Genomic DNA, 104,565 nt, shown 5'->3' with positions numbered 1-104,565 from the left:
AAAAAGTCAAATCGTTATTTTAAGTTCGTTCTGGGTATTGAAAAGTTAGAAAAATCTTAAGTTGCTACTCTGTAGCGAGAACAACTATATATGCGCTATATCTTCACAATGTGGATCAGTCCTCGACAGATGCCGTCGGAGAATATTCCTGAAGCGTCTGAGTGGCCAATTAATCCCGTGGTAAACACGTCAAGTCGTATTGGAGTGTTGCTGATATCCTCTGGGAAAATGATTTCATGTTGACTTGTAATCGAGAAAATCCCCTCTGTGACATCAACACTTCTAGAAACTACCGTTATTTCGTGCCCTTTATCCGATATCAGCTTGACTGAGAACTGTGTGGAGCCAGGATGGTTAGCTGTCGTAAAACCGGCTTCATAGCGCTTCTGGCAGAAATCTAACTTGTTGGTGTTTATATCTACGAGAGATATCCCGGAGAAGTCTATGTTGTAGTTGTCAAAATCGGTGTTTTTTATAATCGCTATAGCCGGTGTATTGATGTTTACTATCAATAAAACGCTGGTGATTATTGGGAGAACTGATCTCATCGTCTTTGCTCTACCTTGAGTAGTGAATTAAAGTAGAAGTAAGAATTGAATTGTTACTTAGATTATTTTAGCTTCCATTAAGATAGTTAAAGTAATTTTCCATATCTTTGAGAGTATACCTCTGATTAATTTGTCAGAAAATCCTCCGTTTTTCTTGCGACTAGGTCAAGCCCAGAAATCCTTACGTCACTTAGCAAGAAAACCCGTTGCAAAAAACATCGCAAGATTGCATCCTGTTCAAGGTCTTTTCTGACAGATAGGGCGGGCTCATGCTCATCGGGTATGCACGAGTGTCTAAATCGGATGGAAGTCAACTGCTGGATCTACAGCGTGACGCGCTGGTTGGTGCTGGCGTTGAGGTCGAGCGGATCTATGAGGACAAGGCCTCCGGAAGGCGCGATGATCGCCCCGGATTGACCTCTTGCCTGAAGGCACTGCAGCCCGGTAATACCCTTGTCGTCTGGAAGCTGGATCGTCTTGGGCGCGACTTAAAGCACCTCGTTTCTACGGTAGATGAGCTCAGAGAACGTGGTGTTGGGTTTAAGGTTCTTGGTGGAGCTGGCGCAGAGATTGATACCACCACCGCAAACGGGCGCTTGATCTTTGGCATATTTGCTTCGCTGGCTGAGTTCGAGCGCGAGCTGATTGCAGAACGAACCAAAGCGGGACTGGCTGCTGCAAGAGCGCGCGGGCGACGTGGAGGACGCCCCAGGAAAATGGACGTGCAAATGCTTCGGATGGCGATGAGAGCCATGGCCAATCGGGACACAAAACCAGCAGATCTGGCTCGCCGCCTCGGGATCACGACAACGACACTCTATATGTATCTGAATGGGGATGGTTCGGTGAAAGCCCCCGGTCAAGCTCTTTGAAAGCGGCTACGCAATGAGTCGCGGCGGGGGTATACCAGCAGAGGCGCTACTTGATTTGCGCCGCCGATTGGATCAGTTGCCGCCCCGCCATCCCGAACGAAAATCAATTATTGAGAGCACCGTCCAGTTCTATGGGCTGTCGAGGGCAAGTGTATACCGCGCCCTTCAAGGCCAGTTGCGCCCGCAAGGGGTGCGTCGTACCGACCATGGCTCCCCAAGGAAAATCCCACGTGTTGAGATGGAGCGGTACTGCGAGATCATTGCTGCTTTAAAAATACGCACCTCCAACAAAAAGGGACGTCATGTTTCAACTGTCCGCGCCATCGAGCTAATTGAAACAACAGGGATTGAGACACCAAAGGGTCTGGTTCAAGCTCCCAAAGGCCTGTTGAGCAAAGCAACGGTCAACCGGTATCTGAAGCTGTGGGGCTATGACCACGCCCGCATGACAAGAGCCCCAGCGGCTGTGCGTTTTGAAGCCAAATCTAGCAATGCACTGTGGCAGTTCGATATCAGTCCGTCAGATCTAAAGGAAATTGAAAAGCCATCCTGGATTGACCCACATCGCAAAGGAACGCCCACGCTGATGCTCTTCAGCGTGGTAGATGATCGCAGCGGTACGTCTTATCAGGAATATCGCTGTGTCTATGGTGAGGATGTTGAAAGCGGTTTGCGATTTCTGTTCAATGCCATGGCCCCAAAAGAAGGCGACGGCCCGGCCTTACAAGGAATTCCCGAAGCGCTTTATCTGGATAATGGACCGATTGCTAAAAGCGGTATCTTTGCAACAGTCATGGAGCGGCTTGGGGTCCTTGTGATGCCGCATATGCCAGCAGGAAGTGATGGCCGCCGGACAACCGCGCGGTCAAAGGGAAAGGTCGAGCGACCCTTTCGAACCGTTAAAGAAGCACACGAAACCCTGTATCACTTCCATAAACCGGCGACTGAGGCCGAAGCCAACAGTTGGCTTGCCCGCTTCATTGACCGCTACAACGCCCAGCCTCACAGGCGGGAACCCCACAGCCGGATTGAGGACTGGGTGAAGAACCTGCCCGATGCTGGGATACGGCAAATGTGCTCCTGGGAACGGTTCTGTACCTTTGCCCGCGAACCAGAGACCCGCAAGGTTGCTGGAGATGCTCGCATACAGGTGGGTGGAGCCTTTTATGAAGTTGATCCCGATCTTGCCGGTGAAAGAGTAACACTCTGGTGGGGGCTCTTCGACAATGAGCTGTTTGTCGAGTTTGGCACACAGCGATATGGGCCTTACAAACCTTCTGGTGGCCCTATTCCGCTGCACCGCTATAGGAAGCCACGGAAAACGGCCTCACAAAAGCGAGCGGATCGCATCGGGGCTTTGGCAGAGAACATATCTGTTCCAAAAGCTGCGCTCACTGGAATGGAAGATGATGAGCTCTTTCATGAGAACGTTGTCCAGTTACACAGCCAGCCGTTTGTTGACCCAGACCCGTATGGACAACTTGCCTATTCTAACCGCCTGGATGCCCTCAAGGGTATATCCGAAATGCTGCAAAAACCGCTGTCCAGACTTAGCCAGGATGACCTTGCCTTCGTCAATGCGCTCGTTGAGCGCACGCTCGACAAGGCCTTGATCAAAAACGATATCAGTGCCCGGTTCTCTTTTGTGCGGTTGCGATCTAGCAAGGAGATACCGGAATGCTAAGTGCAGAAATTATGGATCATTACCAACTGACACAAGACTGGCGTCATGCTGGGTTCTTTGAAACCCAGAACCATTTGCAAATCGGTAAAGCGGTACGATCTAGTTTGGGAGCTGGCAGACTGATTGCAATCACCGGTCCCATCGGAATCGGCAAGACAGTGTTCTTACAGCGTCTTCAGGATGAGATTGCCAAGGAACGGAAGGTGATTGTGGCGGAGAGCTTGTCAGTCGATAAAGCACGTACCACTATTCCAACGCTGATTGCGGCTTTGTTTTATGATCTATCACGAGAGAAAACTCCCAAAATACCAACACAAGGCGAGAAACGTGAGCGCGAGCTGCGAAAACTGGTTGCCCGATCTGGAAAACCCGTTGCTCTGTTCATCGATGAAGCCCATGACCTGCATGGGAAGACATTGATTGGCCTGAAACGCTTGATGGAAGTTATCGCCCGTGGCGGCGGAACACTCTCCGTCGTTCTGGTTGGCCATCCTAAACTGCGCAACGACTTGCGCCGCCCAACCATGGAGGAAATTGGGCACCGCACTGATGTCTTGCCTTTTGAAGGGTTAGGTGAGGACGCGCGCGCATATCTGGATTGGTTGCTCAAGGCGTGCGTTGAAGAGCATGCGGATATTGATACGCTTATCGAACCTGAGGCTCTAGACCACTTGGCCAACCGTTTAAACACACCGCTCCAGTTTGCTGAATATCTGGACAGGGCCTTTGAAGCTGGGTTCCGCCTTGGTCAAAAGCCAATCACCCTTGACATAGTAACTTCGACACTGGCTCCCGATTTTAATGACCTGGAGCCACGGCTTACGCGGCAGGGATATTCGGTCAAAGTGCTGGCCGATCAGTTCCACGCCCGGCAAGGCGAAATCCGTAACTTCCTCAATGGCCAGCTGGATAATTCGAGGACACGAGAACTTGCTGACAAGATGCGGGCAGCCGGTCTTGCGTTGTAAGCCTTCATTCTCTGGGAGATGAACTCAGTCTCAGCAATGTGAGCCTGTCTCACGTAGTTTGAGCTCAGTCTCAGTTAATCTGAGCCCAACTGGAATTAGAGTCTCAATTAATTTGAGCCGAAAATCGGGATAATCTCAAGTCCGCCACATTTTGATCTCAAGTCCCTACAATTACAGATGGGTCCAGAGGTATGCACTGGATATGGAAAAGCGACTGCGTTGGCGATGGCGATGGCGATGGCGTCGTCTATTCTCCTGCAATTGGAGGTACGACGAAAACTACATAAAGGCTCACGGAAAATGGGCCTATCTCTACCGGACCGTAGACAAGTTCGACAAAACTATCGGCTTTTATCCCTCTCCCACTCGCAATGCCAAAACTGCCAAGAGGTTTCCTGGCAGTTTTGAGATGAACAGCCCCACTTGAGATGAGGTTTATTACTGTGAAATCAGCTGAGCAACAAACTCAATCCATTCTTTTGAAAACACGTGAATTATTCATATCTCAACGCACCCAGACAATTAACACGTTGCATGGGTACCTTGCTGAGTACGGGATTGTGGCTCCTCAAGGACCAACTCACTTAAGAAAGCTTGAAGCTCAGATGTTGGATGAACATGAAACCGACTTGCCATTGACCATGCGCAACATGTGCATAAAGCTCTTTGACCATCTGCATTTACTAGATTGGCAGATTGATGATCTGATATCGCGTATTGAAGCATCGGCAAAACAAGATGCAACAGCAGGGCGATTGATGACCATCCCAGGTATTGGACCGATGTGTGCAATGGCTGTGGTAACCCTTGCACCACCGCGTGAGAGCTTTCGTAAAGGGCGAGATTTCGCAGCTTGGGTCGGCCTGCCCTAAATCGGCCTAAATACTAGCATTATCCGATACTAAAGGTAGTCAAAACATCCTGATCGGGATCTTTAAGGCAGATCTCGGGGTGTTATTCTTAATTACGTCCCGATCGGGATCTTTTCTTCCCAATAATGCTCCGCTGTGATAATATCATCCCGAAAGGGACGAAAATGGCCGATGTATCCGATACGAACTCGATAGGTAAGCTGATCCGCGAAGCACGCAAACAGCAAAATCTGACACAAGAGCAGCTTGCTGCTTTGTCTGGCGTAGGCCCGCGTTTTCTGCGCGAATTGGAACACGGCAAGGAAACCAGCCGGATCGGATTGGTTTTTGCGGTTCTCGAGACACTTGGCTTGAGCGTTCAAATCACTGGGAGGGGAGAGGGTATATGAGCCGAACTCTGGATGTCTATCTCCACGAAACTCTCGCAGGAACGTTGGAGCAAAGTCCGGAGGGCACACTTCGGTTTACATATGATCCCGACTATCTACAGATCTCAGGGCCAGTTATCTCCGTTAGTATGCCGCTGCGCGAACAGCCTTACGATGATTTTGTCGCTCGCCCATTTTTTCTGGTCTTTTACCGGATGAGCGCGCACGCAGGCGACTGGCAGCTGCTCTGGGCGTATCAGAGCAAAACGCTTTCGGCCTTTTGGAGATTATTGGCGGAGAGTGCGCTGGAGCACTTTCACTCATCCCACAGGGCCAGTCACTTCCAGAGTTTTTGATTGAAGAGGCCGAGACCCTCAGCTCTGAGCAGCTCACTGACGTGCTGCATATTTTACGAGATCGACCGTTGTTGGGAGGAGAGCAGGGGATCCGTCTGTCTTTGGCTGGAGCACAAGATAAACTGGCTGTTGCTGTGCAGGATGGCCAAATCATTTTGCCCCGAGATGGTCGCCCAACGACCCATATTCTCAAGCCATTCATTGAAGGCCTGGACGGCACGGTTGAGAACGAATTGTTCTGTATGACCTTGGCACGCCGTCTAGGTTTTGACGCACCCAAAGTCACCCGAGGGCTTGCCGGCGATACACCTTACATTTTGGTCGAACGTTACGATCGCAAGTATCAATCAGATGGCACTATCCAAAAGCTTCACCAGGAAGATTTTTGCCAGGCACTGAGCATTGCTCCTGAGCTGAAGTACGAGCAAGAAGGCGGTCCGGGTACTGCAAAAGCTCAGGCACTCATCCAGGCGCATACGCGTCGGCCTGCAGCTGGTCGGCTCACATTCCAACGCTTGCTGATCTACCACTACCTGGTGGGAAATGCAGATGCTCACGCGAAAAACTATGCACTTTTGTATAGTACGTCGACGCCTGATCTTGCACCACTTTATGATGTGATCTGTACAACGGCTTATCCGCGTCTGGCCAAGAAAATGGCAATGAAAATTGGAGGCCGGGATAAAGCTGATACACTTCAGCTAAAGAACTGGCAGGCCTTGGTCCCGGAAACCAGAGCTGCACAAAAACTACTGAGCTCAGAACTGAGCAAGCTCACACAAAAGATCAATCCTGCCGCAACAGAATTGATGAGCGAACTGTCAGAAAATGGGATTACACACCCGATCTTATCCCGAGTTCATAAAATTATCGAAACCCGAAGTCGGTTGCTGCAAGAGCAAATCCTAAAAGCTTAACAGTAGTAAAAGCGGCATTATGGGTATATCTTGGTGAGCGTCCTCCGTGTGCGGACGGACGCAGCAAAGCATATAAATGAACCTCATTTAACAACAATGGGCTGCAGCTCCTGACCCCGATCCGCAGCTGCGCGCAAACACAATTGCAACTTGCATGCCAGGTTAAAGAAGAATTCACAAATCCCCCCTTTCACCCCTATGAAAAGGCTTGGTAAAGTAATTTAACGGTGCTCTTAAGAGGAGTGAAGATGCAGAACTACGAGAAATATTCTGCCGCGTCAATTAAGCCACTTTGGTCAGATTTCGGCCAATAATGGCCAGCTATTGATACATCAAGGGAAATTGGGACGTGAACTCCAGAACAAGAGGCTTTCAGAGCTAGAGTGGAGCCTTAGAAAGCTCCAGGCATCCCTTAATCCCTCAGGCACAGTCTTTGATGAAAGCGAGAAAATATCTGGTTGGGGCTCTTATAGGCCCAACTGGACCGAGCGTGCATATTTGGACGTTACGAAGAACAATTAGAGAACAATGGCCTGTATCTTTAGCCTAGCCTCTTAAGTGTTAGAACCTGCAATCATAAGCTCAAACCCAGATTACGTGCGATTTCAAGGCAGGAAAATCGTTGGTTCTCAGAAGCTCTTTTCGCGTGGTTAGGGGCATGTTCAGGATACGTGTAACCGATTCTATTTATCTCCTGAAACTGCTTGTTTCCACTGGAATGGAGATGAAAAAGAGGCAAAAAACCTCTTCGATTTTCGGATTTTTTGCGGTTTTCCCAATTTTTGAGATACTCTTAACGTGAATTAACCCTTTCTTTATTGATTTTACCAGATTGTAGGTGAATGTTGAGAAACAGCATTGTTGCCATTGCGATCTGGAAATTGATTTATGAACACTGAGATTGATCACGACTCCAACATTTTGAAGCACATGCGTGCTGATCATGAGGCGCTGCAAGGTGTTTTGGCAAGCATGTCGGAAGTTTATTTCCTCCTGCTGCCATTAAGACCTTAAAACGGTTTTCGACTGTTCAAGCTGCCAGCTGGGTTGGGGTATCTCGTGCTCATTTCAATAACCATGCTGACGAGTTAGGCCTCACTCCCGAGCTGGTAGGTAAGTCTAAACAACGATTTTATACGCTCGCGGACATTAATGCGGTACGGCAGCATCTTGCGCAGAAGACAACGAGTGACGAAAAGGCGCGCCTCTACGATCCTCGTCGTAGAGGTGATGAAGAGCTTGCAGTTATTTCCTGCGTAAACTTCAAAGGTGGCTCTGCTAAGTCCACAACAGCAGTTCACTTTGCTCAATATCTCGCATTAAAAGGCTATCGAGTTCTCTTAGCAGATCTCGATCCGCAGGGATCTACCAGTGGAATGATGGGTATCGTTCCGGAACGTGTTACACATGATCAAAGCCTTTATGCAGCTATTCGGTATGACAACCCTCGCCCTATGTCTGAAGTTGCGCAAAAGACCTACTTTGAAAACTTAGATATCGTACCGAGTGGTTTGTGGGTCGCTGATTGGGAGTTTGATGCTCCACGCGTGACGACTTCAACGATGGAAGAAGAGCGCGAAATGCGCCTTCGTTTAGCTGAGTTGGAGAACAGTCTGGCTTCTGGCAACTTGCCGCGATCAGAGTTTGAACGCCTGTCTCAAGAAGTTGATAGTCTGAGAGTAAAGATGCGAGGGATGTCACTTCAAAGGCTATATTTCTTGCGCCTTCAGGCTGCGTTGACTGACGTTCAAGATCAGTATGATGTTGTGGTTTGCGATACAGCTCCAAACCTAGGTTATCTATCGAATGCTGCTATTGGAGCCTCTAATCATTTGCTCCTCACTATCCAGCCACAAATGCTAGATTGTGAATCCATGGCCCAGTATTTGATGACCTCTATTACTCACCAAGAACAGTACGAAGCGGCGATCAAGCGAGCTTTAGGGTCAGAGTACATCACGGATAAAACGCTGCACTATTTGATCACTCGCTTCAACACAGCGAGTACGCCACAAAATGACGTTTCGAAAATTCTCCGCACCTATCTGAAGAACGTGCTGGACCATTCAATGGTTAATACGACTGCAGTTGAGGAAGCCAGAACCCGTCAGCTAACACTTTATGAATCTGATCGAAATCAGTTCAATCCAAAGACATACGACCGTGCAATCGAGTTCATGAATCAAGCAAATGCTGAAATTGAAAAAATCATTTTGCGCGGATGGGGTAGACTATGACAACTAAGCGTAGTGAAAGCAGAAAGCTGTTGAACTCCATTATCAGTGGAGATGTGTCAAAACCGACAAATCCCAGCCCCGCACCAAGCGAAAGCACTAAGACTAAAGTCAGTAGAACCAGCCCATTAGGCTTGATGACAGATGCTCTTTCAGAGGTTGGCAGGACTAGTGGTGTTGTTAGTCGAGATCAGGTTCAAAGCATTGATCCCCACAAGTGTATCCCATCTATTGTTCAAGACCGGTTACCCTCCGATCATGACGAAGACTTTGAACAGCTTAAAGCGTCTATCAAACAAGATGGTCAACAAGTAGCTGTTTTGGTCCGTCCTGTAATGGGAGAACCGGACAAGTTTCAGATTGCTTACGGTCATCGTCGTTGGAAAGCATGTCTTGAGCTAGATGTCATGCTTAAGGCTGTTGTCCAGGATCTGTCCAACGAACAACTAGTAATAGCGCAGGGTCAAGAGAACCATGAGAGAAAGAACCTCTCATTCATTGAGACAGCATTGTTTGCAGCGAGGCTAAAGGTAGACTATCCGTCTGAGGTAGTTATTCGTGCTATTGGCGCTAGATCCAAGGGAACGCTTAGCAACTACCTAAAAGTTCCAAGCCTTGTTCCTGCAGACGTTATTGAAGCTATCGGCCCTGCTCCCAAAATTGGCCGTCCAAGTTGGATGAAGTTGGGGGAACTAATAGATCAAAATCCTGCCCATGCTGGAAAGCTGGCAAAGTTACTGAATCCTATCAAGAGCTCTACGCAATGGCGTAATGGTGATAGCGATGAACGCTTTCGGCTGGTGTTAAAAGCTGCTCAGAACAATCTCGCGGGAAAAAAGCGTCCGACTAAAAAAGAGCCATCTACCCTCCTCTTCTCTGGTGGCGATTTAGCGGAATATTCGAACACTGCCAAGGGAGCTTCCTTCGTTTGGAAGGGAAAGTTCGGGCAGGAGTTTGGTGAATACCTGATCGATCAGCTTCCGGATCTGGTGAAAAGATTTGATGAGCTGAAGAAAGAGGAAACATGATCTAGAAAAGAGAAAGGCCTGCACTAGGCAGGCCCAAATCAAATTCAAAACGCAATCAGCGCTTCGAAGTTATGTAGCAATTTCTTTGTAGAGCGTTCGAGGAAAATATACAACCCCACTTTTTAAGTGGAGGAATGATTTTCTGCGCCGTTTTGAGCTAAAACTAACATGCAATAATCTGCAGTATTCTGCGGAAAAGGCTTGCTATGCTCGCTCAATCCATCGCCTCATTTAGGCAAATCAACCCAGCCATCATTGCTAGTCAACGTTTAGCTAGTGAACCGCTGAATGAAAGTGTGACTAAGAAAGATCTGGCTATGACACTCAAGCGAGTTGCACCAGCTCTTAAGATCTCTGGAAGCACTTATCATATCTTAGATATTCTGCTTGGATTGGTACGAGAAGCCGATCTGAAAGCGGGTAAGAAGCCTATGGTAGCGATCTCGAATGAAAAGCTTGCTGAGTATACTATGCGCTCTACTCGCACGGTCAGTAGGTGTATCAAGCGCTTGGTAGAAGCAGGTATCCTAGCATATGCGGATAGTCCAAATGGTCGTAGGTTTGTTTGTCGAGACCAGAGCGGAGCAATTGATTATGGGTTCGGCCTGGATCTCACCCCAGCGTGCAACAATCTCCTTGAGTTTGAAGGCATAGCAACTGCGTTTCAAGAGCGTTTGAAGCTTGAAAAGCAGGCAAGACGCTTGATTACATCAAGAACACGGGCTGCTAAAGATTTGGCCGATCTGATTGGTAAAGAGGCGGTTCCATTTATCAGGAAGCTGGAGGATGTAATGTGTCAGCAACTTGATGTGTTTGCGAGAGCACAAGTGGTTGATGCAATTTATGAACAGATGCTTATTATTGAAGCTAATATGTCATCCGAGGGTGACACTAATGGCGTCGCTATATCTAATACAACACCATCACATCGTGAAAAAATAGTAATAGATAAGCGGCACGGCTCTAACGAGCCACACTTAGAATTAAAAACTGACAACACTTGCTTACGCAATGTTGAAATGGCTTTTGAAAAAAGCCTGAGGTGCCTGCTGCTGGCAAGCAAGCAAATTCAGACAATTTAAGAACGTCCTTCAAAACTAATGAACTTAACCAACTGCCTTCAACAAACCTTTCAGGTGTATCAATTGGGCTTCTTGATAGCGCCTGTTCAGATGTCAAAGAAACATTGCAACTCGAACTTTCAAGTTGGAGTGGCTTGTTAGAGCGCACCGAGGATCTGAGACATTTGATTGGTTTGTCTGAAGCTGCTTGGCAATCTGCGTGTGTTTCCCAAGGAAGGCATTTGTCAGCGGCTTGCCTTGTTGTTGTTGCCGAAAAAGCTTTGAGAGATCCGGACGCAATTGCTCGCCCAGGAGGGTATTTCCGCGCAATGATCGACAGAGCTAACGATGGGAAATTGCATCTCCAAAAATCCGTTTTTGGACTCGCTAGTGGTGCATAATAATGTGAAAAATTGTAACCTACTGAATTATATGCGTTATTTGACAGAAGTTCACAACTGTGAACTTTTGAGGGATTGGTGAACTGAAATTGAGCTGATTTTCATGGTTGCTTTGATGTGTTTTGGAAAAGTTTATCCCCTGCCCCGTTGCTAGCTTAAGGGGCTTTGCCCCATCACTGGCGCAAGGACTAAAGCCGCTTCGCGGTCTCCAGGCCGGTCTCCCCATCCTTCCTTAGCTTTGCTTGTGCCGGCAGACCGGCACCGCAAACCTGCGTGCAGGACTCGACCTGCAGCTGCAGGTCGGCTTTCGCGCACACGCGCTCAAGTGGGTGATACCCCTCCGGCCTTCCGATCCTTGCACCGCTCCCCCGCTGTCTTCGACAAGAAGAAAGAAACGGGTTTTAGGGGTGCAGAATGCCAACCATCGTGAATACCAAAGTGAGCCTGAACAAGGGCCGCAAAAGGGTCTGGATTGAAGGCGAAAAACTAAGACGCGAAGGCATCGAAGCTGGACAGTACTATGATCTGACAGTCGAGGGAGAGCAGCTTGTTCTTACCATTAATGACTTCGGAGCTCGGAAAGTAAGCCGCCGCAAAAAGGGAGCATCATCAATCCTGTCATCGATCTGACTGCCTCTGAAGTTGCTGAGCTATTCTCTGACGCACAGATGATCAGGGTTGTAATCAAGGATCAACAGATCACTATCTGCGCCCATCATAAAGACAAGCGCATTGAAGAGCGTGTCTCTCGCTTGATGCATAAACTAAACAACAAGGAGCCATTGGATGTTTGCTCCCTCTTTCATGGCGGTGGTGTTCTTGATGCTGCAATCCATGACGGCTTAGAGCAAACGGGACTTAAGAGCTGCCTTGCTGTTGCGGTAGAAATTGAACCAGAATATCTGGCAAGCTCAATGAGAAACAACACCTTCTGGGATAGCAAAAGCATTGCTATTGAAGGTCCGATTGAAGCCGTGAATCTTGGCAAGTCCCCTGCCCCAGCTTCGATACTTCTCGCTGGTTTGCCATGCACTGGCGCAAGCAAATCAGGCCGAGCGAAAAACAAGCTTCAGTTTGCTGAAAGTCATGATACCGCCGGTGCAATGTTTTTTCATTTTCTCCAATTCGTTCAAGCTGTGAATCCAACCATAATCATAATAGAACAGGTGCCTGAATTTTCCGGTACTGCAAGCATGGCCGTCATTCGTTCAGTCCTTGGATCTCTTGGTTACAACCTCTCTGAACGTGTTTTTGAAGGAAATGAGTTTGGTGCCTTGGAAGCTCGCAAACGCCTTTGTGTGGTTGCTATGACAGAAGGCCTTGAGCTTCTGGATCTGGACAGTGTTGAGCCAATGTTTCAAAAGCCAGCAACCCTCAATGAGATCTTAGAGCCGATCCCTTCTGATAGTGAGCGTTGGAAGGATCTTGATTACTTGGCAAAAAAAGAAGTCCGCGATATGGCTGCAGGGAAAGGCTTCAAGCGACAGCTCTTGAATGCAAGTGCTGAAGCTTGTGGAACCATTGGCCGAGGCTATGCCAAATACCGCAGCACTGAACCCTTCCTGAAGCACCCAACCGATGAGAAGCTGTCTCGACTGTTTACTCCATTGGAACACGCACGAGTAAAGGGCATCCCAGAAAAGATGATTGAGGGCCTGTCATCAACAACAGCTCACGAGGTGCTTGGACAGTCTATCATCTTTCCGGTGTTTCAGGCCGTTGCTGCCTATCTGGGGAAGACACTGCTACGCCAATTTGGGACCCCATACGAACAGCTTCCACTAGCGGCATAGATCCCAACCCGTTCTAAATTTTTTGAGGTCAGCTAATAGCTGGCCTTTCTTTTTGTCTTCTAAAGCTCTTTCAGATTTGTGCTGCGCCCGCGCCGGTAAAGGCGACCTGCAAGCAGGCATCCAGCCCACCTTCATCCACTCGCTTTGCTCGTTCCTTGCAGCTGGTTCCCTTCGGTCCGGATGACCTTGACCGGCACTCCGGCCTTTCGTGACAGCAAGAATGAAAACCACATTCAGATGGAGATCCGGATGACCTGTCAGCCTCACAGCTTTGATGATCAGTTCGTGATACCAGCATTGCAAGCGCAGTTGGATTTATTCAGACCCTCAGACGACAACTACAATGTTTATTACTCCGCACCGGTCGTGGATCTGGATGACTATGACAACATCATTGTTTGCATGTCTGGAGGTAAAGATAGCATTGCCTGTCTGCTGCAGCTCCTTGATCTTGGGGCGGATAAGTCCAAAATTGAACTCTGGCATCATGATGTTGATGGAGCAGAAGGCTCCACGCTCATGGACTGGAGCTTTATGCGCGACTACAACAGGCATCTGGCACGGGCGTTCAACTTGCCAGTTTACTTCTCGTGGCTTGAGGGTGGCTTCGAAACTGAGATGTTAAAGCAAGATAGCTTCAGTAAGCCGCATAAGGTTGAGACACCAGCAGGACTGATCACACTATCCAGGAACACCAAGAGAGCGAAGCCTGCTACCCGTCGCCGCTTTCCGCAAGTTGGCGCGGATCTTAAAACCCGATGGTGTTCAAGTGTGCTGAAGATTGATGTTGGCAGACGAGCTTTGACCAATCAGCAGCGTTTCAATGACAAGAAGGTACTGTTCATCACTGGAGAGCGAAGAGAAGAGTCTGCGAACCGCTCAAAATACAATCAGTTTGAACCGCATACCAACCTCAAACAATGTTCGCCAAGTCGATGCGTGGCGACCAGTGCTGCACTGGACAGAGGAGCAGATCTGGGATGCGCTTCCAGCGTCATAGCGTACTTGCTCCCGTTCCGTATCGTCTCGGCTGGAGCCGGTCATCATGCATGACATGCATCTTCAATGGCGCTCGGATCTGGGCAACCATCAAAGAGCACTTTCCAGACCGCCTTGAAGCGATAGCAGCTTATGAGCAGATGTTTGGTACTACGATTTCACGGCAGGGTTTGAACGTGCTGGAGCTGGCAAGCAAAGCGAGGCCGATCAAGATTGAAGATGCTGAAGCTTTGAAGCAGGCTTTGAGTGAACGTTATGAGCTACCAGTTTTTGCAGCTGAAGCCGAAGGGCAGGGGTGGAGCTTTACCTGCAGGGGCTTATGGGAAAGAGGGCTGCGGAGCTTCATGACTCTCACGTGAAGAGTCTGCTTTTCCCGTTGTGAAAGACTCGGTTATTTTATAGACTGCAGATAAGCAGAAGGCGCCCTGACTGCTCAGGGCGCCCACTACTAGAAGCAACTTATCTTTGCTGGAGAGTTGCTTTCTACTGCTGTAGTCATGAGAGGATCAGGTTCATTGCGAGCCTGATCCAATCAAGATCCAGCTCAATTTTCAGATCCAAATGTAGCCGATTTAGCAGCTCAATGAGTTCAGCTGCCATCGATAGTTTCTGCAATAAAAGTCTCCTTAATTTGGTTGGTCGAAACTACAGAATCATATTCTCATATGTTCGATGCCGCGCCAAGTCTGCAACCAGTGCTGATTGTTTGACCCTACTGTTTTTTCGAGGTAAAACCTAAATTATAGGGAGAGGCTGTTCATAACGGACAATCTTGCAACCCACTGAAGTGATGTTTCCCATAATACTGCAGTAAGCAATTACCTCTTGCCGCTATTTCTTTTTGAACATTTTATCTAGCAGGGCTTTGGCAACCTTGGGAGATACCTTGTCCGGATAGCCTTTAGGTTTCTTGACTTTGCCTTCCTCAACGAACTTAGAAATCCACTTCATCTGGCTTTCACTGGCAAAGTTGTTAGCGTCAATCCAGCTGCTAAGCGCTTTTGCTGAGCCTTTGGCCGCATCTGGAAGCGGCTGAGATAAGCGCTCAGCTATCGACAAGGCAAACTTGAGCTGTGCTGGACTTGGTGCAGCTGGTTCATCTGTTCGCTCTTTCAGTGGTCCAAGATATGCTCGCAAGGTGTCATAGCTTGCCAGATCTTTACGGGTTAAACGCTTGCCTTCGCGCTCCGCCTTGCCTTTAGCGGCTTTGACCATAGCAGGGCTCGGTTTACGCTGAATATCAAGCTGCTGGCCTTGTTGACCAAGAACATCAATAGCCGTCACTGCAGAGTTGCAAATTTCATGGATGATTTCATCAGCACCGGCACGACCACTCACAATGTCATCAAGCCGAGCTTCCATTGTTGCGGTGGTCGCTGGATCAAGGAGTGAGGGACACCGACCTTGCAAAAGGTGGTAGAGCTGCATAGCCGTATCGCTTGCAAAGAGTTTGCCCTTGGAGACAGTAAGAAAGCCTTGCTTCTTCAAACCTTCAATAATGGTGTCTCTGGTTGCCGGAGTTCCAATGCCCTTGGCTTCCTTCAGCCGTGCCCGCTGGCCTTCATCTTCAACAAACCTCCATGCGTTTTGCATGGCTTCAATCAAAGACCCTTCCGTGTAACGAGCAGGCGCTTTTGTCTTCTTGGCGTCAATGCTGACAGCTGAGATCCCCACGCCTTCACCGTCTCGAACCTGAGGAAGTTCTGCCTCGTTATCTGAGCTCGGTTTGTCCTCGATGAACTCACTGTAAACAGAACGCCAGCCAGGATGGATTGTGGAGCGGCCCACAGTCTTAAACACTACAGCCTGATTGTTCACCGGCACACTGATAGCAATCTGCGTCTGGTGATATTCGTAATCAGGGCCTAGAGAGGCAAGGAATGTCTTGGCTATGAAATCAAACAGCTTTCGCTCATCAGCGTTCAGCACTGCAATGATCTTTGCAAACTGATCAATCACAGCTGGATTGGGGATGATGGCATGATGAGATTCACCAGCTAGTCCGGCATCTGAGAACACACCGCGTTTGCCTGTCCTGATTGTTGGTGCCTGCCAGTCCAGATCCTTCACATAACCGCCGCCAACAAGAGCAGTAAACACAGTGCTTGCTCCCTCAACCATGTTCTCGGGAAGGTAGCGCACCGCAGCGCGTGGGTAGGTTGTCAGCTTGTGGATCTCGTAAAGAGCCTGCGCAACATCTAATGTTTTCTTTGCCGTCCATCCCCATTTTGCAGCTTGCTTTTGCAAGCTTGGAAGATCAACGGGCTTGCCTGGAGCCTGACGCCGGTTTTCTTTCGTGACCTTGGCTGGACCATGCCAGCCGGTGGCAGCAGCGGTGATTGCTTCAGCCTTAGCCTTTTCAAAATAGCGTTCGCTATCTGCAGGTCGGTGGTGAAGCTGGAACACGCCATGTTCACCTTGAACATCTGCAGTCAGTTCAAAGTAATCTCGTGGCTTGAAATCGGAAAGCTCTTGCTCACGCTTGCAGACAATTCCAAGTGTTGGGGTGCGAACACGGCCAATGCCAATAACAGCACGCACACCAGAAGGCACCAATCTGGTCGTTGCGGTTCTTGTTAGACTAAGATTGAAAACCTGATCAGCCTGAGCGCGGGCAACCGCTGCATCATAAAGCGGCTGATACTCCGTATTGGGCTTGGCTGAGGCAAAGGCTGCGCAAAGCGTCTTTTCATCTTCTGCCGTAAACATAGCTCGCAGAACACGGCCCTTATAGCCGTAAAAATGCAAGAGGTTTTCGCCAATCGCCTGACCTTCACGGTCGCAGTCTGTTGCAATGATGACTTGATCGGCATTGCCTAAGGCTCGCTTGATTTTATCAAGGCGCTCACCTTTACCGCTGGTTCTATCGGCCACCAACCCATACCGGCCACCTTGCGGGCGCAGCAGCTCTGAAGACCAGGCTTTCCAATCCGGATTGGCTTCTTCTGGAGATTGAAGCCGCAGCAAGTGTCCTTGCGCCGCCAGTACCTCTCCATATCGAGATCCAACGGCCTTCATGACATTACGGGCTTGTGAGGGTTTTTCTGTAATGACGATTGATTTCATGGTGCCCCATGCAACTAAAATGGTTCATTTTGCGCGTGCTCGAAAAGGTGATTTCTTGAAAGTCTTCCAGAGCGGAGGAGGCACACCAGTCTCAAAATTCAATCTCCCAGATTCTACTTGATGAGCGTGAAACCATGCAACCGTGAAAGATGAAATTCAGTGTGCAAACCTGTCTCAAGCTGCAGCTGGAGAAGCGCCGAGAGAGGAACAGCGTGTGTCTACTAGCAGGGCCTCCATGCTTCGCATTCCGCGCCCAGCTAGTAGGCCCACCCATTGCTTAGCCTAGATCTGATCCTGACGGCTCATATCTAGGGGAACACCCAAGTGCACGCACTTGGATGCACAAACTTCAGTTGCAATTTCTCAAAACTACGTTTATCGAAATATGCATTATACGAATAATGATATTCATATATCGGGTATTTATGGCACTTAAAGAACAGCGCAAAAAGGCAAACCGCACTCAGAAGCAGATGGCTGAAGAGCTGGGGATCTCTCAATCTGCTTATTCCAGGTGGGAGAAAGATCCTGATGGCCTTGATGGGTATCAGCTGGCGGATCTAGCTAAGATCTTGGGGTGTTCGGCCAGAGATCTGCGAACGGATTCTGCAAAAGCTGCTGTCCAAAAAAACAGGATCTTCTTGAGGAGCTTGCGGAAGAGACTAGGGTCGTAAAGCATGAGATGCCGGTCGGGACGCTGAAGCTTGTAATGCAGGGCGGCGTTTATGAATACCCGATCAGCGATGGTGTCTTTTCCTCAATTCGAAACCAGCTAGATCAAGAAGAGCTGAACTCTGACTTCGCCAGGAACAAAAACGTTCTGACATTCCAGACGCTCAATAACAAAGAGCTGCTCGTGAACATCGAGCGCCTAAAATCGTTGGACGTGGTTTATTTACTGGATCAAGACCCGCCTACAATGTTCCATCCAGTGATTTACTTCCTGATAGAGGAAATTCAGGAAGAGTGGGACCAAATGGGGCCGGTCGGAGAAGAGTTGCTACAAGGCCTTACTGAGCAGCGATTAGCGGCCATGTCCGATGAAGATTATGTAAAAGTGAGCTTCTATCAGAAGTTCAATAGTCTGGACGAGCAAACCCAAGACGCGATGCTGGAGCATGAATCTCAGTTTCATGTCAGAGGCGAGGGGCAGAGCGAGAGCTATTTGCTCGATGATACGACTGCTGAAGATCTCGAAATGGCACGTATGAGCATTGATATGGGCCAACGGTTGGGTTTCATCGAAGTCCAGCATTGGGAGGAGGGGCCGTTCAGGATGATCAACTTCCAGCATGCAGATTTGATTGAGATTCCGCAGGTGAGGTTTGACCGGATTTTGGCTGAAAACTCAGGTGCAGAACCGCCAGTGCCAGAGATCCCGAGCAAAGAAATGACTGATTTGTTGGGTGGGCCAATTTTGATGGGGCAATCAGGGTCAGGTGCAGATGATCAAGATCCTGCAGATGCAAAGATCATTCAGTTCTCAAGCGTGTACCGAAAGAACAAAGATAAAGATTGAGGGCAGGGGGCTTTGCTGCGTGCAGGCTTCAAAGTTGTCGATTAGAGAGATTGTTTTATGTCTGATGAAAAGACTTATTCCACTAAGGAAATTGGTGCTGAGTTTTCACAGCTCTTGTTGAAGCTGATGCGGGCCGTTAATCGTCAGGAACCGGATGCTCATTTGTATGAGAATTCGAGGCGGTTGGCATCCATGTTTGAGATGATGTGCAACGCTGAAGATGATGTGACGTTTACTAAAGTTACAGAGCGGGCCGTGAAAAATTTGACCCCGAATGAGGACTTGAGTGATCGGGATATTGAGAAGTTAAACGTTGCAACTGACGCGGTAGGGTTTTGGTTGGAATGTTTGTCTTCAGATCCAGCTGCAAGAGGGCGTAAGTCTCAAAAGTGGATGTCATTCATGCAAAGCTATGAGCAGTACCAAGCTGATTTGAATTGGAATAAGGGCACATCTGCCTAGCGGCAGACCGCGCCAGTCCACGCGCTTGCAGCGCTTACCAAGCCAGCCGTCTCCGCTTCTAAGGTTTCCTAATTTCCCCTTGCCGTCTCTTGCGAGCCGTCAAGGGCAAAACTCAACCTAAGGCGCTCCACCCTCTGTCTCGGCCATACGGGGACTGTCCCTTGTGCAGGCGTCGGTGACGAGGAAAATGAAACGGATTGGGGTGAGGGGCAAGATGGGAATGTGGCTAATTGGTTCTGTCTATAAAAAGATATACATTACAATTAGATAGCTTAGATTTAGTCTTTCGAAAATCTAAGCAAAATGAAGTGTAATGACCGCATGAGACAGCGAAATGATAACACAGAACCAGTACTTGAACAGCTTGCGTAAAGCCTATGATTTCGGCCAACAGGCAAATCTCAATATTGTCCTTGCCTTAACAGAATTAGCCGGCACACCCCTGTTGCAGATTGACAATTTGCAAGATGCTGCAAAGCAGTTTGAAAAAGCAGCAAAACTGCTGCGTGAAACCGCCGACCTATCTGATAAAACCCTCGAAAATAATGTGATTGAGAAAACGAGCGTTGATCAAAAGGTGGTCAAACAGTTTAGGAATGATTTGGAAGGTTTGAGTGATCTACAACTATCAAGGGAACGCCATGATGTTGAAGGACGACTGGACGAAGATACACCATGGCTAGAAGCCATATGCGCTGAGCAGAGAATTCGGGCTGAGAAGCTCATGAGTGAGGAATAAGAGGAGTAAGATTATGGTGACGTTTCTCATAATTCTGGCGGCTATAGAAACTGTACTCATGGGGTTGTTTATTACTTGGGGTGGGTATGCTTCAGGTAAACGTATTGCTACTTGTGTAAAGGCTGGGATCGCAAATCTCATCATGGCCATATCAATCCTCATCGCTGGATTGGTCGCGGACAATGGACTTGTAACAGTGATGTTAGTAGTCGTTGCGGCCTGCATTCAGGTTTCTACTCTGTCTGATGTAAGCAACGCAAAGCAAGTGCGCCCCTCCATTGATGAACTGAAAGAACAAGAGTGAGCATACAATGTCTAATGGTACTGCAAAGCTGATACCGCTGATTATTGTTATTGTTGTTCTTGTTAAAAGCACTTGCCGTACTTAAGTGAGTACAACCGATATTATCTATAAGAGGATTTTATGATTTTGATTGCAATTTTGGTATTTTTAGTAGCTATCACTCTAATTTTACATGCTTATTCGAAATATATAAATGTCCAAATCCAAGAGGATTTGACGGTTCAATATTACGGAATAGGCGCACTGTTATTAGTTGTTGGGACATTCAGCTTGGAGATAGTTAAAGAGTCCACTTTGATAACTACCAGCGGGCTGCTGGTCGGCGCTATTTGTGCCCTTATCGTTATGAAGCGACAGTACCAGAGTTTTCAGAAGCTCCGCATTTCAAAAAGTGAAGCTTCGTAATTTAGCTTGATCCTACGGTGCAGCACAAGCGACACGAATAAAGGTAGGCAAATCTGCAAATCGGCATCAGTCTCATGGCGCTATGTGTCGTGAATTGCACTTATCCGTAGCTCGGATTGCAAACATCCGGATTTTTCGCTCGAATTATCTGCGTCTATCTGAGAGGCCAAACTCACATTAAATGCGAATGAAATCACATTACTTGCGACGCGATCGCAATCATCCGACGCGGATCACTTTATTTGCGAATAGCTGTAGAGCGGACCAAATTGATCGTTTAGTGCCGGCGCAAAAACTCTGATCAAAACCCCGCGATTGTATACGATAAGAGCCCTAACCAGATGTTCTCTCGCTTTCATCAAAGACCGTGCCTGAGGGATTAAGGGATGCCTGGAGCTTTCTGAGGCTCCACTCTAGCTCTGAAAGCCTCTTATCCTGGAGTTCCCGTTTTGATTTTCCTTTATGTATCAATAGCTGGCCATTTTTGGCCGAGGTCTGGCCAAAAATGGCTTAATTTGATGCTGCGGAATATTGCTCGTAGTTCTGCAACTTTACTCCTCTTATGAGCGCCGATAAATTACTTTACCAAGCCTTTTCATAGGGTTGAAAGGGATGGCGGTGTTATCAGGGACTGCTTCTTTAACCTGGTATGCAAGTTGCAGTTGTGTTGGCACGCTGCTGCAGACTGGGGTCTGGGGCCGTGGCCCATTGTTGTCAAATGGGGTTCATTTATTTGTTTTGCTGCGTCTATCCGCACATGGAGGGCGCTCACCAGGAGCATACTATGCCAACACCCGCTTATATCACCATTGAAGGGTCAACTCAGGGTCCAATCACGCAAGGCGCGTTTACTGAAGATTCCGTCGGTAACGTGTGGCAGGAAGGCCATGAAGACGAGATCATGGTGCAGGCCATTGATCATACCGTCATCATTCCTCGTGATATCCAGTCCGGCCAGCCAGCTGGTCAGCGCGTGCACACTCCGTTCAAGTTCACCTGCTCCATGAACAAGTCCATCCCGCTGCTGTATAATGCGCTGGTCTCTGGTGAGATGCTGCCGAAGTGTGAAGTCAAATGGTACCGCACCAATTCTTCTGGCAAGCAGGAGCACTTCTTCACCACCTCATTTGAAGATGCGCTTGTAACCAACATCGAGTGCGGCCTGCCACATTGTCAGGATCCGAAGAATGCTGACTTCACTCAGCTGATCACCATTGAACTGTCTTATCGCAAGATCATGTGGGAGCACACAGTCTCCGGCACGTCTGGTGCTGATGACTGGCGCGCACCTGCTGCTTAAGTCTCCGTTTCTGACGGAACTAGAAGTCAGATCCGGGCCAGCTTTGGCCCGGACACTGCCTATGGGTGAGTTTAAGCCAATAGGCAGTCCTTGATTTGGGTCTGATCTGCGGAGTTGGAATATGCAGTTTGTCTCTGGCAAACCCTCAGAGAAGCGCGGTTACCTGCGTAGCTTCTTTCGAAGCCTGTTGTGGCGAAGGCGCAAGGTAGAGGCGGTCGCAGAAGCTGCACCCAAAGAGTGCGAGCCGGCAGGCACGGCGCATGTCGTCTTGCAAGGCCGTGACCGGCCTGAGCGCTCGTCAGATGCGCTACACGAAGACCTGTCCGAAGAGCTGGAGATCCGAGGCTTTCTGGATCAGTTTCCCGGCCACCGCTTGATGGTCAAACCCGGGGAACAGCCGCACAAGGAGATATTCTGATGGTCTATCCGCTCGCAGAGCAGAGGCTGGCACAGCAACATGGTGCCGCTCATGATGTAAACCCGGTTCAGGATGAGGCAATAGCGGTTTCTCTTGAGGCGTTTGCTCAGGCTATTGTGGATGCCCATCAAGGCATGGCGCTTATGACCGGTGGCGCTTTAGATCTGGCCACCTTGCCCGGCACATTGCTGGACAGCCGGTCAGGACATCAGCTTTTGAAAGAGATCGGTATTAAGGGGCGTTATTACACAAAGATAGCCAATGGGAAGACCTACGTGATCTTCAAAGGCTATCCTGCAGTACGCGAGTTTCTTAAGGGGACACGATATCTGTCGTCCTCTCCAAAGGTTGTTGCTTTTGGAATTGGACCTGAAGCCATTCGGGCAGGTGGCCGGGCGAACGCGATCATCATGATCACCTGCTATGTGGCCCTGGATATCATGCAGTTCATCATGAGCGATACGCAGCTTTACAGTGAACTGTTTGCCAACATCATTGTCGATGTGGCGATCGGGGCTGTTGCCATCGGCGCTGGTATGGCTGCCGCAGCAGCTGGAGCACTTCTGGCCGGTGCTATCACGACAGTTGCTATTCCTGCCCTTGCCATTACGGCTGGTGCCATTGTTGTTGGCATGGCAGTGGGCATGGCGCTTGGACAACTGGACAAGATGTTTGGCCTGCGAGAAAAACTGTCTGCTGCCCTGCGCTGGACTTGCGAGGCTGTTGAGCGCGGCCTTCAAAAAACCGGACAAGTCATTCGCGAAGCACAAGTTTCTATGCGCCAGAAGGTGGAAGAGCTTGAGCGCCGCAGCAATCGGTTTTTCTATGAACTGGAACGCGAGACCATCTGGCACTTTGGCGGCCCTGATCTTTATAACCAGATCTACAGGCGGTGATGATGATCAACTGGTACATCGATAAGACCATTCAATTTGGCCAGTGGATTGGCCGGGATCCGCGCCGAGCCCATGGGTTCGCTGCCGCGCTCGATCTTTTGATGGTGTTTTTGGTGTGGAGTACGATCTCTGACTTTCTTTATGCGCAGCAGGTCATTGAGCTTGGACAGGATCACTTCGAAATTGCTCATGGGATCCAGGCTTTGGCTCTTGGATCTGTTGCTATCCCCATTGCTCATTTTGTCTTTACGCCCTGGGGCCATCAACGGCTGCAATGGTCCGTAAAGACATACCTCATTCTCATTTTTGGATCGCTCCTGGTCTTTGCGATCGCCGGAAACTTATGGGCGCAATCAATTGGGCAACGAGCGCGAGACGAAGGGTACCAACTCTGCCAGAACGAGTTATTCGCGCCTGCAAAGGCCTTCCATACCTATGTGCGCCCAGGCACTTTATGTCCCGCTGATGAATGGCATTCCAAACCCTATCCTCCACCGGGGTGAGATCTCAACTAAGTCCGCCAGACGACTTTTAATTGTTATGCATCCTTTGTTTTTTCTTTTGCCAGTGAGTTTGTTATGAATGCTATTGTCCAAATCCCGCAGCTCTTTCAACAACAAGATCTGGCCTTCACCTTTGCAGCACCTGCGCAGCCGGAGGCCGGATTGCTGGTCACGGGGTTCTCGGCAACAGAGCGCCTGAATGGGCTCACGCAGATCCAAATTGAGCTTGCCAGCCCCGACAACGCGCTGGACTTGCATAGCCTGCTGGATACGCCTGCCACGCTGACTATTCATCACAAATACGAGGGTGCGCCATCTGTCCGGAGTGATTGCTGAGATTGCCCGCGGCAATGAAGGCCATCACCGTACCAGTTATTCGCTCACACTGCTGCCCAGTCTGCACCGTTTGGCCCATGGCTCGGACTGTCGAATTTTTCAAAAGAAAAGCGTGCCCGAGATCGTCAAGATCCTGCTGAAAGAACACGGCGTTGAGGATGTAAAGTGGGATCTGACCGAACCTCATGAGGCCCGCGAATACTGTGTGCAGTACAGGGAAAATCACTTAAGCTTTCTAGACCGCATCACGGCAGAAGAAGGCATTTGGTACTTCTTCACCTATGGTGCCAATGGCCAGCATACGCTGCATTTCATTGATAACCCGCAGATCGTCTCCGAGCTGCCAGACCAACCAGAGTTGGAATACAATGCCATGGCTGGTGGGGTGGTCAAAGGCGTTTATTGCAACAGCTTTATCCTGCGTGAGCAGCTGCGCGCCACCAGCTTCATGCAGCGCGACTACTCATTCAAAAACCCACCCTATAATCAGCAGCATGCTCATCAGCGCGGTGAGGACAACGGCTCTGCAGGCGACTACGCGCTCTATGAATATCCGGGGCGTTACAAGGCGGATGATGTCGGCAAGCCATTTACAAAGCACCGACTGGAGGCGGCTCGGGTTGAGGCCACTACAGGGCACGGGACAACCAATGCCATCCACCTGATGGCCGGGCATCAGTTTGCGCTCACAGACCACCCGAATAGTGACTACAACATCAAGTATCATTTGCTCACCGTCTCACATCAGGGCAGTCAGCCGCAGGCCGTGGCAGAGGAAGCCGGCAGCGGCACCACCACCTATAGCGCCGGGTTTGAAGTCATGCCAGCCCGCCTGCCGTACCGACCTAAGCTAAGTGCAAAACCGCTCGTAGATGGACCACAAATAGCCCATGTGACTGGCCCGGAAGGCGAAGAGATTTACTGCGATGAGCATGGCCGGGTGAAGGTCTGGTTCCCTTGGGATCGCCACGGTGCCAAGAATGATACTTCGTCATGTTGGATCCGCGTTGCCTCCAACTGGGCCGGCGCCAGTTGGGGCTATATCGCCATCCCACGTATCGGTCACGAAGTCGTGGTGGATTTTCTGGAAGGCGACCCGGACCAGCCGATCATTACAGGGCGAACCTATCACAACAACAACCGTACACCGAACAAGCTACCTGACTTTAAAACACGTATGGTTCTGAAGTCAGATAGTCATAAGGCAGATGGCTATAACGAGCTCCGCTTTGAAGATGAGGGCGGACAAGAGGAAGTCTGGTTCCATGCCCAGAAGTTCCACAACGGCGTTGTTGAAGATAACGAGACGTGGAAAGTGGGGGCTAACCGCCACAAACGTATCGAAGGATCTCAGTCTGAATCTATCGGAAGTTCAAAAGACATTGAGGTGGGTGGTGATCACCGTGAACATGTGAAGGGGTCCGAACATACACAAGTTGACGGGTCCGCACTGCGCCAGATCAAGATCAGTGATTTCCTGAAGGTTGTGGGAGATAAGGTCACTCATGTGGTGCGCAATGCCATCACGCTTGTTGATGAGAATTGGCGTTTGGAGACCAAGGGCAAGCAGCACTTTGAGAGCGGAACAACCCATTACATCAACGCAGGGGATGCTGTGGTTATTCAGGCAGGCGCGAGCATAAGCCTCAATGTTGGTGGCAACTTTGTCAAGATCGACAAAGGCGGGGTGCAAATTGAAGGCACCCTGGTGAAGGTCAACTGCGGCGGTTCTCCTGCCAAGGGTGCCCCAGTCTCTCCAATGGAGGTGATGAAACCTGCTGATTATTCCGGACCTCATGCACAGCGCTATGCACGTTCATTTGAGAAATAGGAGAGGTCTATGTCAGGAAAACCAGCTGCGCGTCTTGGTGATATTGGCTCTGGACATGGTTGTCACTATCCGCCAACACCCGCCATTTCCGGAAGCCCAAACATTTTGATCAACAACCGCCTTGCTGTGCGTCAGGGAGATGCCTACGCGCCGCATCCATGCCCGGTCTGTCCGTCACCACCCCATGGCAGATCATTGGCCTCCGGGAGCCCGACTGTCCTGTTTAACAACAAAGAAGCTGGGCGACAGGGAGATCCGATTGATTGTGGCGGGGCCGATTCAACCGGCTCCGGAGATGTTCTGATTGGCGGTGCATCACCTCCAGGAATGAGCCGCTCACCATTTTGCGAAACGTGTGAAGACAAAGCCTCTAAAGGATAGCAATGGTGAGATTGACAGAACGATTTGAGGCGATCTGCGCGCAAGCTGCAACGATTGATGCCAAACCATACTTGGTGCTGGATGCATCATGGCAGGAAGATCTCGCAAGTGAGATCAGAGCAGCTGGTGAGACTGGCTGGGAACCACTTATGGGATCACCTGCTGAGAATAAACAAGATGCGCATGCCCGAACTCCACTGCTCGTTGATCTGACAATCTATCCTGCGGCTCTAGCCCGATGGCTGAAGGAAGGTTTCCCGGAAAAGCTTGGCATTATTATCTTCTCGACAGCAGCAATCGAAGAGCTTCGCACGTCCTTAAAACGCTTCTTAAGTGTGATAACGCCGGAAAGTGGGAAACCGGTTTACCTGCGGTTCTATGATGCCCGTGTGCTTTATTGTTTCCTGCGACATGGCTTTCCAGAACAGTGGCAGGATTTCTTCAAAAACATTGATTTGATCGCAGCACCTTATGACTACACATCAAGCTTTGCTGTCTATCGCCTTCGCGGCGAACAACTACAGCTCGGCATTGAGACCAAAGACGGCTTAGACTATCGCTGGCACAAGCATGAAAACCTAGACCGAGCAGTAGAAAACTACCGTGCAACTTTCCCGTTCCGCGAGATCGAGCAGCGTCAATATGATGACATGATGCACTGCGCACAAGTCAGCTTTTACCACGAGATTGAACAGTTCCTGCGCAAAGCCTTTCCTAAGGAGACGAGTGGGGTCCTACGGAAAGACTTGATTGAGTTCATAGGAGCACAAGAGAAAGTCGCAATCAATGAGGGTTTTAATGGTGAGAACTGTGCTCTCTATTGGGTTCTTATGACTATGATATGCGGAACTAAATTTTACGAGGAAGAATATATGGGGCGTTACTTATCCATCCCATGGTTTTCTCATGAAAAGCGTTTGTTGGATATTCTCGCGGCTGCCAATGGTTACGCTGAAAATCCTCACATCCAAGAACTTACAATAGAGGTTGGCTAAATGGGTTGGGGAACACTAGCTAGGGAAGCAGCAAAACGAAACTCTCAACTTCTATTTGCACCACGTCCTAATTCAAAAAATATTAAGCAGACCGAGCGGAAAGTCAAAGAACTTCTGGAGAATCTGACTAAACCAAAACGTAAAGTTGATCCACCTCCTTTAGTCTCTCCCGTCCCAAAAGGGGAAGAATCTAAGAAAACCAGGCCAAAACGCAAAGACGATAATTGTTGCGAAGGCGCAACCTTCCTGAAAAAGTGGCCATTGAAAAATAAAAAGGCAAGTTTAGTTCCTGATATTGGTTGGTTTGATTGGAATAAAGAAATCAACGGTCAGAAAATTGACGGTCAACGCATTATATGGAACAGAGGCTTCATCTTCCAACTCGAGATTACTGAAAGTATTTGCGGCGGCTTGGAGTATAAATGCAAAGACAACTCAGGAAAAATCGGGTCAAGCTTTCAATGGGCCGATGGATTAAATCCTGGTGTCTGCAATATGATTGAAGTTAAATATGCTCTGCATGAGACCACATATACAGCCGAGAAAGCCCTAGATAAAGAAACGACGCATCTATTGAAGTTACATAACCAATTCAAAAGATACGCTACAATTTGCAATGATCCTCGCCGGATACCAGAACTCAAATGTTTGGCTCAAGTAGGATTAGAAGTTTATGTCAACTGGGCAACAATGGCAGAATATTACAATGAGTTACTAACAATCTATAGTATTCCTGGGCCAGCTATAGAGGTGCGTTTACCTAGAAATGAAATAAAAACTGATAACAACTCTCGGAGGGGGCCGAATGATATTGAGCCATGGGCAGACGAAACGGGTTCAGTAATTTGAGTATTTTAAAGGGCAAATAAATGAGTCAGTTATTGGAAAAATATGGCCTCGATGTTTTTGATGAACATGAGATGTACATTAATCTTCTAGTTGAACAAGAACTGATGAAGATTGACTTCAATTTCTCTGATGTAAAGGAGTTGATCCAAAACTCTTTTATCGTGGAGAGAGAAGATCAATCTATCGTAGTTCCAAAAATTGAAGAAGATTATGAATTTACAGTAAGATTAGACGAATTAAACCCAGAGGAATTTAGTATCATCTTGCAGAGATTTCGAAGTTACAACCCTTCAAAAGGTGAAAAATTTCTGAAAAGTATTTCGATGAACTCACATCCTAGATTAGTATCTTACTTCTTAAAATCTTTTTAGAAAAGTTCTCAAACGAGGGCCTACTATATGGGATGATAGAAGTATTTTTCTTTAAAATTGATCGAGAACTATTATCTGAAGATCTCTCTAAATTAAGTGATATTGAAATTTGTGAGCGCCTTTATTTGCCTCTTCCATCTGATCACTTACTTTATAAGATTAATCAGGGTGGTTGGGTAGATGACGATGGAGTCATTCATCAGTATCCGTAAAATAGAAAAGTCTTTGTATTCAAAAAGCAATGAATGAACATTCAATTTCTGCTATCGAAGCATGGATAGGGTTGCACATTGAACTTGAGAGTTGGCATCTGAAGGTTGAGTTGGGTGGTGCGGAAATACACCCGCTCGAAGATGGTGCCAATCTAACTTACTTGACATTTTTGGAGAACTTCCCGGCAAAGAACTGGTCCATGATTGGAGACGGGGCAGGATGGACGCCGGTAGCTGCCATGGCTCTTTCATGGTGTGAGGGCGCAACTTGGGAAAGCGTATTAAAAGCGTGGCAATCCATTGAAAGTCTTGATCTGGAATCTGCAGTCTCAAACTTAGCTGCTCAAATGACCAACCCAAAGTTCTTGCCTGAACCTGACCTTGCGAGCGTGTTGAAGCTCGGGCAGTCTCCGGGGGAGCCTGGGTGTTACTCTCGGCGTTAAAGCTTCATGGCAAATTGGTGCAGTATGATCAGGCACAGGTTCCTCGCAGTTCGGTGCATTCGATCCTCTGGCCATTGATAAAAGAGCCGATCTGAGCAATGAGTTTTTATTGAAGCTGATCTAAGCCCGTTTAGGAAACGAAGGTTTCCAAGACAGGCAGATTACTCAAAAACTTGCACTGAATTTGCTGATAAAATTAGTCTACTTATCCTGTATGGAAATCATCGTATGCCCTCAAGTAAAGCAGATGGGTTTCTGGACACCTTCGCATGATGGTTTGCGAAGCTGGCATGGATACTGAAGCTACGGAGCTACACAAGTCGCTGATGGGAAACCTATTTTGCTATTCGCAAATAAAGTGATTTGAGCCGGATGATTGCAATCGCGACGTAAACAATGTGATTTCATTCGCATTTAATGTGAGTTTAGCCCCTCAGATAGACGCAGATAATTCGAGCGAGAAATCAGGATGATTGCAATTCATGCGCCGGATAAGTGCAATCCGCCACAGCTATGTCCAGTCTCAGGAATGTGAGCCTATCTCACATAATGTGCGCTCGTTCTCACTTAATTTGAGCCCAGCTGGATTTACAGTCTCAAATAATCTGAGCCCAAAATCGCGATGATCTCAAGCCCGCCACATTATGATCTCAAGTCCCTACAGCTATGAAACCATAATGTTCAATGGGCCGAATACATCAGTGCCGCATGATCATATCGTGAAGAAAATTTAGATATTAATTCGCGGTTCGATTGATCAGAGAGTTGAAAGCGGTAACATGATGGCTCTTGAAGTTGCTGAAGCTCTGCACTGTTGGCGGGCTGCTACGGCATTTTTGCCGTAGCGATGAGGCACTAGTTACATATAGTACATCAATCCCAAGACTTTATGGAAGACGAATACGATCCCAAGCGTCGCCACACCATTGCCTTGCACGGTCTTCTTCTTCATAGCAGTTTTCGGATTCTGACGCCATCTTGTGCACTTTGTTGGCATTCAATTCTTTTTTCTCTGCACGAGCCATACACTGTCCATAGGTTACGTTACCCTGAGAATCTCGATCACGTTTCAAACCTTGGATGAAGTCATCCCAAAACTGTATCTGTTTGTTGATGTTTCGCTTTGTAGTTTTATCTTCTGGCGCTTTCTCGCCGTCTGCCAGTGTGGGGCTTGCTACAAGAAAAAAAGCGCAGATGATGGGTACAATTGTCTTAATGAAACTCACTGATTACCTCCTGTTTGAATATTACGGCTGAGACATCAATAATAATCTTAGCAGCTGGTACTTATAGCCCCCGATAAATAAGGGATTAGGGGCGCCGTAATCGTGCAGTTTCAGAACTCACTCTGTATCTGGAAATCAGCTTAGGGGCTTCGCCCCATCGCTGGAGCAAGGACTAAAGCCGCTTCGCGGTCTCCAGGCCGGTCTCCCCATCCTTCCTTAGCTTTGCTTGTGCCGGCAGACCGGCACCGCAAACCTGCGTGCAGGACTCGACCTGCAGCTGCAGGTCGGCTTTCGCGCTCATGCGCTCAAGTGGGTGATACCCCTCCGGCCTTCCGATCCTTGCACCGCTCCCCCCGCTGTCTTCGACAAGAAGAAAGAAACGGACCTCAAGCGGGAGCAAAACACATGATTATCTCAGACGCCCTCTCAATCCTCGGCTTGTCTTCAGGTGCTAGCCAGGACGAAATCAAAGCGGCTTATAAGGCAACGGCCAAAAAGTACCACCCAGATCTGAACCCAGACACCAGCGCTGCAGGTGATGAGATGATGAAGCTCGTAAACGCTGCTTATGATGCTCTTAAGAATGCCACCAGCACCGAAACTGAAGAGGCTACAAACAGCAACTACGGAGAAGAACTCAACACCGCATTGAACGCGATTATCAATCTGGATGGTTTGGAGATTGAAATTTGCGGTTCGTGGATCTGGGTGAGCGGTAACACCAAGCAACACAAAGACGCCCTGAAAGCAGCCGGTTTCAAGTATGCATCCAAAAAGAAGAAGTGGAACTACCGCCCTGCAGCTTGGTGTTCTAGCAGCCGTGGCCGGTATTCAATGGACCAGATCCGCGAGCGTCATGGCAGCGTTCGTCCATCCAAAACGCACTTTGGTTATGCATCTCTTGAGGCTGCAGCGTGACGCTTTCTGAAACAGTAATGCCAGTTGCCAAGCTGCTTTTCGAGGGAGAGGGTAAGATCCTCTCCCAAGATCACCTTGTTACCGTTGAATCTCAGGTGGGAGCTTTGGTCATCAGGTTTTTTTCAAGCAAAAGACGGATAGTTGTGACGGCCAACTTGCGTCAGGATTTGGGAGATAGCCAGTACTGGCGAGACCTGAAACCGCATGCCATGCCCGATGAGAATGTTGAGTTGCGGCGGACCTTTGCGCCAGGACGATTTAGAACACAAACTCAGCAAGTCCTTACTCAAATCAACCGCGATATCGTCACGCCTGCACTACCCCGAGCCTATAAAGCGTTGGCCGAAGTCGCAGAACACGAGCGCAAAAAACGGAAGATTGCTGAGACAATAAAGCGAGCTGCGCCCATGGAGGCTGAAGTCAACACGTTTGGCAGATACAAGCTGACAAAAGCCATACGCAAGTTTGACCCTCAAGCCATCGGGTCGATTGAGGTCAGAGCAGATAGCGAATATTGCGAAATCGAGATCCGGAGCTTGTCACTTGATAAAATGGAAAAGCTTGTCGCGTTTCTCAATGAGGATTGAAAAGAGAAGGCGAGGGGAGCCCTCGCCTTCTTGTAACTTGTGAAACGATTTGAACAAGTGGCCGGTGCTCAGCGGGATCTGCCAGATCCCACATCGCACTCACTCCGTTCATAAGGTGACGTATGAGACAGATGCAGTAGCGACTTGAAACGTCCAGGTCTGTCCAGGCGCGTTTGAAGGCTGCAAATCGGCGTCATAGGCCCAGGTCCAGCCAGTTGCACTTGGAGCCCAGAAGTTGAGAGTAAGGCTCATGTCGGATTGAGGAGCTTGTGAGGATCTTCGAACTGTAACTCCATTGACTAGCCAGTTGATGCCATTGGGTGACCAGATGATATGCAGATCGATAGGATTCCCGAACACTTGGGCAATGGTGTTTTGCTCAGCTGCACCTTGAGCGCTGTCATAAAAAACATTCGTGTTGATCTGGGGTGCAGGGTTGTTCCAGTATTTTGAGATCAGCTCAAAATCTATTTCATCTCTCTGATCTTTGCTCTGATTGAGGAGGTTATAGGCAAACAAGGCGGCAACAGCACCTTTGGGCATCGAAGTCGGGCATATAACGCGTGCATGGAAGGCCACTTTTGCATAGCTGCTCAATCCCCATTTCTCGATTGTACTGATCTGGGTGCCAAGCAATGCCGAATGGTCAGGGGATCGCGGGTCAAACGTACTCAGTCTGAGCTGAGCGTGACCATTCTTTACAGGCGTGCAACCGATTTCACCGGTAAAATCTGTTGGGTTCCTCAGGGCCGTTCGCCCTAGAAATGAGGGGTTGTATCCTTTGTGCCAAATTGGGCTTGTCCAGACAGAACGATCCACGTCCGGACCATCGGCAAAAGCAAAATTCTTCGTGATCCAAGGTCCAGGATCAATGGTTTCAAGTAAGTCACTTCTGGCATCCATAATCTCATCCTCGGCATCTGTATGATTGATGAGATATCGTAGCGCGAGGGCATGACTGCTGCATTGGATCTTACGAGGCAGAGTTACGACCGCGTAAAGCAGCACAGTTAGTCAATAACTAAGTCCCCGCTCAGTTTGTTCAAGGCGACCTGCAAGCAGGCAGAGCGACCAGCTTCCTACGCTGCGCTTCGTGCAGCCGGTCCCCTTCGGTCGCCCTGACCTTGATCAAACTGATCGGCTCCAAATGACAAGGAAAGTGAAGGCGGGCCTCACATTGAGGCTGCTCACTTACCAGGTCAGGAGAGCCGGACATGAGTGCAACGATCTTAACTTTTCCAACCAAACAGAACACGATGAGCCGCAAGGATGTAATCTCATTTTCTGAAGCGCTGGACGCTGCGTGGGATGCTTCCTTGGAGGCAACGAATGTTTTTGTCGAAGAAAACGGCGACTACTTTTCTGAAGGTGGTGCTTATGTCGTGTTTGATGACCTCAACGCCCCATTTGTGCGCCTTTTGAAGGTAAAGGGAGTAGGAGAGGCTATGATTTGCGGAGGCTGGAAGGTGTCATTGCTTCTAGGTCTGCCCTACAAGTCCAGCTGCGTTTATGAGGCAGGCTGCAATGCCTTTGTTGAAGAGCTAAAGCTACGCAAGATTTCAGCGCGAGTAGTCACTTATGAGGATGGTGAAGAGTGACCGAGACGTATCCTTATACGCAACTTGGATTGTAGTGCTGCGGAGAAGATTACAAACTTTGTTATTCCAACGCGGCACTAACATTACAAACATCATTATACCGGAACATCCTGAGACTTATGTAAGCAACAAATAGCGCTATGATTGTTGTTGTGATATTTACAACATGAGATTGAACATTGTTTTAAATATCAAAACATTTTTCGAGATGAGATTTTGGCATCCAAACACATGAAAATAGACCCAGATATTATTGATCGAACAGCCAGAGTGACCCGCAAAAAGCTTGGCTACACCCCATCTGAGATTAAAGAGGTTATAGAAACCATACTCCCAACGGTGGCAGATCGTCATGAGCTACGTACCGCGTTAGAGGAGTATGAGAAGACTGCACAGTACAGGCCGATGACCGGCGAGCTCATCAGAGAAGCGCGAAAAAAATGCTTTTTCTTTACAGCTGAGCAGTTCGGGCCGCTGTTAGGGTTCAAAGACAGCGGCTCGATACGTTCAACTATGTCTAATTTGGAAAATGGCCGAACTGAAGTCACAGAGATGGTTTCTCGACTTGCCAGAGCTTATTTAGCGGGCCACCGGCCCCCAGATTGGCCTCAAACCCCTAAGCTGAAGAAACCAAGCGTGTTGGATAAAAATCCTCATCAATAGGTGTCTTCTTCTGAAAATCGGCATGATTTTTCAACCGTAGACCAAAGAAGATAAAAGCCAGCCTTACATATAGTTGCAGACAACATATATTGCATATAAACAACTTAAAATTGTTATCATGTCTTGCAATGCCCGCTGAGCGTCATCACAGCATGGCAGCTCAGTTAGAGGTTGATTTTGATCGAGAGCAGACGGGCAGACGTTATCGGTCGCCGCATCAAAGAACTTCGAGAAGAACGCAAGCTCACTCAACCTCAGATGGGTGAGCTGTTTAGCTTCTCTGTCTCCAGATTGAGCCAATATGAGTGGGGTGACTTTACACCGCCGTTTGATCTGCTGATGCATTTTGCTGAATTTTTTAAGGTCAATCATGCTTGGATCATGGGTGTTCCGAACGCCCCTAAATACCTTCCACCGGCCCAAGAGGTGATAGAGAAGTTCGAAACCTTAAGTCCGATCATTGAAGCTCGTGCCTTTGCTCTTGGGATCTACCTGACACAAGAAACACGCAGAAAAGCCATTGGGTTTCTCATCGACAACTTTCCTGACATTCTCCAGACCTATGAAGACAATCTGGATGTGATCGACAGTGCCGTTATCGTGAGTGGCGACCGCCCTTAGCCGAAGTGCCTTGTTAGCTATCCAGCTCTCACGCCAAATTCTTCCTTCCTTTCTTATGTCATTAGCGGTAAGGCGCGCTAACGCGCCTTTCATGTTTGCTTTGGTGTGGGAGAGTAATAAACTATCATACTGACGAACACTCCAATCAGCAGAAAACTGCCGATACGAGTGACCTATCAAAAAATAGAGTTACATACTGGTCGCAGTGCAGGCTCTCCCGGCAACTGTTTTTTGAGTAATAAAGTTTCATACCGAAGAGCCCATAGCGGTCACTCGGCAGACAGCCAATTTATACCTGAGGTGACCCAGAATAGCCGCTCACTACATGAGTGCAAAGTCATCAAAAGAGTGGATCTACAGCTTTAAGTAGGTAATCTGCGGTGGGTAGGAACCGTTGAACGTCAAACGCAGCAGAGTCAGGTACTCCATTACTCGAGAACTAGTTTTGTCCAGCTATCCTTGATGACGGGCACACCGCAGAAAGCACAGCTTCTTAAGTGGCTTGTGAAAGCATTATAAATTCTGGAGATATCTAATGAATGATGAAATTTGGGTCAGTGGTGTGGGAAGCAATATCTCCCTCTTCAACAAACCGGGCATCCGCGAAAAATACTACGGCCACGACTGGGCACCTCCGAAGTTTGAGTTTGGCGCAACACCTGAGGATCAAGCTGATAACTATATTCGCTGCGCACGCGGTGAGAAATTAAAACGTGAGGAGTTTTTAGAGGCTGCTTATGTGTTCAACACGAAGCGGTGGAGCCGGGTCCAAGATATTTTTGCACTCTGTGGCTTCTACTGCGCTAAAGGAGAGTTTGCAGAGATCCTCAAGCGCTTTGATATGGGTGGAGGAGAACTGGTTGAGTTTCCCATCTATGAAGCTGACAAGACCACGCAGTTTCCTGGCCCGTTTTACTTTATCAACTGGGGCTCACAAAAACATTGCTTCCTGCATGAAGAGAGCAATGGCGTAAAAGCAACCGCTCGAAATCCAGAAACAGGGTTTCACAGATGGCGTGTTGCGATTGGTCCTCAAGACGGAGATATCGCAGTTTCAGGAGACGCGCTACAAGGTGCGGACCTTTGGATTGAGCCTTTGCTACGCTCCAAGATTTTTATGAGCGGACAGCTGCATGACGCTATTGTGAAGGCTTATCCGAAAATTGATTTTCGCTTTTCTAAAGCCCGTATTGTTTGATTTTTTTATTTAATTTGGAGTTGAGGCAATGAGTATTTTCCGCGGCCGCCTTTTTGGCTTTGAAGCACAGCACATCATTCCAAAAGAAGCTGTAAATGGCCTATGAAGCAATTGGATTCAAACGCAATGGTTCCTTTCCTTTGGCTCTCCTAAAAGAACCAATGGAGTTAAAGGCACTCGCGTTAACATAAATCGCCGAGCATCAGCTTTGGCTAGACAGACTCTCCGACACTGAAACTCAGTTTCGTCTGTCAGACCATGTCAATAGCGCACAAATCAATCCCTGATAGAATGTTGTTACTGGCTGCAGTTGGCACGACTTCGCCGGATCTAAGTGTACGGCGAATGACAGCTATGTCCGCTCTTCTGCCGTTCGCATTTAATGTGGGTCGGGACTTATGATTGCAGGTCGTGACACGTAGCGGCTCGCCCCTTCTGTATCAATCATTACCATTGCCAATGCAGTTGAAACAGTCGCTTTGGTGGGGAGCTGTTCTCATTCTATTGAGATGGCGAGATCTGGCTTGCAAGATCTCAGCGGGATCGGCTGATCCCACATCGATCTCTCAAACCAGCTCACTCATGTTGGTTCTAGGCTTACGGCTGGCAAGCGACCGGCACACCGGCCACATGCCAGCCTTCAGCAAGAAGCCAATCATTCATCTTTCTCTGTCATTTCGTCTGAGGATCTGCAGCAAGGGCTTCGCCCTCGCAGATGCCATCAAAAAAGCTGCAGTTACCACAACCTGCCCTTCGGTCAGGATGGGGAAACAGGTCTTTTTGGATTGCATCAGCTCACCCGCTTGCTTGGCAAGAAAAATAGAAACAGGCCTCTTGTGAGGCGGCTAAGGAGAAATAGATATGATCGCAGTCGGAGAAACCACCAATGTTTTGTATACGCAGCTTATCTGCAAGAAGTCTGGAAAGGTGCTGGGACAAGTAAGCGGGCCAACAGAGCAAACTGCGTACTGCAACAAAGTTTGGGCTGTACAATCAGATCAAGAGTTGATTGTCACAGATAAAACCGATGTGGCTGAACCATCTAACTTTTATGGCCCAGTTCCAAAGAACTCCAACGTCTATGTTTACGGTGATTTTCTTGAAGAGCAAAAACCCACTGACATAGAACCAACTTGGGTAGGTGCAGCGCTTGAACTGGAGCAGATGAAAAACTCAGCGTTTGATGTTGCCGGAAACACATGGACCGCATTTAACGAAAGCGGCGAGGTGCTTGGTTCATCTGAGTTCTAATACTCAAGGGCTAAAGTTAAGCGCGGCGGCTTGATAGTAAGCAAGCGGCCTTCTGCTCCTCCATTTTTCGAAGGCACTTCTTGCCATGACCGCAACATTTGAAAGCATGGGCTATGGCCCTTGCCATCCTTGGTATTACCACACCGGCGGAACACCGCTTTACCCAAAGCAGATTAAACGTTGCGTGATTGCTTCAGGCTATCGCGGGTATCTGGCAGGTGAGATTGAACGCATTGACCAGTGTGCAGAGCCCAAGCGCACACATGAGCTTAGAGCGATCAAGGCCACTGCTTTAACTCAGTTGAAACGTGATTTGAGCGGATACCGTGAGGCGGTGTGCGAACTGCGCCAAGGAGAGGTCTTTTATGATAAGGCCGCCCCATACCGATCTATTGGCGATTACTGCGTGTGTGCCAGCTTGAAGCACAATCATATCTATAATGGCTTTGCGATCCTCAACTACGTTGATGAGTTACTTGCCCACCAGAAAGACTTGTTTGATTTGTTTTAGTGCTAACATCCTGATGGATAGGACTGGGGGCGAAAGCTCCCTTTTTTCATTTGTGCCCTCCAGCCTTCAAGAACGATTGGCCTTCAAAGCTACAAGAAACGGAGCGTCCTGGTTCGCAAGCTCTGCGCGGGATCTGCTGATCCCACTTAGATCTTGCAACCCAGAACACCCATGTTTGCATTGGGCTTACGGCTGGCAAGCGACCGGCGCACCGGCCACATGCCAGCCTTCAGCAAGTCGCCAGTCTTTCATCTCTCTTTGTCATTTCGCCTGAAGATCTGCAGCAAGGGCTTCGCCCTCGCAGATGCCATCAAAAAAGCTGCAGTTACCACAACCTGCCCTTCGGCCAGGATGGGGAAACAGGTCTTTTTGGATTGCATCCGCTCACCCGCTTGCTTGGCAAGGAAAATAGAAACGGAACTCAATGAGACGGAGACAACAAAATGACCAAGACCCATTCACAGCACATGGCAGAGATTGAGCGGATTGAAGGCGTAGAAGCGACCTACAGTCCAGAGGACAACAAGCTCCGCCTCTATGTTGAGGAACGTTTTGACGAGGAAACCTATGCAGTCGTGAAATCCTACGGCTTCAAATGGGCACCTAAACAGAAACTTTTTGTTGCTCCAGCGTGGACGCCAGAGCGCGAAGATTTTTGCGTTGCGATTGCTGGCGATATTGAAGCCGAAGGCACCACACTTGCAGAACGCGCAGCAGCAAAGGCCGAGCGACTGGAGGGCTACGCAGCGAACAAAGAGCGCAAGGCGGGAGAGCTGTTTTCTGCAGCTGATGAGTTATCGCGAATGTTTGAGGACGGCCAGCCGATCCTTGCGGGTCATCACTCAGAGCGCAAGGCTTTGAAGACCAAAGATCGCATGGATAGCAACTTGAAGCGCGGCGTTGAGAGCCAGAAGGCAGCAAGGCACTATCTTTATAAGGCCGTGAGCGTGCAGCATCACGCCAACTTCAAGAACAGCCCAAAAGTAAGAGCAAACCGCATCAAGGCGCTTTTTGTAGAGTTGCGCAAATATCAAAGCGACCTCAATCACTATGCACTGGCTTTGAAGATCTGGGAGAAAACGACGAGTGAAAATGGGATCTCAGGACTCGTTGAAATAGGCCGGATTCGGACCGGATCTATAGCGGCTTGGGAGACACGCGGACGCATCAAAGAGGGTGAGATCACTCTGCAGCAGTTACGCAACGAGCGTATAGCAGCATTCAAGTGGCAACTTGAAAACACTAACCGTCACCGCTGGGTTGATCATCTGCTCAACCGGCTGGCCTATGAAAACGAGATGCTTGGCGGCGTCAATCGTTTTGAGGGGGAGATCACAGCAACGCTGCTTCAGACCTTCGCCCGCGCCCATGGAGCTGATAAGCCAAAAGCAACCAAAACACAGAGCGGAAACTTTGAGCTTAAAAGCCTAGCTCCGTTGCCGTTGCAGTTTGTGCAAGGTGCGACACATGACACGCTTGAACTGACTGATAGCGAGTGGTGCGAGCTGATGAAAGATGTTTGCTATGAGGTGCCAGTCAAGAAAGATGCCAAGCCATCAATTTTGAACTTCAAAGCCAAGCGCCTGCAGTCTCCCAGCCGCTATCATTCCGGCGAAATCAGCACCTTTGAACAGATCGAACTGACGAAGGCGGAATATGCCAAGATCCACACCGAGGTGCGCGGTACGCGGCTTTCTGTTTGCGGCAAGTTTCGCTTCAAGATCTGTTTAGATCCAAACTACAAAGGCCCTCGCTACCAAGCCCCTTGGGTTGCTGTTTTCCTGACAGACAGCAAGGCTCATCCTGTACCTGAGAGCTTTGTGCCGGTCGTGGAAGCAAAGGCCGCATAGGCCACTTACACCGCCAGAGATCACAGCACCGATGCTGTGATCTCATCCCCCAGGCCGACACAGAACCAAACAACTCAAGGGCAAAGTGAAATGAAAAAATCAGTCTACCGCCGACCAGATAAACCGATGATGATTGACGTTAAAAGACTGTCAGAAATTGAAGTGAGGAAGCCTGTTCTAAGTGCTCCCGTCATTGTCGATAGTGCAACGGAATGCCATGTCACACCGGCAGATGTTGCCGCTCGTATGGTGGACTATTTAGGCCCAGTAGGTGACTACTTGACCTTGGAACCAAGCGCAGGAACCGGAGCTCTTATTAAAGCTCTTCTGGCCTCTGGTCATAGTCCATGCGAGCTGGTTGCAATTGAACGCCATATAAAGCTTGCAACCTCGCTGAACTTTGACGGTGTGAGCATCTTGAACCGTTGCTTTTTAGAGTACGCGCAAGAGGTGCAGGGCAAGGCAGAATATGCGCGGATCATCATGAACCCGCCATTTTCCAAAGTACGCCAACACGTCAAAGCAGCGTTAGGGCTGCTAGGTCCAAATGGCCACGCCCGACCGGTAACACTTGTTGCCCTTGTTCCAATCACCTTCCAGCATGACGAGGCCGAAACACTGGAAACCTTAGGCCCTGATACATTTAGCGCGGCCAAGGTGAATACGAAGATCATCCGCATTGAACGGTAGTTTGAAAATGAAACCAAGTTTGACAGAAGGCCGGAGAAAGCGCCTGCAGCAAGACTGGACGAAGGCCGCAGGGGAATATGTTGAGCTAGAGAAGCGGGAGCGTAAACTGCTGGGATACTGCTCACAAATCGGGTGCCAGCGTCTTTTGAACTACTATCACAACAGCCCGAAAGTCAGTATGCATTATAGCGTGAGCCGCGAGAGTTGGTGTGTATCCCTTGAGGTCAGTTTCTAAGCCCGCATCAAGCGGGCTTTTTGCTGCACTGGGTAAGCTTCATCTAGTGCTTATCCATCCACCGGCAGAAGCGGGGCTGCATCGCAAGACGTCTCACCACAGAGCAGCCGCAAGTTAGGCTTACCCCATGCCTGAGAAGCACAGGACGGGCAGCGGTACTTGATCCGGTTAGAGCGGTTTTTGTCTTCTGGCACATGGATGAGGCTGCTAACCCCAGCTCCAAGCGGTGCCCCAAGAGCTGCCCCGCTTGCAGTTGTGGACGTGACAGTCTCACTCACAGCCACAGGCATGCGGTCTAACCAGGAAATACCAAAGCCCTTTGCCAGCAGCTTTTCTGTTGCTGCCAAGAACAGCCCACCCTCTAGAGCATAATCGCCCATCTTTTCTCCGGTGCGTGCACCGCCCGGAGCACTGGTGCTCGATGGCATCAGGCCAACGGCCTCCATCTTATCTGCCCATTCTCGATTGTGATAACCGCGCCGCCCAGGTTTGCCGAAATGAAATTGCCATGAATGAACCATTTCGTGGACCAGTGTTTGCAAGATCTCCTGCAGCGAGATGACAGCAAAGTAAGCTGGGTTCATGGCAATCTCATCAGTGTGTTTCTCGTCCCTGCGGTTCACGAAACGCTTAGATGAGAAATACCCGTAAGTGCGCTTTTCACGTTGCAGCGTGATCAGGCAAGGTGGCAGCTCGTTGCTGAATAGCTCGCGGTTGTAATGGTCGAAAGCGTCTTGCAGCTCTTCATAGGCTTCTTGTGTCGGGGTGGTCATGCTGCCTCAGAAATTGGATTGCACAATCCAAAATATTCAATCAAGGATTGTTCGTCAACAAGGGCAGGGGAGGTTGAGTTGAATGCGGGGCGATCTGGCCTGCAAACTCTCAGCGGGCTCTGCCGAGCCCACATCGAGCCCGCATTCCAGCTCACTCATGTCTGTCCTGGGCTTGCGGCTGGCAAGCGACCGGCGCACCGGCCACATGCCAGCCTTCAGCAAGCAGCACAGCTTTTCACTTCCATTGTCATCTAGCCTTGAGGGACTGCTGCAAGGGCTTCGCCCTCACGAGAGCTAGATCGTCGCTCCCCTGACCACAATCTTCCTCGCCTTTGGGCTGCGGGAGAATGTGGACAGCCTCTCTCCTCACTAGCTCCCGCTCACCTGCTTTCTTGACAGAGAAAGAGAGACGGACACTACAGACGCGGGAGTAAGCCCCATGACCATTCGTAATCTTTTCAAGTTCTTCGCCTATGTCGCTGGCTTTGCTGCTGAGGCCAAAACGCCATCTCAAAAATATGCATCGCAGCTACCTAGCTTAGATATGTCTGTCATTGATGTGTTCATGGATGAAGACGTGATGCCATTCACCGAGCGCTACATCGCTTTTCTCCTCATTGAAGGTGAAGTGCGCCCCGTTCATGAGGATGCTTTAAACTTTGAGGATGCAATTGAGAAGCTTGAAGAGCTTTACGAAGACGCGCAAATCTTGAGGGTCTACGGCTCTGACCTTGCTGTCTATGAAGGCAACAAATGCATCCAAGCAGGGCAACTATTCCTTACAGAAGAGCAGAAATTGCAAGTGGGTTGGGCTTACATGGAAGAGGAAGAGCCAGACTTACGCGAAGACTGGCCGCTTTACATGAAAGAAAGCGATTACCACGAGGAAGACGAAGAGCCAGAAGAGGTTTTGCAAGAGGGGCAGTTTGAGTGTGTAATCTCAGTGCTTCAGTATGAGGGGCTCATTCATGAGGTGGATGTTGATTTCATCGAAACCCACCAAGCGGAGTGTTTTGCTGAAGTTGTCGAGGATCTGTCAGAACGATACGACGATGAGTTTTCTTGGTCGGTTAAGGCCCGAGACTGGAAAGGCAACCGCTTCACTCACAGCCACAAACTAGACAAAACCCGCATTCATGAGCAGCACTTGGCACATGAAGAACAAGCTTTGAAACGCTGCGAAAATCAAGATGTTCAGTGGGCATTTTAGCAACCGCGAAACCACTGGACCAACTTACCCATGGGTGCATTGCACATAGCAACTTGAGGGTGCATCTGATAAAATGATTGGGATTTAGGGGCAAAAGCAGCCGCGCTGATCCGGCCAGCGCATCGGGTAAGATTGGCTTTCCCGACTGAGGCAACAGCCTTGCCCCTAAACCGGAGGTGATGAAATGAGGTTCTTTCCCATTTCAATCGCGCTTAAATTAAAAAAGACTCGGAACAGCTGGACACTGGAACTCCGAGTCTCTTTTAAATAACAGCAAACGGAAGGGGGCTTAGCTCCCTTCCACTCCGGTATACTACTCCGAGATTTCCAAAAAATCAATTAGCACCGCTTTACAGAGCGCGAGTGATTTTGGGCTTGCTCCAACGCTTCCAGGCTGCGCGTGATCTGCCGATCCCACTTCGCCTTCCAGCATTGGCGCTGCGCTCATTGTTTATGCCAACCGTCTGCAAAGTCGAGCACTCGGCATCGGCACCCTTGCAGGGCACACGATGCCTCGCACTCGACTTTGCAGATCGGGGCGGTGCGGCGCTGTGCAATCGCTCGTTGCACTCGCAGATCGCAAAGCGCCTTGAGGCGCGGATCACGCGCAAGCTTTGCAAGCTTACACATGCTCCGCGCCCCCAAAAGCTTGCGCAAAAATTGCCGATACGCTCTGAAACGATTTCCGCGAATCTTCTCTTTTTTCCGCCTCCAAAGCTTGCGAGCTGTCAAGCGAGCAATTGATATTTCGCAAGTTTCAAATGCAGAGCATTCAGCACTTCTGAAACACGCCCGCGAAAATTCGTTGCTCTTGAAATGTATTTCACCCCTTTAAGAGCATTACCTCTTGACAGCTTTTCAGGCTTTCGGGTGTGCAATCGTGCAGATTTCTTCAACCCGAGTGGAAATTACCCAATTTCCGCGTGTTTCCATGTGTTTCCACGAGTTTCCACGAGTTGGTGAAGAAATTTCCATGTGTTTCCACGAGATCCCAATTGTTTCTACGATTTTCCAAGAGTTTCCAAGTGTTTCTAGGTGTTTCCAAGAGTTTCTAAGAGTGAAAGTTGGCAAGATAGGCTAAGCGGTCCCGCTTAGCGAAAATTCGACGAGTTCGGCCTAACTCGACGAATTGAGCTTATTCGCACTAACGTGCTCAACGGCTTTTTTGCTGCGCAAAAATAGAGGATGGGTACGGGAAACTTGTTGTGGAAAACTATAGTCTACACTTTTAAGGAAATTCTACTGAAACCCCGCAGTTTCCCTTGATACATAAAAATTGAAATAAATCAGAAGTGTAGCTGTGCCTATTCCTGCGCCGAACTGTGATCGAAATGGGGCTGGCAATAGTTGAGGGAATAGGTTATGCACGTTTTACTTGTTGACATAGCTGTGATGCTATGCGGCCCCGGCGGTTATTAAGTACCACCCTATAACCACCGGGGCCTAGCAAGTACCAAAGCAAACTTGGCACTCGCATAAGGAGAACTACAACTTCTAATTTTAGCCGCAGTGATCTCTCATGTCTCGAATGGCGTGAGACTTAACGCATTTCGACATGGAATGCGATGAGTCGAGCTGTGTCTAAACCCTTTATCCAAATATTAAACATCAGGGATACCCGCGTGACCAGCGGGTAAACGAGCAATGGCACTTCCGTGGGGAGATGCCCGAACTCAGTTTCAACTTGTGCGTGCGCATGTCGAGGCAGAGATCGGGAGAGGTGTATCTAAACATAAGATCTTTGAGGCCCTTTCCAACGAAGGAAAGATCTCTATGTCGAGAGCATCTTTTTATAATTGTGCGGATAAGGCTTTGAACCCTAAGCCGAAATCGTCTTCTGGAGGTGCCATTGCACCCCCACCCCAAGCAGAGCAGGAGCGGGCGTCTCCAACAAATGGCCCGCTCCTGACATCGCAACCTGAAGGCAAAAGCCGGTTCCAAATGGCCGACGATATTCCCAACTACGACTAACTGAATTGAGTAATCATGAAGTACGTAAACATAGTCCTGCAAGGAAAAGGCGGAGCCGGTAAGAGTTTTGTCTCTCTTTGTCTTTCTGAGTTCTTAAGACATAAAGAAAGAAAGCTGATTGCAATTGATACAGACCCAGTAAATCCTACTTTGCATTCTTACAAGGCTCTCAATTGTAATCTTATCCGCATGATGGATAACGGTGAGATAGATCACCGCAGCTTTGACCAGATCATTGAAGGTATTTTGGAGGCTGAAGAAGATCTGCACTTCGTTATCGACACGGGCGCGACAACCTTCCTGCCGATGCTCAAGTATCTGGATGAGAACGGTGTTCTTGACCTGCTGCAGGACAATGAATGCGAAGTTGCCATTCATACGGTTGTCAGTGGGGAGGGGCAATTGATGCTACTCTTTCCTGTGTCGATAAGATCTTCAAAGTATTCCCAAAGCAGAAAATTATCATCTGGAAGAATGAATACTCAGGACTTGCTGCAAAGAACGACAAACCTTTCGAAGATCTGAAAATCTTCAAGGACAACATCGAACGCATCTACGCGGTGCCAACACTCAAGCAGCGCACCGGAAGCTCTTTCAACTTCGACATTCAGCAAATGATCGAAAAACGAAAGACCTTCAGCGAAGCAATCAATGACGAGGCCTTTGGGCTTATGTCTCGCCAACGTCTCAAGATGGTTCAAAACGATGTGTTTTCCCAGCTTGAAGCCATGAAAATGTAAGCCTGAAGCGAGGATGTGATGACAATCGACGCTTCAGCAGCGCAAGACAACAGCCAGCCAAACTTCGACTTCATGGAAGAGACTAAAGCAGCTCCTAAGGATCTGCAGATCTCAACTCTGGACGAAGTTCAAGCGCTCCTTGCCAAGAAACATGGGGGACGCGGAGCGGGATCTGATGACCCGATCTGGTTGCTCTACTCCATGTTTGAGGTGTTCGTTGCCGATCTTTCGGTCCTCCTGCAGGAGACCGATACGCGGCAAGGAGCAGAGCGCGAGAAGCTCAAAGCAATGCTTCCAGAAGTGGCTAAGACCCTTTCTGAAAGCTTGCAGGGCGAGCTTTCTGGTTTGAGTTCAACCCTTGGGCAACTGCGTCAGGACGCAGAAGCCAGCTCCGTTGAAAACCTGCTGAAACAGCAAGCTCAGTTCTCCTCAGAACTTGGCACTCTCACATCCAAAGTCAGAGGCCTCAAGTGGCCTTTTGTTCTCCTAACCGCCCTCAACTGGCTCGCCGTGGGGGCTTTCTATCTCATCATGATCAAATAGGTTTGTCATGCTTCCTTCTCGATATTCAAAGTCGTTCCTGACCCGTGAGGTCAAACTCTTTCTCCTTGCTGTTTTGCTCCTGAACCCAGCCATAGCCTATGCAGGCGCTGACTGGGCGAACCCAGCTGTCACGACCTTCGGGTACCTAGAAAGCGGCATGGTTCAGATCGGTGCTGTCGTGGTCGGACTTGGTGTTGTGGCCTTCGGTGCTTGGTCGGCCATGTCTGGCAGCATGCGGTGGGAAAGATTGGTTAACTATGTCATTGCGGCGATCATTATTGTAGCTGCTCCAACAGCAATCCGCGCCCTTGTCGATCTAGCCTAGGGAGAGTGGTATGCGAGTGCAGAACGGCGTTTATCGGCATCTACAATCTCCCTCAACCATCTTTGGCATGCCGCCCTTGTTTGCGGCGTTTGCGTTGGGTGGAGTGTTCTTTGTGGGCGCTATTTTAACCTTAGTGATTGATCCGCCGGTTGTCATGCTGCTCTGCATTTTTGCCATTCCTCCTGCTCTGGTGTTCACGATCACACTTCGGCGCAAGGACGCTCATTGTGAGGCGACACTTTTGCTGCCTCACACCTTCTTCAAAGGCAAACAAACCCGCTGCCTTATCGTCGGCGGCTCTACGGCCAAGGCGAAAAAAGGCAAGGGAAAATGAGCATCATTCTTTCAACTGTTGCAACATTAGGCGTTGCCGGTGGCGCGGCCATGTACGCCAACAAACTGCTGCGGGCCAATGATGGTGGTGAGTTTGAACAAGACTGGCTTGCAGATGAGCTGGACTTTGATCATCTGCTGGATGACCGATCAACCGTCGTCATGAAAGACGGCACACTGTTTCGTGTGTTTCGTATGCGCGGCATGTCTTACGACACCATGAACTTTACTGAGTTGTCTTCGCTTGCCAATCAGCGCACCAACATTTTGCATCAGGTTGGTGCAACCGGATCAGCATTCCGGTTTGTTGCCGTCAAGCGCCTTAAAGATATCTCGTTCGACGCTGACTGGCCCTCACCAGCCTTGCGCGAAATTGGTAACGCGGAAAAAGAACTTTATAAACGTGCATACTCCATGCACTGGTTTGTGGTGGTGGAGGCCAAGACTTATGAGGGGCTGAGCAAGAACAGTAAAACGTTGCTCTCTGGCTTTGAAAAGTACCAGATTGAGCTACTTGAAGCGGCAGCAAACCTCACAGACCATTGTGAACTCACAGCGTTCCTGACCTATCTCGTCTGCGGCGAGATGCCAAACAATATCACGCGAGTGAGCCGGTCAATCAATGCAAACCTGCCCGTTTGCGATCTCATCATCAATAAAGACGGGACTGTCTTAACGCAGTCTCCACTCAAGCATATTCATAAGACAATCGGTGTTCATGAGTATCCTGACAGCGTGTCAGGAATGATGATTTCCAAGATACTCGCATTACCTGCTGAGCTGGAAGTCACTCAAGTATGCCTCCCGCTTAACACCGAAAAAACCATCATCGAATACACGCGCAAAAAGGCTGAGCAGCTCAACAGCTTCCTTACTTCAGCTTCCATGGTTGCTGAACTCAATGAGGCCACCGAAGCGCTGACCAATAACTCCAACGCTATGTTTCAAACCCAGCTGCAGTTCACTGTTCGGGCCAGATCCGAAGAAGAGCTGAGCGAGGTACTGGACCAGATCTCAGCCATCTTGAACACGCGCCGTGTTAAGCATTCTGTTGAAACCGCACCAGCTGCAAACAGCTGGTTCAATCGCATGCCTGGACAGGACAAGCTGGTTAGAAAGCTGCGATTGATGGATTACAACATCGCCGCGCTATGGCCGTTCCAGTATTCTCCAGAAGGCATGTACTCCTCTCCGTTTGGTGATCGCCCTTTGCGCCTGTTCAAGACGCCAACAGGCCAGAACTACGCCTTCCAGTTCCATATTGCAGACAAGCCTCAGGCCGCAGGCCATTACCTGATTTTTGCTCCTACCGGTACAGGTAAGTCCACGCTGATCATGCACCTGCTTGGCGGGATCGCCAAGTTTGCAGGGGTGCGCAATTACGTCTTTGACAGTCTAGAAGGTGCGCGGTTCATGACTGAGGTCATGGGAGGCAAATACCAGTCCTTTGATCAGCTTTCTCTCAATCCTCTTGATGGTGATTTAGCAGATAAAGCCACGCGTCAGCGGGCCGCGACCATGATCCGGATCATGCTGGGTGAACAGTACGCCCAAGAGATGGATGACCAGATCAATGATGTGTTGGATTTTGCCAGTGTTCTGGAGCGTGGTGCGCGTACATTCGATAATATTTTCAAGGCGGCATTCCCACCGGATACAGATATCAAACGAGCTTTCACCAGATGGGTTCATGATGAACGGCAGGGAGAGGGGGCTTATAGCCACATCTTCAACGCCCCTCATGACAGCATTCGCTCCTTCCTCGAAACTAGCCACCTGGTCGGCATTGATATGACCGAGCCTTTGAAAGATCCGTTGCTTGGTCCTGCTCTGGTTACTCATGTATCCAGCGCAATTTATGAAGCTGCCAAGGTGAACCAGAATGGCTTTTCCATCTTCGTTGATGAAGCCGCCAACCTTCTGCGTAACAAAGGCTTCCGTGATCTTGTTGGGCAGATGTTCATGGAATACCGCAAACTTGGCGGTGTTGTTGGGCTTGCCTTCCAGAACCCTGAGGCACTTGTGGAGTATGAGGGGTCTGCCAAGATCATCAACAACGCTCCAAACCTCCTCTTCATGGCTGGTTGCGGCGGCAGTGATAGTGCGCTGGAGCCGTTCAACCTGAGCGATGATCAGATTGCATTTATTCGCGGTGAGACTGAGCTGCAAGGAGGCCGTCAGGTTCTTCTGGTCAGACGCGATCTGGCGACTGGCTACAATGAAAGCACCATCATCGATGTTGACCTATCTGGTCTTGGTGATGCGCTGCGCTTCTACCGCTCAGGCACTGGCCCAATGGCTGAACTTCAAAAAATTCAGGAAGTCTGGGGGGAGCAATGGCTATCTCACGTTTAATTGCGGCAACTGCTATATCGCTTTCTTTATGCCTTGCCACTGAAAGCGCTTATGCCGCCAAGCCTGTAATTGATGTGAAGGGCTTGGCTGAAGCCAAGAAGACGATCACAGAACTGAAGAAGCAGCTCGCCACCATGAAAGAGCAGCTTGATGTGGTCAAGGATGTTCGTGCTGGCATTGACGATACGCTGAAAAGCATTGGTGAGGTCTCCAAGATCTCAATCCCATCCCTCAACTTTGGCAATATTACCAGCCAGATCATGTCCGACAACTCCTGTCTGGTTCCCGACTTTGAAAGTCTGATGCCTGATGTGAGCTTTGATGAGATGGATATCGGCTCGCTCTGCTCTCGCTCTGATGCCTATCAAAACGGACTGGTAGCCGAACCAAAGGATATGAAGTCCCAGACATGGGAGCAAAAGAGAGCCACAATCGCTGGCGTGCAAAAAGCGCGAGAGAACACTGTTGCGGATGCGTCTTTCAAAGGTCTGGCTCAGGCAGATATGGCGCAGGAAAATGCGCTTCAAACGCTAAGTGCAGCCCAAGAGCTGAAAGGTGAGGGGGCTAAAGCCCAAACAGTGAATGAGCGCCTGCAGGTGCTCATCGAGGTCAACACTGCGCTGCTGCAAAGTCAATCGCAGACTAATCAGCTGCTTGCCCAGATCCTCAAAGTCTCTTCGGCCAAATCTATTCTGCAAGGTGTTCCACTTGAGAGCGAGCTGGCAAAGAAAGACATGAAAAAGAAGGGAGGTTCTTCATGACCTCCCTGTCTATGCCCTCATATTCAGTTGGTTTGCAGGTACTTCAGCGTACCCTCGGCCTTGCGCCGCTCGTAGGTAGCTTTGTAAGCCTCCGGAACGTCTGGACTGCGCCAGTTCGGAATGCGGCAGTCTTCCATTCTGAAGTTAAACCGTTTGGTGTTTCGCTCGCAGTAAAAGACTTCATAAGCACGCCAGTCTTCTGCAGCAAACGGTGCGCTTTTCACAAACGAGTAGTTCCAGGACAAGCGCATCAATTCCAGATCACGATACTTCGCGATTGCCTCTTGTTGTTCGCTCGCAAGAAAGATTTTTTTGTCGGATTCAACCCGAAAGGCTTTTTCGATCTTACCTCTTTTGAGAAAGGGAACATCTTTCACAACTGCCTTTACTCCTCGTTTGTATTCAGTCTCAGCAGACTTTTCCCACGCCATATACGCGCTTTCATACTTCGCAAGCTCCTCCGACAAAGCTTCAAAATTATTCAAGTTGTTCCACGCCCACTTAGCATAGGTCGGATCAACAAAGTCCGAGGCATCTGTCCCCCAATTGTGTCGCGTCGGCGGTACGGCGGACCCTTCCAGAGCGATGGAACTTTTCAGTTCGCCGAGTTTGATTTCAGCTTGAGCTTGCGCCGTACCAACAAGGAAGGTGAGTGCAATGAGTAGTGGTTGTGTTAGCTGCCAGGTCATTGAAGAGTACGTCAAAAACGGCGGCGACTTCGTAAACAATTTCATGGATATAGCCTTTGAACCTATGCTGGCAATTTTTGTGAGCCTAGCATGTTTATGGGCGGTATTCCAAGGGTTTAAGCTCGTTACCGGCGCTGCAGACGTTGGGGGAATTGCAACTCAATTCGTATTTTTGTTCTTTGGCTTTGGTGTGCTAATGGCTCTGCAATATGGCCTTGCAGGACAGGTTTACGAGGTCACCTACAACATCATGTTTGGCATCCCTGCAAGCATCATGGGCGGCGGCGGTGGCAGCAGTGCTGTAGTAGAGCTTGTTTCCGGCATTGAAACGGCCTTCATGCAGCCAATTAACATGGCAAAGTCCATGATGGATGGAGCAGGGTTCTTCGACAAGGTTGGCTATGTAATTTTTACCGGTCTCCTGATGCTGCCCTTTATTCTGATGATGATCGTGTTTGTGACACAGGTTGCCATTGGCCTCTTCCGCATCATGATGATTTGCCTATTTGCTCCCTACATCATCACTCTGAGCGCCTTTCCTTGGGGGCGTGAGCAGATTGGAAACGGTGTGCGAACCCTATTAGGCGCTGTAATCACGCTTGTTTCGGTCACATTAGTGTTTTCGCTCATTGTTAAAGGCGTTGAGAGTCTTGTGCCGACTGGTGAGGGCGTTGGTACAGATTTGAGTGATGACACTGCTTGGGGGAACTACATCGTTGTAATCCTCACCGCTTGGTCTGGCGTGGCGCTCATTCAAGAAGCCGTCAGCCTAGCGGGAACCATCGCTCAAGCCTCTCTTAATGCAGCAACTTCAGGCGCCATGATGCAAGGTGTTGGCGGTATGGCCAGCAGCTACATGAAAGGCGGCGGCGCGGCCTACAAGGCAGGCAAAGCCGCGATTGGCGTCACTAACGATGCTCTGGGCGATGCCGCCCATGACATGAGTTCAAAATACGGCTCAGGCCGCGCTCCCAAAAGTCAAGCAACCGATGCACTCAAATCAGAGAAGTAATTTCCATGCGTAAAAGTTTCATTCCAATTCTTTCGATTGTCTTGCTTCTGGCTGGTTGTCAGACCACCGAGATGCCCTATGAACCGGTGAATACCGACGAAATGCGGCCCTCTCCATGCGCATGCGTAGACCTTGAATATCAACCTCAAGCTTTCGAGTGGGTCGATGCTGCACAAGTTTAAATTTGGCAAGAAAAACAAAGCGGAGCCGGAGGCCCCAGTTGAGGGCACGGCACTGGTTGAGGTCAATGCGCCCGAGCTGAGTGTTGAGGGTGAACGACCTGGAGCACATGAAGCCGTTCTGGATGCAGACCCCTTTGCGTACAAAACTGCCCATCGCCGCATGGTGAGATTGTTCAAGGTCTCAGTATTCCTCAATGTGGTCACTGGCCTGGGGTTAGCTACGGCATTGCAAGTTCTAGCCGTAGCGATCCCTTTGAAGACAACAGAAGTGGCGCTCTTGCGTGTAGATCCAGCTGATGACCGGATCTACCGTGTGGAGCCGATCTCGGTTGAAGTTGATGGCTTTGAGCTGATGCTTGAGAAGATGGCACGGCGCTATGTGGCGCAGATCCTTGCCGTTGATGGCATCTCTCAAGGAGCACGCTTCAAAGAAGTCGCAACTTATTCTGATCAGGACTTCTACCGGCAGTTTTTGAAAGAAAATGAAGGTCGGATCGATGAGGCCATTGAAGATGGTCTCAACCGTTCCATCACTGTTGAGACGGCGAGCCAGGTCGATGCCTATAACGGTGTCTATCAATACTCCGTTGACTTCATCCAGACTGACAAGATCGGCAGACAGCCACCAGAGCAAAGCAAGCTTCGAGCTTATCTGGAGATGACGACCCGTCCTCAAGAAGTCACGACCGTAGAGCGCTTCGAAAATCCTCTAGGAATCCGCATTTTGAAATTGGCTGTTCAGGAAAGGCCAACCACATGACGTCTCGCATTTCTCTTTTTCTTGTCACATTGCTTGTTTCAAACACTGCTCTTGCTCAGACAGCGCTCAATCGTGGTCCTCAAACGCCAAGCCAGCGCGTTGCACAAGGCCAGCAGGTTGCATCTCAAAGCGTGACGGCCAGCGTACCGCAAGACGCGCTCAAACAAGCTGCAGCACAGCGCCGTGGTGAGTTCGGTCAGATGAGCCGTACGACCGTTCCATTGGGCCAGATTCAGAAGGCATGGGACAAGGCCGGTAAAGACAGCGGTGTTCATACTCAGGTTGATTGCGGTGCCTGCGTTTACCGCGTGCGCCTTCGTGAGTTCATGGCCTCTGTTATTCAGCTTCCAGAAGACGTGAAGATTAAGAATGCGGACATTGCTGATGCAAGCTTGTTTGACACTAAAGTGCGTACTGACAACACTTTGGTGGTCAAGCCACTGGCAGCAGGCGCTGATAGCTCGCTGCAGGTCTATGCAGAAGATGGCAGGGTCTACAGCTTCTATCTTCGTGCTGAGACGGTGAACTCAGAAAATCTTCCCGATCTCTTCTTTAAGATTGAGAAGCCTCGTGTTGCCCAATCAGCCTTTATCGAAGTTGCTGCAGGTGGACCACCTGCGCCGCTGATGAACATGCCATATACGCCCAAGTCTGGTGATGCTCAAAAGGTAGCCGGTGACTATGTGAAGAAGGCCAACATCGACCCGTCCAAACTGCGCGGTTGGGGCGAGTACAAGCTTTGGGGATCTGACAATTCCCTGAAGCCTGAAATGGTTCTGCGAGATGATCACTTCACCTACATTTTCTATGGCGACAAGTGGAAGGACATTGAGCTGCCGACCGCCTATGTGGTGGTTGATGGAATTGACGAGCTGGTCAATACCCGCGTGTCCGGATCTACCTATATCATTGAAAATACGAGTAAACTGATCACCCTGAAATCTGGTCAGTCCTATATGTGCATCGAGTTCAAGGGTAACTAACATGAGTGTATGTGAGTTATTCCTTGCGGTGGGACTGAGCTTTGGCGGGGCGTGTGAGCCCGAGCCGGTTGTGGCTCGTGGTTTGCCGCCCAGTGACGAGGGGGTGTTTGATTACAAACTCCCCCAAAACCAAAGCCGGTGGCTCCACCAGCTCCACCTGCACCGCGCATCATTATGGCTCCTCCAATCGTAGTTGAAAGGGAAGTCAGCAAAGACGCGCCGCCAAGAACGATCATCAAGAAAGAGTACATCACAGTCGAGAAGATTGTTGAGCCACCCAAGCCCAAAGAGCCAAGCCCGTTTGAGCTGGAGCTGCAGGCAGCACGAGCGGCTCGTTTTGGTACGCAAGGCTACATTACATCAGAAGGTGTGATGGCTAATGGCCTTGAGGGTAATGTTCCTGGACTGGATGGCGGGTTAGTTGAGACGGCAGCGCTTAATGTGCCTCCTCCCGGATCTGGTGTTGCAGGATCATTAGCTGCACCACAAGGCATTGATCCGGAGAACAGCACCTACAAGGCTTCAGGCCGGATCTCCACCAGTGCGGTTGATAACAGCCGCATTGTGACTGCCGACCGTTATATCACCGGCATCATGGAAACTGGCATCAACAGCCAGCTTGCAGATGAGGGCACGGTCGTCATTCAGGTGAGCAGGGATGTTTACGGCTATCACGGGGCCAATCTTCTGGTTCCCAAGGGAAGCCGTATGATCTGCCGTTATGAGAGTGCCAAGAAGGTTGGACAGACCCGTATTGGCTTCCAATGTGAGCGCGTTCTCATGGCTGAAAGCCGAGCTGAAATCTACCAGCTCAAGGCCAAGGTTGGCGATGCTCAAGGCTATGGCGGCATGTCCGGACATGTCGATAACCGTTGGTGGGAGAAGTACGGCACCGCCGTGACCACCGTTGCCATCGGTGCGACCGTTGAATCAGCCGTTACCATGGCATCTGCCTATGGTTTGAAAGGCTCCGACACAATCGCTTCAGCCCTGACAGGCATCTCGGAGAACGTTGGCGAGTTGTCGGCAAAGTTTATGGAAGACACGGTCAATTTGAGGCCGGTCATCCGTATTTCCCAAGGCACCAGAGTTCAGATCAGACCTGAATATGACTGGTACTTGGCTCCACCTACCCAACAGTGATGAGGGTTATTTAGATGCGGAATATTTTAAGGCTTAGTCTGGTTGGAGCCTTGCTGCTGACAAGTTCAGTTGCAGGCTTCTCCCAAACTGCTTCACCGCCGTCTGCAGCAACGCAGGCAGTGCAGGCAGGCAAGCAGGGCACGAGTGCGGCAGAGGCCACCGCTGCACTTCGTGAAAAGCTGTTCGCCGTTGCTGTGAAGCAGACAACACCAATTTTTGAAGGCAAAGCAGTTGAGCTGGCCTTGCAGATTAAAAAGGCACCGCAGTTTACTGCAGGGGTCAACAAAGACGAAGTGTCTGTATCAGGTGTGAGCGCAGAAGGCTTCTCCCAGTATGTCATGCATGATGGGAAGAAGATCGGGCAAGCTGTGCTCACACGCCTGACGAAGGGCGAGCGTTTTGTTGAACTGAATGCAGAAAACTTCTCTTCGCAGTTTGATGTTGAAGAGGATGTGATCAATCCGGAAGAAACCCTTGATGTTTCTGGTAATGAGGAAGAACTGATTGCAGCTCTAAAGAAGCTGAACTCAGATGAGGCTCCTGCAGAAGACAAGGAAAAATCGGGCGAGGAAAAGGAAGAAGATTACCGTGATGTTGCCCGCGATGAGAACGGTGGGTCTGGATCTGGTGGCAGCCCATCAGGCGGTGGTGAAACTCCAGGTTCAAGTGGCTATGAGACGCCAGAACGCAAGGACGTAGAAAAGGCTGAGACACCTGAAGAAGATCCAGAAGAGGTTCGCGTAACCTATGATGGATGTTCACCAGTCATCGACCGCAATCAGGGTCAGGTGCGCGTTCAGTCTAAGACGCAAACGCTCAAGAAAGGCATCGTTGTTGAGGAAAGTGCTTGTTCTGATAGCGGGACAAACTTCACGATCCAAAAGAGCGCTGCAACTTGTGAAGACAAGATTGATCTCAATGCGCGTATCGCAAAGCCTCAGTTCCTTGAGTACTACATCAATAGCCAGCAAGAGCGTATTCAGCTGTCTGACTGTCAGCCAGATCCAGACACAACGTTCCGGATCACAGAAGCCGATACCTGTCCGATTGATGTAAATCTGGAAGAGGGTAAGGCTTACGTTGAAACCTCGCTGGTCTACACCGATGGCAACAACAACCTTCAGACTGTTCGCACTTGTGAGCGCTCTGAAACCGTTCCGCCAATCCAAATGACCCAAGTGGCTGATGGCTGTAATATCGTTCATGATTTCGGCAATGCTCTTTCAACCGAAATGGCAATGTGGATGTATGAGCGTGACGGCCAGTTCTACCAGGCTTCACCGTGCACCCAGACTGACAAGACCTTCAAGCATGAGAAGGTATTCAAGAAGAATGGCGTCGATATCTGCCAAACCATGGTGGATCTGACTGGACGCAGAGCGATCCCACAGTATCGCAACGAGATTGTGGTAGATGGTGTTGCGCAGTACATCGATCAGTGTACCCCTGATTCAAACACAACAATCAACATTCTAGCGACCAGTGAAGGGTGTATGAACCCTGCAGAGTTCAATCACGACATTGCTGCAGGTGTCTCATATGGCCTTGAGCGCCACTATTATGAAAACCCACTACGTGTTTATGTGAACAGCTGTCAGCAGAGCAAGACAGCTTACACCCATGACGTTGAGATCTCCTCTTGGAAGTACAATGACGAAAAGAAAGTCGCTCAGCCGCTTTCTGATGTGTCTATCAATGTCTCTGGGCAGGTCTATCCAATCGCTTCAAACATGTTGCTGCCAGGTGCTCCGGAATTTGCTTACACCTCTTTGGGTGAAGAAACTGAGCAAAAGCCAGGTGGTCGTTACTTTGAGGGTTGCTACGGTTTCATTCCAACCAAATTGACCGATGTTTTTGAGCGGCCAGATGGAACACGTCTTGAAATCGATATGGGAGCTGGAGCGCCTTACGCGGAAGGCTATCAGTGTAAATCAACCACTGAAGGCTGCATGAACCCAAACGACTTCATTCATGACTTCACATCCGGTTACTCCTACGGTCTGCAAAGGTTCTACTACAACAATCCAGATCGCAACTATGTTGGTTCCTGTGAGAAGGGCGACAATACTTTCAATCACAATGTAGAAACAACCGGTTGGCAGAACAATGATGCAAGACTGAAAGCCAAGCCTCTTTCAGATGTTTGGATCAGGGTTGAAGGTGCAAATCACACCATTGCGCAAACCATGTTGATGCCTGGAGCAGCTGAAGTTGCTTACAACCTAACACATGAGGAAGATGTGCCTCGTGCAGGTGATGCAACAATTGATGGCTGTAACAAAACGGTGCCATCCACGTTGATGAAAACATATGAGCGGCCTGATGGTTCTGAGTATGTCAAAAACGCCGGTGCCGGATCAGGTGTGGTCAGCGATGTTTGTACCCGTGTTACGGAACGCAAGACCACGCGCAAGACCACTTACTATTCTCCGCGTGTTCCTGAATGTGCGACTGGTTTCATTACCAACGAGTACGAAAAAGAGGAATATCGGACTCGTACGAAGATCACGTATCCGGATGGGAAAGTGGAATACACCAGCTGGAAAAATTACTCCAACTCAAAGCTTAAAAAGAGCCTGGTGCGCAAAAACGGTAGCAGATCGAATAGCGATGAGTACTGCTAGTATCTAAGTTCTACCAACTGAGTTGGCGGGCAGAGCTCTTGTCTGCCAACTCTCATTCAAACTGAAATTAAGACGTAAAGCCAACGGCTTGAAAGTAGCTCCCGGAGACAACTCTCAGGGTGAATGGGTAAGTCATGTCTGATGCACTGATAATGAAGCTTATGGAACCTTTAGCTGAGTTCTACAGCGATCCTAATGTAGTTGAGGTACGCCAAATGCGGCCTCGGAAACTCATTATGGAGCACCGCAAAGCAGACCTGCAGCTGATCGATACGCCAAATATCGGCTTCACCGAGATCCGGCGCATATGTCAGGCGCTTGCCAACTACAACGGCTTGAAGTTTTCCGAAGATACAAACCCAAACCTTTCCGTGTCACTTCCTGAGCGCCATCGTTTTGAGTGCCTGATTGGGCCAAGCACGCAGAACGGCCTTTCCATGGCAGTGCGTTGCAAACACCCTTACGAGATCAAGTTCGAAGATCTGGGGCTTCGCCAAAAGATCATCGACTACATTGGTGAAGCCATGCACAAGCGTTGGAATATTGCGATATCCGGCTCCACCAACACTGGCAAAACAACATTCCTGAACAAGCTGCTTGGCCTCTTGCCTGTCCAAGAGCGCATTGTGTCGTGCGAAGATACGCCGGAGTTGGAAGTTGAGCGCTTCTGGAATGGATCTGCGCTGTTTGCAGCTCGTGAAGCCTCACAAGGCGCAGGCCTGAGAACATGGGAGCAACTCTTTAATCACAAAATGCGTATCTCTCCAGATCGCATCATCTTCTCAGAGATCTCTACTGAAAATGCCTTTCCGGCCTTGAACGCGCTTAACACCGGCGCGAAGGGTTGGATGTGCACCATTCACGCCGACCGCGCTGAGATGGTGGTCGAGCGGTTTCAGCATAACATCGATATGTCGGGCATGAACCTGACAAAGCCAGTCAGCGAGTACTTCGACACGCTGGTAGATGTGATCTTCCATATCACTCGATTTGACCGCGGAGTGCGTCACGTCACCGATATCTACGAGGTCAAAAACAACCGTTACATCCTCAAAGACGGGAAGCCTCAGTGATGCATGTATTCCCACGAGTTGTTGCTCTTGTCTCCATATTTGCCTTTATCGTTGTCACGCTCGCAGGCTGGTATTACACGCTCGCGTTTGATCCCACTGACCCCGAGTGGTGGAAGTGGCTCTATGCCTTTTATGTTCAGACTAAATCGCTTCCCAATGAGATCCTGTTCCCGTTCGGTGGCGGTTTTGCTTCCATGATCGCAGTCATGATTGTTGGCCGCATACTTATGGAGCGAGCCTCCAGTTCAACAATCTCCGGAGAACATGAATCTGCTTCCCTTCATGGATCTGCGCGTTTTGCCGAGCGTGAAGAGATCGAAAAAATGGGTCTGCTGCGCGGCAAAGGCGTTGTTGTTGGTGGGCTGGAAGACAAGCTGAAGGGCACCACCATGCTTCGCCATGATGGACCTGAACACGTTTTGGCATTCGCCCCTACCCGCTCAGGTAAAGGTATCGGTGTTGTCGTCCCTACTCTGCTCACCTGGCCTGGAAGCACCATCGTGCTTGATATCAAGGGTGAGAACTACGCCAAGACCTCAGGCTGGCGTGCCTCACAAGGTCAAAATGTTTTCTATTTTGAGCCAAGCGCAAAAGAGGGATCTGCCCGCTACAACCCGCTGCAGGAGATCCGGATCGGGCAGGAGGAGCAGATTGGCGACTGCATGAATGTCGCTACCATGATCATCGACACATCAGGCCAGGGGATGAAAGACTTTTGGGAACAGGAAGGCTTTTCGTGGCTGTCTACCACAATTTTGCATGTCCTCTACCGTGTGCGAAACGAAGAAGAACGCACCGCTACACTGACAGACGTTCTCTATTTTCTCTCTGTTGGAGATGAAGATTCTAAAGCCAACTTAGCTGATAAGCTGGATGAGTTGGTGAAGGCCAAAGCTACTGGCAAGAAGGATGAGGATGATAGCTTTGAACGTGTCTTGCATGACATGGAGAGCTATGACCACGGCAATGAAGATGCTGACAGAGAAGTCCGTCGCTGTGCAGGTCGGATGCGCAAGCGTGCTCCAAATGAACGCTCTGGTGTTGTTTCTACTGCAACCGCTCAGCTTGCGATTTTCTCAGACACCATAGTGGCGCGGAACACTTCTGAGAGCGACTTTACAATCAACGATCTGATGAATGCCGATCAGCCGACCAATGTTTATTTGATCCTCTCGCCTGCAGAGATCACGCGCATGAAGGCGTTGATCCGGATCATCCTCAATCAGTTCTTGACGCGCCTGACAGCGAAGATGTCTCACAATGAAGATGAGACGCTTTACAAGCACCGCATGCTCCTGATGCTCGATGAGTTTCCGCAGCTCGGCAAGCTCGACATTTTCGAAACGTCACTGGCGTTCATGGCGGGATATGGCCTGAAAGCTTTCCTGATCACACAGGACATAACCCAGCTTCAAAAAGCATATGGTCGTGATGAGAGCATTATCTCCAACTGCCATGTACGCATCGCTTATGCACCCAACAAGATTGAGACCGCTCGTGTCCTTTCTGACATGACTGGTAAGACAACGGTCGTGCAACGAAAGCGGTCTGTTTCCAAGAATCTGGACAAAGCTTCCGCCAGTGTTTCTGAAAGCCTTTCTGAAGTGGCACGTCCCCTGCTTACTCCAGATGAATGCATGCTCTTGCCAGGTCTGGAATATGACGAGGACGGCAAAGTCACAGGGCCAGGAAAGATGCTCATCTTCACCGCTGGCAAACCAACCATCTACGGCCAGCAGTTCTTGTACTTCAGGACGAAGAGATGAGGGATCGCTCTAAACTAAAGCCATCCGGCAACGTTAAAGATGGTGTTTTGATAGCCCCTTCTAAACCTGTTCAACCGGTCCAGATACCAGCGCAAACACCTGCAGATCCAGAGCAGGAAAAACAAGAGCCGGAACAAGCGGATAAACCGGATCAGACTACGACACAGCCTGAATCCGACCCGATGCTAGCCCGCTTTATGAAAGCTGCTGAAGGCCCGCAGCCAGAGGCCTCATCATGATTTTTAATCTCATTTTTTCTGTCATTTTGAACCTGCAGGAGAGACCGCATGCCCGCACTTGATAAGCAAGATCAACGCGTAAAAGAAGCAAATGATAATGGCCCAAAGGCCAAAACATCGAAGCGAGAGCGGATCTACCTCGCCGTGCCATATGAAGAAAACCAGAAGGCAAAGGAACTGGGTGCCAGATGGGATAAAGAGGCAGGCAGCTGGTACGCGCCAAGCGCTAAGGTGGCAGAGAAAACAAAGCAATGGTCTGTTGAAGGCAAAGCCCCTGCAGCAGAGGAAAATCGAGACCCTGTTCAGGAGTTTAGCGACTGGCTGAGATCAAATAATGTCCTGCTTGATGGTTTAGCAAAAATGGACGGTAAGTGGCATCGGGTTAAAATTGATGGAGATCCTGACAAGAGTGCTTCGTATCGTGCCTTTCTTGAAGATTCTGTTCCAAATGGAATGCTGCATAATTTCCGAGGTACACAAGAAAAGTGGAAGTTTGACGGCTTCAAGCTTTCCAAAGATGCGTTAGCCAAAGCCGTTGAAGCTGGAAAAAAAGCTTCAAAAGATCGAGCACAAGAGCGGCAATTAGCTCAGGAAAAAGCCGCAAAAACAGCTTTTGGGATCTGGAGCAATACCTCTGAATGGGCCAAGCCGTCTAACTGCGATTATCTCAAGCGCAAAAAAGTTCGTGGTTATGGCGTCAAGCTGGATAAAGATGGCCGCATGGTTGTGCCACTGCGCGATACGGATTTGCGCATCCATTCTTTGCAGTTCGTTGGAGATCAGAAGCGCTACCTTATGAACGGTCGTAAAGAAGGGCTGTTCCACGCAATTGACCCAGAGCAGTATCTCAAAGATTCAAACAAACTCGGGCTAGGTGATACGCTAATATTCGCTGAAGGCTATGCAACCGGAGCATCGGTTCACCGGCTCGTAAACAAACCAGTCCTTGTTACGTTTGATGCAGATAACCTGATCAAGGTCGCCTCAGCCATGCGTGAGAAGTTTCCCGATGTGACTATGCTCTTTGCAGCTGATGACGATCACCACCTGACAGCTCGTGAGAACCCTCTTCCAAACAAAGGCATGGAGAAAGCTGAAGAAGCCGCACGTGCGGTCGGCGGATATGTCGTCCCACCTCTTCTTAACTCAAAAGAAAAAGCGAAAGGTTTGAAAGATTGGAATGACCTGACAAACGAACGTGGTGACGACAAAGCCGCCTTCCAGTTCTTGATGCAAGCCCGCAAGTCCCTTGATGCTGAAAAGATCAAAGAACAGGAGCTAAGTCGCTCCCCAAAAAAAGAAATGTCCCGTGATTTGGAGGTTGCGTAATGGATCAGGTGAAACGGCGTAAACCAGAAGATGAACGGCGAAAAGAATTTAAAGTTCGCTTACCCAAGTGGCTATGTGACGAAACTCGCAAAAAGATCGCTGCTTCAGGAATGAAGCAGGCCCACTATGTTGAACATGTTCTGATCAATGCGGCACATCCTGACCCTTCAAGAATGCTGGCAATTGATGCCCTAAAGAAGATCAATCATGACCAGGCGCGATTGGGCAACTTGTTGAATGCGGTTTTGACTGACCCAGATCTGAAATCGAAGTTTGCAGATATTGATGAACTTTTTGGTGAGATCCGCAACACCCAGCAGACTATCAAGGCCAAGGTGCTGGCGCTGTAACCATGATTGCTCACAAGATTGCTCGTAAGTCCGGAAAGAATTCTTTTAAGGCGCTGGCTCGCTATGTGGCTGCAGCTAAGGAAGAGAATGAAAAGCTGGGAGATCTCTGGATTGAGAACTGTAGCTTTGCATCCTCATTAGAAGATCTGGATCATGCCATTGTCGAAATCGAGAACACGCAAGCTCACAACACTCGCGTAAAGGGTGACCGCTCCTATCATCTGGTGATCTCGTTTGCTGAAGGTGAGGTGCCGGAGCTGGATGTGCTGAAGGACATTGAAAAAGCCTTTGCAAAAGAGCTGGGCTTTGAAGAGCACGAGCGCATCATTGCGACCCACACAAACACTGACAACTTTCACATGCACGTGGCGGTCAACCGTGTTCATCCGACAACATATAAGGTCTGTACGCCGTATAGAGACTTTGAGACGCTTGAGCGCGTTCGTCTGGAGATGGAGAAAAAGCACGACCTGACCCGCACCAACGCCAAGGGTGAAGCGCTTGATAAGAAGAATCCAAAGGCACGCGACTATGAGGCAAACACCTTTGAAGTCTCGTTCTCTACTTATGTGAAGGACTACCAGAGCGAACTATTGAAGATCCGCGAGAATGCAAAAACATGGGCGGAGCTTCATGAGGGCATTGCTGCTTACTCGGTTGAACTGAAAAAGCGCGGCAACGGTCTGGTGTTCAAGGAAATGGAAGGACACCGCACTGAGAAGGCAAGCAATGTCCATCGTGACTTTTCAAAGAAGGCCTTGGAAGACAAGTTCGGACCCTATCAGGCACCGGAGAAAGATCTCAGCCAGGAACAGCGCAAAGATCGCTACGAGCGCAGGCCGCTTTACGACCGGCATCGCCAATCAGATCTTTGGGAGAAGTTCACCGATCAGCTGAGCAAACCTAAGCCCAAACACAGCTGGAGAGCATTCTTGAGGGAGCAATCAACACTCAATCGTGCTGCAGTTGAAATGATCAAAGGGGAAGAAGCCATGCTGTCCTTGATGGGACTTGGCTCAAGACGACAACCAGGACTGTTGGAACAGCATCTGGGTATCAAGCTGAAGCAGAACAAGGTGCAAAAGAAAGTGGAGCTGGAGCGCTAATGCAATGCGGCCACCCTGCCCTCAAGCTGCTTGGTGCTAACGGCTTAAGACAGACAGTGGCTTATTGCTTGCGAAAGAGCTCGATAAGATCTGATGTTGGAGGAATGTTGAATTGAGGACGATAGTCAGTCCGTTTGCGCAGGTTTTCGCGTCGCAGCTCTGTAGGAGGATGCGAGTTGAGGTAGTGCGCCAAAATGTTGGTGCCGCCGCGCTCTTCACTGAGGCCAGCAAACACCTGCAACATGCGGTCCTTACCAAGCAGCTTTTGAGAGAACTCATCTGCTCGGTACTCTCCCATGCGAGAGGTCAGGCCGGTGAGCCGAGCAGCAATTGTGATGATAAAATTGCAGGGAATGATGACGAAGTTGAAAAACAGGCCGACAAACGGAATTCTGTAAACCAGATTGTTGAGCTTCAAGGCAAACAGGAAAGGCCACACAAGAGCTGTGCGAATGGCAATGTGCACTGTATCCCAGTGGCGCAGATGACCGATCTCATGGGCAATGAGAGCAGCCAGCTCCTCCAATCCTCTGTCTCTAAACTTGGTGTCGTAAAGAGCGCCCTGATTAAGCGCGACTCTGTTACGGCCAAAGGCGCAGGCATTGTAGTTGGGCTTGTCAATCACACGCCAGACGATGCGAGGCAGCTTGATACCTTTGGCATCAGCAATGCCCTGCAGGTAAGCATAAGCCGCTTCGATCTGATGCAGTTCATACTCAGAAGGATGACGAGCGCCAAGTTCAATGTCATAGAAGAATTCGACCAGGCCAGGTACGCGCAAGATCAACCAGAACAAGAACACCTGAATAGCTGCAATCAGAAGGGAAGACTCTTCTGGGATCTGGAACGGCAAGTCAGCAAACGTGTTGATGGACCAAGTAATTGGCATGGCAACCCAGAACAGAGCAACGTGCGCAGCAGTAGCAATGATGCTCCACGATATAAACCAGTTCAAATCGATAGCTATATGTCTGAAAAGATTGCGCATTTGATTAGTCCTCTACTGGACTTATTTTATAATAACCTAAGGTTGCACTCAATGAAACTTGCGTTGGTTCCGCATTTGTTCACAAGTAGTTTTAAGATGGTTAACAGTATATCTAGGTGATTGATTATCAATAATCTTGGATGAATTTGACGGTGGTTAGGATCGGCAGAAAAAGTGATCCATTTACTTACCTAACATGTGCGTAACATGCGATTTAGTTAAACTTTTACTTTTTGGAGGAGTGGGCATTTGTAACAATTCTATGCAAATTCGATCAAACGCGCCTTGGATATCGGATCAGAGTTCGGGCTGCGTAAAACCAAATAGAAAGGCGATTTGAGGCCTTAAAAAGTAAACCCTGGAAGCCAGGAGCAACCAGGGAGAACAATATAAAAAACAGTTAGCACCTAATTTTTTATGTTGTCCTCCCAGAAATTGCAAGAGTGCAGAACGCAATTTTTTTGCGAATGGGATTTTGCATTCTCAATTTGGTTCCTGAGCATCCTTTTGATGCGGAATTTTGGAATGTTTATTGATGCCTTTATGCTCGATGAGCCCACGGCAGATTTTGGTGTTGGCAATACATCGCGCCAACAGAACGAAAGTGCAGAAGTTGCGGCCAGAAGCTTTTCTGGATTACCGGTCGCAGTATCCAGATGGGATGTGCTGTCACTTGTAAAGAAACTGCAGCGCGAACTTGGTTTGACCTCAACACAAGTTGCGCACTTGGAGTTTCTGGTTGGCTATACACGCGATCAAGACTGGCAGTGCGGCAGTAATCCGATTGTGTATTTGACTGTGAGTGCGACCGCCAACAAACGGGCGATCTGCGAACGCCAGGTTCTCAACATCGAGCGTGCTTTGAATCGCGCTGGTCTGGTGTGCTGGCATGATAGCGGCAATCTACGCCGGTTCGGTCATCGCTCAGCGGATGGAGAGCTTGTTCAAGCATTTGGCGTCAACCTTGCGCCGCTGGCAGCAAGCTATGAGCGCCTCTACTGCATGGCTCAAGAACTTGAACAACGCGCCCGGGTTTGGAAGCAGCAAAAGACAACGCTCCTCCTTCATAAGCGGGTTTTGAGAGAGCAACTGACATCGCGTCCGGAGCATCCAGCTGCGGGTGAAGCTCAAAAGCTGATCACATCATTGCCGCGCCGCATCGAGGCACGTTTGACCATCACTCAGCTGTTGCAATGGAGTAAGCAAATGCTGCAGCTGATAGCCGAGTTTCAGGAAGAGAATGAGCAGTCATCAGCTGACCAAAATGAGGAAGAACCAGCATCGGAATCCGATACTCAAATATGCTCCGGTCGGAAGAAAACTTCCGGCAGGTCGGAAACAGAATTCCGACACATAAATACAAACAATACAAACCAAACACTTTCTAACGAAAGAAGTAATGCTGCGCACAAGCGGCCATTGCCTAACGGCACTGACTTAAAATCATGTGGTTCCGCTCACGCGGAAAGGGCTCTTGAAAAGATCAAGTGTGGGAACGAGGCCAGAGCCAGTCAACTGGAACTTGAGATTGCTGAGATCCAGCAAAGCCCCCTGCCCTTACCTCCTGCAGGTAATTCAAAAACGCAGAACGTTACATCTGGCATTGAGCATATCACCCTCAAGCAAGTTCTCGCCTGTGCCAGTCCGATCTTGCAAGAGATGATCAGGAATGCACAGTGCTCCAAGGAGGTTGACTGGTCTGCAATAGTTGCGGCCGCCGAGCAAGCATCTCAATATCTTGGGATCTCACAGTCAGCTTGGAAACAAGCCTGCGCGGTAGTTGGGGCCACCGCTGCAGCAACGATTATCATTGTGGCCGAGCGCAAAGGTGCCGATCCACAAATGCCAATCAACTCGTATGGTGGTTTCTTGCGCGGTTGCCTTGCCAAAGCTGAACACGGAGAGTTGCACCTTCATAAATCGGTGTTCGGCCTGCTGAGCAAGGCGAACCTCGACGAGTAGGGTAGCGGCTTGATGTTATCGATGGCTCGACTTGAGATCATCGCGATTTTGGGCTCAGATTATTTGAGACTGTAATTTCGCTTAAGCTCAAATTACATGAGACTGGGCTCGAGTTAGTTGAGACAGGCTCAGGTTTCTGAGAATGAATGCAACGCGCTGAGATCGTAGGGGAAATGGCAAAGTTGGGCCATTACCGGCCATTAGGCCTATTCAATCTTTGGTTGAGACAGGATCGCTTTGGTGATGAAGAGTTTTGTGTTTTGCAAGCTGGTATTGGAGCGAATTGCGTTTGAAAACTCTCCCAGGGAGCAAGCATGTCGGATCGTACTGCACAAGACAAGAGCTAGGCAAACGCAGTATGTCGCTATGAAACTACATGAAGAACGCTGATGTATTTTCTGGACATAGTGAAGGCTATTTCTTCCCTTTCTTGCGCGAGAAAGTTTCTTTCAGCTTCTCTCGCTTGGATTTGAACAAGTCTTTCAACGCAGCAAGCGCCTTTTCGACTTCACCTATATCTCCGCGCGACTCTTTCACCCTGTTTGCTTTTATCGACACCTGAATACGGGAGAGGCCTTGTCTTGCTTTTTCATGCTGGGCCTGAAACACATTAAGCTTCTTCTGTGTTTTAAGCGTAGACTGCTTCTCGCTCAGTTGTTTCAGAGTTTCGACCGAAGTGCTGTAAAACTCTCTGAGTTGCTCAAACTCCTGAGCAGTAAAACGACCTAGTTTGTAAAGCTTCTTCCCTTTATCAATCCGGGTCTGACCTTTTAGCAGAAGTTTGTCGCAGCCAGCAAAATCTCTGTTTATCAAGGCTATCTGAAGATCTTTAGCGATCTCACCCAACTCACTCACAAGCTTCTCGAAAGTTTCTCGCTCATATGGATCCTTAAACTCGCTGACCTGACTGCTCATAACGGTGAGCTCATCCCGCAGTGATCCAATCCGACTGGCAAATATCGTTGTCTTCTGGTCTTCCGTTTCCGGCACAACCTCTGGATTTTTCGCTGCAACTGTTTTGATTTCATTCAGGCTGGTTTGCATAACCTGAATTTGGACATCTATCACTTCAAAGCTGCGCTCAGGATCCACCGACTTTTCATCCTCAAGTGAGACGAGCGTTTCCTCCGCGACGTTATAGGCAGTATCAAGCTGCTTCAAATGCTTCCGTGCGACAGGATCTGCCTCGGCGATATGCTCAATCTCATTGCGCTGATGATAAACAGCGAGCAACTCTTGCCTGACCTTCGCAACCCGCGCGTTCAACTTGGCAGTCGCCGTCGGTTCTGCTTTTGGCTCTTCCGGCTCAAGACCCAGATCACCGTTTAAAGTGAGTATAGCTTCCATAACATCCAGCGAACTATCGATATCATCCAGATCACTGTCACATTCGGCCTGAGTAGATGTCTCGACCATCTGCCCCACAGTCTTGAGCAAGTTGCTTACAATCCTATCACTTTCCATGAACTTTCTTAGTTCGGTCTCGTTGCCAAGCAGACTATCTGAACGGCCAGACAACTGAGCGTGACGAGTACCAAGATCGGAAACTTTGAGAGCATACTCGCTCTTAAGCTCCTGAAAGTTGTCAAGAGCCGCCGAAACTGCGGTCGTCAATGCAACAACGGCCTCCTCGATTGCATCCACTTGAAACTTCGCAACTTCCACGTCACGGTTCATAACTGCTGTCTTTAAGCCGTTAACAGCTGCTATCCCCTGGTTGCGAGCCGCCTCAACAGCTGTGAGATCAACAGCCCAGTCAACAGCTTCATCAAGTTTGGCAAGACCCGTATCAAACCGGGATAAATGATAGGATACACTGTCCTTCAACGACTTCAGCAGGTTCTCTTTGATCTCCTCGGAGGTCTTAAAGATCTTTTGCATTAATGTCAGACCAGCCTTTGCCTCCGACATGTAGATCTTCAGCTGGGGCAAAATTTCAAAAGCCTGCTTGTCGTCCTGATCAGCCCAAACATCTGCGTTATCAAGACTGGAGAGAGCCGATTGATGCGCAGCATTCATGTCAGCAATCTTCTCAGGCATCAGATTTGGAGTCCAATTAAGATTGGCACGCTCTATGCCTTCTCGAAGTCGCTTCATGTCTTTGAGAATCCTCATCACCGTCCGCTCTTCTTGATCAAAGATCGGAGGATCAAGAACCTCAGTCTTCCCCCCATCGACAGACTTGGTTGATCTCGTTTTAAAGATGCTTTGCAGCTGCCCAAAGAGCGTATACCCACTCGACAGAGCAAGTTGAAGGTCCGGGATAATTTCGTCTTCATCCTCAGTATCCCGATCAGCAATATCTTGCGCATCTACGGTAAGCTGCTTTGCTTCTTTCAGGATGCTATCAAATTCACCGAGAACATTATTCCCTAGCTTTGCGCGCCACTTGGTCTCAGCATCGCTCAGACCTTTTCGAAGCGCGGTAAGATTAGCCAGCAATTTTTCGAGTGTTTTTTGAGAGGTATCACCATCAGTGATCAAGTCTTCCGACACATTTAAGTCCGCAGGATCCTCTGATTGAGGCCCTGAAGCGGGCTCGTAACTCTCTGGCGTTGCCTTCTTACCTTTTCTCAAACCTTTAGGTTTAACAAAACAGGCTTCCATATTGGCCAGAGCTATGGGCAATTGCATCAAAATACCTCGCGCATCTTTCACGCGCCCAGCATTTAGAAGTGCTTCCGCCTCAAAAACAATTTCACCGGCAGCAGTGTTGTAACTTAAAAAATCAGTCGCTTGCTTGTCATAGGCAATTTCCTGACGGCGCCCATAAAGTGCTGCTATTTTCGACTGCGCATCCTCAATATCTTTCATGAACAGATTGACTTTGGCAGACGTGTCTACCCCACGCTCATAGGCGATCATCATGCCATCCATGGCAATTTGACTATTTTCCTTATGATCAAAAGCCTCTTCGATATTGTTCGCAGCGATGGCTTCATCTGCACCATCTAGGAACTGCTTTGTCTTTTGTGAAAAGTTCTCGAAAATCTTGAGTTCTTCATTGTCGGTGAAGTCACTGGCGTGAGCAGCCAGTTTGTCATAATCCGCTCGCATCATAGCGACTTGACGAGCCAGCTTTCCAGCCGCTCCGCCCTGATCTTTCTCCGGTGTAAACTGCGTAAAGTCCTGCACTCGATAGATCAAGTTGTTCAGAGGCCGACGCGCTAGTGCAATCTGGCCATCAGCCACAATAAGTTCTCCAGCCTGAACATGGTGCTCTGCAGTTTTGATAAAGAAGTCAAAGTCCGCAATTTGTTTAGAGAAGCGTTTTAAGGATTTTTGGTACTGCTCATTTTCTTGAGCAAGCGCCTGTAGTTCCGGATAAAAGTCATAAGCAGGCTTTGCCGCAATTTTGAGTTGCTCAAGCTGATCTAAGGCGATATTTGCTGCGGAAACGGTCTCTTGCCGGATATCCTCCAGTCTCTTAAGACTGCTTCTGGCCTTATCATTTTTTGCAGCGGCCTCCTGACTTTCACCATGAATGATGTCAGCCTGTGCATTCTTCGTCAAAGACATAACACTTTTGAACTCTTGCTCAAATTGTTTGACGTTGGCCCCACCAGCCGCAACCTTGTCTTTGTCTTTGAAAGTTTGCTCGGCTTGCCGGCGGATCGTTGTAGTATCTTTGAAAAGTCGCTTTAGCTCAGGATCCTTCAGCTTCGTTTCGTCAACACTATCACCCGTTTCATCATCCAGATCCGGATTGAGGATCTTACGCAAAACAAATCGCTGCATGTTTGCTTGATGATCTTCCGCTTCTGCAATGAACCTGTCGACCCCAACATAGTCTGCACTATGAACAGCTGAGTTCGCTTGTCTGAGCGACTTTTGAGCCGCCTCATGCTCCACATCAAACCACTTCAGGAACAACTTTGAGTCTTCAACAACACTTCTGTTTTCGGCCGTTTTGCTCACGTCCCTCTCAACGAGTGATAACTTGATTAAAACCGCATCAAGACGAGCCTCCCCGTCTCGTTTTGCAGCGCGGACAGCAGCAGCCAAGTCATCTTTAGTTGATGCTAGTCGGTCCAACGCCTGCTCAGCCATTTCTGGTTTTGGCGTATTGATACCTGTGTTAACGTCACGCAAGGCCTCCCGTGCAGTGGCATAGGCCTTATCAACCTCACCAACACTGACGCCAGATTTCACAAGAGCAGTACGCTCACCATAAAGGATCTCCAACTCTGAATTGAGCTTAGCAGACTGAGCACGCAATCCTGCAAGGATCTCATCCATTGATTTGTTGGCATTATAAACCAGCGCCTCAACATCCCCATAAAGGGAATGAGCCTCCAAAATTCCAGTCCCAAGCTTTTCAAGCCCCTCTTCATCCCCCTTCTTCGAGGAAAGAGCTGCATGCTGATTTCCAAGTTCATGTACAAAATCGGTGAACTTGGTTTGTGCATTTTTAAACTTGGCTTTGTACGGGCCGTTAGGCACACTCTCTCCGAGTTTGTCAGCATGCCCAATTTTGGGTACCAGCTTCGTTATCTCTGCCGCCAGAGCATTGAGTTTATCTGTCCAACTTGCTTCTTCTTCGAGATCAAATAGTGGAATTTCGTAAAACGCATCATGATCTGCGTTATCTCCATTCTCAACACTCTGAGATGATGGTTCCGGCTCCTTGGGAGATTCCTTGGCATTTATCTCCTGCATCATTCCAATGATCCAGGCCTCTACTTGTGGATCCTGAGGCTCATTTTCCTGATCTTCAAACCTAACCTTACCCATCAAGACACTCCATCCAGTCACTCGAAATGGTCTTATGACTTTAATTTCTATCGAGTATGAGTGCCTTTGTAGTAAATCAGCTACACCTGTCTTGTTATTAGTGAATACATTGCAGTAATTTCGTGAGTTTTTTTCTTTACTTATTCTAAAATTTTCTTTGTCTTGTCGCTCTGAGTGGTTCCGCAATCTCAGGATCCTGATACCTTTTCATTTTGTGCCAAGATATATGGATAACCCAATGCAGATAATTAGCCCTTTAGGTTTATGTCATTCAGCACAGACAATAGTTTGATACTCAGGCAAAATACTATTCTAGTGTTAGCTGCTGGATTGGCCAGTTCCAGACTGTATAATATCGACCTAAAGTTGAGAACTCTCACCGATAGAGATTACATCGAGTCAAATCGAATGACCGCAAATGGTCAGACTACACAGGAACTGACCATGAGAGCGTGACTATATCCATGCAATCCAATTTTTTACTTCGTGGCATCCATATTTCTTGTAAAGCGCTTTATGTATTTTCAAACGCCCTTAGCTTCCCTTACCCTCAAGGTGGATTATCAAGCTACTGATCCGTTTCCTGGAACTGTTTTTCACGCTCCGCAATCTCCGGATAGGCATCTGTCAGCAGTTTACCGCCGACCCCGATGTTGTCGTAGGAATGCTCTTCGATATGGATGGTCAGGAGGTTGGCGTCCAGCCCAGTACTTTCTTCAAAAGCTTTTGTCAGTGCGGCGACACAAGCAACCTTTTTCTCTCTGGGAAGGCGCGGTGAATAAACAACGATGTGTGGCATGGCATTTTCCTTTTCTGTCGTGAGGTTGATTTTATTAAGAAGCTCAGGCGCTCAGTCTATCATGTATGAGCCAGCAGTAAGGGTCCTCTGCCATCATATCTTGGTCCACCGCCCAGGCGGCGGCTCTGCACCCGCCGCATTGCCATTTGAAAGAGCAAGAGGCGCATCCACCCTTAACATCGCGTTGGTGCAGTGCCTTGATGTGAGGGAGTTTGACCAGATCTCGCCGAAGGGGGCATCCTTCAGGTTTCCCAATGACAACGGGAACATAACACAAGGTGTCACATCACCCTCAGCAGTGACGCATGCAATGCTGATCCCAGCCTGACAGCCTCCCCGGCGCGCATCAGTACCGGGTGCGAGTGAAGCCAATCCTGAGGAATGAGCGGACAGATACAGATCGGGGTAATCGGCCTTGGCTACCAGCCATGTCTGCAATAAGGCGCGCGCTGTATCAGGTTCCAACCCGTCGCTCAATGCACCGCGTCCGGTGGGTATGAACTGGGAGAGGTTGAACCCATCAACCCCGAGTTGCGCACAAAGCTCTAGCATATCCGGCAATAGATGCGCGTTGCGGCGCATGGCCGTGAAGCAGACGTGGGTTTTCAACCCTGCCGCCAGCGAGATTTCAACCGCCTCTAACGCCTTTTGAAAAGAACCGGGTCCACGGATGACATTATGTACCTCTTGGGTGCCGTCAATGCTCACCTGTAACCTTGAGAGATCGGCTTGTTTCAATTTTTCGGCCGCTTTTTCCGTCAAAGGATATCCGTTGGTACTCGTGCCTACAGTCATGTTCAGGCTGCGGGCATACGTCACCAGTTCAGGTAGGTCTCGGCGCAGCAGTGGTTCTCCGCCGGAAAATGCAACATCCACAACGCCAACATCATTCATTTGCTGCAAAATCTCTTTTGCGCGGCTGGTGGAATAGCCCTTATCGCCCGCTTTGTCCGCATTGGAGGAACAATGAATACAGGACAGGTTGCAATGATTGCTTAAAATGAAAACCACGTGCAAAGGATAGGAGGGTCTGAACATGACCACCTCTCAGAAAAAGGATTGCAGGATACGGCTTTCAACAGACTTCAAATCCGGTTGCATGCCGCTGGTTTCATAAAACTCTTCAACAAGATGCAGATTTTGAGCGATAAACTTGCGTAGCCGCTGCGAGGCATTGCAAATATCTTCATAACTGGAGCCGATGCTTTTGTGAGTGATGGTGTCTGAAAATAAAACAGCCTCTGTCAGCGTCGCCTGAGAGAACTTCGAATAATCCTCAAAGTCCCTAAAGCGTGGCTCTACGCCAAAGCGGGCGGGATCCTCATGAATAGGCGTGTGCGGAAACAGGATCATCGGGCTTACCCAGCGCGGAATGCCACCGACCTTCATGGTTTCAAGGATCAGCTGCTCTGTATCACATAGCGCAGCTTCATCCTCACCGGGAAGGCCAGCCATCCACCATGTAAACGGCTCGACATTCGCCTGCACCGCCTCGGAAATACTGAGCACCACCTCTTCGCGGTCGAGATGGCGGTTGTTGATCCGCGCCACGTCGTAAGATCCGGTTTCGACGCCAAAATCCACGCTGGCCAGTTCACAACATGCAGCAAGGGCAGCATAGCCCTCATATCCATAGCTTTCCGGATGGGCAAAGATATTGAGGTGAGCGGGGCGAATATCGCGCCGGACTAATTCCTCACTCAGCTCAATGAGTTTGACATTCCCGCCTACAAAAAAATTGTCTTGAATGGTAAAGCGCGTAATGCCTTCGCTCATCAGCGCTGCAATCTGGTCTACGATACGTCTTGCGGAATGAAACATCAGCTTACGCCGACCCTGAAGGCGGCCAATGACGGGTTCCACACACCAAGCGCATTTGAATGGACATGCGCCGCGTGTGGTAGAGATTGCACCCGCGTCTGGTCGAAGTGAGCGGGGTTTGAGCACGGAGTAGCGATAAACCGGAAAATCGTCCATTTCTTCCAGTATCAGTGGTGGCCCGCTATCTCCTGTGCTTGTCACCAGTCCCGGCACGTCTTCAGTGACCTTTCCAGATCGAGCGACCTGCTGGCAAATAGAAAGCAGCGCATGTTCGGCCTCACCCTTGATGACCCCATCCACATAAGGTGCATTGGTACTGGCAATGTCTTCAGCAAACATCGTGGCGTGTTGTCCGCCAATATAGACCAGGACATGAGGCAGCAAAGCCTTTACAAGACGGGCTACCTCAAGTGCGCCAGAGCTGAAATGAACCCAGTTGAGACCAATAGCGATAACTATTGGGTCCTCTTTGAGGATGAATGCTTTCACGTCCTCCTCCTCAAACCCATAATGCAGCGCTAAGGGCACGTGCAGGCCACGCACCTCGAACTCAGTGCGCTTCCAACCATGCGGCATTGGCCAGCAAGCCAAGCCCAAATTGCTTATCATCAAGACACGGCGAGGTTTGATTAAAGGAGGTTGGCGGCTGGATAAATAAAACCCGATCACGCTGCCCCATAGCCTCACCCGAACTCAATGAGATTACGCTTGTTCAGCTCTTGTAAAAAGGAAAGGACTGAGCCTCTCAGCACTTCTTCCTCCATATCGCTTTCCTGCAAGAGCAGTTTACCGCCCAGATGAACAACTTCATCGATTTCCTTGCCATCACACTGATCAAAGATTGCCTTACCGCTGCTGGTGACAATGTGAAGCTGGTCGGTTTTGGGGTGATAGAGCAGAAAGTTGCCTTCCTCCTCGGTTCGGCAGCGCACGCCCTCAGTGTGACGCACTGTTGTAAAATGCTCGCTCAACCTCTTGCCTCCCTTTTATAACTGGTACCGGAGCCGAACTCTGGCATATCGGGTTTGATCCAACAGGTTGGGTCGCCAGCATAAACATCACCGTACCAAGCATAACCGGCTGCGCGGCACCCTCCACATTTCGCCTTGTGCTCACACACAGAACAGTTGCCTGAGCTGATGTTATCCCGGGAGCGGATCTTGTGAAGCTCGGGCGCGCTGCGCCAGATTTCCGCAAAGCTCTGTTCTTTGAGGTTACCAACAGCAACAGGCAGAACAACGCAAGGGGTTACATCTCGGTCTACGGTTATGCGGCAGTGAGTATATCCAGCCCCACACCCCTTGTAGGGGTCTGCTTCAGCTTCTGGGAGCAGCAAGCCAACCCGGCAATCGTGCCAGTCGATTTCCAGCTTACCTTTCCACGTCTCACCAGCCTTGATCCAAGCCTCCAAAAGCGTACCAAGCTCTTGAGGTGAAGGCATCAGGTCAACACCACCCCGTGTGGTATAAACATACTCCGTGAGGTTGATTTTTTCCGCGCCAAGGCGATGCGCCAGCGCAATCATATCCTGAACCTCGCCCAAGTTGGGTTTCATTGGGGTGTAATTTATGGTTACCCGCACACCAGCCTCAGTCAGGTATTGTGCTGCTGCACAGGCCTTGTCAAAAATACCCGACAGCCCGCGGATTGCATCATGAGTTTCGGCTGTCGCACCATCCAAACTAACGCTCACATTAGAAACCCCGAGCTCCTTCAGTCGTCTTGCGACCTCCTGAGTTACCAATATTCCATTGGTCGCAAACGTGACCCGCATACCTAGGGAGGTAGCATGGTCTATCAGTTGCTCCCAATCCGAACGTAACAGCACCTCACCACCAGAAAGCGCAAGAATGAAGACACCGGCCTCTGCAAGCTGATCAATCAACTCCAGTGCATCCTCAAGGGGCCAATAGTCAGGCCCTCTGCCAAACAAAGCGTCGGAATAGCAATGCACGCAGCGGGCATTGCAATCCAGTGTTGTTTCCCAAACAACATAAAGGGGAGAAGATAGCTTCATCGCGACACCTCAATTAAGGGGTGCAACGGCGCCGAAACGCCGTTGTCCTCAACCAATTTTTAAAGATAGGTTTGGCAGATTAGGCAACCATCCACGCCATGGCAGAGAGAGATCCAAGATCGTCGATTGATAGTGCGCCGACAGGAGCTACTTCAGTTTTACCTGGCGTTCCCACATGAATGTCGAGAGAGCTGATACGACCATCCTGGAGGCGGAAGTTATGGGTAAAGGGCGCCTGAAGGCCTTCTCCCTTTTTGCTGATGATGTAGCGCAAGCCACTTACAACGATGTGCTCATCATTCTTAGCGTTGGCTACATTTACCTTAGACAAGTTGGTTGCCAACATGCCATCCACGCCCTTGGCGCGGTTTTGGTAGAACCCTGCAATTTCGTCATGTTTCGTATAGCTTTTTTCGCCGATCGACTCTTTGCCGTGAATGGAAAGCGTTCCGCCTGAGTGCCACAGCTCCATAATGGTGTCAGTATTAAACTTTTCACCCTTCACTGCATGAGCATCCATTTCCTTCACTGCGGCAAAGTACTTCTCAATGACACTCATGTTACTTAAAGGCGTCAAGCTAGTTTTATTAAGCTCGCGTATATCCATAACTGTATTCCTCTCTTTCACTTATTTCGCTAATAAAAGGAAGTTGCCATGAAAATAAAGCACGACATTTAGTAGACTAACTTGATGTAAATCAACTATCCTTCTGCTGATTTTACATTTGATGCCTGCTATTCATCAATATATTTCGCGCTAATATGGCATTATTCATAATAACTAAATTTATGTAGTACTTAGCAAGAGGGCGAATTAATCAGGTGCGCGTAAATGTGTAATTTAAATATGCTCTGATGAGAAAATATACTTTCTTCAGCATAAATTGAATGAGATCGACTTGAAGTTGTGTCTTACTCCGACGGGTGAGTTTGCCTAGTCAGATCGAGTAGCAGGTAAGGTCACTCAGCAGCATGCCTGTAATCAGGGCCAACAGCCGCCGCTGGGACGTTTCTAGCAGGGGTTGAAACAGTACCACCAGGAGGTGGCGTCACTAGCCCTCGCAAACGATCTATAACTACTCGAACGGCCCCAACCAATCATTCATGATACATGTCGATACCGCAATGCAGCTTCTCCAAAGCGGACATTGTTATACTGCGGCAGACTGCGTCTTCTTGTGGGAGAGTAATAAACTGTCACACTGAGTAGTAGTGCTTCATACTCCGTAATATGCTCTCATATTGGAATGACGCCTATTGCCATGTAATCACCTGTCAGAGTGGTCGATACACTGCAAAAGCCTCCAACCACTTTAAACATGAAATTGGTGCGGATGCGCTAAAACTGGTTAGTTATGGGTTTCAATCAGCTGGTGAACAGGTAGCACGTACTAGGTGCTTCGCTCACCAAGGACATCACTCATATATCTCCCGCTAAGAGCAAGAAAGGGTGCGCAACCTCTAGGCGGACCTGGAACTCAATTAAGGTTGGGGCCAACCCATTAAGCCCTTGTATTTATCTCATATCAAGACATTCAGAGTGGCGTTTGATTGCTGTAGACGACTCAGTCTATGAACCTTAATCGTATCAGAATGACGACTGATACTGATATTCGCCTGCGTAGCAGGTTAGATGCAAATCAAAGGGATCGCGAGCAAATGTGTCGTGCGATACTGGCGATTGACCCGCACTACTCTGATGTACGCCCCCGTCACCCAAAAGGGGGACCTGATGGTGGGAGAGACATCGAGGCGACCTATGATGCCTCAACGATTGCATTTGGTGCTGTCGGGTTCGTAAACGGAGCCAATGACTCGACCGAGCAAAAACGAGACATACTGAAAAAATTCACGTCTGACCTTAACTCAGCGCATGCAGCAAAACCCGACCTAAAGGCTTTTGCATTCCTTACCAATGTTCATTTTACGATGGCTGAACAAGAAAAAATGAAAACGGAAGCGAGAGATGTTGGCGTAACCCACTGCGATATTCTTGATAGAGAGCGGCTCCGTATTGAACTTGACTCTCCAAGTGGCTTCTTCATAAGGTTCCAGTTTCTGGACATCCCGCTATCGCCTGCAGAACAGGCGAGTTTCCTCTCCAAGTACGGTGATCAGGTACAGAATGTTGTGACAACCGGATTCCAACGAGTCGAGAAGACTCTTGGTCGGCTACTATTTCTGGCAGAGGCGAACGACGTATTAGAGGGTATACACGTCAGATTTGTTCTCAAGCAAGACTATCGCGCTACAGACATCGGACACTTTCGCGCCTTTTCTCTTTTATCACTCCGCGCTATCAAACACGATATCATGACGCTATGGTTCGGATCTACAGACAAATCATCGAGGTATCGTGAAAATGCCGAAAAGCTCAGTAAGCGCGGTGTGGAGCCTGGGATCGGAGCAGGGATATCCGGTGGGCAATGGGAGCAACATTTTCGTTTAAATGGCGCTACATTTATTGATGCTCCTGCCCAGTCAAACGATAAAGAGGATGGCGAAGAGACTGATAAATTCATTCAAGTTGGGTCGTCTGGCGGTATAGGCATGGATCCAGTTCGTGCGATCATGACGCACTATCGCCATGACGGTAGTATGATACGGATTAAGCCTAGGCTTTTGCTACGCGACCTAGATGAGTGCTCTTTCATGCCGGTTCTCAATCGTTCACTTGCGGAAAAACTTCATTCGTTTCAGATCTTTGCAAACGGCTACAAACTTGCAGACTATAGCCTGGAAGACTTCAGCATCGACTCGGATAAATGGGATAGCCAATTGCCTGGACAGTTCACCCCGGAGGAGCTGAGTGATCCATGGGTACGCATTCGTCCGATCTCAGCCTCTGTCTACCAACTAAAATTTTCTGAAACTACACCACGTAGGCTATACGAACACCGGGAGTTGAATGACACAATTTTACCAAACCTAGATCGATGCAAGGAAGTGAAATGAATCATGAGGTTTCGGTCAACGTCAAAGCAAATCTATAAGAATGGCAGCACTCCTAAGCTCCCCAACAGGACTTTAATGTAACTACTTCTGTAGGGCCTTTTGCCTTTGAGGAACCATTTTGTACTCACGGAATGACGGCCGTGCAGAGATGATCTGCACGTTCTCCTTCTGATCCAAGTTGTCTTTTATTTGTTCACTCGTGATATCTGAATGCACACCAATGATAATTTCACGCAGTTTCATGTTCTCATTGAAGTCAGCAAAAAACACTTCCTGACTTTTTGCCTTCTTAGCTAAGATCTCTTCTTCACCCAACTTTATGTGCATTCGCCATTCGCGCTCATAGCTCCAGATTGACGATTTGGTTTGCAAAGCGTAATCCATCTCATCCGCAAGGATTGTGAGATCTCGAAGAGCGGCTATGTTAAATGGGCGCAACTCATCCACATAATCCATTTTAGTCAACAAGTTGTCGTTAACTTCAAAACCGCAGCATATTCCCCGATGATTGTTGGCATAATGAGCCCACATAGCTGGCGAACCCCACTCTTCACAGAATGAAACAAAGCCATGTGTTTGGGACTGAAGATCTATTGATTGGTTCCATTTTTTGCGAACCTCTCTGCTGCCGAAATCGAATGGCTTGTGCTCATACAGATCATTGACCGCATTAGGGAATGAAACCTTTAGTCGACGGTTTTCAAGATTTGATCGACCAAACTCATCAGACACAAAGTTGTAAAGCAGCATTAGCCATCCCCGTCGATATAGGTGCACTCTTATTGTCAAACCAAATCACCTCTGGAGCCTGATATCCCTTAAGGCACACATCAAATGATCTGATTCATGAATAGCTTTACATAAGATGTGTTTTTCTGAAAGCCTTACAGAAGTCATCCCACTTAAGAGCGGAGTAAGGTAGGAGCCCCTACTTTCGGCCTTCTACAAACTAAGTGTAACGGATTGAGGTTATCGAAGGCTGGGCTTGGGATCAGATTACTTAAGACTATAGTTCCGGGTGGGCTCAAGGTAACTGAAAATGAGCGCAAGTAATGTAAGACAGGCTCACATTACTGAGATCGAATACAGCTATTGAGAGCATGTAGGACTTAGCATGTCCGCACCAAAAGCTTCAGACATTTTTTATCGCGGTGAAGACAATAATGATGAGGTTCTTATTGGGGCTGCGTAACCGAACTTACGCGTGGTTTCTACCACCATTTGCGCTACCCAGTCAGGAGTATTTGGTGCAAGAACAACTTCTTTTATCAAATCAGAGATTTCAACTGGTAACAGTAAGCCTTGGTCTTTCTGGTCGAGCTTGGGGCCTCCTAGTTGTTCGTGCATAGGCTGCATATAGATTACACGCACTTCTTGCTCGTGGGCAAATTCCGCCCGTTTATGAAAAAATGGAGACTGAGACATATTGGGTGCTTTAAAGCAGTCCTTGTCCCAAACTATGTAATTTACAAATGTAAAAGCGACATAGCTTGGAAGTTGACGTAACAGCTCAAACACGTCTGAAACGATAGCAATACAATAGTCATTGTTTGAATAAAGCTTCCACATCGCCGCAGATTCTTCTATTATTCCAATGCCAACAGTTTATGAAAGTAGATTTCTTATCTCCCTCTAACTTTCGCGAAAAGTCGCGTGCTAACTCAATAGAGCGAAGGCTAGGTGGTGCAATATTTGCGTTGGCTTCAATTGTCGGTTCATTGTAGAGGCCTTCGTATGGATCCTCAAATAAATCGGCTCTAGTCAATCGGATGCTTTTAGTTTGCAATAATGATATGTATTTTGCCAAATCCATATAACGCCAAATTTTGAAGGAAGTACTCTCGGTCACGCCTTCAGGAACCCACCATTTTTCACATTGAGTGGCGTCTGGGTTTGTTTCAGAAGTTGGCAATTTATCGCTCCAAAAAATTAAAAGGCACACCTTACGTATACACGCTACAGATCCAGGCAGCGCAACAGCTGAGCCAGTACTTGCACCGAGAGGAACTGCTCGAAAGCAGTACTGAGGACACGACCCGCGCCGCTTTCATAAAATCGCTCAGATAGTTGCCGGGCGAGATCCGCACCCTCTAGCACGTGGAGCCTCGGCTACGCTTCTCGCACCACGTTGGGCATTTCCTCAAAACCACCATGCTGGCTCCCATTGTGCGGGAAAATGCTACGGAAATTGATGGTGGGAGAAGGCATACTCACTCCGATCTTAGAGATTTAGGGTTGGGTGACTTCGAAGAGCGCAAAAGATAAATCAAAAATCCTGCATCTGGGTGGTGACAGTTTCTAGCCATTCACTCGCCTCAAGAACTCCGCGTCAACGGTCACACCGGCCGTCATGAGTGCATCACAGACTTTGTTCCAGGCAGAAACGTCGGATAGCTGTTCCGCTCTCTGTCCGATCGAAAGGACGCGTCGCCCGATGCCGAGCTCGTTCCAAAACCGATTGTTCGCTGCCTCGGCCCATCGGTCGGCCGCAGCCGCGAGCGGGACCTCAGCGGTCGATGGCTCCAGGCATTCGAGGATATGTAAATACGAGTATGCGATTGTAGGGCACGATGGCGCTTCTCCAGTGATCTCCAGCAACAGCGGGATGAAGGGCGTCAATTCGGGATCAGCCAAACCTTTGGTGTAAGCTTGACCCTCACCAAAACCATAGCTCACCCGCATGAAAAAGGCGCTGATGAGCTCCTTCAAATGGATTTCCATACCGTCGCTCGTCGACCACAAATGACCGCGCCAATGCCGTGTCTGCATAAGACGCGGCCAAAGAGCCTCGCGCACCGACAGCAGATAGACTCGATCGTCCGCATCACCTTCGATCAGACGAAGATCGCTCTGCACAATGAACTCCGCTGCAGCATCTATGAATGCTTCATCAGAAAAAGCTTTTAGGACATCGAACACCAACGCCTGGCGTGTATCGTCTTGCCAGTGACGGGCATGCGCCGCGGCATAGCCCATTAGGCCTCGTGTCCAAAGGCGCTCGATATCATCATCGTCTTCGCCGTCATCACCTGGCCCATTCGTCGCTATGAGCCAGTCCTTATTGGCGCGCATGAGCGCTTGCGATATCGCCCCGGCATTTGTGCCGATACGTTTAAGCGTTTGAAGCCAGGTTGTTCCTGTTTTCTCGTCGAAATAGTAGTCTGGCCATAGCCGCTCGGGCGCAGCGCGCTTTTTCGCACCGATCGTCCCACCAATCGTCAAAGCACGTCTTGCGCGCTTCGACCGCCGCTGGGGTGGGGGGGCCAGTCTGGCTCTGGGCCGCTCTTTTGCCACATCCTTTCTGCCTCGACCGCAGAGGCAAGCCGCAACTTTAGATCCGCACGTCGCGCTTCATAGGCGGCTTCGTCTTCATCGTAATTCGCGCCACGGGGAAACCAGCAGGCGAGGATGGCTAAACGAAGAATCGAGACCAGAGCCTTTTCGTCGATTCTGCTGACCGAGGTCTGATGACGCAGAAAGACTGGCGCAGCACTCGACGGGAACTCGACTACAGACCGCAAAAGCCGTTCCGTATCCGCTTCATCACCGGTAGCGACGGCAAGATAAAGGAGACCAGCGATCGCTAGCGATTTTTCGTCGTACATGACGTCGTCGCGCGACCACGCTCTCTCCCGACCTTTGGACTGTAGTGCTTCCTCAAAAACCGATCTAATCTCAGACCGCCGTCGCTCGAGATCGTCAGGCGAGCCAAGGCGGGCGACAAACGCCGCAGCCGCGATGCGCGCTAGCCAAGGATCGTTTGGGTCATGCGACATATCTTCGTTTTCGGCCGGCGAGGCGTTGGCGGTCTCGTCTAAGATCCCTTCTGCATCTGCAACACTTGCATTGACGGGCTTTGTCTCGTCGTCCATCGCCATACGGACTGCCAGCGACCGGGTGAATGCTGATTGCTCTGCACATGCGGTCGCAGCACCTTCTTCCAGCCATTGCTTCTGTCCTGGCGGCCAATAGTAAATCCATCCTTCGCGTTGCTCGCCCGATGCGTCTTTCTCCTTGACCTGCTTGTAGTTACTCCGGGATGAGAGGCGGAGCGCGTGGGACGCCATGAATTCAGGCGAGCTCCATTCGACAACATCTTGCGTCCACGGCCCAAGTCGTCTCACGGCTTTATCGAGCTGCTCCTGCAGTACGGCTAGCTCTTGCTCTGAACCTCTGAAGACGAGTTGCGGTATGACATCGTGCAGCGCAAGAGTTCTTGATGCACGGTTCGCCAGATCTTCCTCGACAGATCGGTCGGATGCTGGGGACGACCGCCAGACGTTTCCGATAAGCCCCCCTCCCATTGTGTCAATCTGATCGATGTTGGCCCGCTCGGCGTCCAATGCCAATGTTTCCGGCGATGCGAGAAGATCCCGCAGGATGCTATCGTTCAGTGATGAATGAGACAAGACGAGATCGACAACAACCAGCCATATCGCACCTAGTATTGGTCCCTCACCGATCACATCTGCAATCACCGCTTCAAGCGTATCGCCTTCGTCAAGTCTGCGATGCGCCCAGTGTTCTAGCGCCAAAAGTGCCTTGGCCAGCATTGCTGATGGTGTACGTCCGCGCGCCCAGCCATAGCTGAACGACGCCGAAATCCTGCGCATCTCGCCCATGAACTTTACAGAGAAGTGCGGATCACCGTCTTCAAAGAGCACACGTCCGAGTTGTCAGCTCTCTGATGAAGGACGTGCCAATAGCGGGTTCCGCCTGAAGAATTCCCGTGAATACGCCTATGCCGCATCGACCGAGTACAAACGGACTGTTGACGCGCGACAATGCATAGGAGCGCCGACGCCTTGTTCTCGAATGGTGGTCGTGCTCATCTTCGTCGTCTTCGGTCGCGCGCAAAAACGCCGCCGTAAACTCCGCAGGCGCGGCGCTCGACAGCCGCCCCGGAAACTCGAGGATCTGGCTCATTGCTGTTTCCGGGCGCTTCGAGTTTTTGATTGCGTTCAAATAGCGAGCTGCGGCGTCTGGCGACAGCTGCGCCCAGAGCGCAAGTTCTAGTCGAGCTATTTCAAGAGCATCGCCGGTGACCGCATACTTTATCTCCGGGAGTGGGTTTTGATACCGAGGAAGCGGGAGGTCTTTCTGCTCGATATCTGCGACCAAAATGTCGGCAAGGCGACACAGCAAAACTGGTGTCATGGTCTTTTCGCCAAATGCAGCAAGAACGAGCCAGTTCTGAAAAAGATCTACGGCTGCTGACAAAGCACTTGGCTTCAAACGGTCGAAGCGCTGCAAACACCACAAGATGAGACGCGGCCACTCCGGTCCTTTTGGAATGGTCATGCCTTCTGGAACCTCAGCTCCCACTGGGAAGGCTTCGCGAACAAGGGGCGCCGCCGACTGGGTATGCGACGCGATGAAACGCCTGATAAGTCGTGCTGCCGCCCCCCATCATCTACCAGTAAAAAAGCGTCGTATCGGTCAAGCAAGGTCTCGGCATGCTCCGATCGGACCAGCGCCAACAATGCGACACCCGCCCACCCTGAGGCGACGCCTTCTCCCTCCAGTCGCATGAGCAGTCCCGGCCACGCCTCGTCCGAGCTGCTTTCGGCAAGCATCCGGCACGCGAGTTCAAACCCGCGCGTCATCCAGAATGGTGGCGGCGTGTTCAGCGGCAAATCTTTGATCACGTCGGGATCATCCGATAGAACACAGGCAACCGCCCAGTCTGTAAACAAATCATGCCGGAAGCGAACCCGGTCCGACTGGAACTCAATAAGCACTCCGTCCGCAATCAATCCGGCAACAGCCTGCGCGTCCTGCCCCGCGACATCGACCAAATCGACGCCTTTGATAAGCCCTTTTCCAACGGCGTAAACCACACGCTTGCGCGAACGGATCTCGCCACTCGTACCGTCGCTCGTCCCTGCACCGGAGGCCAGCCAGTCGTTTGCGAGTTCCACCTCGCTGATCACTTCGGCAGTATTGAGTCGTGTTCTGACTAGTAGCCGCAACTTCAATAGGTTTCGGTGAGCGGTTTCGCCGGATGGTCCGGCTTTAGCAGGTGGGCGAGCTGCGGAGACGCTGCCGCGAGCGCTTCGGCCTCCTCATCGTCGAGCCCGTCCAACGCCAAACGTCTGCGCGTCGACAGTTGTCCAAAAATCTCTTCACCGATCCAGGTAGCAGCTTCTTCCTCCCATCCAGGCCGCGCCGTGAATAGCACCGTCATGCCCGGACACCGCAAGGCCGAGCGTAAGAGATCGAGCACGGTCTTGCGTTGCGCGCTGTCGCGAAACCGATCAAGACCATCAATACAGAGGTAACCACCCCCGTCGCATGCAAGATCGCTCAGAAACTCGTCTGCCGTCGCCTGTATATCGAACTGAGAGCGCATCGCGGGCCAGCCGCCAGGCAGGGCCCGGTCCGGGGCTAGCACCAATACGCGAGAAACCGCCCCGCGACCCTCGACAACAGTTCTGAGCAGACCGGATTTACCAACGCCGCTAGGCCCAGAAACCTCAATCACGCCGTCGTGCGTCTCTGCCGCCTGAAGCATCGCCTCCAATTCGCGCCGAGGCTTTTCCCGCGCGAGCCGGCATTCATTCACCGTAAGTCCGATATCGTCGAGCGCATGGCGGCTCAGTTCCTCGATATGGCGGCGCGCAACCGCAAGCGTCGGCGCTACGCCAATGTCGATACCGACAGCGCTCAACTTGCGGACCAGCTCACTCCGGTCCAGTTCGCCTCCCGTGGCATCTGCCCGAAGGACAAGTCCGAATAGCCCGTCATAGGGGTCGGGACCACCATTGGCAGATGTCAATTGCCCCGCTCGGAAGCGATCGTGCTGCTCGGCTATCGAGTTCGGGCGGGCATAATCGAATGTCAGTACTGAGAATGATCGAAGGATATCGTAGAGAGCATCATTACCTGTCTCGCCGCTCGTCTCGAGGTGCACTCTGAACGCGGTGACGAACGCGCGCATATCCTTGTTGCTACGCCCTGGTGTTTCAAGAAGCTTCAAGAACGAAGCGACATTGATCGTCTGCTGCGCAAGTTCCAAAGCTTCCTGCACGCCATTGTCGATCGCACCTGTCGTGCGCTCTATGGCAACCGCAAAGCGGCGGTGCGGCTCGATCTTTCGCGCTTTAACGATTGCGTCCATGATCGACGCAAAATTGGCGTCAGTCTTTGTGAACGCCATCGAACGCTTGACCTGTACTTCAAGACAGCGATCTTCGCCTTCGGGCGTCTTACATCGCACAATTACGTCGTCGAGTGGATGTCCTTGGCCCCCGCGTTGAAACTCAATTCGATCAACTAATGCGCCCGGCATTCCAAAAGGCTCAGTATTAGCCAGCAATGCTAACGCATAATGGGTGCCGACTTTCGCTTCAAATTGGGGACCTGCTGGTCCAGTGGATCGTGGACTCGAATCAGAAATCCTGCTGCCTCCAGACCGTACTTTGTTCTAATTTCGAGTTATACCCTAATAGTAAGTTGAGCCGCAATACGCTGCATACTCCCCGGGTAGAACCACTCGATTATTGTCGAATGTCCGCATCTTTTGATTTGTCGATACTCCAACGCACTTGCAGCGATTTCCGCTTCCCGTCAATTGGAGACAATGTGAGTGGGAACAATCATAGGTTGATGTCTTGCGGCAGCTAGTTCTGCCTTAAGCTGGAGTGAATGTCCGGTGTTGGTCACAGAGTGACTTGCAGTACCCGCGAAGCTCTATGCTCTGACCAACGTCCGCAATGGGCTCGTACGTTCAGTGGCTGCCAGGGTATCGAGTTGAGAAGAGTTTACCCACAAAGCCCTGCTGCATCGCGGACCTGATGTTACCTCAACTCATGATTGAACCGCTCGAATGGCAGGTCACTATAGCGGGCACAGTTTTGATGAGACCACCAAGTTTGTTTCAACTTCCTATGTTGGTACTCCAAACTACTATCAAGCAGGACCTATCCCACCAGCTGATACAGGATCGTATTGGGGGAACAGTATTGCCAACTCATTCGCATCTGCCGGGAACTTGACTATAGGCGCCGCGTGGACGTTGGTGTCTAGTCCGCTAAATGTTGCAGGAACAGTCGACTATTATGGTGCTCCTTTGTTGGATAGTGCCGCTATTGTAGGACCTTTTGGTGTAGCTGGGGCAGGTTCTATCCGTGGTGCAGCCCGTATGGGACGTCTGTCAAAAGTCTATCAGCTTTCAGTCAATCAAAATATTGGAGCCAGACCACCCAATTTGAGTCCCTCGGAGCAGGACGCAACGGCGCATTTAGAGAAGCTAAAAGGTATGCAGGTGCCCCAGTTAGCCAACAACCTACTCGTGTAATCCCCAATATTGACAAACGAGGAACCCAACAACCAGGAAAAATATACGAGTTTGAAGTTGGGGCTTCTGGAGGGAGCTCGAAAAGTGCTAATCCGTGATGACTCAGATGGTCATAATTACGGGATTGATAATCCACAAAATCGAGGACCACACTTCAACGACCCAGCAGGTAACCACTTTGACTACTGATATTGTTACTACAATCGCGCCAGATATTTCGACCAGAAACGAAGTATACAACTTGGGCAAGGTAGATATTTTAGATGATTTTTGTCTCTCTGGAATATCCTGGGCCCTAGATCGCGTTGGTATTGAGAACTCTAGAGCTAGTGTGTTACGTCATGTTTTCTCGCTAATCAGCGAAAAAATACCTTCTCTAGACATTTGGTTAATAGCAGGAAGTCCCTCTTGGCAATTAGATAACCGGGTAACACGCTATCAAAAATTATGGAAAGCACTAAAATCTGCTGGTATCGAAGTATCGCATGCTGGTAAGACACTAGAAGTAGCAAATACTAAGGAAGGTAATCTTAAGTTCTTTGGAGCAAAATTACTTTCGGAATTATCTTTAGTATCAGCCGAAAAGGCTATCGAAGACAACACTTGCTCATATCTTTTAGCTGTGCCTTCGGATATAGAACTATCCTCTCTACTACGAGAAGGGTGGTCTGGAGAGTACAATCAATTTGATCATGGCCTTGTAAAATTTGTCGCACAAAATAATGGACTCATATTAAAAGCATTTGGCGCATTTGACGATGTAGACGTTGGGTTCACAGCTATTGGACATCCTGACTTAATCCGAACTTTGACAGGTTAAGTTGGACCTTGAGAAGTTTGGACAGGACTATGAAACGTCCATTCATTAGCGGTAAAAGTCACCTAATTTATTGCGATCCATAGGTAAATTATGGGAATTAAAGAGTTGGTAAAGGCCCATATGTCACCGGAGCTAAAGAAATGTAGCTTCAAGAAATATGGAAATACTTGGGTGAGGCAATTGGTTGGAGCACGTCAAGTTGTTAACGTTCAAACAAGTCGACTTAATGCTGATGACCACGAGAGATTTACTATAAATTTCGGTGTTTTGTTTCCAGAAATTTGGGAAACTTGCTGGCAAAAAGAGCTTCCGAAAGCGGTGAGAGAAGATGACTGTTTTCCGCGTCTTCGTATAGGAGAAGTACTTGATTTTTCAATGCAAAAAAAGCGAGACATTTGGTGGGAACTGAATCAAGAAGATGATATAGACCTTGTCGGTGAAAAGATAGGAAGTCTATTAAAAGACAAGTGCCTGCCCTTTTTGGATAAGATGTCAACTGAAACAGATGTCATCAATCTTTTATCGAGTACTGAGATCACACTGCAACCAATAGAAAAAATCTATTTTGCCATTATCAAAATTCGTAATGGTAAGCAAAAAGAAGCAATCATGTTACTAGATGAAGTTTCCAATATTAGCAGTGAATGGGCAGAGCTTGTAGAAAATGTAACGGCTCGGATCATATAATCAATTATTGGGGGCAGGTCAGTTCATCTAGAAAAACTAAATCCAAAAACCGGTGAAGTTATAGAAAACTGGCATTTATGGTGGTGGGCAATGCATAGAGTGGCGCTATCAAGTTAACCTAACTTTGGCCGCAATAGTTTTCTGCAGACGCATTTTAGGCGTCAAGCATAGCAGCTTGTTTCCATTGTGAGAAAGCGTTAATATGGTGGAGGTGAATGTCGATTGCGGAACGTTGGTGGTGAGGTGGAACGAAGAGATTGCGCAGGCCAGAGAAGACTGCCAGAAATCTTTGAAGCTGACCCGGCGACTTGAACTTTTGCATGGCTCGCTCTCGTTTTCGCAAGGGCAAATGCGAGTTCTCTGCTCGATTGTTTAAGTCCTTGTGGCTGCGGTGCTCGACAGCCGGCATCACCTTGCGCTTCGCTGCTCCATAAGAACCAAGCTTGTCGGTGATCATCCGCTTTGGAGCAACGCCTTGCTTCTTCAAAAGGCGGGCCAGCAAGCGCTTCGCAGCCTTAGTATTGCGCCGTTTCTGAAGGACCTCATCCAGAATGTAACCATCCTGATCAACGGCCCGCCACAGATAGTATCGCTGGCCCTGTATCTTGATCACAACCTCATCAAGATACCAGATATCCGTGCTTTGTGCTCTTTTGCGTCGCAACTGACGAGTGTAAGCTGGGCCAAACTTGATCCCCCACTGGCGGATGGTTTCATAGGTCAGGGTTATGCCGCGTTCCAGCAGCATCTCTTCGACCTCGCGCAGGCTGAGGGAGAAGCGGTGATAGAGCCAAACAACATGGGAGATAATCTGCGGCGGAAAACGGTGGCGTTTGTAACTGATCGGAGCAGAAGACATGTTGGCCAACTACCAATCGGAACTGGAGCCAACGTTAACTTGATAACACCGTTCTGGATGTATTCTTGGGCAATGTCTGTTTTTTCGATATCTACGTTATAGACACCATTTTCAGTTATCTTTTCCGAACGCCGTTTTTCGACATACTCCTCACCTACATTGAAGAAATAAACGGCAAATGCTTCCTTTTCTATGTTGTCCAGCGTGTTCCAATTTGAAACATTTTCAGCTCCCCAAGCTAGACCTTTTTCAATCATCAGTGATGCAAATTTTACCGTTGCGGTATTGAAAGTCTGATCTAAATCTAGTGCTAGTTTTGAGTAATCTTCATTGTATTTTTTTAGATTTAGAGGATCAGTTGAAGGGAACCTTTGATTGTAGTCTTCTAGGAGCCCGATAGCAGTATATATTTGAACATTTCCGACACCTACATCAAGCATCACAGGGTAACGAAACTTATCAGTAGAACTTATATCAGACCGCCATTCAGCATTTTGCGATTTAATATAGTTGTATTGCTCAAGTATAGAGCCGTGAGAAGAGTTAAATAGAAAGGAATAAGCATCACCAAAATATTGTATTATAGTGTCAGAGTTTCCCTCAAACCTATCATTGTATTCTTCCAATATAGAGCCAAGTGCTGCAATTGAGCTCGAACTTGACCCAAGTATGTATTGCACTTCTAGCGCCGTTGAACTGTAAATATCGACGAGAGAGAGAATTCTATCGTCATATTGCATTGGGGTTTCGCTAGACATTCATCCCTTCCTTATGCTTTTAAAAATTCGACAAAAGTATAAACTGTTAGAAAAGCGATAATAATCGTCAGTGTTTCTATGATGTATGATTTAGGTTTTCCTTGTAGATGTCTTCGCGCGTAAAAAATGTATACTGGTATTATTATCGTTCCTGGAGCAAATAAAGTCCCACACAAAAAAATAAATCCAAATATTACATTACTGTAATCAACGTAGTATCCGACTGCGCCCTCTGGCGGACTTGCTATATCTACAGCTAATAACATCAAGACTGATAATATAAAAATCACTGAAATCGATGATATTACTGTCAGCAGTCGGTCAACTTTCTTTCTCAAAGGATTTGTCCTACAAATAACATTCCGTGCATATCCGGCTTAGGTAAACTTTAAGCTCTATTGATTGCAGGGACGGCAATTCTCTATTCAAGGCGAAAAACTGTTTTTTAGCGTTCAGTCACTGTGACCGGTCGAAAACACCAGCCGCGACAACCTGCAGCCTGGAGTGCCTCCTTCATGACATCAGTACACAACACATGTCCGGTGCGGCTTTCGCGCCAGATGGGGTTGCTGGTCAGTGCCGATTGACGGACGGCCCTCTTGGCTCCTTCGACCAACTCCATTGAAGAGCCGTCTCTTCTTTTCATTTTGTTGATTTCCATCGCATCGGGATCCCAGGAATCCTGTGAAACCAGTAAGTTCGTTAAATAGAAGGGACCACCTGGAACTGGGCAATCTTGATATTCTGCCCAAGTCTGATCAACTTCGATAAACTGAGCAGCACCCGGTGCTACACGCTGAAATGCATCTTTTAATCTGACATTCACAGCTGGCATCAACCGAGGATTCTGAGACAGCACACCGATCACATCTAAAGGCACAAGCTCTTTGACCGTGATAACAAGCCAATGTTTGGAGTACTGCCGAACTGTGCTAGCATCGACCCGTCCATCTGCATCAAACACGAGATTAAATACAGGGTTCCAAGCGTCCAGCTCAAACGCTGACTTGTGAGTATGATCCGATGACCAAACTCCTTTTGCATAATGCGAAAACTCAAAATCACGATCAATTTCAGAAACTTGCATGGAAGGCTATGTCTCGCAGATTTGATGGATATTTAGATTGGAAAGTAAGTACTTTTCATTTGTTGTAGTTATTGCATTAGGCTCCATCACAGCACCTACTTCCTCAACTCACTGAGGAACTTTTGTTCAAAAACAGCGGCAGGATTAAAAGGAGACACGCAGTCGAGGACGACAATATTGTTGCCCGAGCGCCATTCTTTGACGTCCAGTTTCTTCTCACCGTTTTCAATGCGTTCTTTAACTTCATCACTCACTGAAGCCCAAACCAGAAATGCAACTGGCTGATTGCCTTTGGAGTAAAGCTTGAACTGGCGCAGCAAGAGTGCTGGTGCAATCCGCTCTTCAACAATGCGAATAGGCAGCTCTTTGTGAGCCTCTGACATGGTCATCAACCACACAGCCTGCCCCATGGTTGAGGCAAAGGTTTGCACATCGACTGCGCTTAAGTCAGCTTTTTTTTCAGACATCGAACTGCCTTGAGTTGAGTAAACATTTCCAGCCTTTGATTAGTCAATAAAAAGCACAACTGCAACCTACACTTGCTGCGAGCAAAACCAGAAATTCAATGATCGTGTTTACGAAACTTACCTAGCGCAAACCAGTTTTGAGAATGACTGTATCAGGACGCAACCAAAGGCAGCTGGTGGGCAGTAAGCTCCATGTTGTTGTGGAATCGAAAAAGTCATTGTGGACCTTTGGAATCATTGTGTGATTCACGAGGTAATGACCTCCGCTCCTCTTTTGTCATCTGAATGGGAAGATACTCTATCTTCTCTTCCCGTTACTCTCGATCTGGACCATACTGCTGTTAAGTTTGGCGCACTGAAGAGAAGACGGGAAATATCAAACGGTAAAGATCTGCTGCGCCTCGCTTTTGCTTACGGGCCTTGCGGCATGTCCCTTCGCAGTACAGCTGCCTGGGCATGTATGGCCGGATTGGGCAAGCTATCTGATGTTGCCATACTCAACCGGCTTAGGGGAGCAACACAATGGCTGGAGTACATCGCTGCTGAGTTGCTGGCAGATACCAGCCACGCAGATTTCCCGAGTGGATATCGGCTACGCCTGATTGATGGAACCACCGTGTCCGCACCAGGGAGTAAGGGGACAGACTTTAAAATCCATGCCAGCTATGATCCGGCCACAGGGCGTTTTGCTCATCTTGAAATTTCAGACGGTCACGGGGCAGAATGCCTGACCCGGAACCCGGTTAATCCGGGTGAAATTCACATTGCAGACCGAGGGTATGCCTTTGCGAAAGGGCTGCATCCCATCATCAGTAATGGTGGTGATTTCATAGTCCGTGCTGGTTGGCGAAAGTTCCGCTTATTTCATCCAGATGGTACTCGATTAGATCTGTTCTCTGTTTTGACAGAAGCCACAAATGCTGTACCCATTGATCGGCAGGTTACCATTCAAGGACGCTCAAAATCCTATGACGTACCCGCCCGTCTGATTGCCATCCGCAAACCACCAGCAGCGATAGAACAAGAGAAAAAGCGCCTGCGCCGTATCTCCAGCAAAAAAGGATCAAAGCTAACTCCAAAATCTCTGATTGCTGCTGAGTACATGTTGCTGGTCACGTCCCTCCCGAAAGAAGATTTCAATACAGCAAGTGTTGCGGACCTCTATCGCTTGCGATGGCAAATCGAACTTGCATTCAAGCGCCTGAAAAGCATCCTCCACATAGACCGCCTCCCTGCAAAAGATCCAGCCTTAGCCAGGTCATGGCTTCTGGCCCACCTCATCCTCGCCCTCCTGATCGAGCGCAAAAGCGAGGACCTGCTGGCACACGCGCCCGTGGAAGGGAGCAAGCAAAGCCGCTGTCCTTCCACATGGCGCGTGTACAAACTGCTACGCCAGTCATTGATCTCAGCTATTCAGGGCGTTTGGGACTTGAGCAGCATTACACTTCATGGCTACACGTTCTGGAGAACCATACGGGAGCCTCCAAGGAGACGAAAACGCCAACAAATTCCAATACTTCCATCCTTAAGTTAGCGCCTATGGGGCTGCGCCCCAGTTCGCTGAAAAGGACAGGGGCGCTCGCGCTTCTCACTTTGCTGGTCTCCCCATCCTTCCTGCGTGAGTTTTGCGCCGGCAGATCCGGCCCAAAATCACTTCGTGCAGGACACGAGCCGAATCCGCAAAATGCGCCTTCATCTCTACCTACGCGCAAGCGCTTCGGTGGGCGATACCCCACCAGCAAAGCGATCCTTGTCAGCGAACTCCCCCGCTTTTGCGACGGAAGAAATGAGCCGATCTGGTCAGGTCTCAGACACCAATCAGGTCTTCGTTTTGATACGCGAATTCGGAGTTTTTCTATGCAAGCCAATTACCTAGCCGACCAACTGTCCGCAATCAGTACCACTCTGGAAGATGCAAGCCTTCAAGCATATGGTGGCCTTCCGGTCAGTTCTGTTGCTGTGTTGATGCTCCTAAATAAGAGTGTGGCCCCTTCCCTCGGTTCTATTGCAGATCAGATCCGGCTTAGCCATTCAGCGACCGTGCGTGTGATTGATCGCTTGGAAAAAATGCAACTTGTAAAGCGCGTAAAACGCCAAGGACGCATGGTCAAAGTTGCGTTGACGTTTGAAGGCAAGCGAAGGGCAAATGAACTCAGTCAGGCCCGAACACAAACGGCGGAAGCATTGTTGAAGAACCTGGACGCAAACCAACGAGACATTCTCTCAGAATTCTTTAGCAAGATGCTCAAAGGTTTGGAGCAGAGCGCAAGTACGAGGTTTTGCTCTTCGAAGTTCAAAGCTGACGCCAGCACCTAAACACCCCAAAACAAAATCATTCAAGTTCAGACTTCCCATCGCTGCGCGGTGGCTCATTTAAAACGGAGTATTCCATGAAAAAGCTATTCACTATTCTTGTCGCAACAATGATGCTGGCTGCTTGTCAGACAACATCCGCTCAAGTGTCCTCTAAACAACCACCTCGTGTTGTGACTGACAAACCTCTTGCAGCAACAAAGAACGCTTTGATCAAAGAGTTCAAGGATCGCGGTTTTAAGGTCGTGCGAAACAGTTCTAACACCGTTGTCGTTGAGCAGATCCTCACACCAAACAGCTCTGAGCGTAAGCAGCATGCTTCTACGAGTTCAGGCGTGCCACGCGGTCAGATTTCAATGAGGTTCGCACGCATCCAAGGTGGAACCCAAGTGACGGCCACCTATGACATGTTGCTCAATCCAGGCAAGAGCAACCAGCAGAGAGTGACCCTGCTTGATAGTCCGGATGGCGCACGATTGCAGCGATTGCTTGATAGCGTGAAGTAAATGCAGCAAACAAAAAAGCCGAGAGAAGCATAGCTTCCTCGGTTTTTTTGTATCAAGCAATCATCCCGTTTTTTCGCTCGTAATAACTGCGTCTATCTGAGAGGCCAAACTCACATAAATGCGAATAGCTGTAGAGCGGATTAATTTGATCGTTTACTGCAGGAGCAAAAACTCTGATCAAAACCCCGCGATTGTATACTATAAGGCCTAACTGGACCGAAGCTCCGAAACAGGCCAAAAATTAGCACATATCAAGAACACAAAGTTGATTGACATATTTTGCCGTAAGATATGCTCTGAATACAGAGTGTTTCGGGAGGGCAACAATGGGCAATAACATTCACCAAGTAAATCTTTCTCAAGCATGGAGCCTGTCTTACTCGGATATGGAATTTTTATCCAGCCTATCACTTTCAGTGCGGCTGGAAGCTGCGGTTCAGTTGAAGTTTATTTGCCTTACCGGTTATTTTACCTCTTCGTGGGAAGACATCGGTTATGAAGAGCTCTCATATATACGAGCCCAGCTGGATTGCTCGGCCGCAGAGTGCCTGCAGCGCGAATATTCGGAAAGAACGGCCCGCCGCTACCGAACCGCGATCATAAGGCATCTCGGGTTGCGCCACATGAAACCCAATGATCGGCAGTGTTTAATCGACTTTGTTAAAACCAACCTCTGCCCTAAGGGCATGGCGTCCAGTGCATTGATTGAAAACTGTTTTCTTTGGTGCCGGGATCACCAGCTCCAACCTCCCGCATTTCGAGGACTCAACCGTCTAATCCGTTCAACCCGGCGTGAATTTCTAGAAGGCTTTCTAAAGCGGATTGCCGATCAATTGCCAAAAGAGACGACTGCGCAGATGGAAGTCTCCCTTGCAGAACCTGACGCTCCAACAGGCTTCTCGCGTCTGAAGGACGACATTGGTGCCGCAACGCTAGACAATATTCTGGCAGCGATGAAGCGCCTTCAATTTGCTCACAATTTACAACTTCCAGCACAAGTTCTTAAGCATGTGGACCCTCCCTTAATTGAGCAGCTTGTGCGCCGAGTCGTGCAGAAACGGCCTCGCAAATGCGCCGCCATAGTTCTGAACATCGATTAGGTCTGTTCGCTCTTTACCTGATGGTCCGCAAAACCCAGATGATTGATCGGGTGATTGACCTTCTGGTGGAACAGATCCACCGGATCAATGCAAAATCAAAGCGCAAGGTGATTAGAGATATCAGTCGTGAAATTGAGAAAGTTCACGGCAAAGAGCGCTTACTGGCAGAGATCGCCGTGGCTTCTATGGAGTACCCGGAAGGGCGGATCTGTGATGTAATCTATCCGGTGGCAGGGCAGCAGAAACTGTCCGCGATTGTCAAGGAATACCGTTCAAAAGGAGCTCTGGATCATCAAATTCAGATTAGAATGCGCAGTTCTTACGCCTCGCATTATCGACGCATGTTGCCGCCCCTTCTTTCTGTCCTGCAATTCAGGTCCAACAACGCAACCTGGCGACCGGTGTTGGATGGGCTGGCCTGCATTGAAAAACTGCACAAGGCCGGCAAACGGTTTGCTGCTGAGGATGAAGTTCCAATGGGAGCCATTCCGGCCAAGTGGCGCGGCAGTGTGGTTGATGACAAAGGCCGCGTGAATGTGATTTCCTTTGAATTGTGCCTCCTGACCCAGTTGCGTGAGCGGATCCGTGCCAAGGAAGTCTGGGTGGTTGGCGCAGATCGTTATCGCAATCCGGACGAGGACCTGCCGAAGGATTTTTCTGAGCGCCGCGAGACTTATTATGAAGAGCTGAGGCTCACACGAGATGCGGAAGCATTTGTTGCCGAGGTCAAAACAACCCTGGAGGACGAGCTGCGCCAGCTCAACGCGTGGCTACCTACCAATGATAAAGTCAGATTGAGATGGGGCGGCAAAAACCGGATCTCAGTCAGCCCGTTTGAACCTGCGTCGGAACCCAAAGGGCTGATCGCTTTAAAGGCGGAAATTACCCGTCGCTGGCCGATGACAGGACTCTTGGATGCGCTGAAGGAAGCGGCACTTGGAACGGGCTATCTGGACCGTTTTGAAACCGCTGCGACCCGTGAGGTGCTGGCTCCCGATATTCGTGACCAGCGCCTGCTGCTCTGCCTTTACGGCCTTGGCACCAATGCAGGTCTGAAGCGGATAGCTGGCGGTCTTGCCGATGTCAGTCATGATGAGCTGCTCCACATTCGCCGCAACTATATTCATCCTGCCGCCTTAAGGGCAGCCTGTACGCACGTGGCCGATGCCACCTTAGGCATCCGCAACACTGCCGTTTGGGGCGAAGCGGGGACGGCGTGCGCTGCCGATAGCACTAAGTTTGGGGCCTGGGACCGCAATCTCATGAGCGAGTGGCACGCGCGTTACGGAGGCCGCGGCGTGATGATCTACTGGCATGTGGAACGGCAGGCCACCTGCATTTATCTCGCAGTTGAAGCGCTGCTCCTCTTCTGAAGTTGCCGCCATGATCGAAGGCGTTCTGCGTCATTGCACCGACATGGAGATCCAGCGCCAATATGTTGACAGCCACGGCCAAAGCGTTGTCGGTTTTGCATTCTGCCATCTGCTGGGGTTCGAGCTCGCTCCGCGCCTTAAGGCAATCAGCCGGCAGAAGCTGGCATTGCCTTCAAACGCCATACGCAGTGAGCTTGGAAACCTGCTGCCGATCTTGTCCAGCGCCATCAACTGGGAAGAAATTGCTCGCCAGTATGACGAAATGGTCAAATACGCTGCTGCCATGCAGCATAGAACCGCAGATCCGGAAGCCATTTTGCGTCGCTTTGCCCGTTCCGAGGTATTGCACCCTACTTACAAGGCGCTGGCTGAACTGGGGCGAACCATCAAGACAATTTTCTTGTGCCGCTATTTGCGTTCAGAAAATTATCGCCGTGAAATCAACGAAGGGCTCAATGTGGTTGAGAACTGGAACAGCGCCAACGGCTTTGTGTTTTTCGGCAAGGGGGAGAGATTGCCAGCAACCGAGTTGAGGATCAGGAGATCTCAGCTCTGTCCTTACATCTGCTGCAGGCCTCATTGGTTTACGTCAATACCTGTATGGTACAGTCAGTGCTCTCTGACCCTGTTTGGGCAGATCGTCTAGCTGCTGAAGACTACCGAGGTCTGACACCTCTGATTTACAGTCACATCAATCCTTATGGCCGATTTGAGGTTGATCTGGGTCAACGCATTGATTTTGAAAGTCGGTTGGCTGCTTAGGCATTGTGCCTGCGCTCTAATCCATCTCACGTATCTATGAAATTTCTGCCACAAATCGCCTTGTTTGGCGCACAAGCCCGCTCTTCTGGCCGCACTCAACAGAGCGTGATCTCAAGAGGCGTAAAGCGATGACTTCGCACAAATGTCCCTCTTTCGAAGCGAAGCATTGATTGACTGCTACTGCCCTCATCAATCAAAAGGCCTGATGATGTTCGGCGACGGAGACTGTCATTATGACTGAGCACCTCTCATCGAAAAAGCACAGTGATTTATTTCAACTCATCTAAAATCGATAACATGTGTGGGATGATTAGATTTTATTGACACCATGAAATTGCAGTAGAACTATCTGATCGAACTATGATTGAAATTGGACATATCGTGTCATGACACAGCTGGAAGATCATCAGACGGTGAGTGAGGTTTCGCTTGCTCCTCACACAGAAAAGAAACAGCCGCAACATTCCCGATTTCAGGATTTGAGCCCAGAGGCTCAGCAGCAGCTGGTTCAGATGCAAGCGCGCATGCGTGAAGGTGTTGGCACGATCACCATGGCGATGATGAATGTGCCGCGTTATCGCAACTGCTCCTTGGCTGACCTTCAGGGGCTGATTATTGATCCGTTGCTCAGCAATCGCATCTCCCTTGCGCAGGGAGCTGAAAACGACGAACCGCAACTTCAAGATATCCGCGGAATTGCAATCTGGGCGAGTGTTTCAGAAGACGTTGACCTGAAGATTAAAGAGCAGATCCGTGCTGGCGTGTTCCCGCTGAAACTGAAACCGCAGGACTGGACGTCCGGTTCCATCAATTGGCTCATTGATGTGATTGCACCTGATCCCAAAGCCATTGCCTCCATGCTTGTTCATTTCCGTCAGCTTGTTAAAGAAGGAGAGTTGCACCTTCACCCGCAGATCTCAAAGCTGGTGGACAAAGAGCTTCTGGAAAAGCTTGGTGCCAAGAAAATGAAAACACAAAGCTAAGGGCTTGCTTAGAGCACGACAAAAAGCACTGCTCACTAAGTGGCTTGTAAAAGCCTATGAGTTCTGGAGGTTTCTAATGAATGATGAAATTTGGGTCAGTAGTGTAAGAAGCAATTCAGCTTTTTTTGACAAGCCTGGCATTCGCGAAAAATACTACGGCCACGACTGGGCACCGCCGAAGTTTGAATTTGGTCCGAGTCCAGAGGAATTTAAGGATAGTTTCCATCGTTACATTCTGGGCGAAAAGTTAAAGCGCGAAGAATTCCTTGAAGCTGCTTATGTGTTTAACCCTAAATTCTGGAAGTGTGTTCAAGATCTTTTCGCTCTTGAAGGATATTACTGCGCAAAAGGGGAGTTTGCTGAGATCCTCAAGCGTTTTGATATGGGTGGAGGAGAACTAGTTGAGTTTCCCATCTTTGAGGCAGACAAGATCACACAGTTGTCTGGCCCGTTTTACTTTATCAACTGGGGCTCACAAAAACATTGCTTCCTGCCTGAAGAGAGCAATGGAGTAAAAGCAACCGCTCGAAATCCAGAAACAGGGTTTCACAGATGGCGCGCTGCAATTGAGCCTCAAGACGGAGATATTGCAGTTTCAAGAGACGCGCTACAAGGTGCGGACCTTTGGATTGAGCCTCTGTTACGCTCTAAGATTTTTATGAGCGGGGAGCTGCATGACGCCCTCGTGAAGGCCTATCCAAAAATTGATTTTCGATTTTCTAAAGCCCGTATTGTTTGATTTTTTTACTTAACTTGGAGTTGAGGCAATGAGTATTTTTCGCGGTCGCCTTTTTGGCTTTGAAGCACAGCACATCATTCCGAAAGAAGCGATTTCCGGGACAACAGATGAAGCCAAGCTGGCTCGTGAACTTCTCAACTCCATCAACTTTAATGTGGAAGCACGTGCTAACAAGATGATGCTGTTCATCAGCTCTGATACGTGTAGGGACTTGAGATCAAAATGTGGTGGGCTTGAGATTATCCCGATTTTCGGCTCAAGTTAATTGAGACCCTAATGTTAGCTGGGCTCAGATAAACTGAGACTGAGCTCACATTATTTGAGACAGGCTCATATTACTAAGACTGGGCTCAAGTTCCAGAGAAGGAATAGGAAAGCTCCAGTTCTAGCGGCCTTTGTTCCATATCATCACAATTTTTGCATGTACTAAATGTAACATAGGCCTTGCATTTGCATTTAGTATTGGGTAATGAGACTTCATTGAGTGGCGAGGCTACTCACATTTATGGAGATTATTTGATCGAGTCCCGGCTGAATACAGGTTCCTAATCTTTTTGAGATTTTGGGAACAAATGAAACTGAAGAACCTTCTCATGCGCATTGGCTGAGTGAGGTCGTTTCTGTATTCTCCTGAAGACTGAGATATCTCCGTGAATATATCAAAGCACGAACAACGTGTTTTACATGAACTCGCGCTTGGTGGTGAGATCCACTGTGAACGCGATGAAAATGGCAAACTTTCCAATACAATCTGCTTCTCACGTGATGGCCACATCTTGGCCAGTTGCTCCTTGCCTCTTTTTAAAGTTTTGAAAAAGAAGCGATTGATATGCTCTCGCAAGAGTGCCCCTTACCGCATTTCACGATTGGGTGTGACCTGTGTCCGCGCCCAAATGAACCAGCGCTGAGAGGGGGCAACAATGAGCGAATTAAAAAATCTCTCCGGCTTGCAGGCAGATCACCCTCTTTTGAACGAGATCTCTGAGAGTGTTAGTTTAAGAGAGGGGGCTTCTGGTGTCGCAAGCTTTCTTCGCGCAGTTGTCCAACATAACGGAGCTGCTTTGAAGCAAATAGCTTGGGAAGTTGGTTTGCCAGTACCGGTTGCCACCGCTGTGCGCCGGGAACTCGAAGCACGCGGTTACCTTGTCCGTAAGGGGGGTAAACTTGACTGAACAAGGCCGACATTTTGCAGAAGAGGTTCTGGACATCAAAGCGTCTACTGTTACGCAGTGTCCAACTTGTAATGGAAGCGGCCTGAAGGAACTAGATCCTAAGCTTATCAAAAAGTTGCAAATTCTTTTGGTGGATGCTCCGAATGTTCGAGTTGAGTTAGACCAGGCTCCATGTACAGCAGAAACAGCTCTCCATCGTGCTGAGCTGATGCACAAAGCGGGCGCCCTAGAAGGGCGAAACATTCTATTGTTGGGTGATGATGATTCACTTTCGCTTGCAATACCGCTTTACCTAGCTCACATGGGCCGCAACCGCGCTGTCGACAACATCACCGTCTTGGAGTTGGATCCCGGACGCATCGGATTTTTAGAGCAAAAGTGCGAGGAAGTTGGAGCAGCTATTACAATTGTTCAACATGACTTGCGTGATCCATTACCGACCAACCTCAAAGGTCAGTTTGATACGTTTCAAACTGACCCCCTTATACTATTGAGGGCGCCGAGCTTTTTCTGACGCGTGCTGCTGAAGCTCTTCAACCAGGTCCAGGGGCATTGGGATTTTTGTCTTATAGTCAACCGGCATCAGTTGAACAGATAAAACTCCAACATGCGATCCATTCTCTTGGGTTTGCTATTTTATCAATTCGTCGAGACTTTAACACCTATGAGGGAGCATCCATTCTGGGTTCAACAGGTCAGATGATCGAGCTGGAGGGGCTATTCGCGCAGGTCCCAGAACAGACCGAACGATACAATGGCGAGATGTATACAGCAGATAAATCAACGCGTCGCCGTGGGTACCGCTGCAAGGCTTGCCGTAAAACCGTAACTCTTGGAGAAGACGGTACCCCTAACACGATCGAAGAACTTAAGGCGTCTGGTTGTCATTCTTGTGGTGCAAGAGTGTTCGTGCGCTGGAAACCCGGAATGACGAGGCGATCTCGTCATTAGTTCTTGAACAGAGACTAAGAACAACAAGAAAAGTTGTCTTCTTAGATCTCCAATTCCTTCGCCATCGCTATATCCACAAATATAGCGGTGGTGGTCCCACAAGCTAACTCAACAATAAAAAAGGCTGTATCACAATGAAAACACCTTATGAAATCCAATATGAAGCTTTCGCCGCTGCAGGTGGTCTGTATGATAAGCGGCACGCAGAACTTTATGCCAACTTTGCAAATGCTCTTATCGAAGACGGCAGTTTTTCGATCATCTACGAAGGTGTTGCGCATGCATGTTATACACCTATTACTGTAGATGCAGCACCCCATCTAAAATGCTATGTTCTGGCTCCATTGGCTGTGTTGCCCGACTATCAAGGAAAAGGATATGCAACCAGACTTATGGAAGAGGCAGAAATGCAATTGGATGCTGATGTCATCTTCGTAATGGGTGAGCCATTTCATTATGGCAATCGTTACAACACCCCTCACCAGGTACTCCCACCAGTCAGAACGCAAGCTCCTTTGGAATGTTGGTTTGCGCGCGAGTTGAAACCTGGCGCACTGGATGGCGTTGGAAAATCAACTTCTAGTTTAAGCGGGCCATATGCAGCTCCACACATGTGGGGGCACCCAAGTGAACAAGTATAATGGTTTGGGGCGTCTCTGCCCTTTCTCATTGAAGTCGTAACTACTTGTTATTTCATCAGTTGGGTTCAGCATTTCTCATATGATGTGCTGAACCCAACTATGGGTGCTTACACGTCAAGACCCTGACCGTCCCTTCTTGCGATGTGTCTTCCTTTTTTGATGGGCTCTATGTTTTTCAGAGCTGGGCTCTTTTTTGCTCTTTTGCTGAGAATGTGAATTATCAAGTGATAACTCGTACACTATATGTTTGGCTTCAAAATCAAAAAAACGATAGATGGACTGCATAGCTTTGTTTGTTGCAGCTGTACGGCCCACGATCCGCGACCATTCATTACGCAAACCGTACTCGATGACTTCCGTGATCAAGGAGAATGCAAGTCTTCCTCCACGATGTTCCGGAGCGATATAGTAACTGCGAAAATCACCATAAACTTCGTTAGAAGTTGCGTTCGCTCTGGATGTAATCAGCGCCCAACCTGCAATGTCTCCGGAATCGGTTTCAGCGACAAACGCTCCCATAGCCCCTACCAATGGTAGCAAACGCTTTTTATATAGTGATCGATCTGTTACAGCATCCTCTCCAAAGGAGTTAATCGCTATCTCACATTCAAAGTCAGCAACCATCTCTAAGTCTTTATGTTCCAGTGTTCGAAATAGGTAATCTGGCAACTTCTACATTCCTCTAAACTAAACCAGTCGGCAGTTTACTTTGTTAAACACCAGTGCCGCAGACGGCTCGAGTTAGCTACAATATCTTAGTGAAAACAGCATGAAAATACATTATTGGAAACATTATGTAGAAGAACTTCGGTCAGCGCTACATGCCCAGGATCAGAGTAAAGTAGCTCAGGCTTGCCGTATCCTCGGTGAGAGTGAACTTCCACTTTTGGCTCTAATGAACATAAGCAATAACCTGGAAAGTAACTCTCCCTTACCCACCTACTCGGTCACTTTAGTAACCAGTATTAGGACAGGCTTCCTTCAGCAACTGCTGCGCTTACACCTTGCCGGAAATGGTTTGCATTTAAACTTAACATTTAAAGATCCTGCTGAGGTGGTGACTGAAGGTTTAAAAAAAGAGTTGATTGTGTACTTGCTAGATCAGTGGTCAGAAGAGCGCAGACAGATAGCGGATTTTTTGCAAGCAGATATTGTTATCGCCTTAAATGAGCAGGTTTGTGGAACAAGCTCAATTCAAGATAAAGCTAACATCAATCACCTCGTCACGATAGCAAATAACCAGCTATATGACCAACGCACATCCGGTCTGGGCATTTTGCATTTAACCCGGAAAGCCTCCGAAGCTATTGCAACACAGATATCCAAGATTGTTCGCGCTAAACAAGGTTTGTCACGTAAGCTGATTATATGTGACTTGGATGGCCTTTTGTGGCCAGGAACATTAGGCGAGTCTGGCCCAAGCGATGTTAAGGGTGACCCAGAACATTTTGGGCCGTTTCATGCATTGCAAAGCCAGTTAAAAGAACTGAAGTCGACAGGGCAGGTACAATTAGCTATTGCAAGCAAAAATAATTTTGATGACATCGTTGACGCATTTCGGAAAAATTCTGACATGCCGCTAAAACTCAGTGATTTTTCGCAGATTAGCGCAAGCTGGAACCCCAAACCTGAGAGGGTTGAGCAACTGTTGGTGAAATTAAACACAGGGGCAACTCATAGCGTTTTCCTGGATGACAATCCAGTTGAAAGAGCTGCTATGCGAGCGACTTTTCCTCAACTGGTTATCCCTGAATGTGCTGGAGATCCGACTGAGCTTCTTTGCTGCCTCAAAAAAAACGATTGGACGTGGAGCGGACTGGAGACAAGTGAAGATAAACTTCGGGCACAATCCCTTGCAGCTCAGGATATGCTTAGAAGCGAGACAAATACTTTATTGAACTTGGAAAACTTGGACATGCACGTTCGTGTATTGAGTGATGAAGAAATCCCTCTCTCACGTGTAGTACAATTGTTTAGGCGTGTTACACAGTTTAACTCAGGTAGAACAATACTGAATGAGACAGAAATTAAGAGTGTTTACTCCCAGCCAAACCATCAGCTTCTCGGTTTTGAATTGACTGATAGCTTCGCCAGGCATGGAGTTGTTGCATTAAGCCACTGCCGAATATCAGAGGAAGGATATGAGATACTCGAGTTCCTTATGAGTTGTCGGGCGCTTGGGAGAGGTTTAGAGACGTTTGCCTTACAAGAGATGTCTCTAAGAGCACAAAAGGCAAACTGTCGATCACTGATTGGTTACATTTGCGAGACATCACGCAATGAGCCAATGCGTGATGTGTACGCGCGGCACCACTTCAAATGTGTCCAGAATGTTAATGGAGAAAGTAAATGGAAAAGGGATTTCGGTGATGCTATGCAATGGCCAGAAACTTACTTTCTTCGACAGGAATAATTTATGAAAACTGATGAAATCTCTCGAGCGGTAGATGTAGCTCTTGCCAGTGTGTTTAATATCAGCACGACAGAGGTGCCTCATGACATGTCACATGAGACTTACGAGAAATGGGACTCCGCCGCATACTTGATGGTTATCTTCACTGTTGAAGAGCAGTTCGATGTGCAGTTTTCTACAGAAGAGGTTGAGAGAGCCATGGGACGCCAGGAACTGATATCGGAACTAAGTACCCGCTTATCAAGCTAATATCTACGCCTCTAGGCAACCACGAGCGACTTTTGTTGTTTCGATGCGGGATGGTTCTAGTAACTTTTGAAGAACAGATGCTGCTTTTTCGGCATCTGCTTTGCCGCACATAAAAATGTCAATAGCAGCAAAGTCAATCTCAGGCCATGTATGAATAGAAATATGTGACTCCGCAAGTATTGCTACTCCAGTCACACCGGCGTCTTCACCAAATTCATGAAGATTACACCGCAGTACTGTTGCGCCAGCCTCTTTTGCTGCTGCCAACATACAACTCTTCAATGCCTTAGCATCAGTAAGATGCTTGCAACCATAGAAATCTAATAGGATGTGTGTGCTCGGTGAGAAATCATTCATGAGCGCT

At 49.1% G+C, this 104,565-nt stretch carries 114 protein-coding genes and 4 pseudogenes; 86 read left to right on the top strand and 32 right to left on the bottom strand.

Features of this window, described 5'->3' with window-relative positions:
• Positions 1-95 precede the first annotated feature (95 nt).
• Positions 96-548 carry a hypothetical protein gene (locus tag QT397_02550; protein ID WNZ54035.1) on the bottom strand — a complete coding sequence of 151 codons (453 nt, stop codon included), beginning with the start codon at positions 546-548 and terminating at the stop codon, positions 96-98.
• A 269-nt stretch (positions 549-817) separates the two neighbouring features.
• Between QT397_02550 and QT397_02545 the strand changes: the two genes are divergently transcribed.
• The 15 genes and pseudogenes from QT397_02545 (at position 818) to QT397_02475 (ending at position 14,449) form a co-directional block, all read left to right on the top strand.
• Positions 818-1,420 carry a recombinase family protein gene (locus tag QT397_02545; protein ID WNZ54034.1) on the top strand — a complete coding sequence of 201 codons (603 nt, stop codon included), beginning with the start codon at positions 818-820 and terminating at the stop codon, positions 1,418-1,420.
• Positions 1,421-1,451: 31 nt separating this feature from the next.
• On the top strand, positions 1,452-3,104 hold the full coding sequence (locus tag QT397_02540; GenBank protein ID WNZ54092.1) for an IS481 family transposase: 1,653 nt from the start codon (positions 1,452-1,454) through the stop codon (positions 3,102-3,104).
• A complete protein-coding gene (locus QT397_02535) occupies positions 3,098-4,072 on the top strand; it encodes an AAA family ATPase (protein ID WNZ54033.1) in 975 nt (324 codons plus the stop codon). Before QT397_02540 ends, QT397_02535 begins: the two co-directional genes overlap by 7 nt.
• A 172-nt stretch (positions 4,073-4,244) precedes the next feature.
• Positions 4,245-4,472, top strand: a pseudogene (locus tag QT397_02530) (DDE-type integrase/transposase/recombinase).
• Positions 4,473-4,515: 43 nt separating this feature from the next.
• Positions 4,516-4,944 (top strand): transposase, encoded by a 429-nt coding sequence (locus QT397_02525; GenBank protein WNZ54032.1) that lies wholly within the window; start codon positions 4,516-4,518, stop codon positions 4,942-4,944.
• 164 nt (positions 4,945-5,108) lie between these two features.
• Positions 5,109-5,333 (top strand): type II toxin-antitoxin system Y4mF family antitoxin, encoded by a 225-nt coding sequence (locus QT397_02520; GenBank protein WNZ54031.1) that lies wholly within the window; start codon positions 5,109-5,111, stop codon positions 5,331-5,333.
• Positions 5,330-6,585, top strand: a pseudogene (locus QT397_02515) (type II toxin-antitoxin system HipA family toxin). The gene QT397_02520 and the pseudogene QT397_02515 overlap by 4 nt, the downstream one beginning before the upstream one ends.
• An 888-nt stretch (positions 6,586-7,473) precedes the next feature.
• Complete coding sequence (locus QT397_02510; GenBank protein ID WNZ54030.1) at positions 7,474-7,599, top strand: hypothetical protein; 126 nt, start codon at positions 7,474-7,476, stop codon at positions 7,597-7,599.
• Positions 7,600-7,832: 233 nt separating this feature from the next.
• On the top strand, positions 7,833-8,822 hold the full coding sequence (locus tag QT397_02505) for an AAA family ATPase (GenBank protein ID WNZ54091.1): 990 nt from the start codon (positions 7,833-7,835) through the stop codon (positions 8,820-8,822).
• Complete coding sequence (gene repB / locus QT397_02500; GenBank protein WNZ54029.1) at positions 8,819-9,847, top strand: plasmid partitioning protein RepB; 1,029 nt, start codon at positions 8,819-8,821, stop codon at positions 9,845-9,847. The genes QT397_02505 and repB overlap by 4 nt, the downstream gene beginning before the upstream one ends.
• Before the next feature lie 206 nt (positions 9,848-10,053).
• On the top strand, positions 10,054-10,929 hold the full coding sequence (gene repC / locus QT397_02495; GenBank protein ID WNZ54028.1) for a plasmid replication protein RepC: 876 nt from the start codon (positions 10,054-10,056) through the stop codon (positions 10,927-10,929).
• Positions 10,890-11,309: a replication initiation protein RepC gene (gene repC / locus QT397_02490; GenBank protein WNZ54027.1), complete on the top strand. Its 420-nt coding sequence runs from the start codon at positions 10,890-10,892 to the stop codon at positions 11,307-11,309. The genes repC (QT397_02495) and repC (QT397_02490) overlap by 40 nt, the downstream gene beginning before the upstream one ends.
• 414 nt (positions 11,310-11,723) lie before the next feature.
• A complete protein-coding gene (locus tag QT397_02485) occupies positions 11,724-11,939 on the top strand; it encodes a hypothetical protein (GenBank protein WNZ54026.1) in 216 nt (71 codons plus the stop codon).
• 38 nt (positions 11,940-11,977) lie between these two features.
• A complete protein-coding gene (locus QT397_02480) occupies positions 11,978-13,102 on the top strand; it encodes a DNA cytosine methyltransferase (protein WNZ54025.1) in 1,125 nt (374 codons plus the stop codon).
• Positions 13,103-13,351: 249 nt separating this feature from the next.
• Positions 13,352-14,449: pseudogene (locus QT397_02475) on the top strand (phosphoadenosine phosphosulfate reductase family protein).
• A gap of 483 nt (positions 14,450-14,932) precedes the next feature.
• Here the strand turns inward: QT397_02475 and QT397_02470 are convergent.
• Positions 14,933-17,167 carry a DNA topoisomerase gene (locus QT397_02470; GenBank protein ID WNZ54024.1) on the bottom strand — a complete coding sequence of 745 codons (2,235 nt, stop codon included), beginning with the start codon at positions 17,165-17,167 and terminating at the stop codon, positions 14,933-14,935.
• A 473-nt stretch (positions 17,168-17,640) separates the two neighbouring features.
• Between QT397_02470 and QT397_02465 the strand changes: the two genes are divergently transcribed.
• The 18 genes from QT397_02465 (at position 17,641) to QT397_02380 (ending at position 29,131) form a co-directional block, all read left to right on the top strand.
• Positions 17,641-17,841 carry a helix-turn-helix transcriptional regulator gene (locus tag QT397_02465; protein ID WNZ54090.1) on the top strand — a complete coding sequence of 67 codons (201 nt, stop codon included), beginning with the start codon at positions 17,641-17,643 and terminating at the stop codon, positions 17,839-17,841.
• Positions 17,745-18,686 (top strand): hypothetical protein, encoded by a 942-nt coding sequence (locus QT397_02460; protein ID WNZ54093.1) that lies wholly within the window; start codon positions 17,745-17,747, stop codon positions 18,684-18,686. The genes QT397_02465 and QT397_02460 overlap by 97 nt, the downstream gene beginning before the upstream one ends.
• Before the next feature lie 57 nt (positions 18,687-18,743).
• Positions 18,744-19,148 (top strand): hypothetical protein, encoded by a 405-nt coding sequence (locus tag QT397_02455; GenBank protein WNZ54023.1) that lies wholly within the window; start codon positions 18,744-18,746, stop codon positions 19,146-19,148.
• Positions 19,149-19,482: 334 nt separating this feature from the next.
• The gene (locus tag QT397_02450; protein ID WNZ54022.1) at positions 19,483-19,887 is read left to right on the top strand and encodes a hypothetical protein; all 405 of its coding nucleotides are present in this window, start codon (positions 19,483-19,485) and stop codon (positions 19,885-19,887) included.
• Between the two features lie 13 nt (positions 19,888-19,900).
• A complete protein-coding gene (locus tag QT397_02445) occupies positions 19,901-20,191 on the top strand; it encodes a hypothetical protein (protein ID WNZ54021.1) in 291 nt (96 codons plus the stop codon).
• A 120-nt stretch (positions 20,192-20,311) separates the two neighbouring features.
• Positions 20,312-20,596, top strand: a complete 285-nt coding sequence (locus tag QT397_02440) for a hypothetical protein (protein WNZ54020.1) — start codon at positions 20,312-20,314, stop codon at positions 20,594-20,596.
• Between the two features lie 784 nt (positions 20,597-21,380).
• Positions 21,381-21,896: an Hcp family type VI secretion system effector gene (locus tag QT397_02435; GenBank protein WNZ54019.1), complete on the top strand. Its 516-nt coding sequence runs from the start codon at positions 21,381-21,383 to the stop codon at positions 21,894-21,896.
• Positions 21,897-22,017: 121 nt separating this feature from the next.
• Positions 22,018-22,314: a hypothetical protein gene (locus QT397_02430; GenBank protein WNZ54018.1), complete on the top strand. Its 297-nt coding sequence runs from the start codon at positions 22,018-22,020 to the stop codon at positions 22,312-22,314.
• Positions 22,314-23,210: a hypothetical protein gene (locus QT397_02425; protein WNZ54017.1), complete on the top strand. Its 897-nt coding sequence runs from the start codon at positions 22,314-22,316 to the stop codon at positions 23,208-23,210. The genes QT397_02430 and QT397_02425 overlap by 1 nt, the downstream gene beginning before the upstream one ends.
• Entirely contained in the window at positions 23,210-23,713 is a 504-nt protein-coding gene (locus QT397_02420; protein WNZ54016.1) for a hypothetical protein, read from the top strand. Before QT397_02425 ends, QT397_02420 begins: the two co-directional genes overlap by 1 nt.
• Before the next feature lie 75 nt (positions 23,714-23,788).
• Positions 23,789-24,049 carry a hypothetical protein gene (locus tag QT397_02415; GenBank protein WNZ54015.1) on the top strand — a complete coding sequence of 87 codons (261 nt, stop codon included), beginning with the start codon at positions 23,789-23,791 and terminating at the stop codon, positions 24,047-24,049.
• Complete coding sequence (tssI, locus tag QT397_02410) at positions 24,039-25,880, top strand: type VI secretion system tip protein TssI/VgrG (GenBank protein WNZ54014.1); 1,842 nt, start codon at positions 24,039-24,041, stop codon at positions 25,878-25,880. The genes QT397_02415 and tssI overlap by 11 nt, the downstream gene beginning before the upstream one ends.
• Positions 25,881-25,889: 9 nt before the next feature.
• Positions 25,890-26,261, top strand: coding sequence for a PAAR domain-containing protein (locus tag QT397_02405; GenBank protein ID WNZ54013.1), 372 nt, complete (start codon positions 25,890-25,892; stop codon positions 26,259-26,261).
• Between the two features lie 2 nt (positions 26,262-26,263).
• Positions 26,264-27,256: a DUF4123 domain-containing protein gene (locus tag QT397_02400; GenBank protein WNZ54012.1), complete on the top strand. Its 993-nt coding sequence runs from the start codon at positions 26,264-26,266 to the stop codon at positions 27,254-27,256.
• Positions 27,257-28,105 (top strand): hypothetical protein, encoded by an 849-nt coding sequence (locus QT397_02395; protein WNZ54011.1) that lies wholly within the window; start codon positions 27,257-27,259, stop codon positions 28,103-28,105.
• A 20-nt stretch (positions 28,106-28,125) separates the two neighbouring features.
• Positions 28,126-28,476, top strand: a complete 351-nt coding sequence (locus tag QT397_02390; GenBank protein ID WNZ54010.1) for a hypothetical protein — start codon at positions 28,126-28,128, stop codon at positions 28,474-28,476.
• 32 nt (positions 28,477-28,508) lie between these two features.
• Positions 28,509-28,688, top strand: a complete 180-nt coding sequence (locus QT397_02385) for a hypothetical protein (GenBank protein WNZ54009.1) — start codon at positions 28,509-28,511, stop codon at positions 28,686-28,688.
• Between the two features lie 29 nt (positions 28,689-28,717).
• Positions 28,718-29,131, top strand: a complete 414-nt coding sequence (locus QT397_02380; protein ID WNZ54008.1) for a hypothetical protein — start codon at positions 28,718-28,720, stop codon at positions 29,129-29,131.
• 887 nt (positions 29,132-30,018) lie between these two features.
• Here the strand turns inward: QT397_02380 and QT397_02375 are convergent.
• Positions 30,019-30,357, bottom strand: a complete 339-nt coding sequence (locus QT397_02375; GenBank protein WNZ54007.1) for a hypothetical protein — start codon at positions 30,355-30,357, stop codon at positions 30,019-30,021.
• A 405-nt stretch (positions 30,358-30,762) separates the two neighbouring features.
• Between QT397_02375 and QT397_02370 the strand changes: the two genes are divergently transcribed.
• Together QT397_02370 and QT397_02365 are read left to right on the top strand one after the other, a co-directional pair.
• Positions 30,763-31,275, top strand: coding sequence for a J domain-containing protein (locus QT397_02370; GenBank protein ID WNZ54006.1), 513 nt, complete (start codon positions 30,763-30,765; stop codon positions 31,273-31,275).
• Complete coding sequence (locus QT397_02365) at positions 31,272-31,862, top strand: hypothetical protein (GenBank protein ID WNZ54005.1); 591 nt, start codon at positions 31,272-31,274, stop codon at positions 31,860-31,862. Before QT397_02370 ends, QT397_02365 begins: the two co-directional genes overlap by 4 nt.
• 108 nt (positions 31,863-31,970) lie before the next feature.
• Here the strand turns inward: QT397_02365 and QT397_02360 are convergent, their stop codons facing one another.
• Positions 31,971-32,765 (bottom strand): glycoside hydrolase family 16 protein, encoded by a 795-nt coding sequence (locus tag QT397_02360; GenBank protein WNZ54004.1) that lies wholly within the window; start codon positions 32,763-32,765, stop codon positions 31,971-31,973.
• 311 nt (positions 32,766-33,076) lie between these two features.
• Here QT397_02360 and QT397_02355 point away from each other — a divergent pair, with 311 nt between their 5' ends.
• From QT397_02355 to QT397_02315, 9 genes are all read left to right on the top strand, one after another.
• The gene (locus tag QT397_02355; GenBank protein WNZ54003.1) at positions 33,077-33,460 is read left to right on the top strand and encodes a hypothetical protein; all 384 of its coding nucleotides are present in this window, start codon (positions 33,077-33,079) and stop codon (positions 33,458-33,460) included.
• A 231-nt stretch (positions 33,461-33,691) separates the two neighbouring features.
• Positions 33,692-34,123: a hypothetical protein gene (locus tag QT397_02350; protein ID WNZ54002.1), complete on the top strand. Its 432-nt coding sequence runs from the start codon at positions 33,692-33,694 to the stop codon at positions 34,121-34,123.
• Between the two features lie 177 nt (positions 34,124-34,300).
• Positions 34,301-34,744 carry a helix-turn-helix transcriptional regulator gene (locus tag QT397_02345; protein WNZ54001.1) on the top strand — a complete coding sequence of 148 codons (444 nt, stop codon included), beginning with the start codon at positions 34,301-34,303 and terminating at the stop codon, positions 34,742-34,744.
• A 535-nt stretch (positions 34,745-35,279) separates the two neighbouring features.
• Positions 35,280-35,942: a hypothetical protein gene (locus QT397_02340; protein WNZ54000.1), complete on the top strand. Its 663-nt coding sequence runs from the start codon at positions 35,280-35,282 to the stop codon at positions 35,940-35,942.
• A gap of 861 nt (positions 35,943-36,803) precedes the next feature.
• Positions 36,804-37,193: a hypothetical protein gene (locus QT397_02335; GenBank protein ID WNZ53999.1), complete on the top strand. Its 390-nt coding sequence runs from the start codon at positions 36,804-36,806 to the stop codon at positions 37,191-37,193.
• 85 nt (positions 37,194-37,278) lie between these two features.
• Positions 37,279-37,704, top strand: coding sequence for a hypothetical protein (locus tag QT397_02330; protein WNZ53998.1), 426 nt, complete (start codon positions 37,279-37,281; stop codon positions 37,702-37,704).
• A gap of 443 nt (positions 37,705-38,147) precedes the next feature.
• Positions 38,148-39,554, top strand: a complete 1,407-nt coding sequence (locus QT397_02325) for a DUF3560 domain-containing protein (protein WNZ53997.1) — start codon at positions 38,148-38,150, stop codon at positions 39,552-39,554.
• A 90-nt stretch (positions 39,555-39,644) separates the two neighbouring features.
• Positions 39,645-40,244 carry a hypothetical protein gene (locus QT397_02320; GenBank protein ID WNZ53996.1) on the top strand — a complete coding sequence of 200 codons (600 nt, stop codon included), beginning with the start codon at positions 39,645-39,647 and terminating at the stop codon, positions 40,242-40,244.
• 7 nt (positions 40,245-40,251) lie between these two features.
• Complete coding sequence (locus QT397_02315) at positions 40,252-40,479, top strand: hypothetical protein (GenBank protein ID WNZ53995.1); 228 nt, start codon at positions 40,252-40,254, stop codon at positions 40,477-40,479.
• Between the two features lie 50 nt (positions 40,480-40,529).
• Here the strand turns inward: QT397_02315 and QT397_02310 are convergent, their stop codons facing one another.
• Positions 40,530-41,252 (bottom strand): SprT-like domain-containing protein, encoded by a 723-nt coding sequence (locus QT397_02310; protein ID WNZ53994.1) that lies wholly within the window; start codon positions 41,250-41,252, stop codon positions 40,530-40,532.
• A gap of 439 nt (positions 41,253-41,691) precedes the next feature.
• On the opposite strand from QT397_02310, the gene QT397_02305 reads away from it, so the two are divergent.
• The gene (locus QT397_02305; protein WNZ53993.1) at positions 41,692-42,462 is read left to right on the top strand and encodes a hypothetical protein; all 771 of its coding nucleotides are present in this window, start codon (positions 41,692-41,694) and stop codon (positions 42,460-42,462) included.
• Positions 42,463-42,812: 350 nt separating this feature from the next.
• On the opposite strand, the gene QT397_02300 is transcribed toward QT397_02305, so the two are convergent.
• Positions 42,813-43,082 carry a hypothetical protein gene (locus QT397_02300; GenBank protein WNZ53992.1) on the bottom strand — a complete coding sequence of 90 codons (270 nt, stop codon included), beginning with the start codon at positions 43,080-43,082 and terminating at the stop codon, positions 42,813-42,815.
• A gap of 1,153 nt (positions 43,083-44,235) precedes the next feature.
• Here QT397_02300 and QT397_02295 point away from each other — a divergent pair.
• From QT397_02295 to QT397_02260, 8 genes are read left to right on the top strand one after another with little or no spacing between them, the layout of a single operon-like run.
• Positions 44,236-44,433 (top strand): hypothetical protein, encoded by a 198-nt coding sequence (locus QT397_02295; protein ID WNZ53991.1) that lies wholly within the window; start codon positions 44,236-44,238, stop codon positions 44,431-44,433.
• A gap of 15 nt (positions 44,434-44,448) precedes the next feature.
• A complete protein-coding gene (locus tag QT397_02290) occupies positions 44,449-44,958 on the top strand; it encodes a hypothetical protein (GenBank protein ID WNZ53990.1) in 510 nt (169 codons plus the stop codon).
• Between the two features lie 35 nt (positions 44,959-44,993).
• A complete protein-coding gene (locus tag QT397_02285) occupies positions 44,994-45,173 on the top strand; it encodes a hypothetical protein (protein WNZ53989.1) in 180 nt (59 codons plus the stop codon).
• 18 nt (positions 45,174-45,191) lie between these two features.
• Positions 45,192-45,716 carry a hypothetical protein gene (locus tag QT397_02280; GenBank protein ID WNZ53988.1) on the top strand — a complete coding sequence of 175 codons (525 nt, stop codon included), beginning with the start codon at positions 45,192-45,194 and terminating at the stop codon, positions 45,714-45,716.
• A gap of 7 nt (positions 45,717-45,723) precedes the next feature.
• The gene (locus QT397_02275) at positions 45,724-46,041 is read left to right on the top strand and encodes a TrbC/VirB2 family protein (GenBank protein WNZ53987.1); all 318 of its coding nucleotides are present in this window, start codon (positions 45,724-45,726) and stop codon (positions 46,039-46,041) included.
• A gap of 10 nt (positions 46,042-46,051) precedes the next feature.
• Entirely contained in the window at positions 46,052-46,375 is a 324-nt protein-coding gene (locus QT397_02270; GenBank protein ID WNZ53986.1) for a hypothetical protein, read from the top strand.
• A complete protein-coding gene (locus QT397_02265; GenBank protein WNZ53985.1) occupies positions 46,372-48,729 on the top strand; it encodes a hypothetical protein in 2,358 nt (785 codons plus the stop codon). The genes QT397_02270 and QT397_02265 overlap by 4 nt, the downstream gene beginning before the upstream one ends.
• Positions 48,711-49,490, top strand: coding sequence for a hypothetical protein (locus tag QT397_02260; protein ID WNZ53984.1), 780 nt, complete (start codon positions 48,711-48,713; stop codon positions 49,488-49,490). Before QT397_02265 ends, QT397_02260 begins: the two co-directional genes overlap by 19 nt.
• A 23-nt stretch (positions 49,491-49,513) precedes the next feature.
• Here the strand turns inward: QT397_02260 and QT397_02255 are convergent, their stop codons facing one another.
• Positions 49,514-50,179, bottom strand: coding sequence for a hypothetical protein (locus tag QT397_02255; protein WNZ53983.1), 666 nt, complete (start codon positions 50,177-50,179; stop codon positions 49,514-49,516).
• On the opposite strand from QT397_02255, the gene QT397_02250 reads away from it, so the two are divergent.
• The 11 genes from QT397_02250 to QT397_02200 all read left to right on the top strand — a co-directional run bounded on the left by QT397_02250 (position 50,148) and on the right by QT397_02200 (position 62,746).
• Entirely contained in the window at positions 50,148-51,191 is a 1,044-nt protein-coding gene (locus QT397_02250) for a hypothetical protein (protein WNZ53982.1), read from the top strand. The two genes, QT397_02255 and QT397_02250, sit on opposite strands and share 32 nt — an antisense overlap.
• A gap of 132 nt (positions 51,192-51,323) precedes the next feature.
• Positions 51,324-52,133, top strand: coding sequence for a VirB8/TrbF family protein (locus QT397_02245; GenBank protein ID WNZ53981.1), 810 nt, complete (start codon positions 51,324-51,326; stop codon positions 52,131-52,133).
• Complete coding sequence (locus QT397_02240; protein ID WNZ54085.1) at positions 52,130-53,116, top strand: TrbG/VirB9 family P-type conjugative transfer protein; 987 nt, start codon at positions 52,130-52,132, stop codon at positions 53,114-53,116. The genes QT397_02245 and QT397_02240 overlap by 4 nt, the downstream gene beginning before the upstream one ends.
• Before the next feature lie 174 nt (positions 53,117-53,290).
• The gene (locus QT397_02235) at positions 53,291-54,259 is read left to right on the top strand and encodes a TrbI/VirB10 family protein (protein WNZ54084.1); all 969 of its coding nucleotides are present in this window, start codon (positions 53,291-53,293) and stop codon (positions 54,257-54,259) included.
• A gap of 14 nt (positions 54,260-54,273) precedes the next feature.
• Positions 54,274-56,883, top strand: coding sequence for a hypothetical protein (locus QT397_02230; GenBank protein ID WNZ54083.1), 2,610 nt, complete (start codon positions 54,274-54,276; stop codon positions 56,881-56,883).
• Positions 56,884-57,017: 134 nt separating this feature from the next.
• The gene (locus QT397_02225) at positions 57,018-57,956 is read left to right on the top strand and encodes an ATPase, T2SS/T4P/T4SS family (GenBank protein WNZ54082.1); all 939 of its coding nucleotides are present in this window, start codon (positions 57,018-57,020) and stop codon (positions 57,954-57,956) included.
• Positions 57,956-59,722 (top strand): type IV secretory system conjugative DNA transfer family protein, encoded by a 1,767-nt coding sequence (locus QT397_02220; protein ID WNZ54089.1) that lies wholly within the window; start codon positions 57,956-57,958, stop codon positions 59,720-59,722. The genes QT397_02225 and QT397_02220 overlap by 1 nt, the downstream gene beginning before the upstream one ends.
• Entirely contained in the window at positions 59,719-59,961 is a 243-nt protein-coding gene (locus QT397_02215) for a hypothetical protein (GenBank protein ID WNZ54081.1), read from the top strand. Before QT397_02220 ends, QT397_02215 begins: the two co-directional genes overlap by 4 nt.
• A 48-nt stretch (positions 59,962-60,009) precedes the next feature.
• Positions 60,010-61,290, top strand: a complete 1,281-nt coding sequence (locus QT397_02210) for a DUF5710 domain-containing protein (GenBank protein WNZ54080.1) — start codon at positions 60,010-60,012, stop codon at positions 61,288-61,290.
• Positions 61,290-61,640, top strand: coding sequence for a hypothetical protein (locus QT397_02205; GenBank protein WNZ54079.1), 351 nt, complete (start codon positions 61,290-61,292; stop codon positions 61,638-61,640). The genes QT397_02210 and QT397_02205 overlap by 1 nt, the downstream gene beginning before the upstream one ends.
• Before the next feature lie 2 nt (positions 61,641-61,642).
• Positions 61,643-62,746 carry a relaxase/mobilization nuclease domain-containing protein gene (locus QT397_02200; protein WNZ54078.1) on the top strand — a complete coding sequence of 368 codons (1,104 nt, stop codon included), beginning with the start codon at positions 61,643-61,645 and terminating at the stop codon, positions 62,744-62,746.
• 61 nt (positions 62,747-62,807) lie between these two features.
• On the opposite strand, the gene QT397_02195 is transcribed toward QT397_02200, so the two are convergent.
• Positions 62,808-63,734, bottom strand: coding sequence for a M48 family metalloprotease (locus QT397_02195; GenBank protein ID WNZ54077.1), 927 nt, complete (start codon positions 63,732-63,734; stop codon positions 62,808-62,810).
• A 417-nt stretch (positions 63,735-64,151) separates the two neighbouring features.
• On the opposite strand from QT397_02195, the gene repC (QT397_02190) reads away from it, so the two are divergent.
• Complete coding sequence (gene repC, locus QT397_02190) at positions 64,152-65,696, top strand: plasmid replication protein RepC (protein WNZ54076.1); 1,545 nt, start codon at positions 64,152-64,154, stop codon at positions 65,694-65,696.
• A gap of 414 nt (positions 65,697-66,110) precedes the next feature.
• Here repC (QT397_02190) and QT397_02185 read toward each other — a convergent pair whose 3' ends face one another.
• The 8 genes from QT397_02185 to QT397_02150 form a co-directional block, all read right to left on the bottom strand.
• Positions 66,111-70,430, bottom strand: coding sequence for a hypothetical protein (locus QT397_02185; GenBank protein ID WNZ54075.1), 4,320 nt, complete (start codon positions 70,428-70,430; stop codon positions 66,111-66,113).
• A 568-nt stretch (positions 70,431-70,998) separates the two neighbouring features.
• Positions 70,999-71,229, bottom strand: a complete 231-nt coding sequence (locus QT397_02180; GenBank protein ID WNZ54074.1) for a tautomerase family protein — start codon at positions 71,227-71,229, stop codon at positions 70,999-71,001.
• Between the two features lie 93 nt (positions 71,230-71,322).
• The gene (locus QT397_02175) at positions 71,323-72,267 is read right to left on the bottom strand and encodes a radical SAM protein (protein ID WNZ54073.1); all 945 of its coding nucleotides are present in this window, start codon (positions 72,265-72,267) and stop codon (positions 71,323-71,325) included.
• Positions 72,268-72,276: 9 nt separating this feature from the next.
• Positions 72,277-73,626 carry a radical SAM protein gene (locus QT397_02170; protein ID WNZ54088.1) on the bottom strand — a complete coding sequence of 450 codons (1,350 nt, stop codon included), beginning with the start codon at positions 73,624-73,626 and terminating at the stop codon, positions 72,277-72,279.
• A complete protein-coding gene (locus tag QT397_02165; protein WNZ54094.1) occupies positions 73,601-73,729 on the bottom strand; it encodes a hypothetical protein in 129 nt (42 codons plus the stop codon). Before QT397_02165 ends, QT397_02170 begins: the two co-directional genes overlap by 26 nt.
• 4 nt (positions 73,730-73,733) lie before the next feature.
• Entirely contained in the window at positions 73,734-74,021 is a 288-nt protein-coding gene (locus tag QT397_02160; GenBank protein ID WNZ54072.1) for a PqqD family protein, read from the bottom strand.
• Positions 74,018-75,067, bottom strand: coding sequence for a radical SAM protein (locus QT397_02155; GenBank protein WNZ54071.1), 1,050 nt, complete (start codon positions 75,065-75,067; stop codon positions 74,018-74,020). The genes QT397_02160 and QT397_02155 overlap by 4 nt, the downstream gene beginning before the upstream one ends.
• Before the next feature lie 79 nt (positions 75,068-75,146).
• Complete coding sequence (locus QT397_02150; GenBank protein ID WNZ54070.1) at positions 75,147-75,674, bottom strand: nuclear transport factor 2 family protein; 528 nt, start codon at positions 75,672-75,674, stop codon at positions 75,147-75,149.
• 965 nt (positions 75,675-76,639) lie between these two features.
• On the opposite strand from QT397_02150, the gene QT397_02145 reads away from it, so the two are divergent.
• Positions 76,640-78,022: a hypothetical protein gene (locus QT397_02145; protein ID WNZ54069.1), complete on the top strand. Its 1,383-nt coding sequence runs from the start codon at positions 76,640-76,642 to the stop codon at positions 78,020-78,022.
• 81 nt (positions 78,023-78,103) lie between these two features.
• Here the strand turns inward: QT397_02145 and QT397_02140 are convergent, their stop codons facing one another.
• The 9 genes from QT397_02140 to QT397_02100 form a co-directional block, all read right to left on the bottom strand.
• A complete protein-coding gene (locus QT397_02140; GenBank protein ID WNZ54068.1) occupies positions 78,104-78,772 on the bottom strand; it encodes a DUF2971 domain-containing protein in 669 nt (222 codons plus the stop codon).
• 393 nt (positions 78,773-79,165) lie between these two features.
• Complete coding sequence (locus QT397_02135; GenBank protein ID WNZ54067.1) at positions 79,166-79,591, bottom strand: DUF2971 domain-containing protein; 426 nt, start codon at positions 79,589-79,591, stop codon at positions 79,166-79,168.
• Complete coding sequence (locus tag QT397_02130; protein ID WNZ54066.1) at positions 79,566-79,934, bottom strand: hypothetical protein; 369 nt, start codon at positions 79,932-79,934, stop codon at positions 79,566-79,568. The genes QT397_02135 and QT397_02130 overlap by 26 nt, the downstream gene beginning before the upstream one ends.
• A gap of 44 nt (positions 79,935-79,978) precedes the next feature.
• On the bottom strand, positions 79,979-80,119 hold the full coding sequence (locus tag QT397_02125) for a hypothetical protein (GenBank protein ID WNZ54065.1): 141 nt from the start codon (positions 80,117-80,119) through the stop codon (positions 79,979-79,981).
• Positions 80,120-80,320: 201 nt separating this feature from the next.
• A complete protein-coding gene (locus QT397_02120; protein WNZ54064.1) occupies positions 80,321-81,244 on the bottom strand; it encodes a hypothetical protein in 924 nt (307 codons plus the stop codon).
• A complete protein-coding gene (locus tag QT397_02115) occupies positions 81,241-82,686 on the bottom strand; it encodes a hypothetical protein (protein ID WNZ54063.1) in 1,446 nt (481 codons plus the stop codon). The genes QT397_02120 and QT397_02115 overlap by 4 nt, the downstream gene beginning before the upstream one ends.
• Positions 82,676-83,323 (bottom strand): hypothetical protein, encoded by a 648-nt coding sequence (locus QT397_02110; protein ID WNZ54062.1) that lies wholly within the window; start codon positions 83,321-83,323, stop codon positions 82,676-82,678. The genes QT397_02115 and QT397_02110 overlap by 11 nt, the downstream gene beginning before the upstream one ends.
• Positions 83,320-83,943, bottom strand: a complete 624-nt coding sequence (locus tag QT397_02105; GenBank protein ID WNZ54061.1) for a hypothetical protein — start codon at positions 83,941-83,943, stop codon at positions 83,320-83,322. Before QT397_02105 ends, QT397_02110 begins: the two co-directional genes overlap by 4 nt.
• A 53-nt stretch (positions 83,944-83,996) precedes the next feature.
• Complete coding sequence (locus QT397_02100) at positions 83,997-85,313, bottom strand: hypothetical protein (protein WNZ54060.1); 1,317 nt, start codon at positions 85,311-85,313, stop codon at positions 83,997-83,999.
• Between the two features lie 537 nt (positions 85,314-85,850).
• Here QT397_02100 and QT397_02095 point away from each other — a divergent pair.
• The 4 genes from QT397_02095 (at position 85,851) to QT397_02080 (ending at position 87,828) form a co-directional block, all read left to right on the top strand.
• Positions 85,851-86,321 (top strand): hypothetical protein, encoded by a 471-nt coding sequence (locus QT397_02095; protein ID WNZ54059.1) that lies wholly within the window; start codon positions 85,851-85,853, stop codon positions 86,319-86,321.
• Positions 86,322-86,405: 84 nt separating this feature from the next.
• Positions 86,406-86,510, top strand: coding sequence for an HNH/endonuclease VII fold putative polymorphic toxin (locus QT397_02090; protein WNZ54058.1), 105 nt, complete (start codon positions 86,406-86,408; stop codon positions 86,508-86,510).
• Entirely contained in the window at positions 86,500-87,141 is a 642-nt protein-coding gene (locus tag QT397_02085; GenBank protein WNZ54057.1) for a hypothetical protein, read from the top strand. The genes QT397_02090 and QT397_02085 overlap by 11 nt, the downstream gene beginning before the upstream one ends.
• Before the next feature lie 90 nt (positions 87,142-87,231).
• A complete protein-coding gene (locus QT397_02080) occupies positions 87,232-87,828 on the top strand; it encodes a DUF4304 domain-containing protein (protein ID WNZ54056.1) in 597 nt (198 codons plus the stop codon).
• A gap of 154 nt (positions 87,829-87,982) precedes the next feature.
• On the opposite strand, the gene QT397_02075 is transcribed toward QT397_02080, so the two are convergent.
• The 5 genes from QT397_02075 to QT397_02055 all read right to left on the bottom strand — a co-directional run bounded on the left by QT397_02075 (position 87,983) and on the right by QT397_02055 (position 90,999).
• Positions 87,983-88,636: an IS6 family transposase gene (locus QT397_02075; GenBank protein ID WNZ54087.1), complete on the bottom strand. Its 654-nt coding sequence runs from the start codon at positions 88,634-88,636 to the stop codon at positions 87,983-87,985.
• On the bottom strand, positions 88,555-89,445 hold the full coding sequence (locus tag QT397_02070; protein WNZ54055.1) for a hypothetical protein: 891 nt from the start codon (positions 89,443-89,445) through the stop codon (positions 88,555-88,557). Before QT397_02070 ends, QT397_02075 begins: the two co-directional genes overlap by 82 nt.
• 11 nt (positions 89,446-89,456) lie before the next feature.
• Positions 89,457-89,783, bottom strand: a complete 327-nt coding sequence (locus QT397_02065; protein ID WNZ54054.1) for a hypothetical protein — start codon at positions 89,781-89,783, stop codon at positions 89,457-89,459.
• A 107-nt stretch (positions 89,784-89,890) separates the two neighbouring features.
• Positions 89,891-90,532: a hypothetical protein gene (locus QT397_02060; protein WNZ54053.1), complete on the bottom strand. Its 642-nt coding sequence runs from the start codon at positions 90,530-90,532 to the stop codon at positions 89,891-89,893.
• 95 nt (positions 90,533-90,627) lie between these two features.
• Positions 90,628-90,999 (bottom strand): toxin-activating lysine-acyltransferase, encoded by a 372-nt coding sequence (locus tag QT397_02055; protein WNZ54052.1) that lies wholly within the window; start codon positions 90,997-90,999, stop codon positions 90,628-90,630.
• 241 nt (positions 91,000-91,240) lie between these two features.
• Here QT397_02055 and QT397_02050 point away from each other — a divergent pair, with 241 nt between their 5' ends.
• The 14 genes and pseudogenes from QT397_02050 to QT397_01985 all read left to right on the top strand — a co-directional run bounded on the left by QT397_02050 (position 91,241) and on the right by QT397_01985 (position 101,539).
• Entirely contained in the window at positions 91,241-92,533 is a 1,293-nt protein-coding gene (locus QT397_02050) for an IS4 family transposase (GenBank protein ID WNZ54051.1), read from the top strand.
• 323 nt (positions 92,534-92,856) lie between these two features.
• Positions 92,857-93,315, top strand: coding sequence for a MarR family transcriptional regulator (locus QT397_02045; GenBank protein WNZ54050.1), 459 nt, complete (start codon positions 92,857-92,859; stop codon positions 93,313-93,315).
• 74 nt (positions 93,316-93,389) lie between these two features.
• The gene (locus tag QT397_02040) at positions 93,390-93,818 is read left to right on the top strand and encodes a hypothetical protein (protein ID WNZ54049.1); all 429 of its coding nucleotides are present in this window, start codon (positions 93,390-93,392) and stop codon (positions 93,816-93,818) included.
• Between the two features lie 326 nt (positions 93,819-94,144).
• The gene (locus QT397_02035) at positions 94,145-94,918 is read left to right on the top strand and encodes a DUF4158 domain-containing protein (protein WNZ54048.1); all 774 of its coding nucleotides are present in this window, start codon (positions 94,145-94,147) and stop codon (positions 94,916-94,918) included.
• Positions 94,888-96,291 (top strand): Tn3 family transposase, encoded by a 1,404-nt coding sequence (locus QT397_02030; protein WNZ54047.1) that lies wholly within the window; start codon positions 94,888-94,890, stop codon positions 96,289-96,291. The genes QT397_02035 and QT397_02030 overlap by 31 nt, the downstream gene beginning before the upstream one ends.
• Before the next feature lie 10 nt (positions 96,292-96,301).
• A pseudogene (locus QT397_02025) lies at positions 96,302-96,751 on the top strand (Tn3 family transposase).
• Between the two features lie 53 nt (positions 96,752-96,804).
• Positions 96,805-97,053: a Tn3 family transposase gene (locus tag QT397_02020; protein WNZ54086.1), complete on the top strand. Its 249-nt coding sequence runs from the start codon at positions 96,805-96,807 to the stop codon at positions 97,051-97,053.
• A gap of 386 nt (positions 97,054-97,439) precedes the next feature.
• Positions 97,440-98,036, top strand: a complete 597-nt coding sequence (locus tag QT397_02015; protein WNZ54046.1) for a toxin-activating lysine-acyltransferase — start codon at positions 97,440-97,442, stop codon at positions 98,034-98,036.
• A 76-nt stretch (positions 98,037-98,112) separates the two neighbouring features.
• Positions 98,113-98,775, top strand: coding sequence for a hypothetical protein (locus QT397_02010; protein ID WNZ54045.1), 663 nt, complete (start codon positions 98,113-98,115; stop codon positions 98,773-98,775).
• Between the two features lie 28 nt (positions 98,776-98,803).
• Positions 98,804-99,040, top strand: a complete 237-nt coding sequence (locus QT397_02005) for a hypothetical protein (protein ID WNZ54044.1) — start codon at positions 98,804-98,806, stop codon at positions 99,038-99,040.
• Positions 99,041-99,425: 385 nt separating this feature from the next.
• Positions 99,426-99,683, top strand: a complete 258-nt coding sequence (locus tag QT397_02000; GenBank protein ID WNZ54043.1) for a YjhX family toxin — start codon at positions 99,426-99,428, stop codon at positions 99,681-99,683.
• Between the two features lie 12 nt (positions 99,684-99,695).
• Positions 99,696-99,947 carry a hypothetical protein gene (locus QT397_01995; protein ID WNZ54042.1) on the top strand — a complete coding sequence of 84 codons (252 nt, stop codon included), beginning with the start codon at positions 99,696-99,698 and terminating at the stop codon, positions 99,945-99,947.
• A complete protein-coding gene (locus QT397_01990; GenBank protein WNZ54041.1) occupies positions 99,940-100,461 on the top strand; it encodes a bis-aminopropyl spermidine synthase family protein in 522 nt (173 codons plus the stop codon). The genes QT397_01995 and QT397_01990 overlap by 8 nt, the downstream gene beginning before the upstream one ends.
• Positions 100,462-101,032: 571 nt before the next feature.
• A complete protein-coding gene (locus QT397_01985) occupies positions 101,033-101,539 on the top strand; it encodes a GNAT family N-acetyltransferase (protein ID WNZ54040.1) in 507 nt (168 codons plus the stop codon).
• 114 nt (positions 101,540-101,653) lie between these two features.
• Here the strand turns inward: QT397_01985 and QT397_01980 are convergent, their stop codons facing one another.
• Positions 101,654-102,208, bottom strand: coding sequence for a GNAT family N-acetyltransferase (locus tag QT397_01980; protein ID WNZ54039.1), 555 nt, complete (start codon positions 102,206-102,208; stop codon positions 101,654-101,656).
• A 100-nt stretch (positions 102,209-102,308) separates the two neighbouring features.
• On the opposite strand from QT397_01980, the gene QT397_01975 reads away from it, so the two are divergent.
• Together QT397_01975 and QT397_01970 are read left to right on the top strand one after the other, a co-directional pair.
• On the top strand, positions 102,309-103,952 hold the full coding sequence (locus QT397_01975) for an HAD-IIIC family phosphatase (GenBank protein ID WNZ54038.1): 1,644 nt from the start codon (positions 102,309-102,311) through the stop codon (positions 103,950-103,952).
• Positions 103,953-103,955: 3 nt separating this feature from the next.
• The gene (locus QT397_01970) at positions 103,956-104,201 is read left to right on the top strand and encodes a hypothetical protein (protein WNZ54037.1); all 246 of its coding nucleotides are present in this window, start codon (positions 103,956-103,958) and stop codon (positions 104,199-104,201) included.
• A gap of 3 nt (positions 104,202-104,204) precedes the next feature.
• Here the strand turns inward: QT397_01970 and speD are convergent, their stop codons facing one another.
• A complete protein-coding gene (gene speD / locus QT397_01965) occupies positions 104,205-104,558 on the bottom strand; it encodes an adenosylmethionine decarboxylase (protein ID WNZ54036.1) in 354 nt (117 codons plus the stop codon).
• Positions 104,559-104,565 lie beyond the last annotated feature (7 nt).

The organism is Microbulbifer sp. MKSA007 (assembly GCA_032615215.1).
GTDB lineage: Bacteria > Pseudomonadota > Gammaproteobacteria > Pseudomonadales > Cellvibrionaceae > Microbulbifer.
This window is presented reverse-complemented; position numbering and strand designations above follow the sequence as displayed.

Coding starts and splice junctions, on each gene's coding strand:
- QT397_02350 (WNZ54002.1), top strand. CDS start 33,692: ATGAAAATAGACCCAGATATTATTGATCGAACAGCCAGAGTGACCCGC.
- QT397_02480 (WNZ54025.1), top strand. CDS start 11,978: ATGATCAGGGTTGTAATCAAGGATCAACAGATCACTATCTGCGCCCAT.
- QT397_02255 (WNZ53983.1), bottom strand. CDS start 50,179: ATGACCTGGCAGCTAACACAACCACTACTCATTGCACTCACCTTCCTT.
- QT397_01970 (WNZ54037.1), top strand. CDS start 103,956: ATGAAAACTGATGAAATCTCTCGAGCGGTAGATGTAGCTCTTGCCAGT.
- QT397_02165 (WNZ54094.1), bottom strand. CDS start 73,729: ATGGGGCAGCGTGATCGGGTTTTATTTATCCAGCCGCCAACCTCCTTT.
- QT397_02240 (WNZ54085.1), top strand. CDS start 52,130: ATGACGTCTCGCATTTCTCTTTTTCTTGTCACATTGCTTGTTTCAAAC.
- QT397_02225 (WNZ54082.1), top strand. CDS start 57,018: ATGTCTGATGCACTGATAATGAAGCTTATGGAACCTTTAGCTGAGTTC.
- QT397_02045 (WNZ54050.1), top strand. CDS start 92,857: ATGCAAGCCAATTACCTAGCCGACCAACTGTCCGCAATCAGTACCACT.
- QT397_02310 (WNZ53994.1), bottom strand. CDS start 41,252: ATGACCACCCCGACACAAGAAGCCTATGAAGAGCTGCAAGACGCTTTC.
- QT397_02510 (WNZ54030.1), top strand. CDS start 7,474: ATGAACACTGAGATTGATCACGACTCCAACATTTTGAAGCACATGCGT.
- QT397_02055 (WNZ54052.1), bottom strand. CDS start 90,999: ATGTCTGAAAAAAAAGCTGACTTAAGCGCAGTCGATGTGCAAACCTTT.
- repC (WNZ54076.1), top strand. CDS start 64,152: ATGTTGTCCTCCCAGAAATTGCAAGAGTGCAGAACGCAATTTTTTTGC.
- QT397_02185 (WNZ54075.1), bottom strand. CDS start 70,430: ATGGGTAAGGTTAGGTTTGAAGATCAGGAAAATGAGCCTCAGGATCCA.
- QT397_02100 (WNZ54060.1), bottom strand. CDS start 85,313: ATGCCGGGCGCATTAGTTGATCGAATTGAGTTTCAACGCGGGGGCCAA.
- QT397_02550 (WNZ54035.1), bottom strand. CDS start 548: ATGAGATCAGTTCTCCCAATAATCACCAGCGTTTTATTGATAGTAAAC.
- QT397_02370 (WNZ54006.1), top strand. CDS start 30,763: ATGATTATCTCAGACGCCCTCTCAATCCTCGGCTTGTCTTCAGGTGCT.
- QT397_02200 (WNZ54078.1), top strand. CDS start 61,643: ATGATTGCTCACAAGATTGCTCGTAAGTCCGGAAAGAATTCTTTTAAG.
- QT397_02355 (WNZ54003.1), top strand. CDS start 33,077: ATGAGTGCAACGATCTTAACTTTTCCAACCAAACAGAACACGATGAGC.
- QT397_02335 (WNZ53999.1), top strand. CDS start 36,804: ATGATCGCAGTCGGAGAAACCACCAATGTTTTGTATACGCAGCTTATC.
- QT397_02275 (WNZ53987.1), top strand. CDS start 45,724: ATGCTTCCTTCTCGATATTCAAAGTCGTTCCTGACCCGTGAGGTCAAA.
- QT397_02385 (WNZ54009.1), top strand. CDS start 28,509: ATGATAGAAGTATTTTTCTTTAAAATTGATCGAGAACTATTATCTGAA.
- repC (WNZ54028.1), top strand. CDS start 10,054: ATGCTCGCTCAATCCATCGCCTCATTTAGGCAAATCAACCCAGCCATC.
- QT397_02435 (WNZ54019.1), top strand. CDS start 21,381: ATGCCAACACCCGCTTATATCACCATTGAAGGGTCAACTCAGGGTCCA.
- QT397_02415 (WNZ54015.1), top strand. CDS start 23,789: ATGAATGCTATTGTCCAAATCCCGCAGCTCTTTCAACAACAAGATCTG.
- QT397_02170 (WNZ54088.1), bottom strand. CDS start 73,626: ATGCCGCATGGTTGGAAGCGCACTGAGTTCGAGGTGCGTGGCCTGCAC.
- QT397_02320 (WNZ53996.1), top strand. CDS start 39,645: ATGAAAAAATCAGTCTACCGCCGACCAGATAAACCGATGATGATTGAC.
- QT397_02010 (WNZ54045.1), top strand. CDS start 98,113: ATGAATGATGAAATTTGGGTCAGTAGTGTAAGAAGCAATTCAGCTTTT.
- QT397_02465 (WNZ54090.1), top strand. CDS start 17,641: ATGGCTGAAGAGCTGGGGATCTCTCAATCTGCTTATTCCAGGTGGGAG.
- QT397_02390 (WNZ54010.1), top strand. CDS start 28,126: ATGAGTCAGTTATTGGAAAAATATGGCCTCGATGTTTTTGATGAACAT.
- QT397_02215 (WNZ54081.1), top strand. CDS start 59,719: ATGAGGGATCGCTCTAAACTAAAGCCATCCGGCAACGTTAAAGATGGT.
- QT397_02420 (WNZ54016.1), top strand. CDS start 23,210: ATGATGATCAACTGGTACATCGATAAGACCATTCAATTTGGCCAGTGG.
- QT397_02330 (WNZ53998.1), top strand. CDS start 37,279: ATGACCGCAACATTTGAAAGCATGGGCTATGGCCCTTGCCATCCTTGG.
- QT397_02405 (WNZ54013.1), top strand. CDS start 25,890: ATGTCAGGAAAACCAGCTGCGCGTCTTGGTGATATTGGCTCTGGACAT.
- QT397_02175 (WNZ54073.1), bottom strand. CDS start 72,267: ATGTTCAGACCCTCCTATCCTTTGCACGTGGTTTTCATTTTAAGCAAT.
- speD (WNZ54036.1), bottom strand. CDS start 104,558: ATGAATGATTTCTCACCGAGCACACACATCCTATTAGATTTCTATGGT.
- QT397_02270 (WNZ53986.1), top strand. CDS start 46,052: ATGCGAGTGCAGAACGGCGTTTATCGGCATCTACAATCTCCCTCAACC.
- QT397_02005 (WNZ54044.1), top strand. CDS start 98,804: ATGAGTATTTTTCGCGGTCGCCTTTTTGGCTTTGAAGCACAGCACATC.
- repB (WNZ54029.1), top strand. CDS start 8,819: ATGACAACTAAGCGTAGTGAAAGCAGAAAGCTGTTGAACTCCATTATC.
- QT397_02380 (WNZ54008.1), top strand. CDS start 28,718: ATGAATGAACATTCAATTTCTGCTATCGAAGCATGGATAGGGTTGCAC.
- QT397_02440 (WNZ54020.1), top strand. CDS start 20,312: ATGATTTTGATTGCAATTTTGGTATTTTTAGTAGCTATCACTCTAATT.
- QT397_02155 (WNZ54071.1), bottom strand. CDS start 75,067: ATGAAGCTATCTTCTCCCCTTTATGTTGTTTGGGAAACAACACTGGAT.
- QT397_02265 (WNZ53985.1), top strand. CDS start 46,372: ATGAGCATCATTCTTTCAACTGTTGCAACATTAGGCGTTGCCGGTGGC.
- QT397_02060 (WNZ54053.1), bottom strand. CDS start 90,532: ATGCAAGTTTCTGAAATTGATCGTGATTTTGAGTTTTCGCATTATGCA.
- QT397_02425 (WNZ54017.1), top strand. CDS start 22,314: ATGGTCTATCCGCTCGCAGAGCAGAGGCTGGCACAGCAACATGGTGCC.
- QT397_02145 (WNZ54069.1), top strand. CDS start 76,640: ATGAACCTTAATCGTATCAGAATGACGACTGATACTGATATTCGCCTG.
- QT397_02450 (WNZ54022.1), top strand. CDS start 19,483: ATGATAACACAGAACCAGTACTTGAACAGCTTGCGTAAAGCCTATGAT.
- QT397_02140 (WNZ54068.1), bottom strand. CDS start 78,772: ATGCTGCTTTACAACTTTGTGTCTGATGAGTTTGGTCGATCAAATCTT.
- QT397_02205 (WNZ54079.1), top strand. CDS start 61,290: ATGGATCAGGTGAAACGGCGTAAACCAGAAGATGAACGGCGAAAAGAA.
- QT397_02395 (WNZ54011.1), top strand. CDS start 27,257: ATGGGTTGGGGAACACTAGCTAGGGAAGCAGCAAAACGAAACTCTCAA.
- QT397_02015 (WNZ54046.1), top strand. CDS start 97,440: ATGACACAGCTGGAAGATCATCAGACGGTGAGTGAGGTTTCGCTTGCT.
- QT397_01995 (WNZ54042.1), top strand. CDS start 99,696: ATGAGCGAATTAAAAAATCTCTCCGGCTTGCAGGCAGATCACCCTCTT.
- QT397_02220 (WNZ54089.1), top strand. CDS start 57,956: ATGCATGTATTCCCACGAGTTGTTGCTCTTGTCTCCATATTTGCCTTT.
- QT397_02260 (WNZ53984.1), top strand. CDS start 48,711: ATGGCTATCTCACGTTTAATTGCGGCAACTGCTATATCGCTTTCTTTA.
- QT397_02545 (WNZ54034.1), top strand. CDS start 818: ATGCTCATCGGGTATGCACGAGTGTCTAAATCGGATGGAAGTCAACTG.
- QT397_02150 (WNZ54070.1), bottom strand. CDS start 75,674: ATGGATATACGCGAGCTTAATAAAACTAGCTTGACGCCTTTAAGTAAC.
- QT397_02110 (WNZ54062.1), bottom strand. CDS start 83,323: ATGACCATTCCAAAAGGACCGGAGTGGCCGCGTCTCATCTTGTGGTGT.
- QT397_02445 (WNZ54021.1), top strand. CDS start 19,901: ATGGTGACGTTTCTCATAATTCTGGCGGCTATAGAAACTGTACTCATG.
- QT397_02280 (WNZ53988.1), top strand. CDS start 45,192: ATGACAATCGACGCTTCAGCAGCGCAAGACAACAGCCAGCCAAACTTC.
- QT397_02315 (WNZ53995.1), top strand. CDS start 40,252: ATGAAACCAAGTTTGACAGAAGGCCGGAGAAAGCGCCTGCAGCAAGAC.
- QT397_02210 (WNZ54080.1), top strand. CDS start 60,010: ATGCCCGCACTTGATAAGCAAGATCAACGCGTAAAAGAAGCAAATGAT.
- QT397_02520 (WNZ54031.1), top strand. CDS start 5,109: ATGGCCGATGTATCCGATACGAACTCGATAGGTAAGCTGATCCGCGAA.
- QT397_01975 (WNZ54038.1), top strand. CDS start 102,309: ATGAAAATACATTATTGGAAACATTATGTAGAAGAACTTCGGTCAGCG.
- QT397_02340 (WNZ54000.1), top strand. CDS start 35,280: ATGAATGATGAAATTTGGGTCAGTGGTGTGGGAAGCAATATCTCCCTC.
- QT397_02195 (WNZ54077.1), bottom strand. CDS start 63,734: ATGCGCAATCTTTTCAGACATATAGCTATCGATTTGAACTGGTTTATA.
- QT397_02455 (WNZ54023.1), top strand. CDS start 18,744: ATGTCTGATGAAAAGACTTATTCCACTAAGGAAATTGGTGCTGAGTTT.
- QT397_02535 (WNZ54033.1), top strand. CDS start 3,098: ATGCTAAGTGCAGAAATTATGGATCATTACCAACTGACACAAGACTGG.
- QT397_02305 (WNZ53993.1), top strand. CDS start 41,692: ATGACCATTCGTAATCTTTTCAAGTTCTTCGCCTATGTCGCTGGCTTT.
- QT397_02235 (WNZ54084.1), top strand. CDS start 53,291: ATGGCTCCTCCAATCGTAGTTGAAAGGGAAGTCAGCAAAGACGCGCCG.
- QT397_02080 (WNZ54056.1), top strand. CDS start 87,232: ATGGGAATTAAAGAGTTGGTAAAGGCCCATATGTCACCGGAGCTAAAG.
- QT397_02070 (WNZ54055.1), bottom strand. CDS start 89,445: ATGTCTAGCGAAACCCCAATGCAATATGACGATAGAATTCTCTCTCTC.
- QT397_02295 (WNZ53991.1), top strand. CDS start 44,236: ATGTCGAGAGCATCTTTTTATAATTGTGCGGATAAGGCTTTGAACCCT.
- QT397_02180 (WNZ54074.1), bottom strand. CDS start 71,229: ATGCCACACATCGTTGTTTATTCACCGCGCCTTCCCAGAGAGAAAAAG.
- QT397_02230 (WNZ54083.1), top strand. CDS start 54,274: ATGCGGAATATTTTAAGGCTTAGTCTGGTTGGAGCCTTGCTGCTGACA.
- QT397_02095 (WNZ54059.1), top strand. CDS start 85,851: ATGGCAGGTCACTATAGCGGGCACAGTTTTGATGAGACCACCAAGTTT.
- QT397_02290 (WNZ53990.1), top strand. CDS start 44,449: ATGAAGTACGTAAACATAGTCCTGCAAGGAAAAGGCGGAGCCGGTAAG.
- QT397_02485 (WNZ54026.1), top strand. CDS start 11,724: ATGCCAACCATCGTGAATACCAAAGTGAGCCTGAACAAGGGCCGCAAA.
- QT397_02470 (WNZ54024.1), bottom strand. CDS start 17,167: ATGAAATCAATCGTCATTACAGAAAAACCCTCACAAGCCCGTAATGTC.
- QT397_02040 (WNZ54049.1), top strand. CDS start 93,390: ATGAAAAAGCTATTCACTATTCTTGTCGCAACAATGATGCTGGCTGCT.
- QT397_01985 (WNZ54040.1), top strand. CDS start 101,033: ATGAAAACACCTTATGAAATCCAATATGAAGCTTTCGCCGCTGCAGGT.
- QT397_02030 (WNZ54047.1), top strand. CDS start 94,888: ATGCGCCGCCATAGTTCTGAACATCGATTAGGTCTGTTCGCTCTTTAC.
- QT397_02360 (WNZ54004.1), bottom strand. CDS start 32,765: ATGGATGCCAGAAGTGACTTACTTGAAACCATTGATCCTGGACCTTGG.
- QT397_02325 (WNZ53997.1), top strand. CDS start 38,148: ATGACCAAGACCCATTCACAGCACATGGCAGAGATTGAGCGGATTGAA.
- QT397_02400 (WNZ54012.1), top strand. CDS start 26,264: ATGGTGAGATTGACAGAACGATTTGAGGCGATCTGCGCGCAAGCTGCA.
- QT397_02135 (WNZ54067.1), bottom strand. CDS start 79,591: ATGTGGAAGCTTTATTCAAACAATGACTATTGTATTGCTATCGTTTCA.
- QT397_02035 (WNZ54048.1), top strand. CDS start 94,145: ATGGGCAATAACATTCACCAAGTAAATCTTTCTCAAGCATGGAGCCTG.
- QT397_02250 (WNZ53982.1), top strand. CDS start 50,148: ATGAGTAGTGGTTGTGTTAGCTGCCAGGTCATTGAAGAGTACGTCAAA.
- QT397_02430 (WNZ54018.1), top strand. CDS start 22,018: ATGCAGTTTGTCTCTGGCAAACCCTCAGAGAAGCGCGGTTACCTGCGT.